A 100,947-nucleotide genomic window follows, 5' to 3' on the forward strand; every position below is an offset into this window, starting at 1 on the left:
TCTAATCTCCCCATCATTTGGATCGGGAAAAGGGTCATCGGAAAGAGTAGTTTTTGATTCTTCTACAGAACCCATTAAACCCAGAGCAATTTCTTTACTAAGAGTTTGATAAATAGGTTGGCGAAAACTCATCTCATAAGTACGAGAATTTGTTTCAATATCTAGTTCATTAAAAGGATCTTCAATAATTTCACTACTGGTGCGACGATGACGTAAACTAATAGTCCCATTTTTAGAATTAATGGGGATAGTATAACTAAAGTCATCAAGAGTATCACTACCATCTGTATTGTAATAAGTCGCATTCAGGCGATCGCCAAACCCAGTCAAATTACTATGAGAAAGTTGAACTTGGCGACGAACAGTACCCACACTAGGAGAACGTAAATTATCAGCAGAAAGTTGAGCAAAAAAAGCAGGTGCTTCTTCCACCTCAACCTCTAACCTACTCAAACCAGGACGAGAACCTGCTGTTAAATTAGCAGATAATCTCTCAACTAAAGGGTCAAGCTGAAGTAACTGTAAAGATTGAAATAAATCATCTTGATTTAAAGGTGTTTTAATACCAGATTCAATTCGACTGCGAATATAACCAGAATTAAGTCGTTTTAACCCCGAAATTTCAATTACTTCAACTATCCCTTCTATCACTTCTATTGTAACTGTACCATCTTGCAAAGTTTGTGGGGGAATAAATGCCCCAGAAGTAACATATCCTCGATCGAAATATAGCTGAGTTACTGCTGTTTGTGCTTCTAGTAATTCGGCAAAAGAAATAGGACGATCTGTAAAAGGTTCAAGAATTTCCGCCAATTCTGTGGAACTAAAAACCGTACTACCAACAACTACAAATTGGGTTACTGTAATTTGACCTGGAATTTGCAGAGGAGGTGACTGGGGAGATAGAGATGGTACTGGTGGAGGTTGGAGCAAATCATCTGGTGGAGGTAATGGTTCTACATCTGGTATGGGTTGAGGGTTAGGGTTAACTGGCCTGGGAGTTGTTTGAGCAGTGGCAGGTTCAGAAGCAGAAAGATAAGACAAAGAAATCAGAATTATTATCCAGACAATCATAACTTTTTTTCGAGGTTGAGGTCCTGCCTAAGCAAATAATAAAATTTGGTCATTGAAATAATAAATTTTTTTTTATAGTGTCCTTTCATGGCTTAGTGTTAAGACCCAACTTGAAGAAGGAGACAGGAGACAGGAGACAGGAGACAGGAGACAGGAGGAAAATTACATGGGGATTCGCTCCCCCAAGTAATGCGTGAACACCCCCGTTGACGGTGGGGTATTAAACCCACAAAGAAAATGATAAAATACCCAACATAATTTTATAAGGGCGTGGAATAGACTTGTCGCTTTATAACTTAAAAATTCCCCAAAAACCTTGTTCTGTAAGGATTGTAGTTATTGGATGGCAAAAATGCTGGGAATTATTGCTCTGTCTAGGTTAGAGTGATTTTTTCCCTTTATTTAGCGACAACTCTAATGTCTCACCCATCATTAGGCTATTTTATCCATAGTTATACTTCTTTTTTTTCTATTTCCCTAATATTCAACCGAGAAAATAATGATCAAATTTGCCAACTTAGAGACGGTTGATTGATAGAAAAAGTAGAGTATGTGGCGATACCATTTATTATGTATTCAAGCATTTATGGAAGTTTGGCCATCACACACTGTAACAATGGAGTGTGTTATACCAAATTAATAAATTTTTGCTACAAAGAAATAGGTTATTTCTTAGGAATAAACCCACCTCTAACCTTTCTCAGGAGGGGAAGTCAGGAGTCATAATAAATAGCTTTGATACCATTTATTAGGTCATAATTGATATTTTTACTCCAAGGGACATCTCCTATAAAGTCATTTAATTGTTCTGATTATTCGTAAAATTATTTTTCCAAATTGATATTACTCCCTTCCCGCTATAAGATTACCTAACAATTGACTAAGGCATAAATATGGTGAATTATATTTTGAATTTGTTGTGCTGTTTGAAGCTGATTGAATTCAAAGTATTTTTCATGCCTTATATTGAATTTGTTCCATATTTACACCCAAGGGAAGATGATGCAGCAGTTTCATTGTTAACAGATAAATAATATATTCAGCTAGATTAAAATTAGGAGAATAACTCGGAGTATCAATAAAATCTACCACAATTTGATTTGACATTTTGGGTTCCACAAGATGTGCAAGTAATTGAGTTCTCATTTTCTTTTTATCTGTGGAATTTTTATCTCAAATAATAGTCAGTTGATCAAATCCATTTTTGACACAAAAAAGACACAGTTGTCAAAAATAATCTGAAACATCCTCCGATGAGCGATTTTTCTTTTAACTGGAAATACTCTTGACCTGTCAAAGTATCTACGGCAATCATCCCGTTCAATTTCTTTCTCTTTCCTTTCTGATTACTGAGTACTTTTGACCCTGTGTTCTTTTCTGCCCATCCGTAAAAAATACTGGGACGTTCATCAACAGCAAATTCGTCAAAAAATACTATTTTTTTCTTTTTCTTCTTGAGAAGAGAGTTTTTTTTTAAGTTTGATATCAATGTTTTTTGCTCTTCTTTGTGAGCATTAGCATCATCTCTATGTGCTTTTGGATTTGACTTATTTAACTCCTTGAGTATTTCATAGATTCTGGTTATTTTTAACTTCACTTCCCATCTTGACTCGAGCACAGTACTAATAATTTGGCCTGTCCATATATTTCTATCTATGCCATAGTTTCTGGGTAATTCTTCCCTAAACATTCTTTTTAATTCTTGTTTTTGTTCTCAATTTAATCTTGAAGATACTTGATGACAAATTGGTTTGGTTAATTCATTTAACCCTGCTTCCAGAAATTTATCTATCCAAGTTGATCAAGTTTTGTAATTACAATTTAATAATTCTGATACTTCTATTCTACTTTTTCCCTCATATAGGTATCTAATTGCTAGTAATCTTTTCCTTAAATACTGTTTTTGATGTTTGTAGTATAGTTTTGGCCATAAATCCCAATCCAGTTGGCGAACTGACAAGTCAGCGCAAGCTATCGCTTCACCTAAATGTCCTATTTTTCAGTAATTTATATCATGTCCGGATAATTAGTGATAAAAAAACTTTCTCCTTCTTCATTCTTTCTACCCTCCTGTCTCCTGTCTCCTGTCTCCTGACTCCTTCGTCGTTTATTTATAACTGTTCAACCGGACATGATATTAGTCATCATCAACCCTGAATTAAAATAATGTAGTTTTGATGATGATCAAATAGGTAATCTTTTGGCGGGAAGGGAGTAATATATTTTCAATGCCTGTTGGATTTGTGAAGTAGACGCTGCGACCTTCCCCAACATTAAATTCCTGAAAACTATGAAATAAATTTGCACCTCTAATTACTCCACCTTCTATCTGTTCTTTTAATTGATCGATACTGTTAATAACTTAATTTTCTTTGCCTAATGTTTGATCTGGAATGATTTGAGAATTAACAGATTTTTGAGAAAAAAATATAGCCAGAAATAGAATGGTACTAGAGGTAGTATTTATCCAGTTATATCAAATCCGCTCGGGTTCGGTATAAAAAAATTTTTCATCTTCATCCAAGAGCAAATGTTTCGCGCATTCTCTTCCCCCCTGACTCCTGACTCCTGACTCCTGACTCCTAGATTAACTATCTAATTACACCGATGCTACCGGATTTGATATTATCAGAAAAATTTAAGTTCATATTCGCTATCAAAAATAAGAGCAAATAATTAATCAGAAAAAGTTCCAAATGCCACAGGTGAAAATAGATAACAACTAGGATGAATTAACTGTAAACCACCTGAGTTGACAGTAGTTACAGTAGTAGTGAGTATAATAGTACCACTTTCAGTCATGACCCAACCCTGAGCTTGACGAATTTCTGGCAACTTCTCGACTTCTGAGCGATGGTAGACTACAACAGGTTGTTTATCATCTCTCATCACACCACTTGTATACCCGGATGTTTCTGTTTCCCATTCGACCATTCCTCTTAATACTGTTAATGGTTGAGTTGGATCTGGTGGTAGACCACCTCGACCTGTAATTACAAAGGAACTACCTTCTTTTTGAGCTTGAGTTGGGGCACATATATTGTTGGCCACTAATGATTGAGGGTCTATGACTGTAGCAGATAATCTGATCATTCCTTGAGTGGGGTCTACTTGAGTATTAATATCTACTGTGCCGTCAATGCCCAAAGTTGAGGTGGCAGTAATTTTGCTACTAGCGTCAAGAAACACCCCTTCTGCATTAATAGAAATATTACCACCTCGACCCTCTATGGCATTGGCGCTAATATTACTATTGTCCGAACTAACAATAAATTGTGCATCAATATTAATATCTCCACCTGTGGCAGACTCTGTAGCGTTGGTAGTAATTGCACTATTATTTTCTAGGTTAATATCTGAAACTTGTATAGTAATGTTACCCTGGTTTCCAGCTGTAGTTTCCGCACTCAGAGTACCATTGTTGAGTTCAATGGATGGAGCATTAATATTGAGGGAACCTGCCACCCCATTACCAGAACTACTAACGGTAACGATCGCTTGGTCTTCCACTCTTAAATTCGGTGTATTAATATTGATAGACCCAGCATTGCCATTACCAAGGGTGCGAGCAGTAATAGTGCTGGAGTCACCAGAAATTGAATTTACTCCAGATAGAGTAATATTTTCTGTGGCACTGACCGTCAAATTTCCTGCTTTGCCGTCTCCAAAGGTACTAGCGCTGACTTCAGCTCCATCTAGAATTGTCAAGTGTTCTGTTTCTATGAATGCGTTGCCTCCATCTCCACTACCTACTCCCAGAGACAAATTTCTTAAGTCTTCTACACTAGCAAGAATACTGCTAGGAAGTTCACCATTTTCAGCACGACCAACGAGTTCAATTTCTGTTGCTCTTACTTTTAAGTCTCCACTATCTCCTACACCAGATGTACCTGTTCTGACTTGAGCACCATTTCTTAAACTCAAGCGTTCAGTGTCAACAGTTAAATTTCCGCCATTGCCTGTAGCTCCATCAAAGACTGAAGTAAACAAGCTACTAGGAAGTTGACCGCTAAGAATAGTACCACTCATGTTAATTTTTGTTGCTCGTACTGTTAAATCTCCACTTTGACCTGCACCAAATGTTCCAGTACCTATTGACCCTCCATCTTTTAACTGTAGACCTTGGGTATTAATTGCTAAATTTCCACCATTTCCTGTTGCTCCTGGTAAAACAGTTGTCAACAAACCACTAGGAACTTGGCCATTTATACTTTGAATTAGAGATGATATTTCTGGGAATAAATTTTCACTGGTAGCATTACCTGATAGCTCTACTTCCTTTGCATTTACTGCAATGCTTCCTCCTTGACCGGAGCTGAAGACTGCTGCTTGAATTATTGCTCCGTCTCGTAGTATTAGACGTTGGGTATCTATTGTTAAGTTGCCACCATCCCCTGTAGATCCTAATGCAACTTGACTATTTATACCGCTGAGAAACTGACCATCTGGTGAAATACCTACTGCTTCTATTTCAGTGGCATTAATTTCTATATTTCCTCCCTTACCTTCACTGGAAGTAGATGCTAAAATTGAGCCTCCATTTGTCAACATTAGATTTTGAGTATTAATTGTTAAATTTCCTCCATCTCCATTTCTAATTATTGCTGCACTCTCATTGCTATCAGCAGTAATGGAACTGTTATTTACCTCAATATCGGTGGCATTAATTTCTATATTTCCACCTTTACCTTCTCCTTCAGTACGAGCGCTAATTGTAGCTCCACCTTCAAGAGTCAGACGGTCTGTTGTAATCAATATTTGACCACCGTCACCACTACCAATACCCAATGGATCTATAGGTGATAAATCTTCAACTGCAGCTTGAATAATGCTAGGTAAGATAAAAAGATCGTTGGCAAAACTACCTTGTAAGTTAATTTCTTTTGCTGTTATGGTTACATCTCCACTATCTCCTACACCAGATGTACCAGCTCTTACTTGTCCTCCGTTTTGTAGAGTTAGAGACTGAGTATCAATAGTAAGATTTCCACCTTTACCTGTGGCACCTAATAAAACTGAAGTAAAAAAGCTACTTGGCAGAAAACCATCTTCAGAAGTACCGCTGACTTCTATTTCCCTTGCCTTAACTGCTAGTTCTCCACTATCTCCGGCACCAAATGTACCAGTTCCTATTTGCGCTCCCTTGCGTAATACTATGCGATCGCTATTAATTGTTAATTTGCCACTATTTCCTGTAGCTTCCGGTATAACTAGAGCTAAAATTGCACTGGGAAATTGACCATTGAGAGATTCTAACAGGAGTTCTTGCTGAGGAACAGTTGTTTCAAAAACAATAGTACCAGAGGCTTCTATTTCAGTGGCGTTAACAGTTAAATTTCCTCCTTGTCCTGCACCAAAAATGTTGGCTCCCAGTTGTCCCCCATTGAAAAGCTTGAGGTTTTGAGTATTAATTGTTATGTCTCCACCTCTACCTGTTGCTCCTGGTAATACATCTGTAAATATGCCACTGAGATTTTGACCATCTGCTGATATATCCATAACTTCTATTTCATTGGCGTTTATTGTCAGTTCTCCGCTTGTACCTGTGCCAAATGTAGCTGTACTTATCTGTCCTCCACTTGTGAGTATTAAACGTGGAGCATTAGTTGTAATGGTTGCCCCACTGCCAGTTGCAGCAAATCCTACATCAGCATTCACAAAGCTTTCTGTTACTTCCAATAATTCGGAAGATATTAATGAAATGCTGCCTCCTGGTTCACTACCTAAAGTATTAGCTACAATAGTTGAACCTCCTGTGATGCTTACTTGTCTACCTTGGAGTTGAATATCACCACTACCTTCTCCACTTACATCCACAACAGCACCATTCTTGATTTGTATATTCTCAAAGTTTTCTACTTCTGAATAATTAAGAGTATAATTATTGGTGTTTTCTAATCTGACTAAACTGTTATCTCCAACGCTGCCTATTTCTATTCTTCCTTGTTCTGTTGTCAGTTTTCCACTGTCAATAATTACCTCCCTTCCTATTAATCCTAAAATTTCTCCAGATGGTACTTGTAGACCAATTTCTTCTGCAGTTGATTTACTGACAATATTTCCTTGAGTTTGACTGGCTATTTGATTAAAAAATAGAGCTGAAGGTTTTATTGATAATAAGTTACTATTTTGAAAATTAGTAGCACTAAATAAACCATTTTCTCCTAATCTAATTTCGTCGGCTGTTGTAGCAATAAATGAACCGCTAATATCTAGACTAGAATTAGGTCCGAATAATATACCATTAGGATTCACTAAAAATAAATTTGCTGCTCCTAATACTCCTAATTTTCCTAATATATTGCTGGCATTATTACCTGTTATTCTTGTTAATATATTTTCAATTCCTGCTGGATTTGTGAAGTAAACACTTCGATTTTCTCCAACATTAAATTCTTGGAAACTATGAAATAAATTTGAACCTCTAATTGCTCCACCTTCTATCTGCTCTTTTAATCTATCTATGGAATTAATAACTGAATTTTCTTTCCCTAATGTTTGATCGGGAATTATTTGAGTATTTCCCTGATTTTGGCAAAATAAACTAGATAAAATTAGCCATATTCCTGATGTTGAACTGAGCAAAATTGGTAGAGATTTTAATTTCATAATTATTATTAAACAGGGAATAGGGAATAGGGAATAGGGAATAGGGAATAGGGAATAGGGAACAGGGAATAGGGAACAGGGAACAGTGGTAAAAGCATTTCTGGCGTCTCAGGTTCATCATCAATCTCTGTCAAACGCCAACTCTTTCCTTGCTATATAGAAGTCCTAACCGTATCTCTGCAAAGGTAGGAAGGTAGGGTTTTTTTGCCAATAAGTTAGGATATTTATATTTAATTACATAATTAATAGATATCTCCCACAATCAAAAATCAAATCAATTATTATCCAGAAACTGTCAACTATTCCTCCCTATTCCCTGTTCCCTGTTCCCTGTTCCCTCTAACAGATAACAACCTGGGTGAATTAATTGTAAACTACCTGTATTTACAGTGGGGGAAGTAGCTGTCAGGATAATATTACCGGATGTATTCATGACCCAACCTTGAGCTTGAAGAATTTCTGGTAATTTTTTACTCTGTTGTCTCTGGTAAACTAATACAGTTTGTTGCTTTATCTCTGATGATGTCGTTTTTTTCGCGCCAGTTTCCCAATCTACTACCCCTCTCAATACTGTTAAAGGTTGAGTAGGATTTGGTGGTAGACCCCCTCGACCTGTAATGACAAAGCTACTGCCTGCTATTCGATCTTGATTTGGTAAACATAGGTTTTGTGCTACCACAGACTCCGCATCCACAACTTCAGGAGATAATGTCACCACCCCTTGAGTGGGGTCCACTTGAGTGTTGACATCAATTGTGCCATCAATTCCTAATGCTGAACTAGCAGTCAAACTGCTGCTGTTGTCAAAAAATAATCCATCAGCTGTAATATCAATATTACCTCCTTGACCTTGATCGGCATTAGCATTAATTTGACTACCATCTCTAGCGATACTAAACCTCGTATCAATAGTAATATTACCTCCCGTAGCATTCCCCTCAGCACGGGTAGTAATCGAACTTTTGTTTTCTAAACTGATATTTGAGGAGTTGATCGTAATATTACCTTCGTCTCCAGCGTTAGTTTCTGCTGCCAGAGTACCATTGTTCAATTCAATTGATGGAGCATTAACATTCAGCGAACCTGCTACACCTTCACCGGAACTACTAACAGTCACTATTCCGCGGTCTTCCACTCTGAGTAGGGGTGTATTGATTATAACTGAACCCGCATCACCATTATCTGTTGCACGAGAAGCGATCGCGCTTTCTGGACTACCGCCGATTTCTATTTCTCTATCAGTTGTCATCATTCCCAATTCTTCTCTTTCATTAACATTGGGATCTATACCTGATATCAAGACACGATCACTGGCACTTACTTCTATTGTACCTGCATTGCCACTGCCAAAACTAGAGGTAATAACTTGGCCGCCTGCCGTGAGATTTAAAGTGCTGATATTCAGAGAAATATTACCTCCGTCAAAATCACTTTTACTTCTTGCCGTAATTAATGCTCCATTGTCAATATTCAGGATAGGAGTAGTAATTTCTATACTACCACCCTTTCCAGTTGCACCTGACTCTGTACCAGCAGTAATGGCGCTAGAATCACCAGAAATGGAACTAAACCCAGATACAGTAATGTTATTATTGGCTCGAATAGCAATGCTTCCTGCTGTTCCATCTGCCTCAGTTCGAGCTTCAACTGTAGCTCCATCTCGGATTGTTAAACTATTAGTCTCAATGGATATTTCTCCACCATTACCACTGGATCTAAATTCGCCATCATCTCTTACTGTGGCAGATATAGTGCTAGGGAAATTACCATCCTCAGAACGGCCAATTACCTCAATTTCGTTAGCCTTAATATTAAGTTCTCCAGCATCACCTGCACCAAAAGTAAAAACGCCTACTAATGCTCCATCCTGTATACTTAAGCTCTGAGTTTCAACAATGAGATCGCCTCCATCCCCAATCGTATCTTCTTGAACTGAGGCAAATAATCCGCTGCTGAACACATCCTCTACACCGATAAGTTCAATTTCCTTTGCTCGTACTATTAAGCTTCCTGCTTTACCTTCCGAAGCAGTTGATGAATCTATTTGAGATCCATCTCGTAAGCTGAGGCGTTGAGTCTCAATAGTTAAAGTTCCTCCTTCTCCTGTTGCTACTCTTCCTTCTACCTCTGGTAATTGAACACCACTAGCTATAAAATTGGTTACAGGAAAACCTTCTTCATCTACTCGAAAATCTCTAGCTTCAATATATGTTGCGTGTATTGTTAAGTTTCCAGCATTACCTTCACCAAAAGTTTCTGCTGCAATTACTGAGCCATCCCTGAGAATCAAACGCTGAGTTTCAATATCAATGTTACCTCCATTTGCTGTAGCTTCTTCCCTGACATCACTAAAAATTTCACTACTAACTACTTCCACTACTTGCGAAGCAGTAATTTCTATATTTCCTCCTGGTTCCGATCCATTCGTATCTCCTGTAATTTCAGAAAGTTCTGTAACAATAATACGTCTGCCTTGAATTGAAATATCACCACCACCCTCACTTCCTTGAGTATCAATAAAAGCAGAAGCTATATTGACATCTTGAAAATTATCGACCTCTGAATAATCCAAATCATAACCTTTGTTTCTTGGATTTAACCTGACAACAGAGTTATTCCCTATACTCCCTAGCTCTATTCTTCCTTGGGGTACTGTGATTCTTCCCCCATCTATTTCTATATCTCCTCCTACCAAAGCTAGGGTCTGCTCCCCTGGCAATTCTAAACCCACTTCTTCCTGTGTTGATTGATTAATATGTGTCGATTGATTAATAATTGCTCCTCTAGATCGAGTCTCCAGTTGATTTGAGAATAAGGCTGAGGGTTCTACTGATAATAAATTACTTGTATGAGGTGCTGTGGCACTGAAGAGTCCATTTTGTCCCAGTCTAATTTCGTCAGCAGTTGTAGCAATAAATGAACCCCGAATATCTAAACTGGCATTAGGCCCAAAGAAAATACCTTGGGGATTCACTAAAAATAAATTTGCCCCGCCATCTACTCCCAATTTGCCTAAAATACTACTGGGGTTGTTACCTGTAATTCTAGTCAGAATATTTTCTATGCCGTTAGGGTTGATAAAATAAACGCTTCTACCTTCTCTGATATTAAATTCTTGAAAACTATGGAATAAATTTGAGCCACGAATAGCTCCTCCTTCAATTTGGTCTTTCAGTTCATCAATGGAATTGACAACAGAACTTTCTTCACCAAGGGTGTTATCTGGAACTATCTGAGCATTTGCTTGAGTTTTCCAGTTACTGAAAAAATTCCACAAGAAAAAAGTTAGTGATACTACGAAGAGGGACGAATGGGATTTCACAACTAATTACCAATTTAATTAAGATTTATTATTTTGTAGACAAAACCTATACTATCTAAAATTTCAGTAGGTTGAGTAAAGCGCAGCACAACCAAAAAACAATATGTCCAATTTCTGATAGCTTCGTACCATTTCTGAAGAATAATACTATCAGGACTTACCCATGAGGTAGGAAAAACTAGGATTTGAGATTGCTATCCGTTCCGGACTCCTGCGCAAACCCTCTCGGTCGCAATGACAAAAATACGTTGCAGGTGTGTAATATCATGTCCGGATAATTAACGATAGAACTCCGTTCCGCTGACGCGATCAAAAAATTTTTGTTTGTAGTTAGACTTTAGCCCTTGAAGTATCTACAAGACTTACCCATGAGGTATGAAAAACTAGGATTTGAGATTGCTTCTCTGTCAGTCCGGTCGCCATGACGAAAATACGTTGCAGGTGTGTAAGTCCTAATCTATCTTCTTGCTAAAACCCAACTACGAGAGCTTCTAACTTATAACTATTCAACTGGACATAATATAAGTCCTAGCTATATTTGATTACCATCTCCCTACCTGCCCATCTCCCTTATTACTCAAGAAGATGATATACAGCAAACGTTTTGAGATTTGGTATTAGATTTAGCGATCGCAACCTCAATTAATAAATAGTTGTCCTTTCAAATTTTTTTCCAGCAAGAGCGATCAAAAAAGAGGGATATATATTGTTGTAAAATATTTATCTGTTCCGGATAGATTGCATATAGTATCGTAGTTATAAATGAGTTCAATTAATTCGGGATGGCCAATATTTACCCACTTACATACAGATTGTCAGTACCTAGTTAATATTACTAAGAATATGAATTTTTTTTTAATACTCACTAGATCAGGGGTTCAACCAATTATTGGTGGGATACGATAGAGGTAAGGGTAAATTATAAGTTAAAATATAAGATATGATATGTAGTTAAATTCTATCTAAGTTAGTATACAACAGTATACCAACCTAGATTAAGTTAAAAGAGTTACTTAGGAGAAAGACAATGACACATAGACAACAAAAACCAAACCCAAAACGAGAAAGTATCTGGAAAAAGCCTACTGCTGACAAGCCGCCAACATTGGAAAAGCTAACTGACAAGGATTTAGATTCTGTAGCTGGTGGCCGTCGTCGTCGTCGTCGTTAATTAATGTAGTGGCTACGATCCCTGTGTGTGGTAATTAAGTAATGACAGTAGTAGTGCTATTGATTACAGACATTTAGTATTAACTGTAGGTATACCACCAAGAGTAAAAAATTGACATACCATCTTCTTCTACCTAAAAAAATCTCATATTTTTAAAGATAGCGATTACTAACTAGAAGATCTAGACCTAATGTAATCAGCTATCTTTTGATAATTTCATAGTTTAACAATAACTACTACAGCTAGAGTTGAAAATTTTCCTCTAGCCTGTTTTATGTGTGGTAACTCAAATTATAGCTCTACCTTTGTCAATTTTGGGTGTCATTCTTCAAGCCAACCTATTCCTGACTTAAACTCTTCCAGTATAACACTAAATTCTATCGCTGTAAAGAAGATTGATATAAATTATCAAGTTGTTCTATAACAGACTGAGGTTTGAAAGTAAAACGGATATAAAAAGTCTTTGATGCTTCTTTTACTTTTAAGACCTTTCCATAAATATGCTCGCTCATAAACGATTTATTGCTAGGATTTAATAAATTAAGTTGGATATTACTGTGAATTAATGGTAGTGAATCTTCTGAAGCATATCTGTTAATCTCTATCTCTGATCCTCTTTGAGAAAGCTTAACTAACTTTCCCTTAAACACAGTATTACTAATATGTTTGCCTTCTACAATTAAATAAAAGATAGGAATTGGTTGTTCTATCGGTAATAGAATTTCCTCTTCTTTCGGCAAAAATAGATTATATTTACCACTAATTCCTCCCACTTCATAAATATTAATTGGATTACTAATACCTTTAGGCTTAATTTCCTTCGTACTATCTATCCTTAATTGTGAGGTACCGACCGCTGCCCTAGTAGCATTAGAAATCAGAATTTGATTTCCAGTGGCATAGCTTTCTATGCGAAAAGCCAAATTAACTTCCCAACCAATAGCAGTATATTCAGTATGTTCTTCAGAGCCAATATTTCCTACTACAGCATCCCCTGTATGAATACCAATACCCATTTCTAAAGTTGGCCACCCTAGAGCTTTGATTTTTTGATTAATAGATTTCATTTCTAACTGCATTGCCAATGCACAGGCCACAGCTCTCTGTGCATCATCTTCCCTAACTATGGGAGCGCCGAATAAAACCATTATTCCATCGCCAAGTAGCTTGTCAATACTACCACCATATTGAGTGATGATTTTTAATATATCTTTGAGATAAATATTAATAATTTCTACAACACTTTCTGGGGATAGTTGCTCAGAAAAGGCCGTAAACCCTCTTAAATCAGAAGTTAATACAGTTATACATTGCCTCTTACCTCCTATTTTTAAACCCTCTTTACTTTCCAATAAATTCTTGACTATTTCATTGGAGTGATAACGAGCAAAAGTTTTTCTAATCAGACTAGCAGTGCCAGCAACATAACCTGTAATGACAAATGAAGAAACTACTATTGCTAATAAAGGAGGCACTACAGGAAGCCACCATCCCCAAAGAAACATAATATAAGTGCTAAGAAAAATGATTCCAGCTTCTAGGATTAGGTTCTTCAATAAAGTTAGTGACAAGAATTTTTTTGTTTGATTTCGCCACTGCCATGTAACTGTGGTTCCAACTCCAGACCAGATAAAAATCCATAACCATTCCTGGGGTTCAGACCAAGTTTTGATTAAGGGGCGTTCATTTAGAGCAGCACTAATAATTTGACTAATAAAATTTGCTTGTAGTTCTACTCCTGTCATTGGTCTTGGTGGAGCTAACAAATGACTACTATAGGGTGTATAGAATAGATCGTTGAAGCTTTCTCCTACTGCTCCAATCAGAATTATGCGATCGCGTCCCCAGTCTGGAGGGACTTGTCCATCAAGTAGATCTGTCAGAGAAACAGTTTCAAAATGACCGCTCGGCCCTCTATAGTTAATTAATAATTGATACCCACGAGCATCGGTTCTGACATAACCACCTTCATTTTTTTGAAAAGGAGGGAATACCTGATTTCCTACGCGCCAGTGATCGGTCCCCTCTACTGTATCTGCTTTAATATTTTCCTTTTCTAAATAAAGTAATGCTAAATGCAGGCTAAAACTATAAATAATTTCCCCATCTTGATTATCTAAATAAAATAAGCCTCGCCGAGATCTATTATCTGCATCGATAGGCGTATCATTTGCTCCTACTTGTCCTTTTTCTTGTAAAGCATATGGTGGTGCTACTCCTTCTCCTCTATCATCCTCTACTACTTTTTGGATCCCAACTAGATTAGGAGTGTTTTGAAATACTTTAACTAATTCTTGATAACCAGGAGGTACAGGTAAATTTCGGTAAATATCTAAACCAATAGCTCTGGGTTCCATTGCTTTGAGTTTTTTGAGCAACTTGGCAAGAGTTGAATCAGGAATTATTCCCTGACCTACTCTGCTTATATCCGCTTCATCAATACCAACAATTACGATACGTTTGTCCCTTGGAGGTAAAGGTCTATTTCTCATATAGAAGTCGTATGTACCCCACTCCCATAGCTGTAATATTCCAGTTAAGCGTAGTAATATTACCAATATAGTTACGCAGGGAGTAGTTATCCACACCCCGCGCCACTGCCAAATTAATGATGTAGCTGTTGATCCACGAGAATCATAATGAGATTTCACTAATGGTTTCTCAATATGTTTAACTTTTAGGTAATCTAACAATTTATATTATCTTTGAGCAGGTTGTATTTCCTGACAACAGTCAAATATTTTACTATCAGCATAGTCCTCTAACCCAACTGATTTTAACAGTTCTTTCCACGCATTAGGATAAGCAACACGAGATTTTTCTAAAGTTGTAATTGTTTCGCTCCAAACTGATGATTCAGCATAGAGTTTAGCTAGTTCTAGTGGTTTTTCCTGCAGTTCTTTTAATTTAGCTTCTATTTCTGGCTTGAGAGGGGTACGTCTTAGCCATCCATTAATATAATAATCTAAAGCACGCTCCTCTGGATCGCAAATTATGCCAAAGTGCCAAATATAAGTGTTATTAGTTTCTAATTCAACTGTTTTTGGCAAACTTACTTTGATAATTCCAGCGGACTGAGGCAGAGATACACCTACTTTATATATTGGTTCTCTGACTCTATTTGTCCAATCAAATAAAGCAAATTCTGCCTTTCGTTTACTACTTTGAGGAACATAAAGGTAAACAGTTGGGTTAGGACTAACTGTTGTACCAATATTATTTTCTGGTACTACAGCAGTGAGGTTGCTTAATTCTTGCTTAATTATTGGATTACAAGGACCGCGAGACCCAGCTCCTCTAGTTCTCGATGGCGCACCTCTTGAAGTTGTTGGTGGAAATGTTACTGCCTGTAATTGTGGCCTTGATTCCACCTTAGTTTTTGCAGTTTGAGGGTGATTGACTGGAGGAGCTGAAACTAAAAGACCTACTAAAGAAAGTCCTAAAAAGTTTCGTACAAACATGATAAAAAATCACCTCCGTATAAACTCAAGTTATATAGCTATTGCTATTTTTAGCTACTATATCTTATTATAACATATAGTTTTTTTTCATTGTCGATAATTAATAGAAAAACGAACTTACAATTAAGTTTGTATAGAATGATTTAGAAAAAAAGGGAACTGCTAATTATTTAGGGATAGTAATTAATATATTTAGACTTTTAGCATTGCTATACAGAGTTTTCTTCTTAGTTATCAAACTATAATTTTTATTTTTTTATTTTAGCAAAAACTATCTTATTACCTTCGACTATTCACGATCATTTGTTCATATTTCATCATTTGTAAATGCTAGCTTATATTCACTCTAATCTAAACATATTGTAGATTTTTTTACCCATCTTCTCCCTGGTTTAAGGCTGTTATTACTGCGTGATGACTAATATTTTGATAAACCTTCTTAAAATTATCCTTAATAATATCAGCAGATGTACCCAAAGGAAGAGGTCCTAAAACATCTAAAACTGTCTCATTACTTGGGGGTGGTGTAATCACTACTAGGGAAGAATCTAGCTGTCGATCGTATTTCCAAAAATCCTCAAAATTTACATATTCTTTATTTGCTGAAGTTAGAGCTTTTTGGTTTTTTTCTGTTGTAATTTTTTCTTTAATTGTGGAATTTTCTTCTTCACTTTGACCGCGTTTTTGCCGGAGAACTTCTAATATTTGTTCTTTGGTACGACCGCGTAATTGAAATAATAAAAATGGATCTTCACTAAAGCGATCGCCTAAGATATAATAAACTGCTGCAATATGTTTACAAACTCTAGCTTTGTCAGGGCAGTCACATTTAGCATGGATATCATCTAAGGTAAATGGAAATAGTCTTAAACCATTAGTAGCAAAAACTTCTTCTATATTTTGAGGCATTTCTCCTGCTAATAATTTGGCAGTAAAAATTGCTCTTTGTGACATTGTTTCAATGACATAATTCCAGTCTTCATCACTAAAAGTATCTAACCATAATGATTGTTTATAAGGTTCTGGAGCTGTCCCTTGAACTTGGGAAATAATTTCTTTGTCTTTAAATTCTAGACTCAGAACGTTTCCTTGTCTGGCATAATTTCTTGCCCGTTCTAATCGTTTTTTAAACCGATAAGAATTTAACAAGTCTATCCATTGTTGAGTCCACCATTCTTTGTCGTTTTGTGAGTTGTTATAGTTAGTCATTTTTTTTATTAAGAAGGAAGAAGGAAGAAGTAAGAAGGAAGAAGGAAGAAGGAAGAAATTAAGTCTCCAATTTGATGAGTAAGTAGGAAGGAAGAAGGAAGAAGGAAGAAGGAAGAAATTAAGTCTCAAATTTGATGAGGAAGTAAGAAGTAAAAAGGAAAAATCTTGCGTTGTCTGAGTTTTAAGTTAAGGAGAGGTAATTATTAATTAGGAAAAGTATTGACAGATAAAGACAAGTGCCTTTTTGGGGTCGAAAAAAGTACCTGGTTTTCAGCTCTTAATGCTCAAAAAGGAGCGTATTTTAGGCTTATAGTTGGGCAGAAAAATTTTGGGACCATTCTTACTCCTACCTTCTCGCTCATTCCCATTTATCCTGTCTTCCCCTCCCCTCCTGGGAGGGGTTAGGGGTGGGTCTTCCCTTACTAAAAGACTTTTTCAGCAAACCCTAATTATTAATTATTAATTATTAATTATTGAAGACCGAAAAGCACTTTTCTTTCTCCTGACTCCTGACTCCTGACTCCTGACTCCTGACTCCTGATTTTTCAATAACTCAAATTTACTCTTCTTCAATTACTTTATTTCTATCAAGTATTAATAAGTTTCTCAACTGGTCTGTATCTAGTTCAGTTAACCATTGTTCTCCTGCACCTACTACTTGTTCTGCTAGTTCTTTTTTACTTTCAATTAAGTCGTGTATTTTTTCTTCTAAAGTTCCAGTACAGACAAATTTATGTACCTGAACATTCCGGGTTTGACCAATTCTAAATACCCGGTCTGTAGCCTGATTTTCTACTGCTGGATTCCACCATCTATCAAAGTGAAAAACATGATTAGCACGAGTTAAATTTAAACCAGTACCTCCCGCTTTTAAAGAAAGAATCATTACTGGTGGACCTTGAGGGTCTTGTTGGAATCTGTCTACCATTTCTTCTCTTTGATTTTTGCGAGTTGCTCCATATAAAAATGATACTTCTCTACCTAATTTTTCTTGCAAATAAGGTTGTAAAACTTTTCCCCATTCGGCAAATTGAGTAAAAATAATAGCTCTTTCTGTTTCTGAAATTATTTCTTCTAACATGGCAGATAAACGTTGTAGCTTTCCTGAGTTTTTATGGCTAATTTCTACTTTTTTCCTACTACCTTTTTTAATCTGCAGAAGTACGGGATGATTACAAAGTTGTTTGAGTTTTACTAATAGGGCTAAAACTTTACCTTTCCGCTGAATCCCATCAGCAGCTTCAATTTCTGCTAAGGAAGTTTCAACTATGTCTTGATAAAGTTTTGCTTGCTCATTTGCTAGTGGGCAAAAGATAGTATTTTCTTGTTTTTCTGGCAAGTCTTGAATAATATCTTTATCAGTTTTGAGCCGACGTAGAATAAATGGTTGAACCAGAGAACGCAAAGTTTGTAATGAATTTGTATCCCCATACTTTTCAATAGGAATAGCAAAGCGACGTTGGAAAAATTGTTTTTTTCCTAAATATCCAGGATTCAAAAAATCTAAAATTGACCATAATTCTGAAAGGCGATTTTCTACGGGAGTTCCTGTTAAACCAATTCTAAAGGATGCTTCTAATTTTCTCACAGCTTGAGATTGTTTTGCCTCTGGATTTTTGATATTTTGAGCTTCATCAACTATTACTGCTTGCCATTTTATTGTCTGTAATGTTTTTTCATCTCGATACAATAAAGCGTAACTGGTTATTGCTAAATGTTTGTCTTTAATTACTTTGAGAAACTCTTTACCTTTGGCACGTTTATCACCATGATGTACTATTACTTTTAAGGTTGGTCCGAATTTTTTAACTTCCCGTTCCCAGTTCCCTAATACTGAAGTTGGGCATACTAATAATGTGGGTGCTTCTAGTAATTCTTGTTCTTGTTGATTGAGAAGAAATGCTATTGTTTGGATAGTCTTACCGAGACCCATATCATCTGCCAAACAAGCACCCAAACCCCAACGTTCCAAAAATGTTAACCAACTTACGCCCCGTGCTTGATAAGGCCGTAGTTCGCCCCGAAAATTCTTTGGAGTCGGAATTTCCTCTAAGGAACGATTATTTGTTAAAGTGTCCAGAAGTTCTTGGAGTTGACCGCCAGCTTCAAAATTAACGACGGGTAACTTTTCCATAACTTGAGTGTCTCCTGTGGCCAATCGCAAAGCGTCTTCTAAAGATAAGGCCATTTCGTCTTGACGACTAGCAAAGAAATTTTGGGCTGCCCGCACATCTTGGGGTTGTAGTTCGACCCACTCGCCGTTAATTTCTACTAAGGGACTATCTTTTGCAACTAATCTATTAAATTCGGCTTTGGTTAATTTCTGACCTCCAATGGACAATTCCCACTGAAAATTGAGGAGACTTTTTAAGCCTAGTCTTTCAGTTTTTTTAATTTTTGGAGCTTGGGCACGAATACTTAGACCTAAGCGGGAAGCCCATCCTTCTCTATTAGCTAAACTAGGTGGTAAAATCACTCCTAAACCACTGTCTGTAAACCGCCAACTCCCACTTTTAATAAATTCATAAGCTTGGTGTGGAGTGAATTGGCAACTTTGGGGAGTTGCTTGTTGTAAACTAGGTTCAATAGTTGGATAAATTCTTGATGCTAAACCTAAACCACTCAGCAGTGTTTCTTGAGGAAATTTAATTGTTCTTCCTTGATAGTTGAAACTTGCTACAGGATTTTTCCAAATTGTCTTGGCATCGACTAAAAATTCTGGATCGTCTATTGCCTGAAGACAATATTCTAGAATCCAATCTTTGGAATTGTTGGATGGTGAATGAAGATGAAAACAGGTAATAAATTGATTTTCTGTAGTTTGATATTGTTGTAGGGGAGATTGCCAATTCTCAAGTATTTTGCTAATTTGCTGTGTTTCTTTAGTGGCAGGTAATTTTAAAGCTGATTTGGCTAATAAGGATTTTAACCATTGTTTAATTACCGGATTTAATGAGGAAATTTCTGTTTGAGATATTTCGGATGATATTTGTCTAATTTGTGTGTCTATTGTTTTTTGCAAGAAATCTTGGAGTAGTTCTTGACTTGCTCTGAGGTTTGGTAATTTTGAAGTGTTATTTTGGGGGATTATTTGTAGATTTTCTAAGGAAATAGGCGACTGCCAATCTAGTTGATATGTGCGACAAACAAGAGGCATTTGTAGAGTAAAATTTTTCAGTCGATTTTGGTCTGTAGCACTATCAAGTAAGGGTTGCCAAATAGCAAAAATTTGTTCATTTGATTGTTGTTCAATAGTTGGTAAAAATTTACATCTTGCTAATAAGTCAAGATTCCATCTTGCAACATGAGACCAAAACCTTAAATCTGCCCCAATGAAAGATTCCGTGATGTTGCCCAGAGGAAAAGAGCGTAAAAATTCTATTGTTTGTATAGGGTTTAGGCAAATTCCTTCTATTTGCCAGGGATAAAGATATAACTTTTCTGTGGTTTCTGAGAAATTACTGGCAGAATGAAGTGGGTATAGTTTTTGGCTAGATTCTAATGATTTTGTGGGAATAGCTAAAGTTTGGTTTGTTGTGATTTTCTGGTTTTTTAAAGATAAATTAATTTTATCCTGACATACATTTAACAGTTCATTTACATTTATTGCATAAGGATTATTAGTAATTTTTCCTGTTTCACCAGCATCCTCTTCTGTAATTCTGCGCCAAGTTTCTCCCCAAATAAAGAAATAACTATCTTGTTCAGACTGAGCAAACCAAAAACCATGTAAAATCGCCATATTAAATATCTATCAAAAAGGTTATATGTAAGCATTTCCTGCGGAATGCCGCGCAAACAGCTATTAGCAGTCAGCTATCAGCAATTAGTAATGAATTATTACTTCTAAGGTTTAGGAAGGAGACTGTAACAGTAATTTTTATTCTGCTTCAATTTCTCAATTATTTTACCTTCCCTCAAAATTAATAGCTGATAGCTAATAGCTGACGGCTGAATGCTTAAGGTTATATTTTGATTACTAATATTTTCTAATAAAAATTGTTGAATAATCAAACTTTATAGCAGGGAATAGTGAATCGTGGCAAAAGCTTTTCTCTGTATCCGATTCATCATCAACATAAGTCCTAACCAACTCGTTCCTTAACTATAGAAATCAAAAATGGCATCCTAGTTAAAATAACTGGATGCAGCCTCCGTAATTGAATATAGAAGGTTATAAAATAAAAGTATTATAGCGGTTTCTGTTCATCAAAATTCTACGAGAGGTAGTAGAAATTAATAGACATCTCTAGAAAATAGGGAAATACCAGATTGTTCCTTCTGTGGTAGATAACTAAACCCCTTGCTGCTTCTTCCATTTTATTTTTAATTTTTTTTTAATTTTTGGAGATGTGTAAAGGAAAGGACGCAGATATATCAAAAGCTTAAAACTTAGACAATGCCAGATTTTTCTTGACTCTGGTAGATAACTAAACCCTTCTTCCTTCTTACTTATTCCCTCTTACTTCTTAACTTCTTCCTTCTTAACTTCTTCCTTCTTCCTTCTTCCTTCTTCCTTCTTCCTTACAATTGCCCCATTAACAATGTTACGATTTCCACAGAAGCGAAAGAATAATATGATTAGAGAAGGAAAAAAAACTGGATGGAAGAGATAGACAAATCCATATCCTTTGATGGACGGGATATTAGACTAAAAGTTGGTTTATTTGCGCCTCAAGCTGGTGGTGCCGTGATGATAGAGTCAGGAGACACAGCAGTGTTAGTGACGGCCACCACCTCCAAAGGTAGAGAAGGAATAGATTTCCTACCTCTTTTGGTGGACTACGAAGAAAGACTCTACGCTGGTGGTAAAATTCCAGGTGGTTTTTTGCGTAGGGAAGGTCGCCCACCAGAAAAGGTGACACTTACTGGTCGTTTGATTGATAGGCCGCTACGCCCTTTATTTCCAAGCTGGTTGCGTAATGATATTCAAATTGTGGCCACAACTTTGTCCATGGATGAAGAGGTGCCACCAGATGTGCTAGCTGTGACGGGTGCTTCTGTGGCAGTATTACTAGCTCAATTACCATTTTATGGCCCAATGGCAGCAGTGCGGGTAGGTTTGGTAGGAGACGATTTTATTATCAATCCAACTTACCGTGAAGTCAAAAATGGCGATTTAGATTTGGTTGTCGCTGGGTCTCCTCAAGGGGTGATTATGGTAGAAGCAGGGGCAAATCAGTTACCGGAACAAGATATTATTGAGGCAATTGATTTTGGTTATGAAGCAGTTTGTGACCTCATTCAAGCTCAACGAGAAATTATTGCTGAAATGGGTATTGAACTTGTTGAATCGGAACCTCCGGAAGTAGACCCCACTTTAGAAGATTATATCAAAGACAAAGCAACAGAGTCGATCAAACAGGTATTATCTGAATACGATTTGGATAAAAATCAGCGCGATGAAAAACTTGATGCAATTAAAGAGTCTATTGCAGAAGCGATCGCTGAACTACCTGAAGAGGAACCTGTAAAGGTATTCATTGAATCAGATAGTATGGCATTAGGGAATGTCTTTAAGGGTGTCACCAAAAAACTGATGCGTAAACAAATTATTGATGAAGGTATCCGGGTTGACGGTCGTAAATTGGATGAAGTCCGTCCTGTTTCTTGTCGGGTAGGAGTTTTGCCACCACGAGTCCACGGTAGCTCTCTATTTAATCGAGGTTTGACTCAAGTAATGTCTGCTGTAACTCTGGGAACACCTGGTGATGCTCAAGAATTAGCAGACGACTTACATCCACAGGACGAAAAACGTTATCTGCACCACTATAATTTCCCTCCTTTTTCTGTAGGGGAAACTAAACCATTACGATCGCCTGGTCGTCGTGAAATAGGTCACGGTGCTCTAGCTGAACGTGCATTGAACCCAGTCATACCAACAGCAGAGATTTTTCCCTATGTTATTCGAGTGGTTTCAGAAGTGCTTTCTTCAAATGGTTCAACTTCTATGGGTTCCGTTTGTGCTTCCACCTTGGGTTTAATGGATGCTGGTGTTCCCATTACGAAACCTGTGAGTGGAGCAGCTATGGGTTTAATTAAAGAAGATGATGAAGTTCGTATCCTCACAGATATTCAAGGTATAGAAGACTTCTTGGGTGATATGGACTTCAAAGTTGCTGGTACTGATAGTGGTATCACAGCTTTGCAGATGGATATGAAAATTACAGGTTTACCTCTAACAGTGATTTCTGATGCAATTCATCAAGCTAAACCTGCACGGTTACATATTTTGGAGAAAATGCTTAGTACTATCGATCGAGCTCGTCCAGATATGTCACCTTATGCACCACGACTATTAACATTTAAGATTAGTCCAGACATGATTGGTTTAGTGATTGGACCTGGTGGTAAAACTATTAAGGGTATTACTGAGGAAACGGGTGTCAAAATTGATATTGATGATGATGGCACAGTGACTATTGCAGCGACTGATGGCGAAAAGGCGAAACAAGCTTGCAATATTATCCAAGGTATGACCAAGAAACTGAATGCTGGGGATGTTTATGTTGGTCGTGTGACTCGAATTATTCCTATTGGTGCTTTTGTGGAAGTGTTTCCAGGAAAGGAAGGAATGGTTCATATATCTCAAATTGCAGATTATCGTGTTGGTAAAGTTGAAGATGAGTTAGCAGTTGGAGATGAAGTAATTGTTAAGGTACGAGAAATTGATGCTAAGGGTCGGGTGAATTTAACTCGTTTGAATATTCATCCAGATGAAGCTGCTGCTGCTAAACTAAATGCAATGCAATGAGTTCTTAAATTAGCAATCAGAAGTCAGCAGTAAATGTGTGCGTTTGCGGAGCATTCCGGAATGGAAATGAGGATTTAAACCCAGAGCTGCAAAAAGCTGTTAACATTAGCGTTTGCGCAGCATTCCGATAGGAAAGATCCTCTGTTTACGCAGCATTCCGTAGGAAAAGAGGCAGTTCCTCTGCAAGAGGCTAACTGAATGCTAAAAGCTAATAGCTAGTTAAGGATAGTTACAAGTCAAAAGTAAAACCTCAGAAATGGGTAATAATCATTCTGTTGTCATTGTGCCGATAGAAAATTTAAGTTTTTCTTTGGAAATATCCCATTAACTGGCACACTTTTGACTTGGTAAGTAGGTTGGTAAAATTAAATATAAAATGCTTATAAGAGGGAACAGAAAACAGGAAATTTTGATTAAAAAGTATTTCACTTTACCTGAAATCTACCTCTTAAAGTTTTATATTTATTTATAACCACTGTTCTCATGTTCGGTTGAATACTTATAAATAACGATGATAGCTAAAAGTCTTATATTATCGGCAATTTATTCCCCTCCTGGGAGGGGTTAGGGGTGGGTTGCCAGATGAGCTGTTGCCTGCGCACAGCGCTATAATATCTGAAGAAAAAAGAGATCATGGCAAAATTTAAGAAACTATTTCACCCCAGAATTAAAAAACAACTGCCATTACGTTTGGTTCAGACCTTACCAGTAGTATGACAAATATGCGCTTTTATTAGCATACTAGGATGGTTGTCATTAGTTCATAGCCAAACAGCAGTTAATGAAATTGTTAATCAGCTCCAAAAAGAAATTAGCAGTCGGGTAGAAAAACGGACAAAAACTTACACAAAGATTCCATATTTATTTATGAAAATAGTAATTTTGATAAAATTTGCCCACCTGACAAATAAAAATTTGTCAATCAATATTGAAAAGTATTATTTTCTCTAAATACTCAAAATATTATGTCTTCTAATTTCCCCAAAAAATTAATTTTAATTACAGCACTTCTATCATTAATTCCATTAAGCACTGCTCAATACTTACCTCAAGTTAGTAATAATTTTATCTCTACATTTTGGCAGAAATTAACAACAGCAAATACTAGCAATAATTCACTTACTACTGCAGCTCCTTCCCCTTCAGTATCTAAACTACCAAAACCTCCACTAGCAACTTATAAAAACTTCGACATCGTAATTTATGGAGATGAACTTCAAGGAATATGTGCTGCTATTTCGGCTAAAAAAACATTAGGAAAGACAGGTAAAGTTGTACTAATACGTTCCAATTCTGAAAATGCAGCTCTAGGTGGTTTACTCACACGAAGTGGATTAGCTTATCTTGACTATGATAAAACACCAGATTGGCAATATCGACCATATTCTCAGTGCTTTCTTAACTTTTTGAAAAAAGCAAAAGTTGTCGAAGCTTGTGTTGCTCCAGACAAAGCAACAAAAGCAATGAAAGAAATGTTAGAAGCGGCGGGAATTGTAGTTATTTCTAATGCTTCTCTTACACCTTATGTCGAGAATAGAAAAATTAAATTTGTACAGATCGACGACACAAATATTAGAGTCAAAGCTGCTGCTTTTATAGACAGCACTCAAGATGCAGAACTAGCAAGAAAAGCTGGTGTACCTTACTATTTAGGATTTGCATCACAAAACCCACAACTATGGGATGAAACTATCGCAACTTCTATTGTTCCCACAGTGACTGGTTTAAGTATTTACGAATTCAAAAAAATAGAATCAAAAATACTGTTTAACCGTCAAAAAATGGCAAAAATTAAGACAAAAATTCAAGCAGACCAAGCACCAACAGATGCTAAATTTACCCTAAAAAAATTTAGATTGCCAATAATTAAAACATATAAAGATGGCTATATTAACAGAAGTATTGCTTTAGCAGGGGCTTATCATATTCATAGAAAACACTCTTTTAATCTAGATTTATCATCAGTATTTTTATTTGATAAGCTGAATATTTGTCGTGTGGGTCAACGGGAATTATCTTTGAATGGATTTTTGTTTAAATATAACAGTCAAAAAGTGAGAGAAATAGAAAATAATAACTTTCAACCAACTCAAGACATGATTACAGAGATGCAGGAACTTGAAGCTTGGTTGAGAAAAATGTCAGGGAAAGATGTCAAAGTAATTTTACCTTCTGAAGTTTATATTAGACATAGTTTAAATATTACGGATGTTGTTGATCCATTGACAGGAAAAGAAATTCTTCAAGGGGGTACTTCAGCAGAAAATTCTATTGGTACTTTTTCTTATGAATTTGATTTTAGGGGTGGTGTTAAAGGTTTAGGTATTAATTATTTACCTCTACCGATATATAACTTTGGAATTGAAAGTGCTTTAGCTAAAAATGTGAATAATTTAGCAGTTGTCGGACGCTCATCTGGATATATAGGAATTGCTGTAGCAGTAGCAAGAATTCAAACTATGAGTATTTATCAAGGACAAGCAATAGGAGTAGCAGCAGCTATGGCAAATCAAAAAGGTATACCCTTAAATCAAATCACTTCTGCTGAAGTTCGGGAAAAATTAGAACAATTAACTGGTAAAAAGACAAAATTAAGAGGTGAAAATCGAACTGGAAGTAGAGATTATAGTCATGTAAAATAACCTAAAGGGAATAGGGAGTAGGGGGTAATATATCTTATAGAAAATTTCATCTCAGTTAGGTACAGTACTAGCGGGCAATATGCCCGCACTACAGAGATTTAAACACTAATATTTGACTTCATATACGACCGAATCTCCTGTAAGTTCATAGCTATAATTCTTCACTCGCATTACCGAATTTAACTTATTATTTAATATAATAAAGTCATCAATAAGCATAGCATTATTTTTGGTATTTCATATATAGTAGTCGAAGCAAAGGTTAGGACAGATAAAAAGCTTAAAACTCAAACAAAGCAAGGTTTTTCCTTCTTCTTTCTTCCTTCTTCCTTCTGCTATAAAATCTAATTAGGGCTTGCTGATTAAATCTAAAAGCATTGACATATAAAGACTTTAGCCTTTTTGGGGTCGAAAAAAGTGCATGGTTTTCAGTCTAAAAGGCTCAAAAAGTTAGTATTTTAGGCAAGAGTTGGGCAGAAAAATCAAGGGACAATTCTTACTCCTACCTCCTCTAAATTCCCATTTATCCCCTCCTGGGAGGGGGAGGGGCGAGGGGTGGGTTGTCTCCTACCCCAGCAAAAAGACTTTCCATACGCAAACCCTAATCTTTCATAATAGCTTGCCCAAAAATATAAATTGATAGAATTGCTAATAATCCACGAAAAGCTAAACTGATAACTTTGTCTGGTAATTTAGGCAGAAATCTCGTACTAAATTGAACACCTAATAAACCACCAAATCCTAATAATGCTCCAGGTTCCCATAAAACATTACCTCTAATCCCATGACCTATACAAGCAGAAAAAGCTGTAATTACAATCACTCCTAAGCTAGTTTGAATAGCTACCTTAATACTTTCACCTAATAATAATATTTGCAAAGGTACTATAATTACACCACCTCCCACACCAAATACACCTGCTAATAATCCAGCTAAACTACCAGTAATAACTCTAGCAATAACCTTGATATATTTATCTGGAAATTGATAATTTATTTCTTTGACTATTTTCTCAAACATTAATGGTAAAGGATGGGGAGTAAATGGCAAAAAAAATTCCACTATAAAATCTTGATTATTAGTATTTTCTGCTTTGAATTTAAGATTTTCCTGCTGATTATTTTGTAATTCTTCGTCTTTCTTTTTCTTCATTGTTATTTGTTTACGAAACTCCACTAAATAGATATTCAAAGCTAGAAATAATCCAAAAGCAAATAACAACCAACGAGAAGCAAATAAATTGGCAAAATATACCCCCAACTGAGCAGTAATCAAAGCCGGAAACCCTATTCCTAGCACTCGACTAATACTTAAATATCCCATTTTCCAGTTTTGAATACTACCAGAAGTAGCCGTAATTATAATTGATAAAGTGCTAGTAGCAACTGCTTGTATAGGTTCATATCCTAATGTCACTAATAAAGGTACGAGAATAGTACCACCACCAATACCTAAAAATCCAGCCAATACACCAGCAAATAATCCAGAAACAGCCAGAATAAATAATTCTATAAAAGTCATTTTATTTAAAATTTTCAATTTTTTATAGTAGGCAATCTAAGTTATCTAAATAAGTTCTTTTTAGAAAACTCCAGTCATTGTATCCTAATTCTTTCTTCTTGCTCAAAATTTATTGCCAAAATAGATATCTGAGAAATTCTATAACTATAACAGATATTCAATCCTGATGAATATTATCCCCAGATGGGCTGAGAAAAGCTTGGGAAAAAAGAGGTAAATTTCGAGAACTACAAACTAGAAATACTCAAAGAAATATAGTATTTGAACTCAAATATAGAGAAAAAAAATCGCCTTTAATTATACCAAGCGTGAAAAAATAATGTGTTTGAATAATAAGTGCGATCAAAAGATTTTGCAGGAAATGTACCTTTGACAAAGCGGTCGATCTTTGGAGCTTCCCGTAGGGTGGGATGGCGAGGGAACCTCGCTGTCGACCATCGACCAAGAGAGCGGTGCGACCCCTCGACGACGCTAGTCGCACCTGGTAGCGCACCAAGAGAAAAAGAGAATTTACGACCGTTAAAACTGGTATTGAAGCAATTCCCGTGTGATATCAAATCCGGTAGCATCGGTATAAAAAAAATTTTCATCTTCATCCAAGAGCAAATGTTTCGCGCATTCTCTTCCCTCCTGAGGAGGTCCTTCCCCTCCACCGGAGGGGGAGGGGCGAGGGGTGGGTTGACTCGGTCCTCCTAGATTAACTATCTAATTACACCGATGCTACCGGATTTGATATGATTAGGTCCGACTGAGTCACCCTCCACCGGAGGGGGAGGGGCGAGGGGTGGGTTGACTCCTAAGAAATAGCCTAACTTTCGTAGCAAACATTTATTAAACTGGCATTACATATCATCTTGCCATTCCTGAAAGAATAAAAAGTCCTTATATTACTGAAGAATTGTTGCGGTGGAGAAGATCGCAAAGAGGAAAACCTTTTAAGTTTTTAGACTTTAAAGAAGGGGAAGGCGAAATAATTACGGGGAAAAAGACTGATAAAGATGACAACCGCATAAATGAAAAGCTAGAATCTCCAGAATTTTTAGCAGTAAGTATTCTCAGACAATTTGCCAAACATCTTCGTGATATCTGTTGATAAGTGGGTAACTTTATAGCTGCCAGGGGCGATCGCTTCTTCATTCATCAACCTCAAACAAGGAATGAGGTAAACCTGAATTACGAATAATAGATTGTAAAGTTCCCACTCTTAATTCTTTAATAATGATGATTTTCAAAGAATGGTCTAAAACTCTCGGTATACATTAATCCTTCATATAATATGCCCTAGTTCCTTTAGCATTTATTGCCTCTCCCAATCTATTTAACCCATGCACATAAGCAGCAGTTCGCATCGAAACAGACAACTCTTGAGATATTTGCCAAATTTGCTCTGTTTCTGCCAACATTTTTTCTTTCAAGCGTTGATGAATCTCATCCAAAGTCCAATACAAACCACTGCGATTTTGTACCCACTCAAAATAACTTACAGTCACTCCACCAGCATTAACTAAAATATCAGGAAATACATAAATTCCACGGTCTTCTAAAATTATATCTGCAGCAGAAGTAGTCGGACCATTTGCAGCTTCAAAGATAAATTTTGCTTTAATATCTTTGACACTTTCCTCAGTAATTTGATTCTCCAAAGCAGCAGGAATTAATATATCAACATCTAAAGCTAAAAGTTCTTTATTAGTCAAAATTTGATGCTCAACAATATTACAAACACTGCCTTTACAGTAAACAGCTTGAATACCTTTATTAGACTCCTTATATTGTCGAATACTAGGAATATCTAAACCCTTTGAATAATAAATACCACCCTGAGAATCACTAACAGCAACTACCTTATAACCAGCTTGACAAAGTAACTCTGCCAAAAATGCTCCTACATTACCAAAACCTTGTACTGCAACTGTAGTTTTTTCCGGAATATATCCAAACTTGGACATGATAGTTTCAATAGTAAAAAAAGCACCCATTGATGTTGCCGTATTTCTGCCCAAACTACCACCAATAGTAACAGGTTTACCTGTAATAACTGCCGGAATTAATTGTCTGCGAATAATACTATACTCATCCATCATCCAACCCATAATCATTGGGTTAGTGTACATATCAGGTGCCGGAATATCCACATCTGGACCGATAAAATCAGCGATCGCATCAATATATCCACGACTCAAACGTTCTAATTCCATCCGAGATAACTCTTTCGGGTTAACAGTAATTCCACCCTTCGCTCCACCAAAAGGTAAACTCACAACTGCACATTTAAAAGTCATCCAAAAAGCTAAAGATTTTACCTCATCAATAGAAACATTTGGATGATAACGAATACCACCTTTTGTCGGTCCTCTAGTATCATCATAACGAACTCGATAACCTTGAAAAACTCGTAATGAACCATCATCCATTCGGACAGGAATTGAAACTATTAAACTAGCTTTTGGATGTTTGAGACGCTCTTTTGTATCTTCAGAAAGAGAGACATATTTTAATGCTTTTTCTAACCTGAGACTAGCATCAGCAAATAAAGAATCTGACATAAATACCTATTTTGATGAATAAAATTATGTTGGTATTTAGATCATAAATCTCTTGATTCACTGTAATGATTAAGAAAAATAAAGAATAACGGCGTTGCTGAAGCGCGTGTATGATATTAATCTTAATTACTTAGGAGTCAACCCACCCCTGCCCCTCCCAGGAGGGGAATTCAGTCGGACCTCCTCAGGAGGGAAGAAAGAAGAAGAAATCCCGAGTATAAGGAGAAAGTTTTTTGGTCAGGTAAGCGGAAGGTCGTTCTATAGCGCTCTTATCCGGACAGATATCATACCTCTTTTCACCAACGCCAAAAAATAAAATCATATCAAATCCGTTGGCTTCGGAGTAATATAGTTCTATTGTCGTCATATAGTGGTTAAGGGAGAATGCCATTTGCCCCTACAATATGGACTCTTATCTTTAAGTACTGAATAACACTGATGCTACCGGATTTAATATCAATTATGGCACAGCAATTATCAATTATTTCCCCCTACTCCCTACTCCCTCTTTTCTGAAGATTTCTATTAACTTACAGCACTTTTGAGGATAGTGAGGTACACTTAGGGTTTGCGTATGGAAAGTCTTTTTGCTGGGGTAGGAGACAGGAGACAGGAGACAGGAGACAGGAGAAATGGGAATTTAGAAGAGGTAGGAGTAAGAATTGTCTCTCAATTTTTCTGCCTGCCATAATCATCCTAAGATACTAGCTTTTTGAGCTTTTTCTGCCGAAAAGCTGGTACTTTTTTCAACTCTAAAACGCTACAACCTTTATCTGTCAATACTTTTAGAATTAATCAGCAAGCCCTACTTATAGGACTATTCTTATATTTCCTATTCCCTGTTCCCTAGAGCAATAAAACTTTGTACCTCATCAACTAGAAAACTGCTGTAAGTAAAAATGCTTGCTTTGATAGAAGTTACGTCGCGCTGTAAAGTAGTCCCAATCCACAAATCCTGCTTTCAGATGTCTAATTCCCGATCTAGGATCGAATGTTGTCCGTCCATGCATTACCCTCACATTATGTATTAGCAAACAGTCCCCATTATTGAGACGGAAGCGGTACTGATATGCTGGATTTTTCATATAGTGATAGAAGATTGAGTAAGCTTCATAAAAACTTTCTGTCTTCTCAAATGGGATAGTTCGTTCGCAGTTTTTTTCGTTAAAGCAGATGCGATATATATTACCTTGTGTATCTAATTGAATAATCGGAGCAGTATCAGAAAAGTAATAATTATTCTGGGGGTCAAATTTATGAAAAACAATCGGAGTGTCGCTCAAAATTTTGAAGTATTCAGGATATTTTTGACGAAAGTCTTCACAAACCCGAAAACTATCAACCAGTATTGATTCGCCACCTTTAGCATTATGTTCGACGCAATAGAAAAACGGCATCAAGAACTTGCTCAATTTATAGTTATGAGCATTGTGAGGCAATACCTCTGGACCTGTCATTAAATCGCCCAAATCTTTAGCATCTGGAGTAGGTTTAACATCACTCACTATCTCAAATGTAGCATTGATTGGTCCAATAGATTTTGTGAGAAAAGATTCCATTTCCTCAATACTCATATTACTGAGTAACGTAAATCCCAAGGCACAAAGTTCGTCCATCCACAGTGATTGTGGACATGAATGAATGTCGTGTCGCTCTATAGGATGCTTATCGAACCAAAATCGATCCCATAATACAAGTTTTGGTTCGTTACAGATTTGCTTTGGATCTGGGTCGTAGGCATATTTCATCAGCCAGGAAATAGGATATATACTGCGATGAGAAGGCTTTTCATCCCAATCAATAATCAATTCTTCTTCATTTAATTCCACATATAATGGCTTTGGTTGTGGATTCTCAGTATAATCATAAATTCTCCGAAAAGTATCTGGATTACGAGACTGAGGATTCAAGCAATTATCACGCAACCAGATATAGTGGAAACCTTTGCCTCTGACTTTAATAAAACTTTCATTTAAAATTGTTGTACTGTTCATTCAAAACTCCTACTTTTTGGTAGCTCAAAACTAAGGAATACAAATTAAATTAAATTTTATTAAGTTTTTGACATTCTTAGACGAAAATTTATATTAATTTTGGCTACATAGGCTGATAGAATAAATCTAATTGCTGGTATTCAATAACAGAAAAAAAAAGCATTTCCCACCTGGAATACGAGACCATAATTGCTTAAAAGTTTTTCCTCAACGGTCTCGCCGTAACCCATCCGATAATTCCTGGTTGAAAATGGTTGACCATTATTGATCGCCACTTTTTATTTTTTTTCCCAGATAACATCATGTCCGGTTGAATACTTATAAATAAACGACTGAGGAGTCGGGAGGACCTAGTCAGGAGGGAAGAAAGAAAAAGAAAGAATCAAAGAGGAGAAAGTTTTTTTGATCACGCTCTTATCCGGACATGATATAAGCGATCAGTTCATCAATTTCTGTTACTTCAGTTTTTTTTCCAAAATCCTGCGCGGATATCTATAATTAGGGTTTGCGGAGTAAAGTCTTTTTGCTGAGGTAGGGAGTAGAGACCCACCCCTCGCCCCTCCCCCTCCCAGGAGGGGAAAAAGGGAGTAGGGAGTAGTTAGGACGTAGAAGAAATGGGAATTACAGAGTAAGTGGCCAAAATAATATTAAGAGTGATTTTTCGGCTTTTGCTTCCCGAAAATGCTCATAAGCATGAACCTGAGCAACTGAAAAGCTCATACTTTTTCAAGACATAAAAAGCCTAAAACCAATATCAGTCAATGCTTTGATATTTAATCAGCAAGCCCTATATTAGACATCTCCAAGAATAAAAAATCAAATCAATTATCCCACAGAGACTATGGATTCTTTCCCCCTACTCCCTACTCCCTACTCCCTCTTTCGGAGGAGATGTCTATTATCTATCAGTCAAAAATATCAGAAAAATTATCCTTAAATATTACTTTAAAGGGGTGAAATACCTGAGTCTAGAGATTCCTCCCGGACATCAGCAACTAAATACTAAAATAGATAGTAATAGTAGTAATACTCTGTGTTGTCGTTTATGGTAGAAGTCCTAGCAGCTTTGTCTGCATCAGCAGCAGCAGGTATCAGAATAGCCTTACCGTTACTGTTAATCGGTTTATGGCAAAATGATTTATGGTCGAAAGTACCTCTGCTGTCCAATATTTCCCCACAAATATTAGTGGGAGTTTTAGTTAGTTGGTCTTTATTTGAAATATTTGCCTCAAAACGGCTGTTAGGCCAACGCATTCTAAATTTAATTCAACTTTTATTCAGTCCAATAGTAGGAGCAATTATGAGTATGGCGATCGCCAAGGCCACTCATTTAGAAGACTGGTTAACGATCGTGATGGGAGTAGTTGGTGGTTTACTTGCCTTAGTGCTGCAACTTGTTCAGGTCGGATGGTTTTATCGATGGCGTGGTTTGCCTCTCTGGATGCTGTTAGTGCAAGATGTTCTGTGTATTTGCCTGGTAATTTTTGCCTTTGACGCACCACAACAAGGAGGATTAATTGCCTTACTATTGTTGTGGCTAGCAATTCGTAGCTATCAGGATTGGTATCGGTGTTATAAAGGACTTTAGAACCTACGTTCCGCACGACAAAATGTAGCATAGAAGAAGGAGTCAGGAGACAAGAGACAGGAGACAGAATTTAGAAGAAAATCATAGCTGCCGCGATCAAGTCAACAATTAAGTAAGTATTTATGCTTAATATTTCACTGGGAATTTGACTCCTGATCGAGGTAGATAAAGTAATAAGTCAAAAGTCAAAAGTCAAAAGTCAAAAGTTAGAAGTTAGAAGTAAATTATAGTGGTCAATAGAAATCAACGATTAAGTAAGTATTTATGCTTAATATTTCACTGAGAATTTGACTCCTGATCGAGGTAAATGAAGATAATTTATATAGTATAAATACTTAAACAAGCTAAGGATTTTATACTAATTTTCATGTTACAAAATGTGGGTTTAAGGATATAGCACTACCCATGAAGATTAGGACAAGTAAGAAACTTCAAAACTCTTCACTGTAATGTTTTGACTCTAGCTGATAGCTGATAGCTGTATAGATTAATTTTAGAAGGGGCATCGCTAGATGCCAAATGTCCCTATTCTAAAGTAAGCCAGCCAAGTGTAATGGGCCATAACCAGTAATTAATTCCAACAACAAAGCCATAAACCCAAGCATTGCTAACCGTCCATTCCATACTTCTGCGGTGGTAGTCAAACCCCATTGCCATTTTTCTTGGGGATACATTTTGATAATTTTTTTCATCTGGATAGCATCGGAAAAAAGACGAGTAGGAGCATCCAGAGCTTCAACAACTAAATCTGCTAAATCATTGATAAATACTGGATGGGTATTGAGAGCAGGCACTCGGTAAAAATTACTAATTCCAGCTTCTTCTGCCACCTCACGATATTCCATATCAATTTCTTGCAGAGTTTCAATATGTTCGGAAACAAAGCTAATGGGAACTACTAATAAATCTTTAACCCCATCACTGGCCAATTCTTGAATAGCCTCTTCAGTGTAAGGTTTTAACCATTCCACCGGACCTACCCGACTCTGATAAGCTAAGGTATGAGAGTTAGAACGATTCAAAGCCTTCATAATCTTATCTACACAGTCTTCAATTTCTGCCTGATAAGGGTCTCCTGCTTCTTCAACGTAGCTAACTGGTACACCATGAGCACTGAAAAAGATATGGACTTGCTCTGAGTTGGGACAGTTATCTAATTCTTGAGCAATTAATTCTGCCATGGCCTGAATATATCCTGGTCGTTGATACCAAGAGGGAATAACAGTATATTCAGTGTTCTGTAATTCTGGGTCTTTTTGCCAGAGTTGATCAAGTAATCTAAAGCTAGAACCGCTAGTACTGATAGAATATTGAGGATAAAGTGGCAGAATTACTAACTTTTCTATTTGGTCACGCTTAATTCTAGCGAGAGCTTCTTCTGTAAAAGGATGCCAGTAACGCATTCCTATATAAGTTTGAGCTGTTAATCCTTTTTCTTCTAACTGTTTTTCGATCGCCAAACCTTGCTGTTCGGTAATCGATCTTAATGGAGAACCACCGCCAATTTCTTTATAATTGTCCTGAGACTTTTGAAAACGCATGGTGGAAATAAACCATGCTAAAGGTTTTTGCAACCAAGGAAAGGGGAGACGAATAATTTCTGGGTCAGAAAATAAATTAAAAAGAAAGGGACGGACATCTTCTAGTTGTTCTGGCCCGCCTAAATTAAGTAATAAAACTCCAACACGACTCATAATATTAATCAGGCTCCAATTTTAATATTTGTTACTAAATTTAACATATTAATATTTTCTTAAGTATATTTTCCAAGGAATAAAGAGTCAACTACTACCCCAAATCTATTCCAATTGAGCGATTAACTATAAATAAAATTTATACACTTTTGACTTTTGACTTTTGACTTTTGACTTATTAATCTTATGGCAACAATTTTCAGAGACTGGAGCTACAAATATCAATGGTTATATGACGGTATTTCTCGTTTGGCAGCTATTAGTGTTGGTGGAGAAACTAAGTTTCGTCAACTAGCTTTACAAGGTTTAACTATTGAGCAAAATACTCAGGTACTTGACCTTTGTTGTGGTAGTGGTCAAGCAACTAATTTTCTGGTTGAATATTCCCAAAATGTTACAGGATTAGATGCTTCTCCACTATCAATTAATAGAGCGAAAAAAAATATACCATCGGCTAAATATATTGAGGCATTTGCTGAGGATATGCCATTCTCAAATAATCAATTTGATTTAGTACATACGAGCGCTGCTCTACATGAAATGAATTCTGAACAATTACGGCAAATTATTCAAGAAGTTTACCGCATTCTTAAACCAGGAGGTATTTTTACTTTTGTTGACTTTCATCGTCCGGTAAATATTCTTTTTTGGCCTGGGTTTGCCATTTTTTTATGGTTATTTGAAACTGAAACTTCTTGGGATTTTATTAATACAAATATCTTGGAATTATTACAAGAAGTAGGGTTTTATTTAGTTGATACTGACTCACCTAAACCCCTTTTATATGCTGGTGGTAGTCTTCAGATAGTTCAAGTTAAAAAATAAAAAATAAAGTTGCTTAAAAATCTGTTTAACCTGTGAGTTATATGATAATTTGATAATTATGTTTAAAGTTGACCGAATAATTAATAATTACCCACAGGAAAAAATCTGTGTAGAGTTTTAGCATATATTGGTGAACCACTACAAATTTATCAATTGCTTCTGAGACCTGATAATTCTATAGTGAATCAAAGCTTCGATCCAGAAGATCATGATATGATTCAATTAGCTGGCTTTGGTTTAGCTACCTGGAGTAAAGGGACTCTTAGTGAAGATTATCCTTTTATTTATAAGGGTATCAAACCTCCATTTTATGACCGCAATTTAGGCTCCCTATGTGAGCGTCACGAAACAAATGTCCTTCTGTGTCATATTCGTGCTAGTGGCTATGATAGCCTTAATTATGAAGCTGTTGTTAATGAAAATAATTGCCATCCTTTTATTTTTCCAGGATTTCGGTTAGCTATGGCTCATAATGGTGGGGTAAATGGATTCAAGGAAATTCGTCTAGATTTATTAAATAGGTGTAAACCAGAGATTGTCAAATATGTAGAAGGTAGCACAGATTCTGAGGTTGTTTATGCACTGCTAATGTCTCAGTTAGATGAACCAACTAAAGATTGAAAAGTTGATGAGATGATTGAAGCTATTAAGAAAACAATTAAAGTTATTCTTGATGTTCAAACTCAACATAATTGTACGGGACTAAGTACTCTCAAACTGTTTTTAGTAGATAGTAATGATGTACTTGTAGCTAATGTTGGAATTGGCTATAATCGACAACTAAATGTGGAAAGAAACTGGGAAGATTTAAAAGAATATCCTAGAGGAACAAAAGAATTTTCTTTGTCTCGGTTAAAAGGTCCAGTTTGGTCATTGAAAGGGAAAAAATTTGGTAATTATGAAGGATATCAAATGGAACCTTCTAGTAATGGAAATGAAGATATTAGTTCGGTAATTATTTCATCTGAACCATTGACAGAAGAAATCGGAAATTGGTCAATGATTCCCTTTCAAAATCTTTGCTTTTTCAATCATAACGGGGGAAAACCAAAAGTTGAGATTAAACCTTTTGATATTGATTGAAAATTAAGTTTAATAGAATGGTATAGCGCTACGCGCAAGTCAAAAGTCATGCATCGAGTGCGTAATTCTGAGGTTTCCTTAGAATATCAGACACACTCAAGACAGTCAAAAGGCAAAAGTAATATATGACTGAGCCCCAACATTTAGTAATATCCTAACCTTTACTTCGATTACTATAATACTTGGGTGGAGTACGCAAACTTGCTTCGCTCAAGTTGGCTTTTTTTCAGATTGACTTAATTAAGGACAATTGTTACTTTTAAACTTAGTTATCTTGGATTTTGATTACTCAGCAAAATAATTCCTATCCCCATCAATATCCAAGTTCCTTCAAAACCAACATTAATCCGGTGAGTTTTTTCTCTACTCAATAAATACTGAAATTCTCTATCTGACAATTCAAAAGCAGATTGTGCAAGTTGTTGATTAGCGTCAGTTAACCGCATAAAATCTAATGCTCCCCAATAGGTGGAGATACCAACAACAAAAATACCAATTGCCGTACCAAATAAACGAAACATAATTAACTGTTAAAATTAGATTTATTAAATTTAAGTAAATTTTGATTATATTCAAAATTACCAAAATCTTACAACATTTGTTTTTGATAATTAAAATGGATTTGTTGAGGGTGTGTTATACAGCTATTATCAATCCCTGTTAAAGGTATTTAATAATCTAGAGTGGGCAAAGAAAACAAAATTTATTGTTAGTGCTTCTTTTTCCCGCTACCTTTAAGAATGGCAAAAAAAAAGAAAGTAGGGAAGGAAACAAAACTCACACTTTTTTCAGGATATTCTTGTTTAAGAATCTGATTCTCGCACGTTAAAAAATAATCTTGCTGACTGCTGATTGCTGAGATATGACCACTCCGGAAATCATATTAGATTGCTCAAAAATTTGGATACTTTTGATGAAATTAAACATCAATTAACTAAAGATGACCAACCAAGTTTTAATCATCGGTGGATATGGCAGAATTGGTAGTAGTGTTGCCAGAGATTTAACTACTTATGCCAACTCGGAAATTACGATTACCGGACGTAAACAAGAAGCCAATATCAAAGAAATTCTTATTCCTGGAGTTAAATATTTAACTTTAGATTTAGCAAATAAAGAAAGAGTAAGAAATACTATTCATTCTTATAGTAAATCCTCAGAAAATTTAGTTATTCACTGTGCTGGTCCGTTTCATCATCGCGATACTAATGTTCTGAAAAATTGCATTGATGCAGGTATTAATTATGTAGATATTAGCGACTATCGAGGATTTACTCGTAAAGCTTTAGAATATTCTGAAGCTGCCAAACAAGCTGGTGTTACTGCAATTATTAATACAGGGATTTTTCCTGGAATTTCTAATAGTTTAGCTCGTAAATCTGTAGAACAATTTGATGAACCAGAAGAAATACATTTAAGTTATGTTGTAGGTGGTTCCGGTGGAGCGGGAGTAACAGTTATGCGGACTACTTTTTTAGGTTTACAAAATCCTTTTGAGGTGTGGAAAAATAACAAGTGGGAATTTGTTAAACCTTATAGCGATCGCCAAGTTATTGATTTCCCCAAACCCTACGGAAAAATTGGAGTTTACTGGTTTGATCTGCCAGAATGTTTGACTTTGCCGACCTCTTTTCCCGTGAAAACTGTAACTACAAAGTTTGGTTCTTTTCCAGACTTTTATAATCATCTGACTTGGATGACTGCTCATTTATTTCCTGTTAGTTGGTTAAAGAATTCAGGGGTAGTAGAATTTTTATCTCAAGTTAGTTATAAAATGACTCAAGTTACAGATAAATATAGTGGTACTGGTGTAGCAATTCAAGCGAAAGTTATTGGTAAAAAGTCAGGGAAAAAAGCTAATTTTTGCTCGTCAATTATACATAAAGATACTGCAACTGTTACGGGCATTGGTGCTGGTGGTATTGCCGAATTAATATTGTCTGGAAAGTTGAATAAACCAGGTGTTTGGTCTGTGGAAAATAGTTTGTCTACTGAATTATTTGAACAAGTAATGAAGAATCGTGGTTTTGTGAAAATATGTGGTAAGAAATCTGTGGTTTATCAACTGAAAAGTTAGGGCTATTTCGGTATAATTAATGTTGAGGGTTTTATTACTTTAAATAAGTGTATAATTCTCCATAATGTTTAAAAAAGTAAGACTTCCTCGCATAATTTACTAAGCTCAAAGATGAAATTTATGTCAGAAATCAAAGAAATTTGCACTGTGTACCTAGGAAACTCAATGCTTGATGATGACTATACTCTTTATGAAGACGGACAAGTTAAAAGGTTTTATGATCGAAACCAATGGTCATTGAATAACGAAGAGTGGGTTGAGGTAAAAAATCTTAGCGATCGTATTAAGCAAAAATTGTTAGATAAATGTCCAGAAGATTATAAAAATAAGGCAAGACAACTCCTTAGTTTATAATCTTATACTCCATGTTGACAACTGATAACTGATAACTGATAACTGATAACTGAAAGAGTGCCTCCCATAATTTCAGGAGATGTACTAATTATGGAAGAATTTTCAAACATAATTTTTTCATCTTGACATTGTATATCTGTATTTTACCTTTAGAAAACTCTTTGGGAAGTTTTTTCCAATAAACATACTAATGGCTAATTAATCTTCCTTTACTAATCAGGACTTACGCACAGACACTAAATCCAATGAGGGCGAATGCCATTCGCCCCTACAGATAGTGGTTTAACAGTCAATTTGTGTAAGTCCTGACTAATATTAGCCATTAGTAGTGAAAATTTTGATACTCAAATACTACTAGCAAAATTATTCTGACTTAGCAGTAAAATTTCCTTCTTTGTGAGAGCGATCGCTAACTTTTTCTATCCAGTTGAATAACCGCTTTGAGACTTGTAGCTTACCGTTAATAATTGTGTCAGACAAGATGATTGTGGTTGCCAATATGGAGATACAAATTATACTCATATTACTAATTCTATACTTAGACTAGACCGTATAGTTTGATTATAATTACAATATATAACTACAAGTTTGATAATGTCAACTCAGAAAGAAAAAAAGCTAATGACCAAAATCAAGAGGTTGAAAAAACAAGGCCAGGGTGCTGTCTGTAAAGCAGAACAAATATTAAGAGGAGCAATACCAGAATTTCTGAAGAATGGTTATGCTTGTACCAGTATGGACAAAGTAGCTAAAGCAGCAGGGGTATCTAAACAGACACTATATAGTCATTTCACAGATAAAGAAGGATTATTCACAGCTTTAGTCAAGCGAATAGCTACCAAGAAATTTAATTTTGTCTGGTCACAACCACTTGAAGGAGAACCGGAACAAGTATTGCGCAATTTAGCTGATAGATTACTCACAGAAAACATCAACGATACTGAATATTTAGAATTTGTCAGATTAATTATTGCTGAGTCAGGAAAATATCCAGATTTATCCAAGTTATTTTTAACTCAAATAGCAAAACCAGCAGTGGAAATTCTGACAAAATATTTGCAAGAACATCAAGAATTAAACCTTGACGATCCAGAAGCAACTGCTAGAATTTTTGTTGGCTCTTTAGTATACTTTATTCTGAATCAAAAAGTACTCCATGGTATGGAAGTAATGCCAATGGAAGCTGGGCGTTATATTGATAATTTAGTAGGTTTAATTTCTATTAAAATCAAAAACAAAACGATTTGAAGAAGGTTTTAGGTGTTAGGTTATTCAACAATTAATAATTAATAATTAATAATTAATAATTAAATGATTCGGGTTTAAAGCCTCCCCTTTTAAGGAAAAAAAAGCGGTCGTTTGCGGAGCATTCCGTAGGATGGGATGGAGAGGTCTCCTCGCCATATCCAATCGACCAAGAGAAGAAATAATATTTCCTTATATTCAATTATGTAACGGTTTTAACCAGAGGTAATTATCAATTATCCATTATCAATTATCCATTATCAATTATCAATTAATGAACTCTCCTCTCCTTGAAAGCGAATAGGATTGACTCAAAGGAAAATTTTTTCTTGGTTCTCCTTTAAAGGAGAGGTTTTAAACCTTAATTATTCGGTAACCAAAAATCAAAAAATTGGGGAGTGTAGTTGAGGATACAGAATAAGGTGTTAGGTTTGAGGAAAAGTAACTTAAATCAAATTAAATCAAAATCAGAGTAATAATTATTAACTATAGCAATCAGGAATCAGATGTGAGAATTGAGGTGTTCCTTTAAATCATATTGCTATAGCAGTTTTCTTATTCTTATGTATTCGTTTCTTCCCTATTCCCTATTCCCTATTCCCTAGAACAAAAGTCTCCAATATCTCACAACTAAAATCATATTGCTATAGATTGAGAGATATTTAAACACTATTGAAAATCAACATATATGATTAGTTATTAAAAATTTAGGGGTAAAATTTATTAAAAAAAGTTTAAATCACTGGACAATAGAAAATAATTTATAATTAGTAACTAGGTATAACTTGCCAATTTACGCTACTCTATATATCAAAAATCTACTTAGTAATAGTTAGTCAAGAAAGTATGGCATAAATACTCAAATCAGTCTCGAAGACTAAGGACAAGCGCTAAAATCAGGACAAGATTACCAAGTCTAGTTAGCATCAACGATTAAATCAAGAAAAACTAATACTATACTAAGGACAAGCAAAAAAATGACTACACCCATTGTTGCCTTACAACAACCAAAAGATATTTCTCTAGGAGAAATAGAAGAAGAATTAAGTAAAATTTGGCTTAGTCAAAATGGAGGAAAAGCAGCACCCATTGCTACCAGAGCTGCTACCTTTAGCATGGTAATTTACGAACCAGAAGAATTTCAACAATTGCTAGGGGGATTAGGATTCTATGAAGGCCCCATTGATGGGATTCATGGGCCACAAACCAGGGATGGAATTAGAAATGCACAAAAGACATATCAACTGCCAATCACGGGTAGAGTAGACCCCAACACCCTAGCCAAATTGCGCGAGGAATTTGCCAAACAACCAGAAGACCGACAACAAATCGCAAACATTAATGTTAGAGGATTTAGTCTAGCAGACGCGATCGCAGCTCAAAACCCCTGTCGTATAGTTACTCTGTGCCCAAATATTGGGGAAGAAGATACAGGGGTAACAGCTCAAGTATCTGCCTACTGCCCAATTCAGAAGAAAAGCACCTCAAATCTAGTTTGTAGTGAATATGTAACCCTACGGGGAACAAAATCAGCAATGGAAAGGGTAGGTGAAACGGTAACATCATTAATGATTCCCGATCTACCTAAATTTGTATGGTGGAAAGCAACTCCCAACACAGACCAGGAACTATTTCAGAGTTTGTGTGAGAGCAGTAATTGCATAATTATGGATTCCTGTTACTTTTCCGATCCAGAATCAGAGTTTTTAAAGATGCAGGAGTTGATTGATAATGAAACCTATATTGCCGATCTCAACTGGCACCGTCTTTCAGCTTGGCAAGAGTTAACTGCTGCTACTTTTGACCCTCCCCAACGAAGAGCAGCTTTATGGGAAGTTGACACTATTACACTTGACTATGAAAAAGGAAATGCTGCCCAAGCACTAATGTTTTTAGGTTGGTTTGCTAGTCGTCTTGATTGGAAACCAGTTTCTTATGCAGAAGTGGGTGGTGACTATGATATTACTCATATCAAATTTCATGGGCAAAATAATCAAGAAATTGTTGCCGAATTAGCAGCTATTCCTACTGCTGACTTTGGTGAAATTCCTGGAGACTTAGTTGGTGTGCGTTTGGGTTCGACTAATCCTGGTGCTGATATTAATTGTTGCACAATTTTGTGTTCTGAAACTACTGGTTGTATGCGTTTAGAATCTGGTGGTAAGGCGCAGTCTTGTCTGACGGAGCAGGTAACAGCATTAACCGATCAGAAAGCGGAAGCGTTGATGGCACAGCAGTTACAACGTTGGGGAAGGGATGTTTTATATGAGGAAAGTTTAGAAATGACAGCACAGATACTGAAGTTAAACGGAAAATAGGAGTCAGGAGTCAGGAGTCAGGAGTCAGGAGTCAGGAGTAAATTTTTAAAGGAGATTTCAACCCCTCCGCGCACCTTCCGGTTTCTATAAACCGGGGGTTTCAACCCAGATATGCTCAAAGCTGTTAAACGGAAAATAGGTAATGGGTAATGGTTCAACAATTAATAATGAATAATGAATAATTAATAATTAATAATTACCTCTCCTTGAAAAGAAGAGGATTGACTAAAAGGATAATTTTTTCTTCTCTTGGTCGATTGGATATGGTTAGGAAACCCATCCATCCCACCCTACGGGAAGCTCCGCTTTTTCCTACGGAATGCTTCCCTACAGGATGCTGCGCAAACGCAAACATGTCGCGCAGCGTTAACGGAGTTGTGCGCTAGCAAAACGACCGCTTTTTTCTCCTTTAAAGGAGAGGTTTTAAACCTTAATTATTCGGTAATAGGAGATGAGGAGGAAATTTGTTTAAAAGGAAGGAGCAAACTAATCTGTAGGGACGTTGCATACAACGTCCCTACCTATTTCCTACCCCCTAAGGACGAAAATCATAGCTAAATTCACCAACGCCTGATTTTTTAATTTTGACTGATAACTGATATAGCAGTTTCCGAAGCTATGAGGTACAGTTGTTTTTATTCTTTTCTGTTCCCTGTTCCCTCTCTTGGTGCGCGTTCCCTCTCTTGGTCAGCATTCCGCAAGCGAGCTGGCGTCGTCGCGGGGTCTGACCGCTTGCGTCTGACGCCGACGCGGGGTCGCACCGCTGTTCCCTGTTCCCTCAAACCTAAAATTTTGTACCTCATAACAACGGGAAACGCTGTAACTGATAACTGATAACTGATAACTTTTCTAGAGGAGTGTAATGAATGAGTGAAGTCCGTAACTGGTTGAAAAGTATTCCTGCTCAAGACAAAAAAACTGCTGTTCAAATGAAAGTTGGGGAGTTATTAGAAGCTGGAAATTTTCAACAGTTATATCAATATTTAATAGATTTTGATTTTATTAAGGCTAAAATTGCTGTTGATGACCTACAGGTATTAATAGAAGATTATAACTCAGTATTACACCCTTCAAAACCCTCAGATATAACTGCTCAACAAATAGAGACTTTGAGATTAATTCAAGGAGTATTTCGTCTCTCAGAAGATATTATAAAACAAGATAAAAAACAACTAATAGAACAACTTTGGAGTCGTTTAGTTGGTATTGAAAATCCAGATATTCAAAACTTATTAGATCGGGCAAAAAAAAGTAGAAGAACTGCTTGGTTGCGTCCTTTAGTTCCTACTTTCCCACCCCCCGATACAGAATTAATTCGTACTATCAAAGGTCATACCGCAGTTATCAATGCTGTAGTAGTTACAACGGATAATCAATACATAATTTCCGGTGCTAGAGATAATCAAATTAAAGTTTGGAATCTGGAAACAGGAAAAGAAATATTTACTCTCACTGGTCATAAAAAAGAAGTCACATCATTAGCAGTAACATCTGATGGAAAACTACTTATTTCAGCCTCAGCAGATGAAACAATAAAAATTTGGGATTTAATCGAAAAAAAACCAATAATTACCCTAAATAGACATGATGCACCAGTAACTTCAGTAGTTATTACACCAGACGAAAAAGAATTTATTTCTAGTTCTGATGATGGTACTATTAAAATCTGGAATCTAGAAACAGGGGAACTTCTTCACTCTATTAAAGCTCATAAAGCAGAAGTAAAATCTGTCACAATTACACAGGATGGAAAAAAAATAATTTCAGCTTCCTTTGATAAAACTATCAAAGTTTGGAGTCGAAAAACAAGGAAATTAATTAAGACACTTAAAGGTCATACTGCAGAAGTTGAAGGAGCTGCTGTTACGCCAGATGGAAAACGAATTATTGGGTACGACCTTGATGGAGAATGGGATTTCCTTTTCGGTTGGATTTATGTTTGGGATATAAAAACAGGAGAACAAATATTTCAATTATCTGGTCATGATAGTGTAGTTGAATCTGTAGCAGTAACTCCTGATGGTAAACACTTAGTTTCTGCATCCGGTGATTCAACAATTAAAGTTTGGGATTTAGAAACAGGAAAAGAAATTGCTACTTTTAGAGACCATCGTTATTATGTAAATGATATTGTCATTACAAAGGATGGTAAACTGGCAATTTCTTGTGGTTCTGACCCCAGTATAAAAGTTTGGGATTTAACAAAAGTTTGGGAAAATAATCGGGTAAATTATACTCCTATTGGTCATATAGAAGAGATTAATGCTGTTGCTATTGCTCCTAATGGTAAATGGGCAATTTCTGCTGCTTGTGACTTTAAATTAAAAGTCTGGGATTTAACAAATTTTTCTGAAGTTTGTACTATAGAAATAGAAGGCTTTGAAGTAGTACATTGTTTTGCAATTACTCCAGATAGTAAACAGATATTTCTTGGTTTTAGCAGTTCAGAACCTAGTACTAAAATCAGAAAAATGAAATGTCGTAATCCCAGAACTCAACAAGAAACATTTGCTTTTTTATCCCCTTTATATTTAGGAAATTTTATGGTAGTAACCCCAGAAGGTGAAGCTCTTATTTCTGGATATTGGGAACACCGTGGAATGAAGATTTGGGATTTAGAATTAAGGCAAGAAGTTGGCTATTTAGGAGGTCATGAAGAGGAGGTATCTTGTATAGCAATAAGTCCTGATGGTAAGTATGTTATTTCAGGTGCTCACGATACAAATGTTATGGTTTGGGATTTAGAAACAGAAGAAAGAGTTTTGGTTTTGACTGGTCATGATGACTTCGTTAATTCTGTTGCAGTGACTCCCGATGGTAAGTATGTTATTTCAGGTTCTTATGATCATGATGTGAGAGTTTGGGAGTTGGAAACAGGTGATAAAGTTGGTGTGTTTAGAGGTCATGAAAGAATTGTATTAGATGTTGTAGGATTAGCAAATAGTCGAGCTATCTCTGCTTCGGAAGATAATACTTTGAAATTGTGGGATTTAACAACTAAAAAGGCGATCGCTACTTTTATCGGAAGTAGTGGGTTCAAACGTTGCGCAGTTGCACCGGATGGAAGAACTATTATTGCTGGTGATTATTTTGGGAGATTACATTTTTTATATTTGGAAGGTTAGTGGTAGAGCGGGGGAGTGGGGAGCAGGGGAGTGGGGGAGTGGGGAGTGGGGGAGTAGGGAGTGGGGGAGTAGGGAGTGGACTGACACGCCTAAAAATGTAGGTTGGGTTGAACGGCAGTGAAACCCAACAAAACCCAACAAAACCTTACTAATGTTGGGTTTCGTCCCTCAACCCAACCTACAAAATTTACTATAAAATTTACTACTTTAAAATTTACTGTCGTTGTTGACTTGCTGCTTCCGACTGAGCAACTGCTGCGGCAAATTTTGGATTTTGTTGTAGGTCTTCTGGAACTTCTCTTGCTTCATGTAAACCGATAGTATTTGACCAGTTGGTTTGATTATTCCATGTGATATTACTGAGATCGACACCATTGAGGTTGGCATTAAACAGGTTTACCCAACTAAGGTTGGCACTACTGAGGTCAGCATCATTGAGTTTGGAATGACTGAGGTCGGCATTAAAGAGGTCAGTACCTCTAAGGTTAGCATTACTAAGGTTAGCATTACTAAGGTCAGCACCACTGAGGTTAGCACGAATGAGGTCGGCACCTCTAAGGTTGACACAAATGAGGTTAGCACCGTTGAGATCGGCATTATAGAGATAAGCACAACTGAGGTCGGCATCTTTGAGAAACTTACCTATTTTTTCCACAAAAGTACCATTCCCAAGACATTGACTATAACCAATAATCCTCAATAATTTTGTTCGATCAAAATCTTCACCACCAGGTTTACTACAAGGATAAAAATGCAACTGCTCCCCCAACTCCTCCTGAGACCTCCCATAACGATGCAACTTAAACAACAAAATCATCACATTCAACCCCGTATAAATATCCACCTGACGTTGCCCAGACTCAATACCCCACTGCCACAACTGCCTCGTCTTTTTCTGAGGTAAAACTTCCTCCCTTTCCTCAATAAACTTCCCATCAGACCAGTCTACATAAAACCCATACAAGCGCTCAAACAACACCATCAACTCAACCTTACTCTTCACCAACAACGCTATCAAATATTCCACAACTTCCACTGTCAAACTGCCATAACCAAATAGATCGTAAACCCGCCACTCAAATTCCTCATCAGACACCACATAAGTCTTACGTCGCTTCCCTGTTTTCTCCGTCAAATCTTCCAGACTTTCCACCATCCGTTTTGCACAGAGAAACTCACCAAAACTCTTGTGGAAAAACTCCACCGAATTTTCTGCCTTTGCTGCTGACTTCAAATAAAACGCAGCTAAAGCATTTTTCAATCCATCTTCTCGCTTATTTTGTCGAGCATTCTCAATTAAATCTTGCAACTCCTTGTATCCCTGTTTCAGCAGTCGGTCTTCAATCATTTTTATTGCAGCATATTCCCCACCAGACTGCACCACACACAACCCTGCTTCTGCCAACAAAATTTCTAAATCTTCTTGCTCCAACTGCGTAATTTTTCGACTAACATTCCCTCGCTGTTTTTTCAGCACCCATTTCAACGCCTGCTCATAAATCAAAACTTTTGTCCCACCAACATCAGCAGTAGCAAACATCTCTACCTGTAACTTCTTATCTCGGTGCATTGCAGCTAGCAAATATAACAAAAGTGGTTCCCGCGCCAACTCCTTAACCTGCTCCGGACATTGTTCACTGTGCAAAAATTCCCGGAACTTTTCAAAGTATCCTTAGCATTTCGGTCATTAAAATTAATTTCTTTATCCAAGTTTTTAATCTGTTTTTGTACCGCTTCCGAAGCCTCAGTTTCTGTCAGCCTATTTTGAATTTTTGGATGGTCTATTAAAAATTGTCGTAAACTTTCTAAATATGCCACCTGAGCCACCAATTGTACTTCATCTTCTAAAGTAGGCTCTTGACGAGTTTTTTCAATAATAAAAGTAATAATTCCAGTTGCAATAGGCAAAAAAGGTAAACCCGCTCCGGCAACTTTTCCCAGGGGAGAATTTAGTACATCCAAAACAGAATCAATATTTTCAATAAAAGGTTTTAATTCTTTAGCATCCTTATTTTCTTGTAGAGCTTTTGCTATTTCCAAAACCGCCTTACCAGACTCAACCCCACCTTGAACAGTTTCAGATAAATTCAATTCTATTTCTGTGTTGAGAACTCGCCAAATATTCCGCCAGAGTTTACGTGCCATAGTTAATTTTTATTCCTTTAATTTTTGCACAATATATTTGTATATCTACAGTTTGATTTCTGTAAATTCCCGATGTTAAAAAAATTGTAGTAGTCCAGTAGGGTGTGTTAGCAAAGCGTAACGCACCTTTGATTATTAGGACTTACCCACCTGCAACGTATTTTCGTCATTGCTAGCCATAGGGTCGCAATCTCAAATCCTAATTTTTCTACCTTATGCGTAAGTCCTGATTATCTAACATTAAAGGCAACATAAAAAGCGGTAGTACAGTTCAATATATACCTATTTTTGTTGGGTTTCCTTTCGTCAACCCAACCTACAAATTTACTGTACTGTGTTGAGAACTCGCCAAATATTCCGCCAGAGTTTACTTGCCATAGTTAATATTTTTTCCTTTAATTTTTGCCCAATATATTTGTATATCTACAGTAAAATTTCTGTAAATTCCCGATGTTAAAAAAATTGTAGTCCAGTAGTGGACTGACACATCTAATTTTATGCATTGGAGCTGTGCTTAAATCCCCCTTACAAAAATAACTTCTGACTTCTGAGTTCTGACTTCTGACTTCGTTAACACTCTACCAATAATTCTACTTTCAGAATATTCCTGTTGTAACGCCTGCAAACAAGCACTCGCTGACTCCGCAGGTACAGTAGCAAGCAAACCCCCAGAAGTCTGTGGATCAAACAACAATGGATAAAGAACATGGGTACTTACCTGCTCCGAATTTTGAATAGATGCAGACATCCGCAGATTTTCCGGATACAGCGAACTAAAAATACCTTGCTGCAAAATTTCTGCCACTCCTGGCAACACAGAAATTGCCTCCATTTCCAATTCCACAGCAACTTTAGAAGCTTTCACCATTTCCAGCAAATGTCCGACTAATCCAAATCCTGTCACATCCGTACAAGCAGTCGCACCATATTCCAATAACAATTTGGCAGCATTCTGATTTGAAACCAACATTGATTTTATCGCACTTTCAATCCAACGTCCCTTTGCTCGTAGACGCATATCGGCAGCAAATAATACTCCCGTACCCAACGGTTTCGTTAATATCAACACATCTCCCGACTGCATCCCACTGTTGTACAATAGTTTCTCCGAAAATGCTAAACCATTGCAGGTAAGACCAAAAGCTAATTCTGCTCCTTCTATTGTATGACCTCCCATCAAAACAGCACCTGCTTGATTAAGAATTTCCGTTGCTCCCAATAACAATTGATATAAATCATTCTCTTGTTGACTGGATGAAGCATAAGGAATAGTAGCGATCGCCAAAGCACTTTGAGGTGTTGCTCCCATGGCAAATAAATCGCTCAAACAATGATTCGCTGTGATTTTTCCCAATAAATAGGGGTCATCTACCAATGCCGGAAAATAATCAATAGTCTGCACCATCACCTTATCTGTTGGCACCCTAACTACTGCAGCATCATCAGGAGTATTCATACCAATCAAAATATCATCCCTCTGTATTTGCTGTTGAATACGGTGCAGTACTTTCTCCAAAACCTTACTACCTACTTTTGCTCCACAACCAGCACAGTGCATAATTTCGGAATCTTTCCTCTTTCTACTCTTCCCTTTCCCAGAGGAGGGATAACTTCTACCTTCCATCTTCAGGTTAGTAAACTTATCCATAAATTTGCGGTCAATGTGGTCTTTCCAACGCCAGAGTAAAGACTCAGGACCAAATCCAATTTGGCCACGAGAAGCGATCGCTCGTTGGTCTCCAGTGCCAATTAAAATCAGGAATTTTTTCTGAGGTATAAATGACTTCAGAGGTTTTCTCTGGAGAGCGCGTTGTAAATTTTCCAATAAGGGTTTTCCTTGTCGTACTGCAAAAACTCCAGCTTTTGGCCGTGAATGGTTAACCATTGTTGCCACATCTCCAGCAGCAAACACTTGCGGATGAGAAATTGACTGTAGTTTGTCATTGACTAAAATAAAGCCACTGGCGTCTGTTGCTAACCCCGCTGTTTGTAACCAAGGTGCAGCAGATGCTTGAGTTACCCAAAATAGGATATCGCATTCTATTTGTAATCCCGAATTACACTCAATAATTTTGGGTGCAAAGTCTAGAATTTTCCGCTCACTCATCCGTGCATCCGTGGCAAAATCACTGTCTTGCCCATCCTTACTCTTCACCCCAGTCACATTTTCTTCTAAATGCAATACCACACCGCGACTTTTCAGAATTTTCTCAACTTGCTTTCCCACCCAACGATGGCGTCCGGGTAATAGTCTTGTACCTCGATGAAACAGATGCAACTCCAGGTTATTAGTCGGTTGTCTAGCATTCTGATAAATGTTGTGGAGATGACTTTGTACAGCAAATGCTAACTCCACACCCCCGACACCACCTCCAACTATTCCGATACAGATTTTTTGTTCTGGTAACTGAGCAACTGTTGCTGTTATCTGATGCCAATAGGTGAGAAATTTTGATATGGGTTTGACAGGAATACTATATTCTCTTGCTCCCGGTACAGTTAAGCTAGCGGGAGTACTGCCAATATCGATGGATAGTACATCAAAAGTTACGGGTGGACGGTTAGCACAAATTACCTGATTTTTTTCCAGGTTTAGACCAATGGCGCGGTCTACAAATATCCTAGCTCCGGCAAATTTTGCGAGGGGATGCAGGTCAATATGACATTGGTCGAAGGTATATAAACCTGCCACATATCCAGGTAGCATCCCAGAATAGGGAGTATGATATACATCTGTAATTAGGGTTAATCTTACTCCTGGCATGGGGTTCATCGCAAAATTTTTAATGGCGATCACGTGGCTATGACCGCCCCCTATTAGTACAAGGTCTGTTTCTGTTGCTATGGATGATTTCATTGTTATTAATAATATTTAGTTATAGTATCAGTAAGGAAGAAGGAAGAAGTAATAAACAAATCAGAAAAAAAGGAAAAACAATCTAAATAGGTATATTAGACTTGTCGCGAAATAAAACCTTAAAGTGAAATGGGAAAATTCTGGCTTTCAATCATTAAATTATCCTGCCATTAAGTAGAAATTCCAGAGTCCAACCGCAGTGAACATGAAGCGATCGTCGCGCATCTTTAATGTGATTTCGATACAATCCTCTCGCTGCATTATATCTCTTTACGCCAGATATTGTCTGTTCACTTTTGACGCGGTCGCTACTTTTTTCTTGATTGAGATGTTTTTGTTGGTCAGTTAATTCCTGAGATCGAGGTTTTTTCGTGGGTCGGATTGATGTTGACAAATTCCTTCTGTCATCCCTGGAAACCCAAATCTACATGAATTTTCACTTCATCAGGTACAAAATCTACCAATTTTTCTTCATCTAATATAGAATCCGGTTATACAGTAATTGCAAAATTACTTTCTCTTAATACAGATGTTCTACTGAATACAAATTTAAAAATTCATGCTATTTCAATCTTTTCTTTCTCCTGACTCCTGAGGACTGACTCCTGACTCCTAGAGCGATACGATAACTAATTACCCGGATTCTATATAACTGCCGAATGCCCATCAACTTTTCCCTCTCTTGCTTTCGAGCGGACGAGGACTCTTTGATCAAGGTCAGTCATGACCAGATGTTGACTCCTATGGCACTTTTTTTTACCTGAGTAATGATTTTTCTGCTTTTGGTGGTCTTTTAGACCCTGGATTGGCCGTTCTGTACCATCGATCATCACCTCTGTGGCAGATGGAAACCTGGTAATCAATTCTTCAATGCTCTGTAACTTACGTTTTGGCAAGGCCATTTTCTGCCCTAAAGCACTCTAAGCGCAATGGTTGTAGTCTCAACATCCATCCGGTGTGCTCTGCTGCGGTGCAAGTCAAACAACACTCCTGGCACATCAAAGGTAGGGTAGCATTTAAAGTAGAACCAGATCAAAAATCACTTGTCTTGGGCCTGTAGCAATGGCGCTTTTCTTCCTCCTCCCAGAGCTCGGAGTCTTGATTTTTGGCAAAAGAGCGATCGCTTCCAATTCAAGTTGGACACAAAAAGCTTGTAATAATTCATCCAATGCCTTACGGTTTAGTCCAGTCAATGCCCGCACTGAGGCGGTCTTCTTTTAGCACCCGATTGATATCTAACATTGTCCCATTTCAAACACCCTACTAACTCTATACTTTACCTTATAAAGCGACAAGTCTAATAATTAACAATTACCGAATAATTAAGGTAAAAATCCTCTCCTTTAAAGGAGAAACAATGAATTAATTTTGCTTTTATTCAATCCTCTTCCTTTTAGGGAGAGGTAATCATCAATTATCAATTATCAATTATCAATTATCCATTATTGAAAGCGCTGTCGTATTAACAAATCTACAAATCTATCCTACTTATAATGGTTTTCTAACAACTCACGCTGCATATTAGTTGTAGTCAGCCTCACGCTACTCAAGGCTTTGGACTATGCCACGCTCGAAACCAAGAGCTTAAAAAGCTTACCATAAAAAGATTACAAAATTGGTGGGAACGCTTACAGCAGTTTCTCTAGTTTTAGCCCTATATATTAAGATAATCGTGAAGTGGATTTTAGAAATATGCTCATATATGGACTATTAATTTTAGTAATTATAATATTTCTCATCCGTTCCTCTAGTTTAAATGTGATTCAAGAACCGAAAACTTGGACTTCATCAGAGCGAACAAGGTCAATTTTCCTCTTTCTATGGAAGTTTCTCAGCTATCTGGGTATGTCTGCACTTTTTATCTCTCTAGGACTTATGATGGGCATTATTGGCTATCATTGGGTAGCGGGTTTGAGTTGGATAGATTCTCTAGTAGAAGCTTCGATGATTCTTAGTGGTATGGGACCAATTAGTCCCCTCTCAACTACTAGCGCGAAAGTATTTGCTTCTGTCTATGCACTCTTTAGTGGTTTGGTTTTTGTCATAGCGATGGGAATTCTTTTATCTCCTTTGGTCTATAGTTTGTTAAGTCAATTTCGTGTTCATCTCAACAATGAAAACTACCAACAAGATGAGCAATTAGCAAAATGATTGAGATGTAGAACTGAAAAATAAATGTTTGCAAATCGTTACAGTTAAAGATCAACTTATAAGAGTTATCTTCTGATTTTTAATGGCTCCCAAATTGGTTCTATACTGAGATTAATCTGGCTTTCACAAAAGCTTTTTTCAAAGTTCTAACTAATCTTTGAGCTTGATGTTTATAAAGTGGTTTAGGTAATATTCCTGGCAAATTATTCATTAATTCTCTAGCTTGATTAATGCTACATCCAGAAATACCAATAATTTCATTTGCTCCTTGAAATATGGCATATTCTGATGGAGCAGATTCAATCATAACTTGCCAAGTAGGTTGTTTTATTTCGCCATTTTCAATTCTTTTTAAACCATTAATTGTTGCTAAAACAATTAGGCGATCGCCTACGGTCAATCTAATATCATCTGAAGGCATTAATTTTGATTCATTTGGTGGCTTTTGATATAATATTGTTACTACTCCATAACCATAAGCTATTTCAGCTAATATTAATCCATTTAAGGTATCTCCTGGCTCAATATTATATTCAGTTACTAATACTGTTTGATGGTCTATTCTAAATAAACTTAATATATTTTCTCCAAATGCTGCTCCGGCAAAAGCTTCTGCTACAACAGCGGAAGTACAAATAAATGTAGAATATGGTAAAAGTTTGGCTAAGTTATTGCTAAAACGTTGTTCAGAAGTACGAATTACTAAACGAATATTTGGATTAACAGCGTAACCCATTAATGCTACTTCTAGATTTAACATTTCATCATTTGTAACAGCAATAATTCCTTTGGCAGTAGTTAAATTTACTTTTTCTAGAGATTTAATTATATTACCTACAACTAGAGGAATTTGAGGGGTTATATCTGATTCAGTTGCTGTAGAACTAATTGCTACTAATTTCTGTTTAAATCCTTGTAATAAACTAGCTACTCGCTGACCAACCCTTCCTAAACCAATTATTACAACATGGTCTTGAGTCGGAATAGGATTTCTTTTGGTAAACTTAAATCTTGTACTTAACAATCTTTCTGTAATTAAACCATTCAACAAAGCTACAGAAATAATTCCTACTAATGTTGTGATTAAACTAAAAAATTGCAGCCACCAAGGAAAATTTTGCTCTAGTTTAATGCCACCAAAAATATCTCCAAATCCTCCTAGTAATAAAACTGCTGTGCTATAAAAAGCCTCTCTTAAAGTTGCCTCTGGATAGTAAAGCAAAAATAGTAATGTACCACTGAATAAGAAAATTACTAAAATTAAGGCACTAGAAAAAACTAAGTTACGAATTGGGTTTTCGTGAATCCAATTCCAATAGTTAATGACTAGATTTTTAACATCCGTTGGTTGAATTTTTAAAATTGAGTGAAATCTTTCCCATAATTTAAACTGGTTTTTCTGAGATTTTTTTTGATTACTTGTAGTAGTCAAAAAATCTGGTTTTTCAATATAAATTATTCGGTCGTTTGCTTGAATTAATTCATCACTATCCCAATCATAAAATTCTGATAATAATTGAGTATAATTAGTCGCGTAACTAATGACTTTTCGATGACGATTATTGAGCTGATAAACATGACGATTATACCAAGGCATATCTGGTTTTATTTTACGTTTGACTATCTTTATTTGATATTTTTCTAGGTAAAAAAAACCGATAATTTCTGAATCTAAAGCAGCAACGGCAAAAGCTGGTGCAGGTAATTCCGTAGGTTCAAATGCTACATAATTTCCTAGTTGTTGACCTAATAGTTGATTGAGATTTTCTTTTGCAGAACGGACTACAAGACGAATTTGAGGATTAATTAATCTTGCTGCTAGAGCGATCGCTAAATTTATTCGTTCGTTACTTGTAACAATAAGTATTGCTCGACACTGTTGAACTTGACCTTGTGTCAAAATACTAGGTTCTCTTGCATCTCCAATAATTAATTGGTTCAACTGTGAAAATAAGTCTGAAACTTCCCAATGTTGAGGTTGTATAAGATCGATGGCGTTAACAACTACACCAAACTTTTTTAGAGCAGCTACACAATGTTGTCCTAAACTACCTAACCCACATATTAAAAACCTATCTATTGATGGTGAGAATAAAGTATTAGTTGTTGAATTTGTATTGTGATATTGATTGTTAGGAGTTGATGAGGACATTGGGTATCTAATACCAAATTTCAAACACTTTTCTATGTTTCCTTGAGCAGAGGGGTGGGTAGGGACGTTGCATGCAAAGTCCCTAGACAGTAGTAAACATAAGAATAATATACACTCACTGGCTAATAATTGCTCTTAACGTTATGGAATCCTGCTAATTATTTAGTCATTCAAGTCTTGTATAAGTATACCATTCTTTTTGATAAATGGTATAATACCAAGGGTGAAAAAAAAATGTGATTAATCATAACAGGAATTAAAATATTTTTGGTCAGATATTTCTTTAGATAAAAAAGGGATATTAAAAGTAAGAAATGATATTTAAGCTATTTATTCTGACTAGGTGACTCCTAGAAAGATTCTAGCTATTTATAGCAAACATTTATTAAACTGGTATAAATTATTCATATAGCAGGCAACAAGCAACAGTGGGAAAAATTTTTCCCCTTCTAAAATTCATCATCGCTCTATACATTAACTGCTCTGGCAGTGGCTATATCATGTTTATTGGTATTATCCACTACACATAAATTGATTAATAATTTGTAGATGCTAATTATTTTTTTTGGTTGACCAACGCCATCTTAAAAAAGCAATAACTTCTTCTGGTAACAAAATTAGATGAGGTTCATCCGAGATTAATAGCAACCAGTCTTCTTTTTGCTGGAGTAGTTTCCATATAGGTGTTCTGGGATGGGATACTATCTGCCAAGAACCGAGTAAATCATGATTACAAAAAAATCCAAATTTTTGAGCATGATTGATGATTACATCTGTCATTATATACAGCTCCTAAAAGTCATCTTTCTTAGTTAGAATATATCAAATCTGCTTTAATACTTAGATCAACAATTTAAAGAGAATCGAATAATTTTATACTATTTTTATTCTTACTATCTATCAGCAATAAAGCAAATTTATTTCTCAAATATTATAGCTTTAATTTAAACTTAGTCAAGTATTTAATTTTTTTTAATGATTAACTCCATCTTTCGCTAGATTTAAGGATAGCAACTAACTTAGTAACTGCACCGATAAAATTTGTATATACAATTACTACTGTAATGTTGTATAGCAATGTGCGCTGGCATATTTACAAATTGCAGGAATTATCCAATAGCTAAAAATTTTATATTATAAGCTTTTTATTCCCCTCCTGGGAAGGGGAGGGGCGAGGGGTGGGTTCCCTATTGCCTGTTACCTGTTGCCTGTTGCCTGCGCGCAGCGCTATAACTAAGAGTGAGCGATCGCTTGTCAGAAAGTTCTACCTTTAAATATAGTCTTTATTCATCTTTGTCTGGTAAAGAACAGAAATAATATCGGCGTTGCTTAAATGTAATGATAATTAGACATCTAGTCCACCCATAGGGAGTAGGCAGCTTTGCTGTAGGCAGTAGGGAACCCACCCCTCGCCCCTCCCAGGAGGGGAAGAATTGATAATTTCTTTGGGATATAGATATTGATTTTTGATTCTTGGAGATGTCTATTAGCTGAAGGTAAAATTGAAAAACTGATGTTTTGCGCCCAAAGTTAATCTCAAAATCATTACCACTCAGCAACGCCATAATATCAAATCCGGATGATTAGTTATCCTATAGCTGAGGAGTCAGGAGTCAGTCCTCAGAAGTCAGGAGAAAGAAAGGATTTGAATAGCATGAATTTTTAAATTCGTATTCAATAGACATCTCCTCGAAAAGAGGGAGCAGGAAGTAGGGACGTTGCATGCAACGTCCGTACAGAGCAGGGGAAATAATTGATAATTTATGGATAATAATTGATTTTATTTTTGATTATTGGAGATGTTTAATAGAAAATCTGTATTAAGATAAAGTAATTTTGCGATTACTGTATAACCGGATTTTATATAATCCCAAAAATCCAAAAGCGTTCAGCTTAGATGTAAATATAGATTGAGGTTTTTTCTAAGAAAAAAAGCGCTGTTTTGAGTATCTTCTATCCTGGTTTTTGCTACTATTTATGCTGTTTTATCTCCTTTACTATTCCCTCCATACCTTTTTAATAGTACCTGGTTTCCACATCCCAGATCAAAACACTATATAAGTATTTATTAGAACCTGATACCAGATATATAAAAATAGAATCGAGGGTAAAAATACTAGACTTATAGATTGTTTATTTGTCAGAATTCATACCAAATCCGTTTACTACAGACCACATATTTTATTGAAAAAAGCTTGATGGCTTTTATTTGACCTATTTGTGGTTTAGCTAAAGCAGATTTGGTATCAGCCGCCAACTTGCCTGTTATGGTCATAACTAGGTTATCAGCTATCAGCTTCATTAGCTTTAATTGTATGGGTTAAAAACTCAAAACAAGTTTTTCTTGTGCTTCAATTTATGGGTGGAAAATGTAGTATAAGTTAAACGAATTTTTACTTTATTCATTCAAAAACTGAATGCTCTCGCATTCCGCACCGAAGAGCTGACTGCTAATAGCTGAATGGGAGCGCATTCCGCAGGAAATGCTTACCTTTATTTAGACCATATTCTCCAATCCTTTGTTATCCAAAAACTTGAGAAAAGCTTAAGCATTCTATATTTTGATAGGCAAAAATCATGCACTAAATTACAATGTATCGAAGCTCTAATCGGCCAAATTAAAATTTCAAACAGTAATCAATTAATTGCTGATGAATCAATTCAATAATCTCAAGTCATTACAATCAGTTTCGCGACGAACAATACTCAAATTATTTACTGTTGCTTCTGCCACTGGTCTAGTGGGTTATACTAGATTTTCCAAACCACAACCAACAGTTTTTGTACAAGATAACCTGGACTTACCACGATATTTAAACAAATCTAAAAGCGTGGTAGTAGTTGGTGGTGGATTAGCAGGATTAGCTTGTGCTTATGAACTTAGTCAGCGAGGTTTTAGGGTTACTTTGTTAGAAAAATCCCCACAACTAGGAGGAAAAGTTGCTAGTTGGTCTGTTGATTTTGGGGAAGAAAAATTTATGATGGAACATGGCTTTCACGGTTTTTTTCCTCAATATTACAATCTAAAAAGTTTAGTATCAGAGTTGAATATTACGGATAATTTTAAGTCTTTAGAGTTTTATTCCATGGTGTTTAGAGAAGGGAAATATGACCCAGAAGTATTTCGCCCTAGCAGTTCTGCCTTTCCTTGGAATATTGTAGATTTAGCAATTTCTTCTCCTAATAGATTCAGATGGGGAATCAATTTAGTAAAGCCTAAACATTGGGAAGTTTTTCAGGCTATTGGTGGCTTTAAAGTAGAGAATACTTACCAAAAATTAGACAATTTATCTGTAGCTGAATGGGTGGAAAAAGATTTTCCTCAAGGATTGTATGATTTATATTTTTTACCTTTTGCGAAATCAAGTCTTAATGCTCCAGATAAATTGAGCGTTGCGGAGTTAATGCAGTTTTTTCACTTCTATTTTTTTGGTAATCCAGAAGGTTTAGCTTTTAATGGTACGAAGCAAGATATGGGTACAAGTTTAGTACAACCTATTACTCAAGAAATTAAAAGTCGGGGGGGCAAAATTTTTACGGATATTGGTATTAGTAAAATTAATTGGAAACAAGGTAAAGTTGATTCTATTAGCTATCAGTTAGGAGAAGCTAAAAGTCTAATTCCCTTCTGGGTAGAACGTAATTTAGAAATCAATAAACAGGATGTTGATTATTTTGGATCGAGCGATCGGCTTTTTGCTATTAAAGCTGGTTCAGATGAGGCTATTTCTCTGACTTGTACTCATCAAGGTTGTACTGTTAAATTAGCTGAAGATGACAAATTTTACTGCCCTTGTCATGGAGCAGTTTATGACAGAAAAGGAAAAGTATTAGCAGGTCCAGCAAAACGAAATTTATCGCGCTACAAAATCACTCAAAGTCGAGAATATCGGGTGCAGTTAGTTGGGATAACAGAAAATAAATCTGAGATTGTTCCTACAGAAATTCAGGCAGATTATTATGTATTTGCTACGGACATTCCGGGAGTTAAACACTTATTTAATGTGATGGAGGGAGATGTCAATCAAAAAGTAAAAGACCGGGTAAAAAAACTGAATATAGCCGATCCATTTGCTGTCTGTCGTTTTTGGTTTGACCGAGATTTTGACTGGAAAAATAGTAATTTTACTTCTCTATCTGGCTATCAATTAACTGATAGTATTACTCTCTATCATCGCATTCAAGAACAATTCATTAAATGGCATGAAAAAACAGGCGGTAGTGTAGTAGAGTTACACGCTTATTGCTACAAAGAAAAAGAGTTTCCTACTCAGGAAAATTTACTGACAACTTTTGAACAGGAATTGTATGAAATTGTGCCTGAATTAAAGGATGCTAATATGCTGCATCGGGAATTGGTAAATCAGAAAAATTTTTCCGGTTATCCTCCAGGTAGTTATCAAGAACGTCCAGAAACTAATAGTGGTGTTGATAATTTGATATTTGCTGGAGATTGGGTAAAGATGCCATTTCCTTGTGGTTTAATGGAAAGAGCTATTAGTAGTGGGTTATTAGCAGCAAATGAAATTCTTGAGCGAGAGGGTTTACAAAAGCGAAAATTACTATCAGTAAACCCAGAAGGTATTCTCAAAATTTGAGATTAAAAAGGAAGAAGGAAGAGGGAAGAAGGAAGAAGAGAAGAAGGGAATAAGGTAAGAAAGGAATAAGGTAAGAAAGGAATAAGGTAATATAGAATCCGGATAATTACTATAGCTAAGTCATTGCGACTTACACTCCATGGAAGGAATCAATCTCTTATGTTTTAGATATTTCTATCCAATTGTCATAACTATTCAACCAGACATAATATAAGAATAGAAAGAAGGGATAGTTTAAGAGGAAACAAATGTCAACCAAATAAGGACTAAAAAAGATTTACAGGATTTTTAAGATAGTGAAGTACAGTTCAATATTAATCTCTATTTTTCCTGATACTCTTCTCTTATTTTCTTCTTTCCTAATTCTTTTCTTCCTCTTCCTTATAACTTTCTCCCTCTTCCTTATTCCTTCTAACTTCTTCCTTTTTAAATTGATAATTACCTCTAGTTAAAACTATCGGATTGAAGCAAATGCGGAAATCTCCTAGCACTTTTTTCTCCTTTATCTGAGGATGAGAAACAGAAGCTCATACAAAATAGGGGATGGGAGTTTCCACCAGACTACTGGATGTTCGATCCTAATTGGTGGGGGCCCGCTATTGTGCGTCCATCGCTTCCTTCAACTTTAGAGGAAAGGAAAAACCGACAATTACATTCTATAGAGTTACGCCCTATTGAGTAAGCGTCACCGAGCAGCGAGCAAGAAAAGTAAGCAAACAACCATATTGAATGATTCAATTTTACCGAAAAATTGGGGAGGCTTTAAACCAGAATTATTTAATTATTAATTATTAATTATTCAGTAATGATTTGCTAGAGAGTTTGCAGTTAGGAAAGTTGCCTCAAGGAAAGAGAAATGTTGATTCAGAGTTTGGGAGTTTATCTTGATAGGAATTAGTTAAATTTATTAGGGAATTATCTATTAGCGATCGCTTGTTTTTAGTGGGTGTAATTAATAAGTATATTCGATAGGAAATTAGTAGTGCTAAAACGTAAGCATTCAGCCGTCAGTTATCAGCGATTAATTTTGGCTTTGAACAACTACTGCCTTCTTAAAAGAAAATTGTCAAATGTTTTTCTATAACGTTACAGCTTCTAAATTCTTTTAATTATGAAGAGGTAATATTAACAATATGTAGTTTAGCCAGACTAATAATAGGAGCATTGATACTAGTATTATTCATAATTTAGGTATAAAAAAAATAATAAAAAAAGTATAATTATAGTCAATAATTAACAGTAACTATCCCCGGTTAAAACACCTATCCCTTATAAGGAACTCCTGAAACCCTTGTGGGAGGGTGGGGAGTGTGAGGAGGGTGGGGGTGTGGGAAGCAAGGATTTTGTCTACAGCCCTCAAAAAAGTGTATTTTTAAATACAATTTTCTCCCAAAAAAGCCGCTCCCATACCTATACATAGCTTGTCTTTTTTGTCAAGTTTTATGTTAAGAAAGATGTTTATAAAGCTTATGTTAAAACACGGGGGCTTTCAACGTCGCTTTTCGGTAAAAAATGACTATCTTGAGGAGATGGCTATCGCTCCCCAAAAGATACTTATAGTCAGTGCTTGAGAATTTTTGGAGATGTCTAATACCATTTCTCATGCATTCTTGCTATATCTCCTTGAGAGTAGGGAGTAGGTAGTAGGGTAAAAAGAGATAAGATATCTTGGTTGAATGCCGATAATAGTCATAAATATGATTCAACCATTATTATTACTTAATAACTGAAGTTCCATGGGAAGTATAGCATTATTTTTGGGAATTGGTATAATACTTGCTTCATTAATTAAAAAGCTTTCTAACTTCTTCCTTCTTCCTTCTTCCTTCTTCCTTCTTCCTTCTTCCTTCTTTATTCTAACTATAATTACCACTAACTGGTGTAATAGGAATTTCAATTATGAACTCTGCACCTTTTCCAATTTCAGAAATACAACTCAAATTCCCCTGATGTTTTTCTACTACAATTGAATAGCTAATTGATAACCCTAAACCTGTACCAGTACCCACTGGTTTAGTAGTAAAAAATGGGTCAAAAATCTTGGATAACGTCTCAGAATTAATACCACTGCCATTATCACTAATTTTGATTTTTACTGTGTTTAACTCTGTCACTTCAGTAGAAACTGTAATAGTAGGTTTATGGTCAAATTCCTGTTGTTTATCTCGCAAAAATGCTAAAGCATCAATGGCATTACTGAATAAATTCATAAACACCTGATTCATTTGAGAAGCATAACAGATAACTTGTGGCAACTGACCATAATTTCTGACTATTTCCACTTCACGTTTATCTGACTTTTCCTTAATACGAGTATGTAAAATTAGAAATGTACTATCGATACCTTCATGGATATTTACAGGTTTCATTTCTGCTTCATCTAGACGTGAAAAGTTACGGAGAGAAATGACAATATCTCGAATACGTTCAGCACCTACGTTCATGGAATTTAAAAGTTTTTGTAAATCTTCTACGATAAATTCCAATTCGATTTCCTCAATTTCATCTTGAATTTCTTCTACAGGTTCAGGATAGTTTTCTTGGTATAAATCAATCAAATTAAGTAAATCAGAAACATATTCAGTAGCGGGAGAAAGGTTTCCATAAATAAAACCGATAGGGTTATTAATTTCGTGGGCTACTCCTGCCACTAATTGTCCTATGCTAGACATTTTTTCACTTTGAATTAATTGATATTGAGTGCGTTGTAGCTGTTGTAATGTTTGCTCTAGTCGTAGATTTTTTTCATTTAATTCTTGAGTTCTTTCTTGTACTTTCTGCTCTACAAAAGTATATAAGATTGCATTTTCTAAAGACACTGCTACTTGAGATGATAAAAGCCTTAATATTTCCAAACGTTCTGGAGTAAATGCACCTGTAATTAAGTTATTTTCCAAGTACAAAACTCCGATGAGCTTACCACCGTTAATAATCGGAGTACATAAAACTGATTTAAGTTTATTTTGAGCAACATAAGAGTCTGTTGTGAACCGATCTTCAGCAAAAGCATTGCTTAAAACAACATCTTGACGCGTTCTTTCTACATAGTTAATTATTGTTAGTGGTAAATCTTCATATTCATTAATTTTACTTTCCTGAACTACCACTTCTTCAGAATCTAATGTTGCTTCAGCTTTAGTTATTAGTTTACCTTCTGTGAGCAACAATAGAACGCCTTTTTCAGCTCCAGCATTTTCTATGAGAATTTTCATTAATTTAGATAGTAATCTATCTAATACAATCTCACTAGAAATTGCTTGAGATGCTTTAATAACTGTGGCTAAATCTAGGGATTGGCCATGGTTGGTCGTTTCACGAGAAATTGCTGTAGTTGAAGTATCAATTATGTTATTTTTAACTGTTAATATATTTTGCAATTCTGGATATTGATTCTCTAAATCTTGTAGCTTTCTAGTCGCGCCCCAATTTTGATAACCATAGTAAGCTTCTTGTAAATGAACTTTGGCATACTTAAATTTATTTTGATTTAGCCAATATTTTGCCGCTAATTCATTACCTAATGCTTCATATTGGATAAATTCATTTTTCTTTGCTGATTCTATGGCCTGATTATATAAGTCTATTGCTTCTAGATTCTTTCCAGAAATACTAGCTTTTTCTGCTTCTACTAATAAATATTTATGTTCAAAGTTTTCTTGGCAGTTATCTGCCCAAATTTTCATCTGCTGTTGATTTTTTTCTAGTTGTTGCCAATATTCTGTTTGTTTAGTTTCTGAAACGTGAGTATAAAGGGCAGCTAAGATTAGTGAATAATAAAAATTAAATTCTGTAGTAGGTACAGTACCTATAATAAATGTCAGATATTTTTTAGCTTCTAAGATGTTATGCAATGCGGAGTCTAAATCTCTATATAAATAGAGAATAAAAGACTTATTAATTAGATAGATACATAGAGAGTGAAAATTTTGATATTGTTGACAACTTTCCAAGTATTCTGTTTCGTTTATTTTGTCAATATCAAAGTCGATTTTTTTGTCTTTTAAAGAGTTTATATCCATTTTTTTTGTTTGTGCTTCCAAGTTTTCTATAATACTTTTAATTCCTGTTAAAGTATCTGTCGAAAGTTGATTTTTTGTTTTTTGAGTAAATTGTAAATAGCGAGAAACTTCTTTCAATGTTTCTGAAATTGGTCTGCCTTGGAATAATGAATTAATAGCAGTGTTATGTAGAAGATAACCAGCATATTCTAAATCCCCTGATTCTAAAGCCGCTCCATACCCTTCATTATTAATTAAATTAGATTCTTTGTGTGCTTAAACCAAAAACTTAATCCATTAGCAAATCCAGCATAAGCTTTACATTTTAAACCTAAAATTTCCCACTTATCAGTTAATTTTAGTGCCAAGAGACCAAACTGATATGCAGAGTGATAATCTCCTAAAGAACTATTGAGGATTATTCCATAGTTACAATAACAAACACATGACTCAGCAACTGAACCATATTTCAAAGAAATATTAACACCTTTCAATACAATTACTGTCCATAACTCTGGTGAAGTTAAATAAGTAGATGCCATCAAATTTGTAATTAAGGCTAAAGCTACTTTATATTTTGATTTCTCGCTTTTTGTTTCATAAATCAGACTAGCAATTTCTTGAGTGCGTAAATTTTCTTTTACTTTAGTAAATTCCCGATCAATAACTGTTTGTAAATCTGTTTCTGGAAGTTCGATTTCTAGTAATCCCAAAGCCTTCTTTGCTGCTGTAATTGCCTTTTCATACTGAGCGCGTAAAGTATATTGAACAACCAATAAATTATAAACTTCTGTTTTTTCAATAACTGATTTTGAAAGGTCTAATATTAATTTTATTAAGGCTTCACTTTCTGATAAATTACTGTTTAAATATTCTACTATTGCCCCTTCTTTATATAGAGCAAAAGTTAAATCATAGTATTTAGTCCAACAATCCCGGTCTAATAGATATACACCTGTTGTAATATATTCTTGAGCAGCTAAATAAGCTGTAGCATCTTTAGCTTTTTTACCTGCTTCTAAATTTAGTTTTGCTAGTTCAATTTTTTCTGATTTATCTGTAATTAAAGTTCTGCCTATATTCAAATGATCTACTAAATCAAAAACTCTTTCGCTGCGATATTCTAGAGGAGTATTTTCCAAGAATAAACGGCCAATTCTTAGATGTAAAGCTTGTTTTTGAGATTCATCTATCAAAGTGTAAGCTGCTTGTTGTACTCTGTCATGCAAAAATTTATAATTCAGAATTAAAAATGGATATAAATTCAATTCTAAATTTTTAGTTTCTATTTCTGAAGCAGGTAGAATTAATCCTTCCTGAATAGCAGGTAATAAATCTTGAAAAGTTGCATAAGATTCTTTTTCATAAATCAACGAAAGGGTATTCAAATCAAATTGGTTACCTAAACAAGCAACTAAGCTTAAAACCTTCTGAGTTAAGGTCGGTAATTTTTCCAGTTTTCCAATCATTAAATCCACTACATTATCAGTAATCTCAAGTGCTGTGATTTGTTCCATATTCCACATTTGATATTATCTGTGGTACTTCTGGATTAATTTCATGGGGTGGTTTTGATTGTTTAGCAATGTGGGCATGAACTAATTCCATCACATCAGTGTTAGTAAAAGGAAGTTGCTGAGTTAATAGTTCATAAAAAGTAACACCTAGAGAATAAAAATCTGTACGATAATCCAGAGAACAATTCATTCTACCTGTTTGTTCTGGAGATATATAGAACCCCTAACCGTATCTTTTATTGAAATACAAAAGCTTCAGGAAAACCGTTTTAAGGAGCCTAACAACTATAAGGGTTCAGGAGACCGAAAAATTATGAAAAATGACTGCCAGAATCATAAAACCCAGATGAGTATTGAACTTGTAACTTCTTAAATAGATACGGTTAGGGGTTCTATAAGGAAGAGTACCTTCTAAAATATTTGGATTTTTGAGTTTATAACTGTCACGAGTTAATACAGAAGATATATTAAAATCTATAATTTTTAATTCCCTGGTCGTAAAGTTAACAATTATATTAGATGGATTAATATCTTTGTGAATAATCTTAGCACTATGAATTTCACCTAAACTTTCAGCAATTTTAATCGCTAAATTCAAAAAGCCCAATATAGTAATTTTTTGTGATGTAATTAATGTTTTGAGATATTCACCGCCAAAATCTTCTAAAATCATCACTAGAGTATTATTATACTTTTCTAATCCATAAACTTTAATCACTCCATAAAAATTCAAATAACTAAGAATTTCATACTCTTTTCGATAACGATTATTCTCAGCTTCACAAGGAAAATCTCCTTTGCTAAATTTAAGTACAACAGGTTGATTATTCTCCTCATACCTACCTCGATAAACTACTGAATTATTACCTTCATAAATTTTGGCAAGAATTTGTTAACCTGAAATATTAATCATTGTGAAATTTTCCTACAAAACTACTCCGATTTATTTATTAATTCTTAAATATTATCTCTAAACCCTATGTCTTCTTCTCAAATAACTTTTTTCCATGATATCCGTAACTTAGGAATTAATCACAATCACTGGTATGCTGTTGCCCGCAGTGTAGAGGTAAAATGTCAGCCTTTCAGCATTACCCTTTGGCATCAATCAATTGTCCTTTATCGGGACTCAGAGGGAAAAGTCCATGCTCTGGAAGACCTTTGTCCTCATCGTTTTGTCAAACTTAGTTCTGGTCGCGCGATCGCCGATGAATTAGAATGTGCTTATCATGGATGGCGCTTTAAGTCAAGTGGCAAATGTTCTTATGTACCTTATTTAGCAAGTAATCAAAAATTGCCTAGCTGTCAAATTAGAACTTTTCCAGTACAAGAGTTAAATGGTTTTATTTGGCTATTTCCTGGAGATAAATCAAAGATAAATTTAGTTTCTCCTTTAGAAATACCTGAGTGGGAACACCTCAACTATATAGCCACCATCTCAGTTATAAAATGTCGAGCCCACTATTCTTATTTAGTGGAAAATTTGATGGATATGTACCACGGACATTTACATCAAAACTGGCAAGCATGGGCAGCAGCAAAATTAATAGATTTATCTGAAAATGACGATCGAGTAGATGCTTATTATCAGGCTCAAAGTTATTACAAAATCGACAAAATTTGGTCTATCTCTCAATTATTATTTCCTAGTTTGCGACAACTCCATCCCGAACCATTAAATGTTAGTTATATCTATCCAAATTGGGTTTCTAACCTGGGCAAAGATTTTAAAATTTATTGTCTTTTATTACCTATTAATGAAAAACAAACCCAAGCTTATCTGATTCATTTTACATCACTTCATGCCTTTTGGCGTTTACATAAACTACCAGAATGGTTTAGAAGATTTGTGAAAAATAGTTTATTTGGTTCAGCTCAAAAACTACTTGATGGATTAGTGCAGCAAGATGTAGAGATGATTGAAGAAGAACAGCAAGCTTATCTGAAAAATCCCCAGCAACGTAGCTATGAGTTAAATAAAGCTTTGGTAAGTACACAAAGATTAATTAAAAAACAAGCGCTCCAATGAATCATAAATATATGCTGAAAATAATAGAAGATCTGTTGAACAGCCGATAAGATACTTATCAAGGAATAAAACTTATCATACATAAGTTATAACCGTATTTAGTGTGAGGTCAAAAGTCCCTGAGTTAAATCAGGTCAAGAAAGAAAAATTGCTCCTTAATGAATCTGGAGGATTCCAAAATGGAGTATAACTTTTGAGGAATTATCAAGAGTTATTCTTCAGGGAGCAGCTATATAGCTAATGGAAATTAGCCTGATCAAAAAGCGATTTTGACAGCAAGCGTATTTCGATCAGGGTGATGAAAAAGAGCAAAGTATTTTTGCCGAGGCAAATTGATACCTGATGAGACTTTAAGGGGTGCAATGATTAATTTAGTAACCTTTTTTCCTCAATATAGTATTAGTTGGCCAGATAATGGAAAAAATATGGAGCAGTAACTTTAGGTACTCAGAATGGTCAAACACAAAAAAAATCTGTAATCAAGTACAGGATGGAACAAGTCAGCGCAATAAATTTGGTATCTATACCAATATGTTTGAGCATAAGGGGGGTAATTTGACTGCTCCTACTGGGAAGATAAGTCCAGTGACAGCAAATAGAGGTCAAGCAGAATAATAATCCTATTCCTTTGCAAAACCAGTAATTAGAATCCCGTGTACTGAAGTTGCGGGAGAAGTCAAAACAGCCAATATAGCAGAAGCAAGAAGCAAGAAGGAAGAAAGAAAAATCTGGCGTTGTCTGAGTTTTAAGCTTTTGATATGTCCGCGCCCTTTCCTTCGACTGCTATATCTCTCACATTATGGATGGAGCTAGTTCAACATGGGTAATACCATTGGCATAATGTTTGGGTTTTTAGGTGGAACAATTTTCGCCAGTGAGGGGGGATACAAAGTCTTACAACACCCTAACCCAAACCGAGAATATCAAAGACTTTCGGAAGCTAAATGGTTTTTGGCCTTGAGGTGGTGCGAACAATTTCCAGCTCCTGCTGGTATCCTTAACTTCCAAGGTCAATTTTCTTTTTATAATCAAGCAGCATTAAGAATTGGAGAACACAATTTTTTACCTCTAGAGTATAGGCAAGAAATTTTTAATCAATGTTTATCCTTGCCAGCAGGTACAACAAAAACTTACTCAATTTTTGCCCCTGATGGTAGTTATTTTAGCTCTTTTGAGGTGATGGGAATTGATATCGATCCTAGATATGGTAGGATTGCTATTGTCAATTCACTCTAATTTTTTCAATCAAAAAAATTAGTAGTCCTAAAATAGTAAGGATAAAGGATATTAGAATTATTCCGTGACTAGGCGTGTTTCCTATTATAGCACTACAAAAAAGTGTTAGGACATTGATAAAATTAAAATTCTTTACCTACAAAGTTTTGACTTGAGCTGATAACACAGTTCCTCCGTCAGGAGGATAGCTGAATGCTTAAAGCTGAATGCTTAAAGCTATACTTATCATTAACTTCTTTACCACTACCAAAAAATTAAGCATTAGGTAGGTGAGCAGGAAGAACGCTTATGGCAGCAATAGCAATGTAGATAAGGGCGAAACGGGTTTCAAATATTGCGACAAAATAAAATTTTGTTGTGCGATACCAATCTAATCTAAAGGCGATCGCTACTAACTTGACTAAGGCCACAGTATAGGATAGAGCTGTGGCTATATTTAAGCAGTTGAAGTAGTAAAGACTCAGTATAATTAGGATTGCAGTTCCATGGTATATCATTCCAGGTACAGGAGAACTGGTTTTCTTTTTTCGCAACTTGAGTGTAAATATAGCACTGCTGAAAAATAAAGTATTCAAGATCCACATTGCCATAGCAGCTAAAGAAATATGGCCTGTCGTAGCTATATATGCTAAAGGTGCTGATAGACAGATAGCTGTAAATCCAATGAATTCATTTAGTATAGATTTTTGTTTTTGCTTTAGCACTGCAATACTATCCGCAACTAAAGCTGCTATTGCCATGGCATAGATCCATAGCAAACATGGAGATTGAAAATATAGCCATGCAGCGATCGCCATCGCAATACCTCCATATACCCCACCCCAGATGAGAAAGCGGGGTTTCCAACTACTTCGCTGTTTTATTTGCACGACTAAGGGATGTTCTGCTTGCAAGGCGAAAAAAGCACAGATCAAAGCTAAAGTTGTTGAGTTTGTCCATTCCTGAGCTAAAGCTGCCCCTGTGATAAAGGAGCCACCCAATACTAGCAAAATTCCTTGCTCTGGAGAAAACGTCGGTCTATACCAAGTTTGTAGGTTGGAACGATTTTTATTAGAGGTAGTTGTTGATAACTCAACCATGATTAAACTCCTTAAAGAAGGCGATCGGTTTTGGACGTTAGGTATGATATCAAGTTCGGATTAGCGGTCTTACTGTAGGTTGGGCGAAATGTATCTCACAACCAAAAAAAATAGACATCTGTTGGATTTTCTTCTTAATCCTGCCCATAAGCTGCGAAGGGGTGGAGAAACTACAAATTGGTATTGGCCTTCTCCCTGGACAAACAATTCTTCAACCCTACCTACAAAGTTTACATTGACACTAATCTTTATTAATAGTTTCTTGATAATTATTCTTAATTATTTCACAAATCACACCTGATTTTTAAGTATTTATTTATACAAAATATTGAAATAGTTAGTACATTAGGGGATTTGTCAATAAAAACTCAAACTTTTATGGTCAGGACTTAAAAAGAGGGCAGTAGGCGAGATAGGTAATTATACTTCATAGAGCTAGTTATGGACTTTTGCATTGAACTAACTAATAAATAATTTAATTGATAATTAGATGCAATTATTTTGGCATAACCTAAAAAGCGATCGCCTCTCAAATCAAAGGGGCGATCGCTTTAATAATCAATTTAACAATCAGTTAGACGTTGCAAAAGAGCGCTAATCTCAACTAGATAGTAGCAAAATCATTAGCATCAATAGCTGTAGGAGCAATACCAAACAAAGTTGCTAAATCTTGTGATGTTGCAGTCTCCTGCAGAATAGTATTACCACCACTAGCAACTACAGTTAAGTCACTGAAAGTCAGACCATCTAACAAGAAGTTATCTGTACCATCTTGGTAATCCAAAATATCGTCACTGCCATCACCAGAGCGCAATATGAAACTGTCAGCACCATTACCACCAGTGAGAAGATCGGAACCTAAACCACCATCAAGAGTGTCGTTATTGCCACCACCTTCTAAGTTATCGTCACCATTACCACCTATGAGTTCGTCTCGACCTCCATTACCTTCTAAGTTATCGTCACCATTACCACCTATGAGTTCGTCTCGACCTCCACCACCTCGGAGGATATCATTTTCAGCTTCACCCATGAGAGTATCATTACCTGCATTACCCTCTAAGATATCATCACCAGTACCACCGAGTAATTCATCTGCCCCACCACGACCACTGATACTATCTGCTCCACCCAAACCTTGGATTAGGTTATCCTGAGCATTACCCTGAATCGGAATATCATCATTTCCAGTACCAACAATACCACCAGGGATCTCAAAATTACTACTATCAAGATCGGCAGCTTGGATATTTATTAAAGTTGCTAAATCTTGTGATGTTGCAGTTTCTCGGATAATAGTGTCAGTACCACTTTGAACGACAGTTACGTCACTGAAAGTCAAACCATCCAACAATAGCTCGTCTGTACCAGGGGTAAAATCACTAATCTGGTCATTGCCATCACCAGAACGCAATACGAAAGTATCGGCACCATTTCCACCATTCAGTAAATCGTTACCTAGACCACCGTCAAGAGTGTCGTTATTGTCACCACCTTGTAAGTCATCAACACCATTACCACCAAGGAGACTGTCTTGACCTCCACCACCAAGGAGAAGATCATTATCTGTACCACCATCAAGGGTATCATCACCAGTCCCACCATCAAGGTTGTCATTACCAGTACCACCAAGGAGTTCATCATTACCTCCCTGACCGTTGATGACATCTGCTCCTCCCAGACCATCAATGCTATTATTCTGATCATCACCGTTAATAGTCTCACTATTTCCAGTACCAAAAATGGTATTTGGGGTAGGGTCGGTAGGGTCAGTAGGGTCGGTAGGGTCAGTAGGATCGGTAGGGTCAGTAGGATCGGTAGGGTCGGTAGGGTCAGTAGGATCGGTAGGATCGGTAGGGTCGGGATTGCCAAACTCGAATGCACCAATATCAGCTACACCATTAACAACGCGCTGGAAACCAGTACCTCGTTGGTCAGTAGTTAGACCGAGAGAGTTACTGCCAGCGTTAATAGCAGCACTGCCAGCTTGTAAAGCATGGGTTTGAGTAAGTCCACCGTTATCAGCAAGAGGATCTAGACCAGGGTTAGTGACTCCAGTTTGGTCACCTGTACCGTTGAAACGAGTATTAGCGTTTCCTGTACCAATTAAGTTGTTGCCACCGCTTTGGATGGAATTGCTAGTAGCTCTTAGTTCGTCAACATCATTAGCACCCGTACTATTACGGTTACCAGAAATAATTGTAGAAGTAACAGTTGTAGCCGTTTGATTGGGAGTGGTATCTAAAGCAAAACTTGCCAAACCACCGCCAGTTCCACCATTATTTAGAGTGGGAGTTTGTGCAAAGTTATTAGTAATGGTGCTGTTGGAAATTGTAGCATTGGTAAAATGGCTTAAATTGGGGTTAACGGCAGTGATGTAAACACCACCACCTTGACCGTTTGCTGTATTACCACTAATGGTGCTTTGAGTAACTTGTGTAGTACCAAAGATAGCAATACCGCCACCATCGCCAGTACCAGTAGCAAGTGCTGCGTTGTTATTGATGGTAGAATTAGTAATGGTTGTATCACCAAATGCCATGACACCACCACCATTGTAGTTAGCTTCATTATTGCTAATAGTGGTGTTGATAACATTGGCGGTGCCTAGATCGTTGTTATAGAAACCACCACCATCACCTGATGCAGTGTTGCCTGTGATTACAGCGTTACTGATAGTGATATTTTCATTATTGAATATACCACCACCATCACCAGCGTTAGTAGCATTACTTCCAAAAGCAAACCCACCTGTAATGTTTACTCCATCAATGGTAACTTGAGCTTGGTTATTGGCGTTGCCATCATCAACATTAAATACACGGAATTGACCATTAGCTGCACCCCCTCCATCTATGGTGACTGGATTTGTTTCATCTCCATCAATAGTGAGGTTTTTATCTATTAACAGTTCACTAGCGAGGGCGATAGTCTGACCACCTAGACTGGGGTCAAATTGAATCGTATCACCTGCGGCAGCATCAGTAATTGCTTGTCTTAGGGAACCAGATCCACTATCGTTAAGATTAGTTACTGTAGCCATAGTTTGTTTGACTTTTTAGTATTTTGTTTGCTATTCGTTTAAGCATTGTTAGTTGCTTCTCATCCGGAAAAAATAAGATTAATTTAGATTAATTAATTTTGCCTAAAATCTAATTCAATCATGGCAATAATTTCGAGAAATATCTTCATTTCCCAGTTGAATATTTTCTCAGTAAATCATCAGTTAATCTACTGAAAAATATGGCAAATTTTCTACAATTTTGCAGCAAATTATAGGTAATTTGTAACAATTTTTTTTCATGTTATATGATGTCCGGATAATTAGTGATCAGAAAACTCTCTCCTTCTTCTCCTGTTCTTCTTCTTTCTTCCCTCCTGACTCCTGACTCCTGACTCCTGACTCCTCCGTAGTTATTTATTTATCACTGTTCAACCGGACATGATGTTATTACAAATTACTAAATGCTTATTCAATTGATATTACATCCATTTGTAAAAATGACTTTTAACTATCATTTCACTTCTTCATATCTCAGCCTGAAAAACAGGAAAAAAATATGATTATTTATTCTGTAATTTTGCTGAGTTCGATTAATGATAATTACCGATGAATTGACAATAGACAATAAATATTTCAGCAACTTCAACTAGAAAACTCTGGTAGTTTTCACTTAGATGCTGTTAAATGATATAGCTGAAGGAAGAGGGAAGAAGGAAAAATGTTGCTTTGTCTGAGTTTTAAGCTTTTGAACTGCCCTAACCTTTCCTTCGACTGCTATATTCAAATAATAAGTAAATTCAAGGAGATTTTTTCCCTTTTAATTCAAGATTCTAATTTTTTTTCCTGCCACCGTATCACAAGTAGGTAGGAATTCAATCCAAACAAGGGTGCAACTAACCTGATTTTCTTTATGCACTTAATCTCGATCATTGATGCTTTTCCATCCTACTCATTCTTTCATCAAAGTGTCAAGGGTAAAGGATTATTTTTTTTAAGAAAAGCTATAGCGCTACGCGCAAGTCAAAAGTCAAAAGTCAAAAGTTAAAAGTAATATCTGAATGAGTTTGAGCATTTATAAATGTTCTAATATCATGTTCCCCCGGAGGGGGAGCTATGCTAACGGATAATCAGTTATAAATAAAATTTAATGACTGACAGTACCGACAGTACCAAAGAAATACTGAAATTATCTTTACTTTTCTCCAATATTTGCTCTTTTTCTCCTTTTTTCCCTCCTGAGGACTGACTCCTGACTCCTCACAACAGTTATTTATAAGTATTCAACCGAATATGATATAACCTATAGCAATGTGCGCTGGGATATTTACAAATTACAAGAGGTGTCCAATAGCTAAAAGCCTTATATTATCGGTTTTTTATTCCCCTCCTGGGAGGGGTTAGGGATGGGTTCCCTGTTGCCAGATGAGCTGTTGCCTGTTGCCTGCGCACAGCGCTATATTTGCGTAGTCCTATATAAAAAATAGGTTGCTGAGTTCTCAACAACCTATCTAGTAAGAGATACAAAATTATTAGTGACTGATACTTAATAGCAACTGGATATTAGATAATAGTAAAGTCGTCATTTATATCCAGGGCAACAACCCCACTAACATCTTCTAATTCTGCCAAAATTTGTGAATCATCACCAACCGTATTATCGCCATTAGCATCATAAATGAGGTAAGTTTTACCTTCAACTTCGTAGGCAAATAAACCAGGGTTTCCAGCTATTAACACATTTCCAGAAATATTGGTAGTTTGTACATCGGTAGCAATATTATCAACAGCAGGAATAACTGTGCTAGAAAATGCAATAGTATCCCCACCGACGACACCTAAGTCCTCAAAACCAGTAATGCGGTCGTACAAACCAGCACTAATGGCAGTACCAATAGAAGCAGCATCCGCAGCATTAAACTTCGCACCACCGTCATCAGCACTGGTATAAACAAAAGTGTTATTGCCATTATCATCAGAGAGGGTATCCGCTCCCAGACCACCAATAAAGATATCATCATCGTCACCTCCATCTATGGAGTCGTTACCGTCACCACCGACTAAACTGTCGTTTTCATCATCTCCTGCTAAAGTGTCGTTACCTGCTAAACCTTCCAGAGTATCGTCGCCTCCGCTACCATCAAAATTATCATTAAACTCACCACCCACCAAGAAGTCAGGATCATTACTAACATCCAGAATATTTACCGTAGCAGTAGCAGTAGCTTCGTCGAGACCATCCGTAATGGTGTATTGAAAGAGGTCGGTACCAGTGCCAAACACTGCTGTGTATTGAACTTGAGTACCCAAGTTATTTAAGATACCCAAAGGCTCATCATTGCTAAGAGTTGTAATTGACAAAGGATCTGGGCCATCAATATCGCTGTCATTTCCCAACACATCAATTGTTATCACATTCCCCAAATTGGTAAATACTGGTCCGTCATCAATGGCAATGGGCAGGTCATTTACTGGGGTGACATCAATATTAATAACTTGGGTAGAGGAACTATTTTCGTCATTGCCATCATCAACGGTGTAACTGAAAGTGCCAGCAGCTCCATTAGCGTTAGCAACTGGAACAAATGTTAATGATGTTAGTTGGTCTGTGGTTAACTGTTGACCAATAGTTACCGCAGTTACCGGAGTATCATTTGACAATAGTACTTGCCCAATTTCTGGGTCAGGAATACTGTCAACAGTAATAGTTAACGCATCACCATCGGGGTCAGTTGGTGCTGGAATGTCTAAGGTCGCATTATTATCTTCCTCCAAGGTGACAGTTTTATCAGCTTCTACTTCTGGAGGTCGGTTAGCTTCGACGATATTAATATTTAACAATCCACTGGTAGTACCGCTGTCTTGGTCTGTAACCAGGAAGTTGAAACTGTCAGTGCCAATACCGGCAGTAGTAGTTGCATAACTAATTTCTCCATTATCGAGATTTTCCTGAGTGAATTTACTTCCTACTGCTAAAGTTTCTCCTCCCTGTTGTAATTCCCCTAAAGTCGGCACTTCAGTCAGGGTATATTGTAGAGAAGCAGGAGTGGCAGTTTCTACATCAGGGTCAATAAATTGGAGATTTTCTGTAGGAATGACCTTACTTTGACCAATAAATGCACTTAGGTCAGTCGTAGTACCGACAGGTGGCTCGTTGACCCGAATATTAAAGGTATCTGTCACTTTACCGCCATCAACATCAATGACTTGGAAACTAAAGGAGTCATCATTTGTATCAGTAGCTGTGTGTTGGTAGATAACTACGCCACTATTGATATTTTCTTGAGTGAAAGTATTGGTGGGGTTATCCTCCAGTTGTAATATTCCTGCTGCTGCTTCAGTGGTAACTGTATAAGTAAAAGCATTTGTACCATTATCCCCATCCGTTGTCTGCAATAAATTCTGACTGATGCTTCCTGTCCCCCCAAGGTTGACAACCAGTTCACTGTTTTTAGTAATTTCGGGGATGTCGTTGACCAAGATATTAGCAGTACCAACACCTTCACTAAAGGCATTTGTGCCACCTATGGTTGAGATATCGGTTAGTTCGCTAGTATTACTGCTGCCGTCGGTGGTATCCCAACCACGGAATTGAATAGTGGCATCGCCGAAAAAGTCGGTATTGGGAACAAAACGTAGGCGTTCACTTGTTGTAGCTGTCAGTAATGTCGTATTGCTATTACTCACGTCTACCCAGTTTGTACCATCATCTACGGAATATTGCCACAGACCATTACTATTATCTATTTGAGTAATAGCTATTCCGCTACTCGCTCCTCCATCAGCATCTGTAACTGCACCAGCGATAATATCTGCGACGGGAGTGCCAGTATTATTTACTTCATTTTCATTGATAGTTGTCAGAGCTAAATTTCCTAGGTCTGTTAGTACTGGTGCATCGTTTAATGCTTCTACTTGTACGGATATAGTACCTGTTTGAGTCGCAGTAGCATCGTTAGCTGTTTCTGTTGCTGTAGCTGTAACTGTTAAGTCAAAACTAAAGGTTGTTCCGGTCTCTCGGTCTCCAGGAGGGGAGATAGTTAAATTGGTTAATTCCTCTGGGGTCAAAACCCAACTACCATCACCTTGGTCTGTTCCTGCGGAAAGAGTTGCTCCTGCTGGCACTCCACTAATAGTAATAGACAGATTTTCTGAACCGCTAGTATCTACTAAACTAGCAGCTATACCCAGAGGTAGCTCTTCTATATCTGTTCCTGATACATTTGGTGTAGATATTTCCAGGTTAGGAGTATCGGCAACGGGAGTAACATTAATGTTGACTGTTGCTGTATCTGTGAACCCTTGAGTATCCGTAATAGTATATGTGAAACTCTCCTGCCCACTAAAATTCTCATTAGGCGTATAGATGAAACTCTCTGTTGTTTCTGCTAAAGTGCCATTTTTAATATTATCGGCAGCAAACTCAGTAATTGTAATTTGCTCACCATCAGCTTCGGAATCATTTGCCAATAATTCTGACTTATTAATAGTTATTGCCGTATCTTCGTTAGTCTCAAATACATCATCACCAGCTATGGGAGAGGTATCACCGGGATTAATATTAATATTTAGTAACCCACTGGTCGTACCCCCGTCTTGGTCAGTCACAACATAACTAAATGTATCTGTCCCAGGTTCATCTCCTGTATGTTGGTAAGAGAGACTGCCTTGGTCAATATCCTCTTGAGTGAAAGTATCCGTTACTTCCAGAATTGCCTTTCCTAGTTGTAGTTTTCCACTGGTTGGTAATTCTGTAACTTCATAAATTAGAGTTTCTGCAACAGCATCAGTATCAGGATCTTCTGCCAGTAGATTTTTATTAGTAATTTCTTCCTGGGTATCTTCATCGAGACTTAAATTTTTGCTCGTAATATTTGGCGGGACATTAACTCTGATTTCAAATGTGTCTGTGGTTTCACCTCCTACCTGGTCTGAAACACTGAAACTAAAAGAATCATTTTTAGTATCATTATTATCGTGTTCATAAGTAAGTAACCCTTGGTCAATATCCTCCTGAGTAAAACTGGTAAAGCTTCCTCCATCAACTAGCAAATTACCACGAGTAGGGAATTCTGTAACCGTATAAATTAGAGAAGTCTTACTATCATCGGTTGTTTCTAGGAGAGTATTATCTATTATTCCAGTCTCTTGTGTATTGACCACTAATTCGGTATTCGTTCCCACCAATGGTAAATCATTAATACTGAGATTAATTAAAGCAGTATCAGTTTGAGGTTCGCCTAAACCTGTGTTGCCTTGGTCATTTACCGAGATGCTGATAGAATCACTACCTGAGTTATTACCTGTATATGTCAGGGTGTTGAGAGATTGGTTAATATTTTCTAAACTTCCGGTAAATACTATTTCCGCATCTGCTTGACCATCACCAGTTGTAAAGGTGAGACCAGAGGTAGAATTAAGGGTGAGGTTACCGTCATTAGTAGTTTCTAGGGTAACTTCTAATTCTCCGTCTCCAGCATCGGGGTCTGTTACCTCAATACCAACAATATCTAATTGTTCCCCTTCATTAACCAGTTGTTGGTTGTCAGGAATTGTAATTTCTGGTGGGTCGTTGACATTGAGCAGGGCGATCGTAAATGACTTAGTTAAGTTTTCTCCAGCATTGTCAAATGTTCTGACTTGGATGTCATAGGTCTCTTGTTCCTCAAAATCAAGATTTGTTCCCTCTGCTACAACTAGCTGGTCTTCGTTGAGAGCAAAGCGTCCATCAGCATCATCAACTAATCTATATTCATGGACATCACTTTCATCTGGGTCTTCTGTGGTAAATGTACCAATAACTGTACCTGCTTCACTATTTTCTTCCACACTATCGTTATCTAACAGAATGTCAGTGGGAGGATCGTTGAGAGAAGGTGGTGTTACTTCACCTGGATCTGGAGGGGTTGGTGATGGTGTTGGGTCTGGCGAGTCTGTTGGTGTTGGTGATGGTGTTGGGTCTGGCGAGTCTGTTGGGGTTGGTGATGGTGTTGAGTCTGGCGAGTCCGTTGGGGTTGGTGATGGTGTTGGGTCTGGCGAGTCCGTTGGGGTTGGTGATGGTGTTGGGTCTGGCGAGTCCGTTGGGGTTGGTGATGGGTCTGGCGAGTCTGTTGGTGTTGGTGTTGGTGTTGGGTCTGGCGAGTCTGTTGGTGTTGGTGTAGCTGTAGGAAAAGGAGTTTCTGGAGTAGGGAAGAAATTACCAGAATTAAGAGTGCCACTATCAACACCAATTAAGATAGCCAAAGTATTACCGTCAGCATTCCGAATAACAGTATTACCACCCTCGTCAGATATTTCTAAATCTTCAAACGTTAGACCTCCCTCCAAACTAAGAAGGTCATCTGTAGTATTAAAGTCAGTAACAGTATATAAATTATCAGATTCCTCAAAATCTACAATAACGAAACTATCTTCACCCTCGCCCCCAGTTAAAATATCACTACCTCGACCACCTATCAATAGATCGTCACCCTGACCTCCATCAAGAGAATCATTTCCTTTACCACCTGAGAGGACATCATTTGCCTCCCCACCATCTAGAGTATCGTTTCCTCGTTCGCCATTGAGAGTGTCAGCACCTGCATCTCCTAATAATAAGTCATCATCTTTACCTCCAGATAATACGTCATCTCCCGTACCACCATCTAAAGTATCGTTACCTTGGTTTCCTGATAAAGAATCATTATCTTCATTTCCTGAAATACTATCAGTACCTTTACCACCGCTAATAACATCTAACCCCGCACCACCAGAGATAATATCATTACCATCCTGACCGAGAAGCGTATCATTACCTCCATCTCCTGCTACCGTATCATCGCCAATATCTCCTGAAACAAAGTCGTTTTCTTCTCCTCCTGCTACATAATCGTTTTCCTTACCACCGTAAATAACGTCTCTACCTTCTCCACCTCTGACTGTATCTGAGCCGCGATCGCCCAATACTGTATCATTCCCAGCATCACCGAGAACAGAGTCAGCATCTCTTCCACCTCGTAGACTATCATCTCCCAAACCACCGCTAACTGTATCATTGCCTCGGTTGCCGTTGATTTGGTCGTTGCCTTCTTGGCCAAGTAAAGAATCACCTTCTTCTTGGCCAAATACTATATCATTGCCACCTAGTGCAGAATATGTATCGCTGAAGACACTACCAAATGCTAGATCGTCTCCCTCGGTGCCCACTGCTTCACCACCTGGAAGTAAAGTTCCTCCTCCTGGTGCTGTAGGTACGGGAGCTGGCGTTGTTGCAGGCGTTGGTGCTGGTGTAGGAGATGGGGTTGGTGCTGGTGTTATTACTGGTGGGGTTGGTGTTATTACTGGTGGAGTTGGTGTTATTACTGGTGGTTCTGTTGGTTCTACTGGTTCTATCACTACAAAGTCGCCATTTGCATCGAAGAAACCTATTATACCATCTATTACAACTATTTCCCTACCTTCGGGAGTTGTTGGTATGGGTGTTGGCGCTGGGGTTGTTGCTGGGGTTGGTGCTGGGGTTGGTGCTGGGGTTGGTGCTGGTGTTGGTGCTGGGGTTTGTGCTGGTATTGGTGCTGGTGTTGGCGCTGGTGTTGGTGCTGGGGTTGGTGCTGGGGTTGGTGCTGGGGTTGGTGCTGGGGTTGGTGCTGGTGTTGGTTCTGGTGTTGGGGATGCCGTCGGTACTGGTTGTAATGGTACAAAGTCACCATTATCATCAAGGAAACCTCGTATGGGAAAGCCATTTATTATCCTTGTAATTATTTCAACATTTATAGGTGTGCCTGCTGAAGCCATTTTTCTACCTCTTAAATAATATATAATTTACGTTAGCTAGTATTAGACAAGGTCAAGATTTTTTTTGTTTATCTACTTCTTGATGATGTAGTAATATTGTTAATTTTTACAAGGGATAATATTGTTTTTATTACAGGTTATATCATGTCCGCTTAATTAGTAAAAATAAAGTTCTTAGGTAGTAGGTGGTAGGTGTAAATTAAAGAGGGAATTCTGAATAGAATCAGAAATTTTGGAGTTCCCTTCAAGAGCAAGAGGAGAACATTTTTATTATACTTAATTATTCGGATATGGTATTATTAATAACTTTAATTTATCAAGTTACTTAAATCGAACGAACCCATCTATATTCATTCAACATTTCTCGTATTGGGAAAGTCAAACTGTAACTAATTGAATTAGTTTCAACCATAAAATTTGATGTTTTTTTGCTCTACAACTTTGTTAAGGTTAACATTTTTTTTCCTTTTTAACAATTGGTATAATCTTATAAAGTTATCTAGATATTGCAAGTATTATTTGCTGATCGTTATCTGGGATAAATTATATCATTTGCCCCCTTCGGGGGAGCTACGCTTATGGTAAAACAGTTATAATAGGGCTTCGTAATTTTGCTCTAGTCCTAATATCAAGTCTCATTAATTAGCCATAATAAAAATGTTCTTTTCTTGAGAGAGAATATTTTTTCCTAGGCCATGCTGCGCAAACAAACTTTCCCTTGTTCCCTACTCTCTACTCCCTGCTCCCTACTCCCTAAATTTTTTATTGTGCTTCTTCAAAGATACATGATATAAGACAAGTATTTAATTAAAGGGCTAAAGCTCAACTACAAACAAAAACTTTATTATAACGCGCTTATTTGTTAGCGTAGCTCCCCTGGAAGGGACTAGGGTAGCTCCCCCAGAGGGGGCACATTATATTAACTAGACTTTGAAGATTTATTCTCCTAAAAAATAAAATCGTGGATAATAGCTCGGTCGAACTATTTTTATCCACTTTTGCGACTGATTTGAACGATTTTTTACATTTTCATATTACCTCCTAGGGTTAAATAAACTTAAAATCTGAAGAGTCAATAACAGTACTAATAGCATCAGGAACAAGAGGTATATTATTAAGGACTGCTAAATCAAAAGCAGGATTACCATCATCCTCAAGATTTGGGTCATATCCTAAGATAACTTTACTATTCAAACTATTATTTACATAGATAAAGAAAGCAGGACTTGTTCCCGAACCATTTTGATTATTCAGAATAGAATTAACTTGCTGCACATTTTCAAATCTATTCTCAAAAATAATTAGTTCTTGACCACTTATATCTTGACCTTGGGAACCCAAATTATCAAGAGAAATTATCACACTAGAAAATTCTGTAGCAGTGCCAGGAGGATTAGTTAAATTGCCAAAATTACTGGATCTAAACAAGAATACATCTACATTACTACCATTAAAATCAGTAATTACATCGACTCCTTCATTGGGAACTTCAAAAAAGAAAGCATCATCTCCCTCATTACCAGTTAACCTGTCCGCACCAAAACCACCACTCAAAGAGTCATCACCTATATTGCCATTAATACTGTCGTTACCTTCGTCACCACTGATAAAATCATTTCCTTCATTACCATCAAGAGTGTCAACCCCTGCACCACCACTCAAAGAGTCATCACCGACCCCACCAACAACACTATCGTTGCCTAACCCACCGAATAAACTATCGCTACCAGTTTGGCCAAGCAGCAGGTCATCATCAGCACCACCGTCTAGAGTATCATTACCAGAATTACCTCCTAAAGTATCATTTCCAGTATTACCAAATAAAGAGTCATTATCATCTTCACCGGATAGAGAGTCATTGCCCGTACCTCCGTCTAGGGTATCGTTACCCTGTCCACCTCTGAGAGTATCTTGTTGTTCTGCTCCTAATAATAGATCGCTGCCGTCTTCTCCTAACAAAGAGTCACTATCAGCACCACCATCTAGAGTATCGTTGCCTACTCCTCCAAATAATGTATCAGCTTGTTCTGCACCAAACAAAGAGTCATTTCCAGCTTCACCTAATATAGAATCTTCGTCCGCTCCTCCATCTAAAATATCCTCTCCAGCACGACCACTAATAGTATCCTCTCCAGCATTTCCGAGAATGTAGTCACTTGCGGGAGTACCGTTAATGGTATTATCACCACCTCCACCTTCAGATATATTATCAACAACAGTAATACTAAAGGATGTAGTTGGAATTGTTCCATTATCGCCATCAGAAACAGAAAAAGTAAACGGAAACCTACCTGCTGTGTTACCCGGAGTATATAGAATTAAGTTGTTATTAATATCAGCTTGAGAAAAAGTATCGTCATTATTGATACTATCATCAACTAATGTCAGATTACCTTGTATGGGTGCCCTGATAATATTGTAGGTAATTTCTTCTGCTGTGTTGTCGGTATCTGTAACTAAAAGATTAGTATTGAATATTGTTTGTCTTGCTCCACCTCTCTCAGCAATGATACCTCGGTTATTAACTAACTGCGGTGAGTCATTGACTTTAATATTAACTTGAGCAGTATCGGAACCACCATTGCCGTCACTAATACTATAACTAAAACTGTCCTCTCCCAGGAACCCAGTATTGGGAGTATATGTGTAGGTTGTACTGTTTTCTTGTACTAATGAACCATTTCGTGGTGTACCTATGGCAGAAATACTGAGAGGGTCTCCATCTGGGTCAGAGTCGTTTTCGAGTAGTTCTTGAGTAGTAAAAGTTAATGGTTCATTTTGATTTGTCGTTAAGTTATCGTCCTCTGCTTCAGGGGGGTTGTTGGAAGGTTCTGGAGTTTCTGTGGGTGTGGGTGTGGGAGTTTCTGTGGGTGTGGGTGTGGGAGTTTCTGTAGGTGTGGGTGTGGGAGTTTCTGTAGGTGTGGGTGTGGGAGTTTCTGTAGGTGTGGGTGTGGGAGTTTCTGTAGGTGTGGGTGTGGAAGTTGGACTTGGTGAAGTTGTTGGTCCAGGAGGTGTGGGTGTAGGGAGTGATAATGTTACAAAGTCACTGGAGTCTATTGTGCTACTTTCAACTCCTTCTAGCACTGCCAAAAAATTGCCGTTCGTACCACCGACACTAATAATAGTGTTATCGGGGTTGTCTTCTGATGCAAAAATACTTAGTTCTTCAAAACTCAAACCATTGCTAAGACCGATTAAATCTTCGTTACTGAAGTCATTAATAAAATCTGCACTGCTAACTCCAGGACCTCCTGAATCACGAGTAATATTAAAGGTATCTTGCCCTATTCCTCCTGAAATTGTATCTGCACCAAGGTCTCCAGAGAGGAAATCTGCACCAACACCTCCTGCTAGTGAGTCTGCATCTTTTCCTCCAAAAAGTACATCATCTCCTGTATTACCTTCTAGAATATCTCTACCTGTTTCACCAAATAATGTATCTCCACCATCATTCCCTAATAAGCGATCGTCACCCGCTCCACCAACTACTGTATCATTACCGATGTCCCCAGCAACAAAATCATCCCCCCGGTCGCCGAATAATAGATCGTCCTCTCCACCACCGACAATACTATCATTCTCTTTACCTCCATAGATAGTATCGTTGCCTTCTTCTCCCCAGATAGTATCACTGTCGCGATCGCCAAATAATACGTCACTACCACTACCTCCGAACAGAGAATCTAAATCTTTGCCACCTCGTAAACTATCATCTCCCGGACCACCGTCTAGAAAATCATTTCCGGCATTTCCGTTCATTTGGTCTTGACCTTCATCTCCCAGGAGAGCGTCATTTTCATCTAGAGCAAAAACTGTATCATCTCCAGACAATGCTAAAATTGTATCTGCTACTGTACTCCCAATGATGGAGTCGCTGAAAATACTTCCTTCTGCTAAACCTCGAATAAAAATTGTTGATGGTAGTTCGACTTGTTGTTTGACTCTTTCTGTTTGTGCCATTTTAATTTTTCCTGATAATTGCTATGAGATAAAAGGGAGTAGGGAGTAGGGGAAATAATTGATAATTTCTGTGGGATAATTAATTTGATTTTTTATTATCTTTATCCCTTATGGGTTTAATACCCCACCGTCAGCGGGGGTGCAAATGCGGTTGGTGGGGTGAGAATCCCCATCGACTCCATTCTCCTGACTCCTGACTCCTTCTTCAATGGAGATGTCTATTTTTTTATAGACAACGGAATAGAAGTAAGGATATTCAGTTAGACAATAGGGGAAAAAGGTTGAAATTTACTCCCATACTCCCCACACTCCCCTATTCCCTGTTGCCTGTTGCCTGTTGCCTTATATAAACTCAAAATCACCAGCATCAATAATGGTTGAAATTTGGTCTTCTTCAGGTTCAATAGACTGAAGTATACCCAACTCAAAAGCAGGAACACTGTCATCAGCTAAACTTGTGTCATAACCAAAGACATATTTTCCACGTTGACCATTGAGGTAAACAAAGAAAGCAGGGCGATCGCTGGAGCCATTTTGTACATTTAAGGCAGCATTGACTGCTTGTGCATTATCAAACTTACCTTCAAAAATAATCAGTTCTGCATCACCGATACTCTGACCTTCCGATCCTATATTCTCATCCTGGAGAATTACACTAGAAAAACCGCTATTAGTTAAACCGCCAAAGTTAGCAGATGTAAATAGTAATGTATCATCATCACCTGGTCGGTCGAAATCTCTGACTGTATCTATACCTTGGTCTGCAACTTCATAGAAGAAGAAATCATTCCCGGCACCACCTGTCAGTCGATCGGAACCAGAACCTCCAGCTATAGTATCATTACCAATGCTACCGTCAATTCCATCATTGTCATCACCACCTTGGATACTATCATCTCCTATATCACCCAAAATGATATCCTGACCCGGACCAGCGTCGATAGTGTCATTACCATCATCACCAACCAGAGAGTCATCACCTTCTTCTCCAAATATTGAATCGTTCTCTGAACCACCTAAAACTGTATCTGCTCCTGCTCCACTACTAATAGTATCGTTGTCTGAACCACCGTCTATTAGATCGCTACCGTCTCCACCAGTTACGGAGTCGTTGTCAGCTCCACTGCGAATGGTATCGTTACCCGCATTGCCAGCTATGGTATCGTCACCATCTGCTCCTAGAAGAGAGTCGTTACCTTCTCCTCCAGTCATACTGTCGCTGCCTTCTCCTCCTAAGAGGTTGTCGTTACCAGCATCTCCAGAAATGCGATCATTGCCTGTATCTCCAGAAATGCGATCATTGCCATCACCACCAAATAAACTATCGGAACCATCACCACCTCTGAGATTATCTTGTTGACTGCCACCAAATAGACAGTCATCACCAGAGTCGCCTAACAGAGAGTCGCTTCCTTCACCACCATCTATATAGTCGCTGCTACTGAGACCATCAATACTATCGTCTCCTGCTAATCCCAAAATATTATTACTTAGGGCAGTACCAGTGAAGTTATCCGCTTCATTGGTTAATGTTTTAGTATCATCTACAATACCAATACTAAATGAGTTGGGAGGAACCTGACCCCCGGCAACATCAGAGACTGTGTAGGTAAAAAAGTCACTACCTGCCGTATCATCTGGAGTAAATTGTAGTAAGTTATTGTTAATATCTTCTTGAGTGAAGGTATCTCCCTCCCGTAAACGAGAACTATCTCCTATTCTCAGGTCGCCTAAGTCTGGAGCATCAGTAATTGTGTATATTAACTCATCAGGAGAATTATCAGCATCAGATGCTTGCAAATTATTGGAATTTATAAACCGTATACCTGAAGCAGCTTCTACTACTATGCCAGTATTGTTAACTAACTCTGGCGATCGGTTAATTGTAATTGTCACATTAGCAGTATCGCTACCCCCATTACCATCGCTGATAGTGTAGCTGAAACTTTCTGTACCTACAAAACCATCATCTGGAGTATATTCAAATAACCCATTGCTTTTCTGCACTAACTCTCCATTGGAGACTGATGTAAAATCAGTTACTGTTAGAGGATCGCCGTCAGGATCGGAATCGTTTTCTAATACATTAAATTCTACTAATTTACTTTGACTAGTTGCTACTTCGTCATCTGCTGCATTTGGTCTGCGGTTAGGAATGGGTGGAGGTGTTGGTTCTGGTGTTGGTTCTGGTGTTTCTGTCGGTTCTGGTGTTTCTGTCGGTTCTGGTGTTTCTGTCGGTTCTGGTGTGCCTGTAGGGTCTGGTGTTTCTGTTGGTTCTGGTGTGCCTGTAGGGTCTGGTGTGCCTGTAGGGTCTGGTGTGCCTGTAGGGTCTGGCGTACCTGTGGGAGAAGGAGTAGGAAAAGGAAATCCACCAGAACCAATGAAATTACCAGCATTAATAGTATTACTGTCAACTCCTACTAATATTGCCAAAAATGGACCATCAGAACCATTCTGAATAATAGTATCACGACCTGTACCACTGGGACTTTGGAAAATAACTAAGTCATCAAACCCAAGACCTCCTCCTAAACGAATTAGGTCAGCATTACCATTGAAGTCAGAAATAACATCTGCCTCGAAAATTTCAGGACCGCCATTTTCAGGACTAATGAAAAATGTATCGCTACCCTCATTACCAATCAGAGTATCTGTACCTAAACCCCCTATTAGACAGTCATTACCAATATTTCCTTGAACTTGGTCGTTACCATCTTCACCATCTATCGTATCATTATCTCCATCACCACTGAGCAGGTCTGCTCCGGAACCTCCAAATATTGAGTCGTTACCGAAACCGCCAGATACTTCGTCATTGCCTTCATCACCAAAAATAGTATCGCTGCCAGGGTCTCCAAATAAGCGATCATTACCTAGACCGCCACTAACAAAGTCCTCCCCAGCGCCACCGCTAACAAAGTCGTTCCCCTCACCACCAAGAACATTGTCGTTACCATCTCCACCAAAGACAGCATCATCTCCTCTGTCACCAAATACCTCATCATCTCCTGCATCACCAGATACTTCATCATTATCTCTACCGCCATAAATAGTATCTCGACCATCCCCTCCACTAACTACATCATTTCCGCGATCGCCAAATAATATATCATTACCCTCCTCTCCTAAAATCAGGTCGTCATCTTTACCACCACGGGCGTTATCATTTCCTTGGTTTCCTACAACTGTATCATTACCTCGACTGCCATTGAGAGTATCATTATTTTCATCTCCTCTAATTTCATCATTACCACCTTGACCAATAATAGTGTCGTCGCCCACCGCTCCAAATATGACATCTACTTGGTCGCTACCAATTAAAAATTCATTATTGGGAGTGCCTCGGAATACTCCTTCGACTCTTATAGGTGCTCCTTCACTAAGAACACTGATGTTAACTGTTGCCAGAGAACTGCTAGTACCATTGCTTACAGAATAACTAAAACTATCTGTTCCAATAAAAAATTGTCTGGGGGTATAAGTGAAAGTTCCTGTACCATTTTCGAGTAATGAACCATCGGTAGGTAAGCTAAAATTACTAACAAATATTGAATTTCCTGAAGGGTCGATGTCATTTTCGAGGACATTAAAACTAACGGTTTGACTCTGGTTAGTTGTCACTTCGTCATCGACAGCTATTGGTTGTGGTGGTGGTACTGGCGAAGCAGTTGGTGGTGGGGTTGGTGTTGGTGTTGGTGTGGGTAATGCCTGAAACACGCCGTTAACAATTAAACCAATTAGCTCGCCATTATCAGCTCTAACTTCGATAACTTCTGTTGGTGGTGGGGTTGGTTCTGGTGTTGGTGTTGGTTCTGGTGTGGGTGTGGGTGTTTCTGTTGGGGTTGGTGTGGGTGTGGGTGTGGGTGTGGGTGTGGGTGTGGGTGTTTCTGTTGGGGTTGGTGTGGGTGTGGGTGTAGGTGTTTCTGTTGGAGTTGGTGTGGGTGTGGGTGTGGGTGTGGGTGTTTCTGTCGGGGTTGGTGATGGTACTGGCTGTAATGGTACAAAGTCACCATTATCACTAATAAAACCTCGTATGGGAAAACCATTTATTTCCCTTATAACTATTTGCATATTTACAGGTGTTAATCCTGTTCCCATTATTTTTCTCCTTCTAAAAATTATCTTTAATTAGTTTGTGATTTTTATTGACAAATACTTTTTTTTATAGTAATAAAATCATTTATTTTTCATTGGTCCTCAATTTGACCAATAATTACAATAGGCATTTATTGTAAATTGTCCAACTAAGCAGTATTAGATATAGAATTGTAGACCAAGGGTAAAAGTGGCCCGGTTTGTTCCTGTCCATTAACAGCTAAATCGCTATGACAAAGGTAAATCCGATATTCATTTGACTCATTAGCTGAACTATTGTTGCCATAATCTACAGGAGAACCTACACGACTTAACAAATCTAACAAAATTCTTCGCAGTCTTTCCCGATCGAATTTTTGCGTATCTTCAATAGTCCAAGAATTTCCTAACTGACTTTGCAAAAATAATGGCGCTCCATAGAGAGTAGCAGTACCTCCACTTAACCACAGAGGGGAGCCTATATCTAACCAAAACTGCCATCTATGACATCTACGACTAGCTCGATATTGAAAAACTGTTGCCAAAGTAATTGCTGGGGGAGAATAACCAATTGTCCTCACGGGAAAAGGATTTGCACTAACAACTCCTTTGCGTAAAAATTGGATAAATTTTTCTACTGTACTAGATGATAAGTCTTCTTCCACTGAGTCGTTGGTAATAGCGGTTGTTACCGAAAATTTTGAACTTTGTTGCAGTCTGCGCTCTACTTCCCAATAGTGGGTAGCGGTTTCCATCAACTCTCGTAGTGCTGCTAACTCAGTAAAAGAAAGATAGCTAGACATAAAGAATTTCTGAATTGCTCTGTCTAACAAAAATATCGGGTTAGGCAGTTGACGTTGTTGTTGTTGCGACCGCTGTTCTTCTATCCATTCCAAAATTTGATTATAAACACGAGTTGCTTGATACCCGACTCTATCCCATCGAGAAAAAGCTTGTATTGGCAGCAAGTGTGGATGTGTAAGATCTGGATAAAAGCAGTGATCTGCTAACAAACCTGCGCGCACTGGATCTATATCATTAGTCCTCTGTAAATTTTCTTGACCATCTGTTTGTTTTTCAGCTTTGCCAATAGACCTTTGACTTAATACAACCAACATTTCTGCCACTGCATCACGGTCTACTAAACGTCCCAACCCACGATAAACCAAAGTTAAAAGACTCAACAATGCTCGGATCGTGGGATAGCTAATTAGAGGACGTTGGTCTTTGAGTGAGTCTACAGCAATTCCAGCATGATGGAGAATTGAAATCAAACTATAACGAGCAATGGCATCTAAACCAGGAGCTATTATTGCTACTTCTTGAGGTTCTACTATACCCAATTTTATATCTTTAACGATCGCCTCTGCCGTTTTTCGTAACAAAGCCGCCCGCGATCTAGTCTGAATTAATTGTAAAAAAGCCGGAAGTTGGAAAATAGAAGAATTAAGACTATAAGTATCCAGGACTAATTCAACAATAGGTTCTCCTATTTCTGTAGCTAAATTTTGTTCAGTGTCTAATACTTCAATTTGACAGCGTTTCTGCAGTTCTGCTAAATATTTGGGGTCAGCTCCCAGACCTAATCTAATACCACCATCAGGATTATAAGTAAAAACGCCTAAAGTTCCATTATCTAAGAGAAAGTTGCATAAATGACTAGCGATCGCTGGATATTCATCCACATCATCTGCCAACAAAAATGGATAACGGTCAATTAGATATTGCTGATAATTAGGATTTGGTAGTAGATACCGCCAGTATAACTCTGTGATGATACCATAAGTTAGCAAGCCTTTTTGTAAACACCAATGTCGCCACTGTTGCAGCAATTCTACTATATTGGCATAGAATTCCCCTGAATCTACTTGCTCAAATCCCTGTTGTAAAATCATTGCGGTCTCTTCTATAGGCGTGCAACTGAAAGCAGCCAATTGAAATAGGTCAAGAGTTCGGCGTATCATCCGCTCTCTAGTTACTCCTGGCTGTTGCAATAATCCTTTCTTTATGTGAGGACGCCAAACTCTGCCAGCAAGTTCCTGTTCTGTTTCGGGCCGTAGTCGTAATGGAAATTGTGCCTTTAAGTCCAAGGATTCGATTAGCAATGGCCAGAATAAGTTGACTTCATCTTCAAAAAAACCTAATGGTGTAGTTGAATGATATGGGTATTGTTCTAATGTAGCCTCGGAAATTCTGTCCATCAAGTCAAGTCGATTATTTGCATTAGCCGCCAATATTAGTATCTTGGGCGAAGTATGCAGAAAGTCTGGTATATTTGGGCGATCGTCTAAAATATTTTCGGAATTTTCTGGCCTAACAATTTCATTTAGGGGAGACTTCAGATTTTGGCCTCTTATACAAAATTGTTCTATTAACCGACTTGTCTTACCGCTAAGAGTTGGCCCTGTAATCCAAAGAGAGCGATCGGGCATTGTTGGCTATCCTTTGTTTTGTTGGCAAATTAAACTATATAGCAAAGAACGAGTTGGTGTTTGACATAGATTGATGATGAACCGTAAGATGCCAGAAATGCTTTTCCCACTGTTGCCTGTTGTCTGTTGCCTGTTGCCTGTTCCCCACTACATTATCGAAAAATTGAGTTTATATAGTATCCGGATAATTAGTTATCGTATGATTCAGGGAGACCGAGTCAGCAGGACTGAATCAGGAGAAAGTCAGGATGAGAGTGGGAATTATCTGTGGATATTCCGGCATTTTATGTCTGCGTTGAATGGAAGTAGAGAGTGCAATAACTGTATAACCGGATTTTATATTAAAGCCTTAGCATCGCAGGGGGTTGATTTTTTCAAGCGATCGTTATTAACTAGGTGTCAGCTAAAAGTTTTCAGCTATTAGCTTGGGTTTAAATCCCCGGATTGATTATAGCAAGATAATTTTAAGAGGGGAAGATGTATTTCGGTTGACCGTAGATACAGGAAACAATGGAATATTAGATTTTGAAGATGATATCGATCTCATTGAGCTAAGAGAAGGGTTGACATTTTCCTCGCTAGCGATCATTACTGGTGAGGATAATACTATTTCTATTATTGTTGCTAGCAGTGGAGAAATTATTAGTACGATAACACGAGCAGATGAGATAGCGATCGCTTCTGATGATTTCATAGAAGGATTAAAAAAAAATAAAATTTAGGAGATAAATTCCTTTTCTATGCAATAATTCCCGCATATCAACCATTAAAGGAAATACTTGTTGATTCCAATTTTCACTCTGGTAAGTTTAGGAAACAAAATTTTACGGCGTTGCTTAAATGTAATGATAATTAGGGCTTGCTGATTAAATATCAAAGCATTGACTGATATTGGTTTTAGCATTTTTTGGTCTAAAAAAGTGCCAGCTTTTCAGCTCAAAAAGCTCAAAAAGCTAGTATTTTGGGACAAAAATGGCAGAAAAATCACTCTTACAATTTTTACGACTATCTCCTCTAAAATTCCCCGTTCCTCCTGTCTCCTGTCTCCTGTCTCCTGTCTCCTACCCTCACCCATAAGACTTTTTCAGCAAACCCTAATTAGACATCTACTCCACACATAGGGAGTAGGCAGTAGGGGTAAATAATTGATAATTTCTTTGGGATATAGATATTGATTTTTGATTCTTGGAGATGTCTATTAGCTGAAGGTAAAATTGAAAAACTGATGTTTTGCGCCCAAAGTTAATCTCAAAATCATTACCACTCAGCAACGCCAATTTTACTTATATCCTAAATCTTTTGGGACAATTGTAGAGATCGCTTAATTAGTACAATTAGCCTTTTTGAGCATTGGCCATAATCTTCTAAGGGCAAGGCTAATTACTTTGAAAGCAATTAAAGTTTTAAATCCTTTAACTTTTTCTGTGTTTGTAATCTCTGGTAAATCTACATTTATATCATGTCTGGTTGAACAGTTATAAATAAACGACGGAGGAGTAAGAAGTCAGGTAGGGGAGCCGTCGGATTGGCGACGTACACGAGTCAGGAGGGAAGAAAAGAGAACAGAAGGAGAAAGTTTTTTTATCACTAAAGCCAAAAGAAAACTTTTTTTAGCTTGAATTGCACCAATTTTAATCGCTTTAATTTGTAGGAATCTTGGACTGTTAGGAATCTCAGCCATTGAGTTTTCAATGACAGTTAAAAGAAATGGCTCCACAGACAGTGATAACTATCGGCACGATTACCAGTTTCACAGGTGTGATGTTTTGGATCTGGAAAATTTCTTGTTATATTGGAAGGCTGGAAAATAAGGTTGAAAACAACCGAAATGATACCAATAGATTAGGGAATTCCGTCGGGCAATAAAGATAAAAGTATTATACGTTATGTCAATAATCATTGCCTTGATCTCGGAACGATTGAATCTTTTCTGAAAAAAAAATTTTGATTATTGCCCACATACCAAAATTCATATAAACGAAGATGAGCTATAAAGTATAGCGCTGTGCGCAGGCAACAGGCAACAGGCAACAGGCAACAGGCAACAGCTCCGGAAGGGGGAATAAAAAACCTATAATATAAGACTTTTAGCTATTGGACACCTCTTGTAATTTGTAAATATGCCAGCGCACATTACTATATTTCAAAAATTAGAGTGTCCAAAATGCAAAAGTACAAACATGACAACAGGACACTGCGACTACTGGTGTCGGGATTGTCGCCATCATTGGCCACGAACAAATTCTGTGGGGATTCTCCCTGATGTCCAGAACAAATTTTTTACCTCCGGAAAGTTGGAAACTGCTTATCTTTGACTTTTTCCCTCTTCCTGAATTTTAACCAAAACTATATAACCAACCATCCCGACCACAAATTCTAATAATTCCATCCCATACAATAGGAGTAGATTCAAAAGAAACTTTACCCGTAAATTTGCCAGCTTCTTCTACTATTAAACGGAAAAATTCTCCTTGAGCATTAGGTAAAACATTTTCCTCGTCAGGTTTCGCAAATTCCCAATTCAAATTAAATATATAAACCCCATTATATCCAGCAGTTACCAATTTATTTCCATCAGTAAAAATTGGCGTTGAAATTGAAGGACCAATTTTCTGCTTAAACAGGATTAGAGGGGTATCATAACTAAACTTTTTCAAAGGTCCTTTAAGTTGATTTCCTGTAGTTAAATCTTGGGAACCAATATATAGATATCCATCAATAGCATTAGTAGCAAATAAAGCCGGAAATTCACCATAATTATTATATTCATCATTCAACGCTACCGACCCAATAATACCTCCTAACCAACTATTAAATTTAATGTTACCTGTAGGCAAAAACCATTCTACACTTTCCTGATTTTTTTTATTAGGGTTTAATTTCACCACCCCACCATTTCCAGGAATAAATTGTTTTTCAATCGCACAAAATAATTTACCAGTTTTAGAAATAGCAACAGTACCATCTAAATCTGAACCTGTATAAAAATCCCAAACTATCTTTTTACTCTCTATATCAATACCATAAATATGTCCGGAACCTGCTGCTAAAAAAATTCTATTACCCAATCTAGCGGGAGATGATTCAGAGACAATATTTCCCCCTTGTCTTCTAACATCACTATCTACATAAAGTTTAATTTCGGATAATACTTCTGGCTGCAGAATAGAAGATTTTATTTTAGCTTTACTGACAGAACTATTAATAAAATAACCAATAGCATTTTCCCCAGCATTGAAAATCAAATTATTTCCTAATGGCAAAGCAGAACTATCATTATCGCGACTATAACTGCGAGTTTTTCTAATATCTAGTTGCCAAATTTCTTTCCCTGTTCTAAAAGAAATAGCACGAAAACTAGGGGCAATTCCTTTTTTTGCTCTCCCAGTTCTACTGCCTTGTAAAATCACAATACGATTCTCTTCATTCGCAGTTTCATCAATATAAACCGTACTTGAACCTTTAATCACATCATCAAATTTATATTGCCAAACTTCCTGATTATTCGCGACATCTATTTTGCGCAAAAGATGATCGTAACTACCAATAACTAAATAAGTTTTTCCTCTATCTTTAGTAATAGTGGGTTGCCCTGTCCATCCAGCTCCACTCCATACTTTTCTAGTTTTACCTACATAAGTTACACCTGTTCCTAATTTAAACTTATCTAGAACTTTAAAATTATCTGGTGTACCACGACCATAGAATCTTCTTTGGTCATTTCCCAAGTATGTAGGAATTAATAAATCAATCTCTGGGTCGAGATAAGCAAAAAATTCTTTGACTTTATTCTCTAATAAATTTTCTGACAAGTTGAGATTTAGATATTTTGATAAAATTGGAGCTATTCCCGCTCCTAAAGAAAATTGGATAGCAATTTTATGGAAGTCTCTTCTTGAGTAATTCATAAATTCTTGAGGAAGGAAAAAATTGGAAGTAAAAATATTTATACCATTTCTCAAAAACTCTTCTACATTTTATTGAGAATGGGACCCACCCCTAACCCCTCCCAGGAGAGGGAGTAGAGGAGTGTGGGAGAAGTAAACATCATAATAATTAGTATTAACTAACTAATAATCATCAAAAAGGTGATTTGGCTCGTATTATTTACTTAATAATTGAAGTGTTACACAAGTATCGCATTGCTTTTGGTAATTGGCATGACATCTTGATAATTTTTGAGAGCCAATATAAATATAAATTACTATTACTAATATATAGTTAAGGTTGGATTACTCTTATATAAAAAACAAAAAAATCAATAATTTATTTTGCTATACTAATCCTCTTCCTTTTAGGTATAAGGTAAGCAGTCAGCTATCAGCTATCAGCTTTATTACCTTTAAAGGAGAAAAAAGCAATTTTATCAAAGCTTCAGAGTACGAATATCTGGTTGAGAATGTAGTAGAAATTAAATGAATGCACATCTCTAATCATAAAAAATAAAATCAATTATCCCACAGCAATTATCGATTCTTTCCCCCTACTCCCTATGTATGGAGGAGATGTCTATTAAAAAGCTGACCGCTAATAGCTGAATGCTTACGATATAAGTGGCAATTGATTATTCATAATTAATTATTGAATAAGAGAAAAAAATGTGAATAAATTATTTTTTATCTACCTTCTTGATCGACAATAAACGGGTGTATCTCAATATTTGCAAAAATACTTTTTTCCTATTCTCTTTTCTCTATTCCCTTTTCCCTAAAAGCGATAAATTTTTGGCTTTATTCAAAATTTAGATGTAAGCATTTCCTGCGGACTGCTGCGCAAACAGCCGTCAGCTATGAGCTATCAGCTATTAATTTTGGGTCTGCGTAAAAGCAACGTTTGAAGTTGAAAAAGAATAAAAATTTACTGCCAAAGTCCCAAAAGAAAACCTTAGAACTAATGTAAGCATTCAGCGGTCAGCTATCAGCTATCAGCTTAATTATCTTTAACGCAAGCTAGTCGTTCTTGTACTTCAAATTTATGGGTTTAAAATGTAGTCAAAGTCAAACAAATGCTTACTTAATTATATCTCTTGTAAAAATTAATTAAATCAATTCAAGAGATTAAATAAACAATTTAATCCCTTTATTTCCTATCCCATGACTTCTGCAATAAGTCTATTTATTAAAAAGCTGAGAGCTGAACGCTAATAGCTGAATACTTACGAACTAATTATTCATTACTAAGCAAACAGCAATTAATTTTGGGTCTGCGTAAAAGCAACCTTTGAAATTGAGAAATAATAAAAATTTACCGAATAATTAAGGTTTAAAGCCTCTCCTTTAAAGGAGAAACAAGCGGTCGAGGGATAGCGAAGAGACCTCGCCATATCCAATCGACCAAGAGAAGAAAAATTGTTCCTTTGAGTCAATCCTCTTCTTTTCAAGGAGAGGTAATTGTTAATTATAGCAATCAGGAATCAGTTGTGAGAATTGAGATGTTCCTTAAAAGTATAGAATATAGCAATTATTATATTTATATGATACGTTTTTTTCTTCTTCTCTGTTCCCTTTTACCTGTTCCCTAAAAGTTTTCAATGTCTCACAACTCAAATCATATTGCTATATTAATAATTAATTATTAATTATTAATTGTTGAATGTCATGGGTCCCCTTGCCAAACCTGAGAAGTAATGAATAATTACTAATTGCTGAAGTGCTGACTGCTAATAGCTGAATTCTTACAAATCAAGCCCTAAAATTCATAAATACGTTATAATCTGCGGAAATGTTAATCATTTACTTTTCAAAGTACCAGAATAATTGACAATATTAACAATAACTAGGGAGTAAGAAAAAATGACCAATCGTTTAGCTAAATCTCAAAGTCTTTATCTCCGCAAACACGCAGAAAATCCTGTAGATTGGTGGCCGTGGAGTGAAGAAGCTTTAGAAACTGCACGGCGAGAAGATAAGCCAATTTTTCTATCAATTGGTTATTCAAGTTGTCACTGGTGTACCGTTATGGAAGGGGAAGCTTTTTCTGATGAAAAAATCGCCCAATATTTGAATGAAAAATTTTTACCAATAAAAGTAGATCGAGAAGAACGACCTGATGTAGATAGTATCTATATGCAGGCATTACAAATGTTAACTGGACAGGGTGGTTGGCCGTTAAATATATTCTTAACTCCTGATGATTTAACACCTTTTGTTGGTGGAACTTATTTCCCTGTTGAACCTCGTTATGGACGACCAGGATTTTTAGAAGTTTTACAAAAAATTAGGGGATTTTATGACATTGAAAAAAATAAACTTAACGATTTAAAATCCGAAATGTTGGAGGGATTAAGAAAATCAGTTTTATTACCAGAAGCAGAAGATTTAAGCCAAGAAATACTGCAAAAAGGTTTAGAAGTTAGTACTGCAATTATTAGCGATCGCTACTCTCAACAAAGCTTTCCTATGATACCTTATGGACAAGGAGCATTACAAGGAACAAGATTTAATTTTGAATCTCAATATGATGGTAATCAAATTTGTTTACAACGAGGATTAAATCTGTCATTAGGAGGAATTTATGACCATGTTGCCGGAGGTTTTCATCGTTATACAGTAGACGCAACTTGGACAGTTCCCCACTTTGAAAAAATGCTCTACGATAATGGTCAAATTGTTGAATATTTGGCTAATTTATGGAGTGCAGGACATCAAGAAGCAGCTTTTAAACGAGGAATTATTGGCACAATAAATTGGCTAAAACGGGAAATGACTGCACCAGACGGATTTTTTTATGCTGCTCAAGATGCTGATAGTTTTACCACTCCAGATGAAGCTGAACCGGAAGAAGGTGCATTCTATATTTGGAATTATCAAGAATTAGAAAATTTATTAACCTCAGAAGAATTATCTGAACTATCAGAACAATTTTTCATAACATCTACAGGCAATTTCGAGGGAAAAATTGTCTTGCAAAGAAAGCAAGCAGGAGAGTTAAGTGAAACGCTAGAAAATTCCTTATCTAAACTGTTTGAATTACGGTATGGAGCCAAACCTTCTTCTGTAAAAACTTTTCCACCAGCAACCAATAACCAAGAAGCAAAAAATAATAATTGGCCTGGTAGAATTCCGGCAGTAACAGACACTAAAATGATTGTTGCTTGGAATAGTTTAATGATTTCTGGATTGGCACGAGCAGCCACAGTATTTAACAATTCAGAATATCTAGAATTAGCTGTTAATGCTACTAATTTCATCATCAAAAATCAGTGGGTTAACGGACGTTTTCATCGATTAAATTATGAAGGTAAACCTGCAGTAATGGCGCAGTCAGAAGACTATGCTTTATTTATTAAAGCTTTGCTAGACTTACAACAAGCTTCTATTAATTCATCAAATACTAATTTTTGGCTAGACACAGCAGTAAAATTACAAGATGAATTTGATGAATTTTTATGGAGTTTAGAAGCATCAGGTTATTACAATTCACCAAGCGACGTTAGTGGAGAATTAATATTACGAGAACGAAACTATATTGATAATGCAACTCCGGCGGCAAATGGCATAGCAGTTGCTAATTTAGTACGTCTATCTTTGCTAACTGAAGAATTATATTATCTCGACCAAGCTGAGTCAGCTTTAACAGCTTTTAGCAGCATAATGAAAAAATCTCCTCAAGCTTGTCCGAGTTTATTTATTGCTCTTGAATGGTATAGAAACCAAACTTTAGTTAGAACTTCTCAAGCAGAAATTTCTAGTTTAATTACTGAGTATTTTTCTACTACTATTTATAAAGTTGAAGCAGATTTACCAAAAAATTCTGTAGGGTTAGTTTGCCAAGGTTTGATATGTAAAAAACCTTCTTTGAATAAACAAGAATTATTAGAACATCTAGAACAAAGTCAAAATCGTTGGGCTAAATAATTTAGGAGTCAGGAGTTGGGAGTCAGTAGGAAGAAAGTAGGAATTATCAGGGGATATTCCAGCATTTTATGCCTGCATTGAATGGAAAGCGCAATCAAAAAACTTTCTCCCTCCTAACCTTTTCTTTCCTTCTGCCTTCTGCCTTACTTTTTCTAAAGTGGAAGACTATGCTTTATTTATAAAAGCTTTGCTAGATTTACAACAGGCTTCCATTGCTTCATCAAATACTAATTTTTGGCTAGAAACAGCATTCAATAATTAACAATTAAAAATTAATAATTTACAATTACCTCTTCTTGCTTTATTTATAAAAGCTTTGCTAGACTTACAACAAGCTTCTATTAGTTCATCAAATACTAATTTTTGGCTAGAAACAGCAGTAAAATCACAAGATGAATTTAATAAATTTTTATGGAGTTTAGAAGCATCAGGTTATTACAATTCACCAAGCGACGTTAGTAGTAAAATTACAAGATGAATTTGATAAATTTTTTATGGAGTTTAGAAGCATCAGGTTATTACAATTCACCGAGCGACGTTAGTGGAGAATCAATATTACGAGAACAGAACTATATAGACAATGCAACTCCCGCGGCAAATTGCATAGATGAATTTGATAAATTTTTATGGAGTTTAGAAGCATCAGGTTATTACAATTCACCGAGCGACGTTAGTGGAGAATTAATATTACGAGAACGAAACTATATTGATAATGCAACTCCGGCGGCAAATGGCATAGCAGTTGCTAATTTAGTACGTCTATCTTTGCTAACTGAAGAATTATATTATCTCGACCAAGCTGAGTCAGCTTTAACAGCTTTTAGCAGCATAATGAAAAAATCTCCTCAAGCTTGTCCGAGTTTATTTATTGCTCTTGAATGGTATAGAAACCAAACTTTAGTTAGAACTTCTCAAGCAGAAATTTCTAGTTTAATTACTGAGTATTTTTCTACTACTATTTATAAAGTTGAAGCAGATTTACCAAAAAATTCTGTAGGGTTAGTTTGCCAAGGTTTGATATGTAAAAAACCTTCTTTGAATAAACAAGAATTATTAGAACATCTAGAACAAAGTCAAAATCGTTGGGCTAAATAATTAGGGTTTGCTGAATAAAGTCTTTTTGCTGAGACAGGAGACAGGAGAAATGGGAATGAGTGAGGAGGTAGGAGCTAAGTTTTGTCAGAGTGATTTTTCGGCTTTTGCTTCGGTGAAAGTCCTCACTTTTTTAACCTAAGCAACCGAAAAGCTCATACTTTTTAAAGACATAAAAAACCTAAAACCAATATCAGTCAATGCTTTGATATTTAATCAGTAATATCATTTCTCTTGAAACACCCACAATAAAAATTTTTGGGGTTGCACATTATGGAATGATATTGCCAAAAATTGGTTTAGATTTTGACTAAAAATAACCATTAATTAATCATTCTAGCAATTGATTAATCCACAATCCAATTCTATCAAAAATATCAAATCATT

At 36.8% G+C, this 100,947-nt stretch carries 65 protein-coding genes and 1 pseudogene (1 of these 66 cut by a window edge); 25 read left to right on the forward strand and 41 right to left on the reverse strand.

The window, feature by feature from the left end; translation table 11 throughout:
* The 6 genes from F6K06_RS12110 to F6K06_RS12130 all read right to left on the reverse strand — a co-directional run.
* Positions 1-1,074, reverse strand: partial view of a ShlB/FhaC/HecB family hemolysin secretion/activation protein gene (locus tag F6K06_RS12110; RefSeq protein ID WP_287241169.1) — the 5' portion only. Its footprint begins 597 nt before the window's first position; 1,074 of the gene's 1,671 nt are visible here — the first part of the coding sequence; it begins with the start codon at positions 1,072-1,074; the stop codon falls past the left edge of the window.
* Positions 1,075-2,028: 954 nt separating this feature from the next.
* Entirely contained in the window at positions 2,029-2,220 is a 192-nt protein-coding gene (locus tag F6K06_RS12115) for a hypothetical protein (protein ID WP_124147125.1), read from the reverse strand.
* Between the two features lie 46 nt (positions 2,221-2,266).
* Positions 2,267-2,764 carry a hypothetical protein gene (locus F6K06_RS12120; RefSeq protein ID WP_124147124.1) on the reverse strand — a complete coding sequence of 166 codons (498 nt, stop codon included), beginning with the start codon at positions 2,762-2,764 and terminating at the stop codon, positions 2,267-2,269.
* Between the two features lie 468 nt (positions 2,765-3,232).
* The gene (locus F6K06_RS33915) at positions 3,233-3,433 is read right to left on the reverse strand and encodes a hypothetical protein (protein ID WP_124154394.1); all 201 of its coding nucleotides are present in this window, start codon (positions 3,431-3,433) and stop codon (positions 3,233-3,235) included.
* A 317-nt stretch (positions 3,434-3,750) separates the two neighbouring features.
* Positions 3,751-7,683 carry a filamentous hemagglutinin N-terminal domain-containing protein gene (locus tag F6K06_RS12125; protein WP_287241172.1) on the reverse strand — a complete coding sequence of 1,311 codons (3,933 nt, stop codon included), beginning with the start codon at positions 7,681-7,683 and terminating at the stop codon, positions 3,751-3,753.
* 295 nt (positions 7,684-7,978) lie between these two features.
* Positions 7,979-11,005: a filamentous hemagglutinin N-terminal domain-containing protein gene (locus tag F6K06_RS12130; RefSeq protein ID WP_287241174.1), complete on the reverse strand. Its 3,027-nt coding sequence runs from the start codon at positions 11,003-11,005 to the stop codon at positions 7,979-7,981.
* Between the two features lie 1,027 nt (positions 11,006-12,032).
* Between F6K06_RS12130 and F6K06_RS12135 the strand changes: the two genes are divergently transcribed.
* Positions 12,033-12,176, forward strand: a complete 144-nt coding sequence (locus F6K06_RS12135; protein WP_161564944.1) for a hypothetical protein — start codon at positions 12,033-12,035, stop codon at positions 12,174-12,176.
* Positions 12,177-12,553: 377 nt separating this feature from the next.
* On the opposite strand, the gene F6K06_RS12140 is transcribed toward F6K06_RS12135, so the two are convergent.
* The 4 genes from F6K06_RS12140 to F6K06_RS12155 form a co-directional block, all read right to left on the reverse strand.
* Positions 12,554-14,869 (reverse strand): adenylate/guanylate cyclase domain-containing protein, encoded by a 2,316-nt coding sequence (locus F6K06_RS12140; protein WP_338043146.1) that lies wholly within the window; start codon positions 14,867-14,869, stop codon positions 12,554-12,556.
* A 6-nt stretch (positions 14,870-14,875) separates the two neighbouring features.
* Complete coding sequence (locus F6K06_RS12145) at positions 14,876-15,637, reverse strand: DUF928 domain-containing protein (protein ID WP_124144140.1); 762 nt, start codon at positions 15,635-15,637, stop codon at positions 14,876-14,878.
* A gap of 372 nt (positions 15,638-16,009) precedes the next feature.
* Positions 16,010-16,846: an SWIM zinc finger family protein gene (locus tag F6K06_RS12150; protein WP_124144139.1), complete on the reverse strand. Its 837-nt coding sequence runs from the start codon at positions 16,844-16,846 to the stop codon at positions 16,010-16,012.
* Positions 16,847-17,405: 559 nt separating this feature from the next.
* A complete protein-coding gene (locus tag F6K06_RS12155; RefSeq protein ID WP_124154391.1) occupies positions 17,406-20,588 on the reverse strand; it encodes a DEAD/DEAH box helicase in 3,183 nt (1,060 codons plus the stop codon).
* An 861-nt stretch (positions 20,589-21,449) separates the two neighbouring features.
* On the opposite strand from F6K06_RS12155, the gene F6K06_RS12160 reads away from it, so the two are divergent.
* Both F6K06_RS12160 and F6K06_RS12165 read left to right on the forward strand, forming a co-directional pair.
* Entirely contained in the window at positions 21,450-23,600 is a 2,151-nt protein-coding gene (locus F6K06_RS12160; protein ID WP_124144137.1) for a polyribonucleotide nucleotidyltransferase, read from the forward strand.
* A gap of 965 nt (positions 23,601-24,565) precedes the next feature.
* Entirely contained in the window at positions 24,566-26,242 is a 1,677-nt protein-coding gene (locus tag F6K06_RS12165; RefSeq protein WP_124144136.1) for an FAD-dependent oxidoreductase, read from the forward strand.
* A gap of 601 nt (positions 26,243-26,843) precedes the next feature.
* On the opposite strand, the gene F6K06_RS12170 is transcribed toward F6K06_RS12165, so the two are convergent.
* The 3 genes from F6K06_RS12170 to F6K06_RS12180 form a co-directional block, all read right to left on the reverse strand.
* Positions 26,844-27,764, reverse strand: coding sequence for a sulfite exporter TauE/SafE family protein (locus F6K06_RS12170; RefSeq protein ID WP_287241177.1), 921 nt, complete (start codon positions 27,762-27,764; stop codon positions 26,844-26,846).
* A gap of 293 nt (positions 27,765-28,057) precedes the next feature.
* On the reverse strand, positions 28,058-28,321 hold the full coding sequence (locus tag F6K06_RS12175; RefSeq protein ID WP_287323244.1) for a hypothetical protein: 264 nt from the start codon (positions 28,319-28,321) through the stop codon (positions 28,058-28,060).
* Positions 28,322-28,465: 144 nt separating this feature from the next.
* Positions 28,466-28,588, reverse strand: coding sequence for a hypothetical protein (locus F6K06_RS12180; protein WP_287309048.1), 123 nt, complete (start codon positions 28,586-28,588; stop codon positions 28,466-28,468).
* 77 nt (positions 28,589-28,665) lie between these two features.
* On the opposite strand from F6K06_RS12180, the gene F6K06_RS12185 reads away from it, so the two are divergent.
* A complete protein-coding gene (locus F6K06_RS12185) occupies positions 28,666-28,857 on the forward strand; it encodes a hypothetical protein (protein ID WP_124144134.1) in 192 nt (63 codons plus the stop codon).
* Positions 28,858-29,023: 166 nt separating this feature from the next.
* Here the strand turns inward: F6K06_RS12185 and F6K06_RS12190 are convergent, their stop codons facing one another.
* Positions 29,024-30,310, reverse strand: a complete 1,287-nt coding sequence (locus tag F6K06_RS12190) for a Glu/Leu/Phe/Val dehydrogenase (RefSeq protein WP_124144133.1) — start codon at positions 30,308-30,310, stop codon at positions 29,024-29,026.
* An 872-nt stretch (positions 30,311-31,182) separates the two neighbouring features.
* Positions 31,183-32,304, reverse strand: coding sequence for a TauD/TfdA family dioxygenase (locus tag F6K06_RS12195; RefSeq protein WP_124154388.1), 1,122 nt, complete (start codon positions 32,302-32,304; stop codon positions 31,183-31,185).
* Between the two features lie 1,045 nt (positions 32,305-33,349).
* Between F6K06_RS12195 and F6K06_RS12200 the strand changes: the two genes are divergently transcribed.
* Positions 33,350-33,892, forward strand: coding sequence for a DUF4126 domain-containing protein (locus F6K06_RS12200; RefSeq protein WP_287241180.1), 543 nt, complete (start codon positions 33,350-33,352; stop codon positions 33,890-33,892).
* Between the two features lie 530 nt (positions 33,893-34,422).
* Here the strand turns inward: F6K06_RS12200 and hemH are convergent.
* Positions 34,423-35,586 carry a ferrochelatase gene (gene hemH, locus F6K06_RS12205; RefSeq protein WP_287241182.1) on the reverse strand — a complete coding sequence of 388 codons (1,164 nt, stop codon included), beginning with the start codon at positions 35,584-35,586 and terminating at the stop codon, positions 34,423-34,425.
* Between the two features lie 186 nt (positions 35,587-35,772).
* Between hemH and F6K06_RS12210 the strand changes: the two genes are divergently transcribed.
* The 3 genes from F6K06_RS12210 to F6K06_RS12220 all read left to right on the forward strand — a co-directional run bounded on the left by F6K06_RS12210 (position 35,773) and on the right by F6K06_RS12220 (position 37,494).
* Complete coding sequence (locus F6K06_RS12210) at positions 35,773-36,411, forward strand: class I SAM-dependent methyltransferase (protein ID WP_287241184.1); 639 nt, start codon at positions 35,773-35,775, stop codon at positions 36,409-36,411.
* 153 nt (positions 36,412-36,564) lie between these two features.
* Positions 36,565-37,032 (forward strand): class II glutamine amidotransferase, encoded by a 468-nt coding sequence (locus F6K06_RS12215; RefSeq protein ID WP_124154385.1) that lies wholly within the window; start codon positions 36,565-36,567, stop codon positions 37,030-37,032.
* Positions 37,033-37,044: 12 nt separating this feature from the next.
* The gene (locus F6K06_RS12220) at positions 37,045-37,494 is read left to right on the forward strand and encodes a hypothetical protein (RefSeq protein ID WP_124144126.1); all 450 of its coding nucleotides are present in this window, start codon (positions 37,045-37,047) and stop codon (positions 37,492-37,494) included.
* A gap of 269 nt (positions 37,495-37,763) precedes the next feature.
* On the opposite strand, the gene F6K06_RS12225 is transcribed toward F6K06_RS12220, so the two are convergent.
* On the reverse strand, positions 37,764-38,015 hold the full coding sequence (locus F6K06_RS12225) for a hypothetical protein (RefSeq protein ID WP_287241186.1): 252 nt from the start codon (positions 38,013-38,015) through the stop codon (positions 37,764-37,766).
* Between the two features lie 419 nt (positions 38,016-38,434).
* Here F6K06_RS12225 and F6K06_RS12230 point away from each other — a divergent pair, with 419 nt between their 5' ends.
* Together F6K06_RS12230 and F6K06_RS12235 are read left to right on the forward strand one after the other, a co-directional pair.
* Complete coding sequence (locus tag F6K06_RS12230; RefSeq protein ID WP_287241188.1) at positions 38,435-39,571, forward strand: saccharopine dehydrogenase family protein; 1,137 nt, start codon at positions 38,435-38,437, stop codon at positions 39,569-39,571.
* Between the two features lie 147 nt (positions 39,572-39,718).
* Complete coding sequence (locus tag F6K06_RS12235) at positions 39,719-39,925, forward strand: hypothetical protein (RefSeq protein WP_124154382.1); 207 nt, start codon at positions 39,719-39,721, stop codon at positions 39,923-39,925.
* A 363-nt stretch (positions 39,926-40,288) separates the two neighbouring features.
* Here F6K06_RS12235 and F6K06_RS12240 read toward each other — a convergent pair whose 3' ends face one another.
* Complete coding sequence (locus tag F6K06_RS12240) at positions 40,289-40,447, reverse strand: hypothetical protein (RefSeq protein ID WP_161564943.1); 159 nt, start codon at positions 40,445-40,447, stop codon at positions 40,289-40,291.
* A 99-nt stretch (positions 40,448-40,546) separates the two neighbouring features.
* Here F6K06_RS12240 and F6K06_RS12245 point away from each other — a divergent pair, with 99 nt between their 5' ends.
* From F6K06_RS12245 to F6K06_RS12255, 3 genes are all read left to right on the forward strand, one after another.
* Positions 40,547-41,173, forward strand: a complete 627-nt coding sequence (locus tag F6K06_RS12245; protein ID WP_124154381.1) for a TetR/AcrR family transcriptional regulator — start codon at positions 40,547-40,549, stop codon at positions 41,171-41,173.
* A gap of 974 nt (positions 41,174-42,147) precedes the next feature.
* Positions 42,148-43,488 (forward strand): glucose-6-phosphate dehydrogenase assembly protein OpcA, encoded by a 1,341-nt coding sequence (gene opcA, locus F6K06_RS12250; RefSeq protein ID WP_287241191.1) that lies wholly within the window; start codon positions 42,148-42,150, stop codon positions 43,486-43,488.
* A gap of 866 nt (positions 43,489-44,354) precedes the next feature.
* Positions 44,355-46,613 (forward strand): WD40 repeat domain-containing protein, encoded by a 2,259-nt coding sequence (locus F6K06_RS12255; RefSeq protein ID WP_287241193.1) that lies wholly within the window; start codon positions 44,355-44,357, stop codon positions 46,611-46,613.
* A 214-nt stretch (positions 46,614-46,827) separates the two neighbouring features.
* Here the strand turns inward: F6K06_RS12255 and F6K06_RS12260 are convergent, their stop codons facing one another.
* The 6 genes from F6K06_RS12260 to F6K06_RS12285 form a co-directional block, all read right to left on the reverse strand.
* The gene (locus F6K06_RS12260; RefSeq protein ID WP_287243255.1) at positions 46,828-48,258 is read right to left on the reverse strand and encodes a pentapeptide repeat-containing protein; all 1,431 of its coding nucleotides are present in this window, start codon (positions 48,256-48,258) and stop codon (positions 46,828-46,830) included.
* Entirely contained in the window at positions 48,189-48,758 is a 570-nt protein-coding gene (locus tag F6K06_RS12265; protein WP_287243253.1) for a hypothetical protein, read from the reverse strand. Before F6K06_RS12265 ends, F6K06_RS12260 begins: the two co-directional genes overlap by 70 nt.
* Before the next feature lie 514 nt (positions 48,759-49,272).
* A complete protein-coding gene (gene selD / locus F6K06_RS12270) occupies positions 49,273-51,615 on the reverse strand; it encodes a selenide, water dikinase SelD (RefSeq protein ID WP_287243251.1) in 2,343 nt (780 codons plus the stop codon).
* Between the two features lie 154 nt (positions 51,616-51,769).
* Entirely contained in the window at positions 51,770-52,009 is a 240-nt protein-coding gene (locus tag F6K06_RS12275; protein ID WP_161564942.1) for a transposase family protein, read from the reverse strand.
* Between the two features lie 250 nt (positions 52,010-52,259).
* Entirely contained in the window at positions 52,260-52,511 is a 252-nt protein-coding gene (locus tag F6K06_RS12280) for a transposase family protein (protein ID WP_287243249.1), read from the reverse strand.
* 120 nt (positions 52,512-52,631) lie between these two features.
* Positions 52,632-52,808 (reverse strand): hypothetical protein, encoded by a 177-nt coding sequence (locus tag F6K06_RS12285; RefSeq protein ID WP_287308946.1) that lies wholly within the window; start codon positions 52,806-52,808, stop codon positions 52,632-52,634.
* A 499-nt stretch (positions 52,809-53,307) separates the two neighbouring features.
* Here F6K06_RS12285 and F6K06_RS12290 point away from each other — a divergent pair, with 499 nt between their 5' ends.
* Complete coding sequence (locus tag F6K06_RS12290; protein WP_287243247.1) at positions 53,308-53,766, forward strand: hypothetical protein; 459 nt, start codon at positions 53,308-53,310, stop codon at positions 53,764-53,766.
* 100 nt (positions 53,767-53,866) lie between these two features.
* Here F6K06_RS12290 and F6K06_RS12295 read toward each other — a convergent pair whose 3' ends face one another.
* The 4 genes from F6K06_RS12295 to F6K06_RS12310 form a co-directional block, all read right to left on the reverse strand.
* Complete coding sequence (locus F6K06_RS12295) at positions 53,867-55,918, reverse strand: TrkA family potassium uptake protein (RefSeq protein WP_287243246.1); 2,052 nt, start codon at positions 55,916-55,918, stop codon at positions 53,867-53,869.
* Positions 55,919-56,470: 552 nt separating this feature from the next.
* Positions 56,471-56,698, reverse strand: coding sequence for a hypothetical protein (locus tag F6K06_RS12300; RefSeq protein ID WP_124144119.1), 228 nt, complete (start codon positions 56,696-56,698; stop codon positions 56,471-56,473).
* Positions 56,699-57,201: 503 nt separating this feature from the next.
* Positions 57,202-57,483 carry a hypothetical protein gene (locus F6K06_RS12305; RefSeq protein WP_287308947.1) on the reverse strand — a complete coding sequence of 94 codons (282 nt, stop codon included), beginning with the start codon at positions 57,481-57,483 and terminating at the stop codon, positions 57,202-57,204.
* 575 nt (positions 57,484-58,058) lie between these two features.
* Positions 58,059-58,220, reverse strand: a complete 162-nt coding sequence (locus tag F6K06_RS12310; protein WP_161564704.1) for a hypothetical protein — start codon at positions 58,218-58,220, stop codon at positions 58,059-58,061.
* Between the two features lie 349 nt (positions 58,221-58,569).
* Between F6K06_RS12310 and F6K06_RS12315 the strand changes: the two genes are divergently transcribed.
* Positions 58,570-60,516: an FAD-dependent oxidoreductase gene (locus tag F6K06_RS12315; protein WP_287243245.1), complete on the forward strand. Its 1,947-nt coding sequence runs from the start codon at positions 58,570-58,572 to the stop codon at positions 60,514-60,516.
* Between the two features lie 1,702 nt (positions 60,517-62,218).
* Here the strand turns inward: F6K06_RS12315 and F6K06_RS12320 are convergent.
* The 5 genes and pseudogenes from F6K06_RS12320 to F6K06_RS12340 all read right to left on the reverse strand — a co-directional run bounded on the left by F6K06_RS12320 (position 62,219) and on the right by F6K06_RS12340 (position 66,920).
* A complete protein-coding gene (locus tag F6K06_RS12320) occupies positions 62,219-62,389 on the reverse strand; it encodes a hypothetical protein (RefSeq protein WP_161564703.1) in 171 nt (56 codons plus the stop codon).
* Positions 62,373-64,652 carry an ATP-binding protein gene (locus tag F6K06_RS12325; protein WP_240039167.1) on the reverse strand — a complete coding sequence of 760 codons (2,280 nt, stop codon included), beginning with the start codon at positions 64,650-64,652 and terminating at the stop codon, positions 62,373-62,375. The genes F6K06_RS12320 and F6K06_RS12325 overlap by 17 nt, the downstream gene beginning before the upstream one ends.
* A gap of 116 nt (positions 64,653-64,768) precedes the next feature.
* Positions 64,769-66,031, reverse strand: coding sequence for a hypothetical protein (locus F6K06_RS12330; RefSeq protein ID WP_287243243.1), 1,263 nt, complete (start codon positions 66,029-66,031; stop codon positions 64,769-64,771).
* A 4-nt stretch (positions 66,032-66,035) separates the two neighbouring features.
* A pseudogene (locus tag F6K06_RS12335) lies at positions 66,036-66,248 on the reverse strand (hypothetical protein); the annotation flags it as partial.
* Positions 66,249-66,326: 78 nt separating this feature from the next.
* Positions 66,327-66,920, reverse strand: coding sequence for a protein kinase family protein (locus tag F6K06_RS12340; RefSeq protein ID WP_353734903.1), 594 nt, complete (start codon positions 66,918-66,920; stop codon positions 66,327-66,329).
* Positions 66,921-67,010: 90 nt separating this feature from the next.
* Between F6K06_RS12340 and F6K06_RS12345 the strand changes: the two genes are divergently transcribed.
* Positions 67,011-68,060 carry an aromatic ring-hydroxylating dioxygenase subunit alpha gene (locus tag F6K06_RS12345; protein WP_124147237.1) on the forward strand — a complete coding sequence of 350 codons (1,050 nt, stop codon included), beginning with the start codon at positions 67,011-67,013 and terminating at the stop codon, positions 68,058-68,060.
* A gap of 819 nt (positions 68,061-68,879) precedes the next feature.
* The gene (locus F6K06_RS12350) at positions 68,880-69,296 is read left to right on the forward strand and encodes a hypothetical protein (RefSeq protein WP_124147236.1); all 417 of its coding nucleotides are present in this window, start codon (positions 68,880-68,882) and stop codon (positions 69,294-69,296) included.
* Positions 69,297-69,550: 254 nt separating this feature from the next.
* On the opposite strand, the gene F6K06_RS12355 is transcribed toward F6K06_RS12350, so the two are convergent.
* The 3 genes from F6K06_RS12355 to F6K06_RS12365 form a co-directional block, all read right to left on the reverse strand.
* Positions 69,551-70,375 (reverse strand): YwiC-like family protein, encoded by an 825-nt coding sequence (locus F6K06_RS12355; protein ID WP_124147235.1) that lies wholly within the window; start codon positions 70,373-70,375, stop codon positions 69,551-69,553.
* Between the two features lie 604 nt (positions 70,376-70,979).
* The gene (locus F6K06_RS12360) at positions 70,980-73,418 is read right to left on the reverse strand and encodes a choice-of-anchor Q domain-containing protein (protein WP_287243241.1); all 2,439 of its coding nucleotides are present in this window, start codon (positions 73,416-73,418) and stop codon (positions 70,980-70,982) included.
* 1,521 nt (positions 73,419-74,939) lie between these two features.
* Positions 74,940-80,561: a cadherin-like domain-containing protein gene (locus F6K06_RS12365; protein ID WP_287243240.1), complete on the reverse strand. Its 5,622-nt coding sequence runs from the start codon at positions 80,559-80,561 to the stop codon at positions 74,940-74,942.
* On the opposite strand from F6K06_RS12365, the gene F6K06_RS12370 reads away from it, so the two are divergent.
* Entirely contained in the window at positions 80,554-81,165 is a 612-nt protein-coding gene (locus tag F6K06_RS12370; protein ID WP_287243239.1) for a hypothetical protein, read from the forward strand. The two genes, F6K06_RS12365 and F6K06_RS12370, sit on opposite strands and share 8 nt — an antisense overlap.
* A gap of 1,028 nt (positions 81,166-82,193) precedes the next feature.
* Here the strand turns inward: F6K06_RS12370 and F6K06_RS12375 are convergent.
* The 3 genes from F6K06_RS12375 to F6K06_RS12385 all read right to left on the reverse strand — a co-directional run bounded on the left by F6K06_RS12375 (position 82,194) and on the right by F6K06_RS12385 (position 91,612).
* Complete coding sequence (locus tag F6K06_RS12375; protein ID WP_287243238.1) at positions 82,194-85,106, reverse strand: cadherin-like domain-containing protein; 2,913 nt, start codon at positions 85,104-85,106, stop codon at positions 82,194-82,196.
* A gap of 342 nt (positions 85,107-85,448) precedes the next feature.
* On the reverse strand, positions 85,449-89,204 hold the full coding sequence (locus F6K06_RS12380; protein ID WP_287243237.1) for an Ig-like domain-containing protein: 3,756 nt from the start codon (positions 89,202-89,204) through the stop codon (positions 85,449-85,451).
* Between the two features lie 146 nt (positions 89,205-89,350).
* Entirely contained in the window at positions 89,351-91,612 is a 2,262-nt protein-coding gene (locus F6K06_RS12385) for a recombinase family protein (RefSeq protein ID WP_124144588.1), read from the reverse strand.
* A gap of 73 nt (positions 91,613-91,685) precedes the next feature.
* Here F6K06_RS12385 and F6K06_RS12390 point away from each other — a divergent pair, with 73 nt between their 5' ends.
* Positions 91,686-92,036 (forward strand): hypothetical protein, encoded by a 351-nt coding sequence (locus tag F6K06_RS12390; RefSeq protein WP_124144589.1) that lies wholly within the window; start codon positions 91,686-91,688, stop codon positions 92,034-92,036.
* A gap of 1 nt (position 92,037) precedes the next feature.
* Positions 92,038-92,334 (forward strand): hypothetical protein, encoded by a 297-nt coding sequence (locus F6K06_RS12395; protein ID WP_124144590.1) that lies wholly within the window; start codon positions 92,038-92,040, stop codon positions 92,332-92,334.
* A 209-nt stretch (positions 92,335-92,543) separates the two neighbouring features.
* Here the strand turns inward: F6K06_RS12395 and F6K06_RS12400 are convergent, their stop codons facing one another.
* Positions 92,544-92,687 carry a hypothetical protein gene (locus F6K06_RS12400; RefSeq protein ID WP_161564471.1) on the reverse strand — a complete coding sequence of 48 codons (144 nt, stop codon included), beginning with the start codon at positions 92,685-92,687 and terminating at the stop codon, positions 92,544-92,546.
* A gap of 632 nt (positions 92,688-93,319) precedes the next feature.
* On the opposite strand from F6K06_RS12400, the gene F6K06_RS12405 reads away from it, so the two are divergent.
* Entirely contained in the window at positions 93,320-93,478 is a 159-nt protein-coding gene (locus tag F6K06_RS12405; protein ID WP_287309064.1) for a hypothetical protein, read from the forward strand.
* A gap of 470 nt (positions 93,479-93,948) precedes the next feature.
* On the opposite strand, the gene F6K06_RS12410 is transcribed toward F6K06_RS12405, so the two are convergent.
* Positions 93,949-95,520: a PQQ-binding-like beta-propeller repeat protein gene (locus F6K06_RS12410; RefSeq protein ID WP_124144591.1), complete on the reverse strand. Its 1,572-nt coding sequence runs from the start codon at positions 95,518-95,520 to the stop codon at positions 93,949-93,951.
* A gap of 1,884 nt (positions 95,521-97,404) precedes the next feature.
* Here F6K06_RS12410 and F6K06_RS12415 point away from each other — a divergent pair.
* The 4 genes from F6K06_RS12415 to F6K06_RS12430 all read left to right on the forward strand — a co-directional run bounded on the left by F6K06_RS12415 (position 97,405) and on the right by F6K06_RS12430 (position 100,702).
* On the forward strand, positions 97,405-99,468 hold the full coding sequence (locus tag F6K06_RS12415; protein ID WP_287323246.1) for a thioredoxin domain-containing protein: 2,064 nt from the start codon (positions 97,405-97,407) through the stop codon (positions 99,466-99,468).
* Positions 99,469-99,784: 316 nt separating this feature from the next.
* Positions 99,785-99,946 (forward strand): hypothetical protein, encoded by a 162-nt coding sequence (locus tag F6K06_RS12420; RefSeq protein WP_161565002.1) that lies wholly within the window; start codon positions 99,785-99,787, stop codon positions 99,944-99,946.
* Complete coding sequence (locus F6K06_RS12425; protein ID WP_287323248.1) at positions 99,943-100,563, forward strand: hypothetical protein; 621 nt, start codon at positions 99,943-99,945, stop codon at positions 100,561-100,563. Before F6K06_RS12420 ends, F6K06_RS12425 begins: the two co-directional genes overlap by 4 nt.
* Before the next feature lie 7 nt (positions 100,564-100,570).
* Entirely contained in the window at positions 100,571-100,702 is a 132-nt protein-coding gene (locus F6K06_RS12430) for a hypothetical protein (RefSeq protein ID WP_282433637.1), read from the forward strand.
* The last annotated feature ends 245 nt before the right edge of the window (positions 100,703-100,947 follow it).

This window comes from Okeania sp. SIO1H4, from assembly GCF_010672695.1.
In the GTDB taxonomy this organism is placed as follows: Bacteria; Cyanobacteriota; Cyanobacteriia; order Cyanobacteriales; family Microcoleaceae; genus Okeania; species Okeania hirsuta.

Excerpts from the sequence above, each read along its gene's own strand:
- F6K06_RS12115 (WP_124147125.1), bottom strand. The coding sequence starts at position 2,220 with ATGAGAACTCAATTACTTGCACATCTTGTGGAACCCAAAATGTCAAAT.
- F6K06_RS12120 (WP_124147124.1), bottom strand. The coding sequence starts at position 2,764 with ATGTTTAGGGAAGAATTACCCAGAAACTATGGCATAGATAGAAATATA.
- F6K06_RS12125 (WP_287241172.1), bottom strand. The coding sequence starts at position 7,683 with ATGAAATTAAAATCTCTACCAATTTTGCTCAGTTCAACATCAGGAATA.
- F6K06_RS12135 (WP_161564944.1), top strand. The coding sequence starts at position 12,033 with ATGACACATAGACAACAAAAACCAAACCCAAAACGAGAAAGTATCTGG.
- F6K06_RS12145 (WP_124144140.1), bottom strand. The coding sequence starts at position 15,637 with ATGTTTGTACGAAACTTTTTAGGACTTTCTTTAGTAGGTCTTTTAGTT.
- F6K06_RS12150 (WP_124144139.1), bottom strand. The coding sequence starts at position 16,846 with ATGACTAACTATAACAACTCACAAAACGACAAAGAATGGTGGACTCAA.
- F6K06_RS12155 (WP_124154391.1), bottom strand. The coding sequence starts at position 20,588 with ATGGCGATTTTACATGGTTTTTGGTTTGCTCAGTCTGAACAAGATAGT.
- F6K06_RS12160 (WP_124144137.1), top strand. The coding sequence starts at position 21,450 with ATGGAAGAGATAGACAAATCCATATCCTTTGATGGACGGGATATTAGA.
- F6K06_RS12165 (WP_124144136.1), top strand. The coding sequence starts at position 24,566 with ATGTCTTCTAATTTCCCCAAAAAATTAATTTTAATTACAGCACTTCTA.
- F6K06_RS12170 (WP_287241177.1), bottom strand. The coding sequence starts at position 27,764 with ATGACTTTTATAGAATTATTTATTCTGGCTGTTTCTGGATTATTTGCT.
- F6K06_RS12190 (WP_124144133.1), bottom strand. The coding sequence starts at position 30,310 with ATGTCAGATTCTTTATTTGCTGATGCTAGTCTCAGGTTAGAAAAAGCA.
- F6K06_RS12195 (WP_124154388.1), bottom strand. The coding sequence starts at position 32,304 with ATGAACAGTACAACAATTTTAAATGAAAGTTTTATTAAAGTCAGAGGC.
- F6K06_RS12200 (WP_287241180.1), top strand. The coding sequence starts at position 33,350 with ATGGTAGAAGTCCTAGCAGCTTTGTCTGCATCAGCAGCAGCAGGTATC.
- hemH (WP_287241182.1), bottom strand. The coding sequence starts at position 35,586 with ATGAGTCGTGTTGGAGTTTTATTACTTAATTTAGGCGGGCCAGAACAA.
- F6K06_RS12210 (WP_287241184.1), top strand. The coding sequence starts at position 35,773 with ATGGCAACAATTTTCAGAGACTGGAGCTACAAATATCAATGGTTATAT.
- F6K06_RS12220 (WP_124144126.1), top strand. The coding sequence starts at position 37,045 with ATGATTGAAGCTATTAAGAAAACAATTAAAGTTATTCTTGATGTTCAA.
- F6K06_RS12225 (WP_287241186.1), bottom strand. The coding sequence starts at position 38,015 with ATGTTTCGTTTATTTGGTACGGCAATTGGTATTTTTGTTGTTGGTATC.
- F6K06_RS12230 (WP_287241188.1), top strand. The coding sequence starts at position 38,435 with ATGACCAACCAAGTTTTAATCATCGGTGGATATGGCAGAATTGGTAGT.
- F6K06_RS12240 (WP_161564943.1), bottom strand. The coding sequence starts at position 40,447 with ATGAGTATAATTTGTATCTCCATATTGGCAACCACAATCATCTTGTCT.
- F6K06_RS12245 (WP_124154381.1), top strand. The coding sequence starts at position 40,547 with ATGACCAAAATCAAGAGGTTGAAAAAACAAGGCCAGGGTGCTGTCTGT.
- opcA (WP_287241191.1), top strand. The coding sequence starts at position 42,148 with ATGACTACACCCATTGTTGCCTTACAACAACCAAAAGATATTTCTCTA.
- F6K06_RS12255 (WP_287241193.1), top strand. The coding sequence starts at position 44,355 with ATGAGTGAAGTCCGTAACTGGTTGAAAAGTATTCCTGCTCAAGACAAA.
- F6K06_RS12265 (WP_287243253.1), bottom strand. The coding sequence starts at position 48,758 with ATGGCACGTAAACTCTGGCGGAATATTTGGCGAGTTCTCAACACAGAA.
- selD (WP_287243251.1), bottom strand. The coding sequence starts at position 51,615 with ATGAAATCATCCATAGCAACAGAAACAGACCTTGTACTAATAGGGGGC.
- F6K06_RS12290 (WP_287243247.1), top strand. The coding sequence starts at position 53,308 with ATGCTCATATATGGACTATTAATTTTAGTAATTATAATATTTCTCATC.
- F6K06_RS12295 (WP_287243246.1), bottom strand. The coding sequence starts at position 55,918 with ATGTCCTCATCAACTCCTAACAATCAATATCACAATACAAATTCAACA.
- F6K06_RS12300 (WP_124144119.1), bottom strand. The coding sequence starts at position 56,698 with ATGACAGATGTAATCATCAATCATGCTCAAAAATTTGGATTTTTTTGT.
- F6K06_RS12305 (WP_287308947.1), bottom strand. The coding sequence starts at position 57,483 with ATGGCGTTGCTGAGTGGTAATGATTTTGAGATTAACTTTGGGCGCAAA.
- F6K06_RS12310 (WP_161564704.1), bottom strand. The coding sequence starts at position 58,220 with ATGAAGCTGATAGCTGATAACCTAGTTATGACCATAACAGGCAAGTTG.
- F6K06_RS12315 (WP_287243245.1), top strand. The coding sequence starts at position 58,570 with ATGAATCAATTCAATAATCTCAAGTCATTACAATCAGTTTCGCGACGA.
- F6K06_RS12330 (WP_287243243.1), bottom strand. The coding sequence starts at position 66,031 with ATGGAACAAATCACAGCACTTGAGATTACTGATAATGTAGTGGATTTA.
- F6K06_RS12345 (WP_124147237.1), top strand. The coding sequence starts at position 67,011 with ATGTCTTCTTCTCAAATAACTTTTTTCCATGATATCCGTAACTTAGGA.
- F6K06_RS12350 (WP_124147236.1), top strand. The coding sequence starts at position 68,880 with ATGGGTAATACCATTGGCATAATGTTTGGGTTTTTAGGTGGAACAATT.
- F6K06_RS12355 (WP_124147235.1), bottom strand. The coding sequence starts at position 70,375 with ATGGTTGAGTTATCAACAACTACCTCTAATAAAAATCGTTCCAACCTA.
- F6K06_RS12360 (WP_287243241.1), bottom strand. The coding sequence starts at position 73,418 with ATGGCTACAGTAACTAATCTTAACGATAGTGGATCTGGTTCCCTAAGA.
- F6K06_RS12375 (WP_287243238.1), bottom strand. The coding sequence starts at position 85,106 with ATGGCACAAACAGAAAGAGTCAAACAACAAGTCGAACTACCATCAACA.
- F6K06_RS12380 (WP_287243237.1), bottom strand. The coding sequence starts at position 89,204 with ATGGGAACAGGATTAACACCTGTAAATATGCAAATAGTTATAAGGGAA.
- F6K06_RS12385 (WP_124144588.1), bottom strand. The coding sequence starts at position 91,612 with ATGCCCGATCGCTCTCTTTGGATTACAGGGCCAACTCTTAGCGGTAAG.
- F6K06_RS12390 (WP_124144589.1), top strand. The coding sequence starts at position 91,686 with ATGATGAACCGTAAGATGCCAGAAATGCTTTTCCCACTGTTGCCTGTT.
- F6K06_RS12400 (WP_161564471.1), bottom strand. The coding sequence starts at position 92,687 with ATGGGTGAGGGTAGGAGACAGGAGACAGGAGACAGGAGACAGGAGGAA.
- F6K06_RS12405 (WP_287309064.1), top strand. The coding sequence starts at position 93,320 with ATGGCTCCACAGACAGTGATAACTATCGGCACGATTACCAGTTTCACA.
- F6K06_RS12410 (WP_124144591.1), bottom strand. The coding sequence starts at position 95,520 with ATGAATTACTCAAGAAGAGACTTCCATAAAATTGCTATCCAATTTTCT.
- F6K06_RS12415 (WP_287323246.1), top strand. The coding sequence starts at position 97,405 with ATGACCAATCGTTTAGCTAAATCTCAAAGTCTTTATCTCCGCAAACAC.
- F6K06_RS12425 (WP_287323248.1), top strand. The coding sequence starts at position 99,943 with ATGAATTTGATAAATTTTTTATGGAGTTTAGAAGCATCAGGTTATTAC.